Source organism: Pseudomonas sp. NFACC39-1, from assembly GCF_900110355.1.
GTDB classification, from domain to species: Bacteria; Pseudomonadota; Gammaproteobacteria; order Pseudomonadales; family Pseudomonadaceae; genus Aquipseudomonas; species Aquipseudomonas tehranensis.
Map to the genome: position 1 here is coordinate 77,199 of NZ_FODL01000009.1, position 114,325 is coordinate 191,523.

Here is a 114,325-nt window from a genome sequence, read left to right on the forward strand (position 1 = left end):
CGCTATCGCGAGCAAGCTCAGCTCCCACAGGGATTTGTGCTTGGACACAGGATTTGTGAATACCCGAAAACCTCTGTGGGAGCGAGCCTGCTCGCGATTGCGCCAGTGCATTCAACACATGACTACCGGTTGGGCTGGCATCCCCTCCCGTGCGCCTTATAATGCCCGCCTTTGCGTACTTCAGCAGGCTGTAATTCCTTGGCAAACATAGACAACCCGGCCGCCGAAATGGCGGCCGACGGCTTTTTCCGGATCGCCCTGGGCGTTGAATACAAGGGCTCGCGCTATCGTGGCTGGCAGCGCCAGGCCTCCGGGGTGGCGACGGTGCAGGAAACCCTCGAAAACGCGCTGTCCAAAGTCGCTGATTCGCCCGTGTCGCTGCATTGCGCCGGCCGTACCGATGCCGGCGTGCACGCCTGCGGCCAGGTGGTGCATTTCGACACCCAGGTCGAGCGTTCGATGAAGGCCTGGGTCATGGGGGCCAACATCAACTTGCCTCACGACGTCAGTGTCAGTTGGGCCAAGGCAATGCCGGCGCATTTTCATGCGCGCTTCAAGGCCATCGCCCGGCGTTATCGCTATGTGATCTACAACGACCAGATCCGCCCCGCACATCTGAACGAAGAAATCACTTGGAACCACCGTCCGCTGGACGTCGAGCGCATGGCTGAAGCCGCGCAGTACCTGGTCGGTGTTCATGATTTCAGCGCCTTTCGCGCCGGCCAGTGCCAGGCCAAGTCGCCGATCAAGGAGCTGCATCACCTGCGGGTGACCCGCCACGGCAAAATGATCGTGCTCGATATCCGCGCCAGCGCCTTCCTGCATCACATGGTGCGCAACATCGCGGGCGTACTGATGACCATCGGTGCCGGTGAGCGGCCGGTGGAGTGGATCAAGGAAGTGCTCGAAAGCCGCATCCGGCGTTCCGGTGGGGTGACCGCGCACCCGTTTGGCCTGTACCTGGTGCAGGTCGAATACCACGATGAATTCGAGCTGCCGCAGCGTTACATCGGGCCACATTTCCTCACGGGCTTCTCGGAACTCGACGGCTGACGCCCTGCGCAGCATTTGCTACCATCCGGGACTTTCACGGATTTGCCTGAGGTTTTGACGACATGCCGGCCGTTCGCAGCAAGATTTGCGGGATCACCCGCGTCGAGGACGCGCTGGCGGCGGTGGAGGCGGGTGCCGATGCCATCGGGCTGGTGTTTTATGCCAAGAGCCCGCGCGCGGTGACGGTGCAGCAGGCGAGGGCGATCATCCGGGCCTTGCCGCCGTTCGTGACCCCCGTCGGCCTGTTCGTCAACGCCAGTCGTTGTGAGCTGGGCGAGATACTCGATGCGGTGCCGTTGGCCCTGTTGCAGTTTCACGGAGATGAGGCTCCGGCCGATTGCGAGGGCTGGCATCGTCCGTACATCAAGGCGTTGCGGGTCAAGGCCGGTGATGACATTGCGGCCAGTTGCGATGCCTTTGCCGGTGCCAGTGGCATACTGCTGGACACCTATGTGGAAGGCGTTCCCGGTGGGACCGGTGAAGCATTCGATTGGTCGCTGGTGCCCCAGGGCCTGAGCAAACCGATTATTCTCGCCGGTGGGCTGACGGCGCAAAACGTGGCCGAAGCCATCCGTCAGGTTCGCCCTTACGCGGTAGATGTCAGCGGTGGGGTAGAGCAAAGCAAGGGCATCAAGGATCCGGCCCGGATTCGTGCGTTCATGGCCGCTGTACGCAGCAGCCAGTAGTCAATGTGACGGCTGGCAGACTGCCGCCGTCCATACCAGCACTGTACAAAGCAGGCAGGCACCGCCTCCGGGTGGGCCGATAGCGTAGTGGCCACCGCAGTATCGCGGTGGCCGGGATGGCTGAGGAAGTTGGGCTGCACGCAGGTCATGTTTCGCGCTGATCGTGGTGGTCCCTCGAACCTCGCCGCACAATGAATTTAGCTCAAGGGCATACGCGGGACCGCGAACCAGAGTGTTCGGGTCACCGGTACTGGAGAAAGAAAGCATGAGCAACTGGTTGGTAGACAAACTGATCCCTTCGATCATGCGTTCCGAGGTGAAAAAAAGCTCGGTGCCTGAAGGTCTGTGGCACAAATGTCCATCCTGCGAAGCGGTGCTGTACCGTCCTGAGCTGGAAAAGACCCTGGACGTTTGCCCCAAGTGCAACCACCACATGCGCATCGGCGCGCGTGCCCGTATCGACATCTTCCTGGACGCCGAAGGCCGTATTGAGCTGGGTGCCGACCTGGAGCCGGTGGACCGCCTGAAATTCCGCGACGGCAAGAAGTACAAGGATCGCCTGACCGCGGCCCAGAAGCAGACCGGCGAAAAAGACGCCCTGGTGTCCATGAGCGGCACCCTGCTGGGCATGCCAGTGGTGGTTTCGGCGTTCGAATTCTCCTTCATGGGCGGTTCCATGGGAGCCATCGTCGGTGAGCGCTTCGTGCGTGCCGCCAACCATGCCCTGGAAAACCGTTGCCCGATGATCTGCTTTGCCGCTTCCGGCGGTGCACGTATGCAGGAAGCGCTGATCTCCCTGATGCAAATGGCCAAGACCTCCGCGGTGCTGGCGCGTCTGCGTGAAGAAGGCATTCCGTTCATCTCGGTGCTGACCGATCCGGTCTACGGCGGCGTTTCCGCCAGTCTGGCGATGCTGGGCGATGTAATTGTTGGCGAGCCGAAGGCGCTGATCGGTTTTGCCGGCCCGCGCGTTATCGAGCAGACCGTGCGCGAAAAACTGCCGGAAGGTTTCCAGCGCAGTGAGTTCCTGCTGGAGCACGGCGCCATCGACATGATCATCCACCGCCAGGAATTGCGTCCGCGTCTGGGCAACCTGCTGGCGCAACTGATGGGCCTGCCGACGCCGAAATTCGTCGCCGCCCCCATCGAGCCGATCGTGGTTCCGCCGGTGCCAGCGAACATATGACCCAACGTACCCTGGGCGATTGGCTTGCCTACCTTGAGCAGTTGCATCCGTCAGCCATCGACATGGGGCTGGAGCGCTCGCAAGCGGTAATGTCCCGCATGGGACTGGCCAAACCGGCGCCCCGGGTCATCACCGTTACCGGCACCAATGGCAAGGGGTCGACCTGCGCCTTCGTGGCCTCGCTGTTACGGGCCCAGGGGTTGAACGTTGGCGTCTACAGTTCGCCGCACCTGTTGCGTTACAACGAGCGGGTGCAGGTCAACGGCGTCGAAGCCTCTGACGCCGAGCTGTGCGAAGCCTTCGCTGCGGTGGAAGCCGGGCGGGGCGAGATTTCCCTGACCTATTTCGAGATGGGCACGCTGGCGGCGTTCTGGCTGTTCGCGCGTGCCGGTCTTGATGCCGTGGTGCTTGAAGTCGGCCTGGGTGGCCGGCTCGACGCTGTCAACCTGGTGGATGCGGACGTTGCGCTGGTCACCAGCATCGGTGTGGACCATACCGATTATCTGGGTGACACCCGTGAGTCCGTCGCCTTCGAGAAGGCCGGCATCTTCCGTCCGGGCGCGCCTGCGCTCTGTGGTGACCTCAATCCCCCTCAGCCGTTGCTGGACAAAGTCCGTGAGTTGGGCTGCCCGTTCTTTTTGCGCGGGCGGGATTTTGACCTGGCAATGACTGAGCAGCATTGGCAATGGCGGGGCAGTGACGCCCGGGGCAATCCGGTGGAGTTGCGCGATTTGCCGCTGCTGGAGCTGCCGATGGAGAACGCCGCGCTGGCGCTCCAGGCTTACCGGTTACTGGACTTGCCATGGCATGCCGGACAAATTATCGAAGCGCTGCAAGCGACTCGCGTCGTCGGTCGTCTTGATCGCCGCCAGTTCGATTGGCACGGCAAGCGCCTGAATCTGCTGCTTGATGTCGGCCACAATCCTCATGCGGCGCAGTATCTGGCCGAGCGCCTGGCGCGGCGGCCGGTAGCCGGGCGCCGCCTGGCGGTGTTTGGGCTGCTCGGCGACAAGGATCTGGATGGCGTTGTCGATGCGTTGGGTGCTAGTGTCCAGCATTGGGCGGTAGCACCGCTGGATTCACCGCGCTCGCGCCCGGCTGCCGAGCTACAGGAAGCCTTGCAGCGTCGTGGGGCTTGCGTAGAGACTTATGACAGCGTGGCCGCGGCTCTGGAAGGGCAGTGCGCCCTGGCGACGGTCGACGATGAGATCCTGCTGTTCGGATCATTTTTTTGTGTTGCCGAGGCCCTTCAATGGCTGGCCCGGCGCTCCACGGAGGAAGCTGCAGATGGCATTGCTGGATAAGGCGTACAAGCAGCGTATGGTGGGGGCCCTGGTATTGGTGGCCTTGGCGGTGATCTTCCTGCCGATGCTGTTTTCTCGTCAGGATGAGCAGCGCCAGGTTACGGTCGACGCTCCGGCTGCCCCTCAGGCGCCGTCTATTGCGCCCGTGCAGGTCGAGCCGGTGGTGGTGCCTGAACCTGAAGCGCTACCCCAGGAACCCGTTCCGAGCGACGAGGAGCTGGCCGAGCAACCTGCGCCTTCCCTGCCGATCGAGCCTGCGCCGGCGGCTCCCGCCACGCCAGCACCGGCTCCGAGCAAGCCGGCAGTCGCTCCAACCCCGACAGCACCGGTGGCCAAGCCGGCGCCGACCCAGCCGATTACCGCAGCCCCGGCCAAGCCGGATACCACGCAAAGCCGCGTGGACGCCAACGGTCTGTCGGTCAGTTGGTCCGTTCAGTTGGCCAGCCTGAGCAATCGTGAGAGTGCTGAAAAGCTGCAGAAAACCCTGCGCAGCCAGGGTTACAACGCTTATATCCGCACCGCCGATGGCAAGAATCGCGTATTTGTGGGACCGCTGATCGAGCGTGCCGAGGCCGACCGGCTGCGGGACCTGCTCAGTCGGCAGCAGAACCTCAAGGGGTTTGTCGTGCGTTTTCAGCCTGAGCGCGGCTAACAGCGATTTGCCTGATTTGAATCACACTGACAATCGCAGCTTACCGACAGCTCTGGCCTCTGCTAAAATGCGCCGCCTTATCCGTCTGTAGGCTGCACCGTGCCATTTACCTGGGTTGACTGGGCGATCGTTGCAATCGTCGCCATCTCCGCATTGATCAGTCTGAGCCGCGGCTTCGTCAAGGAAGCCCTCTCGCTGCTGACCTGGATCATCGCGGGGGTCGTAGCCTGGATGTTTGGTGGTTCGTTGTCCCAGTACCTCGCCGGATACATTGAAACCCCGTCGGCCCGCGTGATCGCGGGCTGTGCCATCTTGTTTATCGCCACCTTGCTGGTCGGCGCAATGATCAACTACCTGATCGGCGAACTGATTCGCGTCACCGGGCTTTCCGGGACAGACCGGTTCCTGGGCATGGCCTTCGGCGCGGCGCGTGGCGCGTTGCTGGTGGTCGTGGCCGTCGGGCTATTGAGCCTGGGGCCGGTACAGCAGGATACGTGGTGGCAGGAGTCCCGGCTCGTGCCACAATTTCTATTGGTCGCAGACTGGTCCAAGAACCTGATCCTGGGTTGGAGCAGTCAGTGGCTTGCCAGCGGTATCAGCGTACCCGCTGAAATACCGTTCAAGGAACAACTCTTGCCGATGGCCAAAACGCCGCAGTGAGTGTTGTTCAGTTCAGATCCATTAAGTAGGGGTTGTGTCGCATGTGTGGCATCGTCGGTATCGTCGGTAAGTCGAACGTCAATCAGGCGCTGTATGACGCGCTAACCGTGCTCCAGCACCGCGGCCAGGACGCTGCCGGTATCGTGACCAGCCATGACGGCCGGTTATTCCTGCGCAAGGACAACGGGCTGGTGCGTGACGTGTTTCATCAGCGTCACATGCAGCGCCTGGTCGGCCACATGGGCATTGGCCATGTGCGCTACCCAACAGCGGGCAGCTCTACCTCGGCCGAAGCCCAGCCGTTCTACGTCAACTCGCCGTATGGCATCACGTTGGCGCACAACGGCAACCTGACCAACGTCGAGCAGTTGGCCAAGGAGATCTACGAATCGGACCTGCGCCACGTCAATACCAACTCCGACTCGGAAGTGATGCTCAACGTCTTCGCCCATGAGCTGGCCCAGCGCGGCAAGCTGCAGCCGACCGAAGAAGACGTGTTCGCCGCCGTGACTGACGTGCATAACCGTTGCGTCGGAGGCTACTCGGTCGTGGCGATGATCACCGGCTACGGCATCGTCGGTTTCCGCGATCCCCATGGCATTCGTCCGATCGTGTTCGGCCAGCGTCACACCGACGAAGGCGTCGAGTACATGATCGCCTCCGAAAGCGTGTCCCTGGACGTGCTGGGTTTCACCCTGATTCGCGACCTGGCCCCGGGCGAAGCGGTCTACATCACCGAAGACGGCAAGTTGTTCACCCGCCAGTGTGCGACCAATCCGAGCCTGACCCCGTGCATCTTCGAGCACGTTTACCTGGCGCGCCCGGACTCGATCATCGACGGTATCTCGGTCTATAAGGCGCGCCTGCGCATGGGCGAGAAACTGGCCGACAAGATCTTGCGCGAGCGGCCGGACCACGACATCGACGTGGTCATCCCGATCCCGGACACCAGCCGCACCGCGGCCCTGGAGCTGGCGAATCACCTGGGTGTCAAGTTCCGCGAAGGCTTCGTGAAGAACCGTTACATTGGCCGTACTTTCATCATGCCCGGCCAGGCCGCGCGGAAAAAATCCGTACGCCAGAAGCTCAACGCCATCGAACTGGAATTTCGCGGCAAGAACGTGATGCTGGTGGACGACTCCATCGTGCGCGGAACCACGTGCAAGCAGATCATCCAGATGGCCCGTGAAGCCGGTGCCAAGAACGTGTACTTCTGCTCGGCGGCGCCGGCCGTGCGTTATCCGAACGTCTACGGCATCGACATGCCGAGCGCTCACGAGCTGATCGCCCACAATCGCACTACCCAGGAAGTGGCCGACCTGATCGGCGCCGACTGGCTGATCTATCAGGACCTGCCAGACCTGATAGAAGCGGTGGGTGGTGGCAAGATCAAGATCGAGCAATTCGACTGCGCGGTGTTTGACGGCAAGTACGTCACCGGCGACGTCGATGAGGCCTACCTGAACAAGATCGAGAACGCTCGTAACGATGCGTCCAAGGCCAAGACCCAGGCGGTCAGCGCGATCATCGATCTGTACAACAACTGAGTGACAAGCCGGCCCTGAGGGGCCGGTTTGCGTTTAATGACTACAGGAGCGACAGCATGAGTCAGGATTGGGATGCCGGTCGGCTGGACAGCGACCTTGAGGGTGTAGCGTTCGATACCCTGGCGGTCCGCGCCGGTCAGCACCGCACGCCGGAAGCCGAGCATGGCGATCCGATGTTCTTCACGTCCAGCTACGTGTTCCGTACCGCTGCCGATGCGGCGGCACGGTTTGCCGGCGAAGTGCCAGGCAACGTCTACTCGCGCTACACCAACCCCACCGTGCGGGCTTTCGAAGAGCGCATCGCCGCGCTGGAAGGTGCCGAGCAGGCCGTGGCCACCGCCACTGGCATGGCGGCGATCATGGCCGTGGTCATGAGCTTTTGCAGTGCTGGCGACCACGTGCTGGTGTCGCGCAGTGTCTTCGGCTCGACCATCAGCCTGTTCGAAAAGTACTTCAAGCGTTTCGGCGTGGAAGTCGATTACGTGCCCCTGGCGGACTTATCCGGTTGGGATGCGGCAATCAAGGCCAACACCAAGCTGCTGTTTGTCGAGTCGCCGTCCAATCCCCTGGCCGAGCTGGTGGATATCGCCGCGCTGGCGGAAATCGCCCACGCCAAGGGCGCCATGCTGGTGGTCGATAACTGCTTCTGCACGCCGGCGTTGCAACAGCCGCTGAAGCTGGGGGCCGACGTGGTGGTGCATTCGGCGACCAAGTTCATCGACGGCCAGGGTCGTTGCATGGGCGGCGTGGTGGCTGGTCGTGGCGAGCAGATGAAAGAAGTGGTGGGCTTCCTGCGCACCGCCGGGCCGACCTTGAGTCCGTTCAACGCCTGGATCTTCCTCAAGGGACTGGAAACCCTCGGCCTGCGTATGAAAGCCCATTGCGCCAACGCCCAATTGCTGGCTGAGTGGCTGGAGCAGCAGGACGGCATCGAGAAAGTGCACTACGCCGGCCTCAAGAGCCATCCGCAACATGACCTGGCTGCGCGTCAGCAGCGCGGTTTCGGTGCAGTGGTGAGCTTCGAGGTCAAGGGTGGCAAGGAGGGCGCCTGGCGCTTCATCGACGCCACCCGGTTGATTTCCATCACCGCCAACCTGGGTGACAGCAAAACCACCATCACTCACCCGAGCACCACCTCCCACGGCCGCCTTTCGCCGCAGGAGCGTGAAGCTGCGGGCATCCGCGACAGCCTGATCCGCGTCGCGGTTGGTCTGGAGGACGTGGCTGACCTGCAAGCCGATCTGGCCCGTGGGTTGGCGGCCTTGTGATTGAGCTGGCAACGCCGCACGGCGGCACCCATGGCCGGGTAGCGCTGGTGACAGGCGCCGCGCGCGGCATCGGCCTGGGGATTGCCACTTGGCTGATCTGTGAAGGCTGGCAGGTGGTGCTGACTGACCTGGATCGTGAGCGCGGCTCCAAGGTCGCCAAGACGCTGGGGGAGAACGCCTGGTTCATCACCATGGACGTGGCGGACGAGACGCAAGTCGCCACGGGAATCGCCGAGGTGTTGGGTCAGTTTGGGCGGCTTGATGCGCTGGTGTGCAACGCGGCCATCGCCGATCCCCATAACATCACCCTGGAAAGCCTGGATCTGGCCTATTGGAATCGGGTCCTGGCGGTGAACCTGGGTGGTCCCATGCTGCTGGCCAAGCATTGTGCGCCTTACCTGCGCGCTCACAATGGCGCCATCGTCAACCTGGCCTCGACCCGTGCCGCACAATCAGAACCCGACACCGAAGCCTATGCGGCGAGCAAGGGCGGCTTGCTCGCCCTGACCCATGCCTTGGCGATCAGTCTTGGCCCGGAAATCCGGGTCAACGCTGTCAGCCCCGGCTGGATCGACGCACGGGACCCGTCCCAGCGTCGCGCGCAGCCGCTCACCGATGCCGACCATGCCCAGCATCCGGCGGGCAGGGTCGGCACGGTGGAGGACGTCGCGGCCATGGTGGCGTGGCTGTTGTCGCGCAACGCCGGGTTTGTCACGGGCCAGGAGTTCGTGGTGGATGGCGGCATGACCAAGAAAATGATTTATGAATGAGGAGCAGCTGCAAGGGGCGAGCGACAAGCTTCAAGCGATTATGCGGTGTTGGCGCTTTTAACTTGCAGCTTGAAGCTTGCCGCACAAAGCTGTTTTTGAAAAAAACTCAACCCTGCTATTGACTTAGCTTCGGTACCTGCGTAAATTTCGCGGCCTCAACGAAGCAAAGGGTGATTAGCTCAGCTGGGAGAGCGTCTGCCTTACAAGCAGAATGTCGGCGGTTCGATCCCGTCATCACCCACCATGTTTTACGAGAGTTTTGCGAAAGCAAGACGGAAGCTGTCAAAAGCCTCCACCGACGCGCAGCGGTAGTTCAGTCGGTTAGAATACCGGCCTGTCACGCCGGGGGTCGCGGGTTCGAGTCCCGTCCGCTGCGCCATATTTTCCGAAGCAGGTTTACCTGGTTCGAGATTCAAGCCCCAGGGTTTGGGTCAGACGAGTTAACCGCACCCAAGTCCACAGCGACACGCAGCGGTAGTTCAGTCGGTTAGAATACCGGCCTGTCACGCCGGGGGTCGCGGGTTCGAGTCCCGTCCGCTGCGCCATATCTGCTTCGAGGCCCACTGAACGCCTTGAAGCTAAGAAGAAGGTTGAAAAGCCAGCTTCTAGTCGATAGCAAAAACCCTGGTCGAAAGACCGGGGTTTTTTGTTTTTGGATAACGATAGTGGAACAGGCCCGTGGCGAGAGAGCTTGCTGTGGCGAGGGGATTTATCCCCGCAGGGCTGCGAAGCAGCCCTTATTGTTGGCGGCTTCAGAACCCCAATTTATCCCGCAACCCGTAATACCAAGCCCCCATCGCCGCAAACGGCGTGCGCAATAACTGACCGCCGGGGAAAGGGTAGTGCGGCAGGTCCGCAAACGCATCAAAACGCTCGGCCTGGCCACGCAGCGCCTCCGCCAGGACCTTGCCCGCCAGGTGCGTATACGTCACGCCATGGCCGCTGCAGCCCTGGGAATAATAGATGTTGTCTCCCAGGCGTCCGACCTGCGGAAGCCGCGATAACGTCAGCAGGAAATTTCCGGTCCAGGCGTAATCAATCTTCACGTCCTTGAGCTGCGGGAATGCCTTGAGCATCTTCGGACGAATGATCGCTTCAATATTCGCCGGATCCCTCGCGCCATACACCACGCCGCCACCGAAGATCAGACGCTTGTCGCCCGTCAGCCGGTAGTAATCGAGCAGGTAGTTGCAGTCTTCGACGCAATAGTCCTGAGGCAGCAGGCTGTGTGCCAGCTCATCGCCCAACGGTTCCGTAGCAATCACCTGCGTGCCGCAAGGCATGGACTTGGCCGCCAGCTCCGGCACCAGATTGCCCAGGTAAGCATTGCCCGCCACGATGATGAACTTGGCCCTGACCTTGCCCTGCGGTGTATGCACCACCGGGCTGGCGCCACGCTCGATGCGCACCGCTGGCGATTGTTCATAAATCACCCCGCCCAGGGACTCCACCGCCGCCGCTTCGCCCAAGGCCAGGTTCAGCGGATGAATATGCCCACCGCTCATATCCAGCATCCCGCCTACATACTCCTCGCAGGCCACCACCTCGCGAATACGCCGCTGATCGAGCAACTCAAGCTGGGTATGACCGAAACGCTCCCACAAACGCTTCTGCGACTCCAGGTGGCCCATTTGCTTGGCGGTAAGGGCAGCGAACACTCCGCCATCCTTCAAATCACACTGAATCTGATACTTCGCCACCCGCTCGCGAATGATCCGACCACCCTCGAACGCCATATTGCCCAGCAACTGCGCCTGCTGAGGCCCGACACTGCGCTCGATCACATCGATGTCGCGGCTGTAACTGTTAACGATCTGCCCACCGTTGCGACCCGAAGCCCCAAAGCCGACCTTTGCCGCCTCAAGCACCGTGACCTTGAAGCCGTTCTCCAGCAGAAACAGCGCAGAGGACAGGCCGGTGTAACCAGCGCCGATCACGCAAACATCCGTTTCGACATCATCCTGCAGGGCAGGGCGAGCTGGAACCGGATTGGCCGACGCGGCGTAATAAGACTCTGGATACGGTGTGTTCGCCATTCTGCAACCTCTGTTTTATATTTTTTACGAATGCGCCGATCCTACCCGAGATAAAAATCAGCCGCCAGCCACCGCCGAATCTTCGTCGCTTTGATGAAATTAAATATTTTGCATATTCATAGGGTTAGGTGAAAAAAAGGTATTGACACCCCTTTGGAATTCCGTAGAATGCCGCCTCACAGCAGGCACGTAGCTCAGTTGGTTAGAGCACCACCTTGACATGGTGGGGGTCGTTGGTTCGAGTCCAATCGCGCCTACCAAACAAAATCCGCTCTGCTGGGCGGTCTAGAAGGGTCAACCGAAAGGTTGGCCCTTTTTTGCGTCTGGGGTTTTCTGTAGAACGTTCACAAAATTTCGGGTCCGTTCACACTGGGCAATGTGAACGCTGTGAGCATTATTTCTTGGGTGAAATCTTTACCTATACCTGACTCGAGCGAGTGCTCTGGAGATCATGCCTGTATATTCATACAGTCCTTGGTGTGGGCGTGACGATGTTGTGTCTGGGAGCAGGGATGGGGGGCAAAGTACTCCCGTGCTTTCATAAGTACTTAATGGCACATAGGCATATTTGATTGCCAGCCGACTTTGCTAGGGGTATAAAGAATTCGCTGGGCGTACCGTCCAGGTGCTCTTTAAACATGGTGAAATTCTCTGGGCTTGCAGTTGGTGGTCGGGTAACTGACCGGCTTTGGTGTTCTTCAAAGCTACCTCTCCGCAACGACTCAGTCCCCTAGGTCATCCTGTGTGTGTGTCCTATGCTTGATCCGCGCGTAATCGAGACGTTCCGCGTTAGCGCTCGCCTTATGCGCTGGCGAAGTGTTCCTCGTTTGCGTAAAGCTTTACGGTTAGCGCTATTGGCATGTGTTGACGGATGAATTCCTCGGTGACGAAGTTTACGGCGGCGACGGCTTATCGATATTGATAAATCAATATCAATAAGCAGAACTGTGGTTTGTAGTGGTGTCTTGGAAGTTCCATTCGGCCCGGAATGCTTTGGCGGCGGCAATTTCGCCGACGAAGGAGCTACAACCATGCGTAAAAAGAATACGATCGATTCTCGGACTATTCTGAAAAAGCACGATATCCAAGACACCCGCGTTACAGTTGAAAGTGAGCGTTCTCATAGAGACAAAGGTAGAAGCAGTCGGTTGACACGAATCCGCTATGCGGTCGAGGGGCTTCTGATTCGCCAAGCTCTTTTGGAAATTTGGGAGCGTAAGCAGGAATACTGGGATGGAGCCTGCGAAGTCGTAGGCAAACTCCTTGAGGTTGTTTTCTCATGACGCAACAAACCACATCATTCGAATTCTGAAAGGCCGATCTGGGTATCGGCCTTTCTTCGTTTTAGGGATCGGAATATGGACGCTCCTACATACCCTTTCAAGCCTATTCACAGTATCCAGGCATTAGCCTTGGCGCTTGACGAAAGCGAGCGTCTGCTAGAGCGCCTTGCGATCCGTGCTGACCGAATGTACCGCCACGTGCCTCAAGAAAAAAAAGGTAAGAGGCGGGATACTTATGATGCTCACGAGCCACTCAAGAGGGTTCAGCGAAAGCTCGTTGACCGGGTGTTATCCAAAGCTATTTTCCCCGCGTATCTTCACGGAGGCATAAGGGACCGTAAGTCCCCACGGAGCATTCATAGCAATGCGTCTGTGCATGCGGGGGCAAGGTACGTAATCCTTCAAGATATTCGTAATTTCTACCCGTCCATATTGAAGAGTCAAGTGGACGACTTATTTCGCGGGTTGTTCGGCTTTGGAGCGAGTGTGTCGGCCTTGCTGTCTTTAATTTGTACCCGCGACGGGTGTGCGCCACAAGGGGCTAGTACGAGTGGCTACATCGCCAACCTGATTTTCTGGAATGTTGAACCGAAGATAGTGCAGGACTTCTTGGCCCAAGGCTTCCAGTATTCTCGATTCGCTGACGATATCACTATCTCCTGTAGTCGCGAGCCTACGTCGGAGGAGCTTTCCGGCATAGTTTCGACTGTCACCGGGATGTTGGCTGCTAAAGGTTGTCATCAGAAGCGCACAAAACTCCATATGCGCGTCCGTGGCCAGGGCATCAAAGGTGATGACGCTACCTTCACGCCGCTTACGGTTACAGGATTGAGTGTCTTCAATGGCGCTCCAAGTCTAACCAAGCTGGAGCGAAAGCGTATACGGTCAGCAGTCAAGGAGTTAGAGGTAATGAGCGAGTCGACGCCAGGCTGGGCTGTCCTCGAGCCGAAATATCATCGTGCGATGGGGCGGGTAGGGAGACTTCTGGCGTGCGGTCATCCAGACGGTGAGGCATTAAAGGCGCGCTTGAATGTGGTTAAGCGGTCGTGCCAGATCCCGTTGCTCGAACGGTATCAGCAAGCAATCTCCGAATGTTTGGCCGAAGCGGTTGAAGTGGATGTTGGCTAGAAATAAATCTGTCTCCTTTTCCCGGTCCCCTTTTCCACTGTGAAGCCAAAACTTCGGGTCGGTTTCATGCAGATGCTTGATGTCTTCCGTCCTGATGCTGGCGGTCATGACGTTTGCTACTACTCAATGTTCGCTTAGCAGTCTCGACTATGCTGGAGGCGTGGTTAAGATGTGTGTTAATGGGAGCTAAAGGAACCTTGCGTCGCTTAAGATATTCTCCGAACAATTCGCAATTGGCTCTAGGAGGAACGGGTATGGGCGAGTCTGATGACCTGTGCGACGAAGCAGTGGATGCTCGATGGGCGCGAGAGAACGTACTGGCACACCATTTGAAGCCGCTTCTAGAGCTCTACGACCTGAAATGGCGTGGCCATGGACACGTTTATGTCGATCATCAAGAGCACAACATTCTCGCCGCGAGCATGGTTTTGGCTGAGCTGGGTATCATTCTTGGGGTGCCTTCTGCAGTGGTTCGGGCTAGGCTCATCGAATTGGGGTGGTTAAGAGACGTTCGCGATACTCAGCCCAGCCCGAACGAGGTCAAGCGTGCAGAGCTATTGCACAGATTTTCAAGCGGCCGAGAGGTCGATTACTCTGAATGCGACGAAGAATTTGATGAGGGCTAGTCCTACAATGCGACCCGCCTTGGTAATGAGGTTGTATGCAACCGGAACACTTTGATCTATCCACGCCTCTTTTCCTTCCCATCACAGAAGAAACCTGCACAGGTTTGCTCGAAGGCTCCCAAGAGGCTCTCGACATGCTGACAGATCCGGAGCTGGCCGCAATGCTGGTCATCCAAAACCTTGCACAGGTCACGGAAAAGGATCTTGTCCCGACAGCTGTCGAGCGAATTCTTGTCAAACTGTTGGATTGGGCGGTGGACGCACCTAGCCTGACAACATCAAAGTTGCTGCCAGAGGCAAAACGCTTGTTCGACCGCAGCAAACTCTATTTTGGCATCGAAACAATCAAGAAATCTAAGCTACGCTTCCTGCTCGCCGATGAAGTCACTGCTCAGAAATACCTATTGCCCAGCGGCAGGTGGGACGTCGAATATAAGTATCGTCATGTCCGCCATCATCATCCCTTCCATAGGCAGATGGTTACTATCGGTCACGATGAGCGCTGGTTGAGCGGTGCGCAGGATCATCTTGTTAGGACTTTTAGAGCCAATCTGGACGAGCACTTGCACGTGCAAGGCTACGCGGGAATTGGTAAAAGCCACCTGATGGGGGCGTTGGTCGAATGCTTGCAGCCGAAGACGACACTAGTACTGGCGCACACTGAGGAAAAGCTTGCAACCCTGCGCAAGCGAATGAAAAACAGCAGCCGTGAATTGACCTGCAGCACTTTTCGCAAGTTCGCATTGGTACTGCTTCACCGCCGAATCGTTCGTCCTGTAAATGCAGGAGTAGGGCCAAGCAAGCAAATGCTCGCCCAACAGCTGAACATCGTCGGGTTGGGATCGTACGATACACTGGCGACGATGGATATCTGCTTGAGAATGTTGGAGCTCTATTGCCGGTCGCGGGACTACACCTTGTCGGCTAAACACATGCCTGAGCTACACAAGTTCCTATCCAAAACCGATTCCATGGTGCTGCTGGAGTATTCGAGCCGGCTGTGGACTTACATTCAAGCAAATCCGGAATGGGGACGCCGCACTGGCTTCGAAGTGTTAATGATGATCAAGTGCGCCAGTCTGGAAGGTTGCGTGGTGTCGCCTCGCTATTCGCATGTGCTTATCGACGAAAGCCAAGATGTTCCAGCCTCGTTGCTTCAGATTCTAGAACGCGGACGTCAGGTGCTGGTTACCTTGGGGGACGAGTACCAGCATGCAGGAAGCGACGTCGTCGCCCGTAGGCAATCGGTTCGACAGAGCACCATCGGCTTCTCGGTGCGCTCTGGGCGTAACATCGAGCATCTGGTCAATCCGTTAATTTCCCGGCACTCAAGAAAGACCAAGGAGCCTTTCGAAGGTGCTCGCCATGCCGACGTCGGCATTGAGGAGTATCCGGAGGCGTTCGTACCGCCAGAGGAATGCGTTGTACTCACGGCTTCTTTGTGGGACACCATGAAGTGGGCTATCCAATTGCGCGACCTGAAATGCGCATTTAGCTTCTACTCTAGTCATGAGCAGAACAGCCTTTGGCGTTTCATGACCACTGCTATCGGTTTGTTCAATCCGCGCTTTCACCAACAGAATGAGGACGCAGCACATCGGTTTTTCAACGAGTGGACGCATTGGCAGCAGGTGCGAGAAGCGAACCAGTACGACGACTCGTTTCTATGGGTAGAGGCCGAGCTGGAAAAAGGTTTTAGGGTGGCAGACGTCACTCAAATGAGCATCCTAGTAGGTCAGCCTGGCAAAAGCTGCATGTTGATGAGAGCAGAAGAGGCCGGAGGCATGGAGTTCGATTATGTGCTCCTGACCCCGGGGTTACTCACAACGTCGATGTTCAAGGACGCCTATGAATTCGATCAGCGGATCTGTGCCGTCTACATCGCTATCTCCCGAGCCAAGCAGAGGCTTTATGTTCCTTATAAAATACATGACTGGCTTGTACATCACGACATTCAGAAGTTTCGCGAAGACTTTATTCGCTGATAATCGCGTTGAATCTAATGCAACATACTCCTGAGCTGTAGGGAAAAGGGAACAGATTTATTTCGCTGGGCTGAAGCCGTTTTGGCTAGTTCGAAAAAAAGGGGAAAAATTTATTTCTCCTTCGCTGCGCTACAAGCTTTCATCGAATGAATTTGCTTGGATCAACTAGCTGTCGGCTAGAAATAAATCTGTCCGCTTTCCCGCAGGTTGTGGTCTGTCCCTAGTTCTTTGGTGGATTATCCCGATTTTTTCGACTTTTTATCTGATCCGCAGCAAGAGCCGATTTACATGATTCAAGAACCTCAATTGCTGTTTCGAAAGTGTAGTGGGCAGTAATATAGGTTGTCATCGTGCCTGTATTGTTTGCAATGTCTATATTTAATTTGCCATTTCTTGCTGTTACGTTAAGTTCTGAGCTGAGAAGTGGGAAGAGTTCGGCAATGTATTCAAGAATGCTTTCTTTGATGAAGCTATCAAGAGGGGTTGTATCATGATTTGGGGACGCGCTCAGGGTGTCGTTAGGTTGTTTGTGTGGAGTTTCTATTTTATTAGGTGTTTCTTTTTTTACGTGTTGTTCGAGTTTTGTATTGTTGCTTGCTACATCTGCTATTATTTCGGCTGCGGAGATTTTTGAATCAACATTGGTGGGGCTCTCACCTAAGTCATCGTTTGGGTGGTCGAGTGATGTTGTGGTGATAGGATTGTTGTCTTTTGAAAGTTGTAGCTCTGAAATTATCTCTCTTAGTCTTGTGTTTTCTAGGGTTTTTGAATCATTTTCGGATTCATATTTTAGTTGGCTTTCAAGAGACTCTCTTCTGATTTTACGAGCTTGCACTTTGGAAATTGGGCTTTCATCATCGATAGATTGTTGTATTTCTTTTAGACGGCGCTGTGTTGTTTTTACATGTCTATAAATATACTCTGCTGGTATGGGGTATGCAAATATCAAGAGGAGACTCGTTATCAGTGGGAGTGCAATGCCGTGGATTATTATGCTTTGAATGTTTGGGAATATATTTAAATCGATATATATTATTTTTTCGGGGGTGTGTAGGCTGGATATAAGTATAAGTAAAAATTTGTAGTTCCAACCGCACCAAGAGATAATGAATGAACTCAAGAGGGGGCTGCTTACGCGCTCGTAAAGCTGGGCTTTGATAGTTGTGGTGAAATCTTCGATCAAGTCTGCTGCTCCATTCGGGTGAAAACGGTACGGATCACAGTACGAGGGGGGGAGAAATGGAATGTCTAGGTCTGCCCCCAGGTTTCTCCGTTTATTCCAGTCCTTTTTATAGGAAAGGACCGGAATCCATTATTTTAAATTTGTCCCTGATAGAAGGTGATTGTCTCTTTTAGCGAGTCTGAGAATTCATAAATCTCATCGAGCGAATTGATAGGATGTCGAGTTTCGTTTTTTTCTTTATCAAAAACACCCAGGTATTTTTGGGTTCTATTAAAGTGAAGTCTTGCAATAGGCTTTCGATTATTGTCGTCCAATAAAATTCCAAAGTAGCTCTGAGTGTCTCTGTGCACGATTCGCTTCGAGTCAATTACTGTGCGCACTATCGCCTTTATGATATGGAAGCCCTCCAGCTCTTCCATCGTAGTAAGGACTCTATCCTCAGGCGTATCATTTGTTTCGGGCTGGCTCTCGGATACAACCCGTTCAGCTGGAGTCTGTAATGGAACGCCGCTGATTGCGGACTTCAAGCGATCGTTAATTTGATCGTTTAGGAACTGAGAGGCTGCTTTTTTGGTTAGGAGCGCGAACTGCTCTCTTACTTTTTGAGTGATCACACCTTCATAGATTCGAGAGGCAAAGAAACGCACAAAGTCGTCGTCGGGCTGGGTGAACTGGGAGGCCATTTCCCTTTTTATCTGCCCTACGTACTTTAATTCACCTGCTGCGTTAATAATTGATTCAACATCAAACGCTGATTTTGTGAGCTTTTGCAACTCTGGTATCACGTGTTCGTCGATATCTAACAGGTCTATCTCCAAAAATGGTTTTTCATCCATTTTGTTGGGGGCATCTAAGTCGGTGAAGAATCTATAGAATCTTCCGTTCGTTAAGATTGATATTCTGGCGGTAGTAACATGGAAGTATCTGAATAACTGACTTGCGTGATTTATATTTAGTGACTCGCCAATTTTTTTAGTTTCAATAAGAATCTGGATTTGGCCATTTTTTAGGATCGCGTAATCAATTTTTTCACCTTTTTTTGTACCAATGTCACATATATATTCGGGTACGACTTCGGATGGGTCGAAAACGTCATAGCCAAGCACTGTATGAATGAATGGCATTACAAAAGCGGTTTTAGTTGCTTCCTCAGTTTGGATTGTTGATGCTAACTGATTCACCTTCGCCGACATTGCGTTCAAGCGTTCTATAAATTCCATTTCCTAGCTCCGTAGCCATTTTCCCGAATGGGCCAATAGAGGCTCAACGCTACTACTTGTTAGAACTACTCGATACTGGATTTTTGTCCATGCTGGATGTCCAAACAGTTTAAGGATGATAGAAACAGCCAAGGCAAGGATAGAGTCAAGGCAATGCTGAGCGCTCCGATGCCATCTCTCATGACTATTCAGTCCTTGTGTAGAAAATTTCTGAAAATCCCATCAAAAGCACTATTCTGGCCCTAAGCCTCTCGTCGGAAGTTTTCTGTCACGTTACGCTCTGAATGTCGCTGCACACAGCGACCGGGCTTGGTAACCCGGAGGAATAAGGCGTAACAGTGCACAGACAGGATTGCAGGCTTTTTGACTGCGATTTTGTTTTATGGCAGCTGTGCGTGGGACGTCTTTTGACGTGCCGGTTTCCTTGATTCCCCGGTTTACCAACCTGCGCATAGCTGCCACCCATTCGCTTGGTAACGGATGCGGCAGCTCTTCGAATCAAGGGAGCTGAACAATGCATATCAAAAGATCAAGAAAACGACCTCACCTGCTCCGCAGTTCTGTATCGCGGTCCCGTTGCATCTCAGTCAATGGAGATAGCAAATGACCGAACAAGTGGAAGCAAAAACTATCGGCTACACCCCATTCCATTATTGCTCCGATCGTCCTCTGTTCCGCGTTAACGGCGGTGTCCCGTTAAATGAAGCATTGCAACAAGCGTCAGACCTATTGCATCTTGCCTACCGGCTTGCAGAGGATGCGACCTTTGAAAGGGGAACGGACCGTCATGCCTGGGCCGCTCATTATTTAATGGAAATGAGCAAAGCAGTGATTGATGACGTAGTGAAAGTCATAACGCCTAGACCCGCAGAATCTAAGTAGCTCTCTGATTCGCGATGCACCGAGGCTGCACGCGTTCTGATTTGTCGGGGCGTAGGCAGAGTCGAATGGTGTTTGGCAAAAGCAGCCAATTCAGCACCGGTGATTTCCGGCCAGACGCCACCCTCCGTCGGCCGGATGCGCAGCATGGGGTAGTGGCGGTTTGATTTGGGTTGGGGTATTACGGGTGTCCGGCATGGAGCCGGACAGGGAGATGTATTTGAAAAAACTACTTTTACTTGTCGTCGCTGCGACCTTTGCAACTTCAGCATCGGCGGAAATCATTGATTCCACCCCCTCAAAGGTTTGCTCGCTACTTTCAGACTTGGGTCTGAAGGGGCGGAAATGGGTCGATGATTACGGCGATGGGTCCTCAGGCTGCTCCAGTGACTATAAGGACATCGGTGCCGGGGACGGGCTCGCGAATAATTTGGCTTACTACGTAACCGGGGTAAGTCAGTACGTAATGGAGGTGAAGTTGGTACTCAACTACAACCAACCTTCTCAATCCAATAGCGCTACAAAGGCACTCCTCGCAGCCTCAAAGAGGCTATCTCAGGGAGCGCTGGGTGCAAGCCTGCCTGAATCTGTTATTACACTCATCAAGCGCGGCGAGCATGGATCTGCCAGGGTTGGCAAGGGTGTCGTAGAGGTCGTGCGAGAGGAGTGGCCAACTGGGAAAGGTTACGAAGTGCAGGTCATGATGCGCTAACCGTAGGCTCGGCGGAAAATAGGGCCAACTAGGGAAAGGGCAGATTTGTTTTTTGGTTCGCTGCGCTGAGTGCTTCCATCGGGTAAATTCGCTTGGATCAATTAGCCGTCGGCTAGAAAATAAATCTGTCCCCTTTTTGCAGAAGCTTTTTGAGAAACTGAAGACGGATTGCACCGTCCAGCTTTCGCAGTTCTTTCAACGCTTTCGGATCCCACTCGACTCCGTACTCAACGGCCATTGGCGATATCTGCCTGGGCCTCGCCAATCAGATCGTCGAGAGAGACTCGAACAGGTGTTTCGTTGGCATCGAGCCGTGCCTTGACCAAGTGTAAGAGCTCCAGTTCGTCCAGGCGCTCGACCATGGCCTCATAGACGTTCGCCGGGACCATGTAGCCCATAACGCGGTTGTGGTTCAGCACAGCCACGGGCAAGCCGTTGGCGCCGCTCAAGACGGAAGATGGGTTCTTCTTGAGTTCAGATACGCTGACGGCCACATCGGCCAGAATATTTTGCATGGATATGACTCCTAAATAGGTCTTTATTCTGGTCTTTTTATTCTAGAGTGACAACTGCTCAGGATTTCCCTACCAAGTCCGGTCTCACCAAGGCTCATCGATCAGCCCGTCTTGTGGGTGTCGCTGGCGTATTTTCCTGGCTGCCTTCTCACCATGAGGAAACGCGGCGTTGTTGCGCTCGGCCATCCTCGCCTCATATTCGTAGTGGCGAAATAATGGTGCTAAATTCGCGCATCCTGCGCGTACGGTCATCTGGCTCGGCGGGATATTCAACCCTGTTTCTACCGATTTTATGGATATGGAAATTCAATGAACAAATCCAAGCTTTGGATTGCGCTATCCTGCGCTGTTGCTGTTTTGATCTGCTTGGGGGTGTCATGTCGGCTCTGACCCAAGAGCAGGTTCAGGCTGTTTCCCAGAAAATCATAAGTGACATCAAGGGTGCAAAAACCAAGTAATGCGATCCTGGCTAACCAGTGGTGGCGACCGGGGCGGGCGTCGATCTGATACGCGCTGCCGTGAAACTTTCGGAGCGCGGGGGGAGAACAGGCCTGTGAGCTGACAGAGATCGTCGCCAGTTTTCTGGGAATTGAGGGTCGGGGGTGATTAGTGCCAAAGAAATATCAGGAAAGCAAAGCAGCGAGTGCTGCTGACATCGAGCGTTCTATCCAGGCACTGAACCAAATGGCTGAACGCCTCTGGGGCGACGGTAGGGAAGCTGAGGCGAAAGCCTTACTTGATGCCTTGGATGCGTTAAACAGGGCGCTCGATCGGATCAGGATTGGAGAGAGTCGCAGGGTTCTTCATTGAAGCGTTAAGGAGAGTGGGGCAGACCACTATATAAACGCGCCGATTCCAAGGGACGAAGCAATCGTGTCTGTCCCAGTTTCACACTAATCAAAGGACATGCAATGCTCATCGTCTTCAGCGGCCTTCCCGGCACCGGAAAAACGACTATCGCCTATGATCTCGCCGCTACAACAGGCGCCGTGTACCTGCGGATCGATACGATTGAGCAGGCGATTCGAAACTCGGGCGCGCTTGCGCAAGATGTGGGACGCAGTGGTTACATGGTTGCTAATGAGCTTGCGCTGAGTAATCTTCGTTTGGGCCGCACGGTTATCGTTGATGGTGTCAATCCCGTCCTCGAAAGCCGAATCGCGTGGAGCGAAATCGCCTCACTGGCGGGTAGTCGATTGGCAAACATCCAAGTGATTTGCTCCGATAAAGATGAACATCGGCGCCGGGTCGAAACAAGGGCGGTTGATATTCCAGGGCTGACTCCACCCACCTGGCAGTCGGTACTGGATCATGAGTATGAGCCGTGGGATGAAGCTCCGTTTTGCATAGACACAGCCTTGACCTCTGCGGTGCAAGCGGTCTCGATGATCATCGAACGATTCCTGTCCAGTGAGTAACGTCGGCGCGCCAGCGGCATCGAGGAAAATACCTACGCAAACCTCGGAAACCGGCGCATTGCAGCGCCGATGAGTGAGGCTTATTGTCCTTCTGTCGCCCAATGGCGATTCGGGTTTGGCGACTCGATTGAATGAAGTACTCCTTTTCAACGAATTGAGGTACTACCCATGCCCCGATACATGCCCATCACCGGCATCGACTTCACCCCCGCAACCCTGCTCATCGACACCGAAGCCCCTCTAGACGTCCTGTTCGAAACCGCCGATTACCGCATCCGCACTGTGACCCAAGTCTTGGAAAATATCGCGTTCCGCTCGGACATCACCTCAGACACGGTGGTGCTGACTGACTTTTGTAAATTGCTGACGACCTCGCTGCGCGATGGATGTGATGTCATGGATGTGATTGGAAGACGATTGCGGGCGCAGGCGGCGGAATAATGGAACGGGCGACTTATAAGTCGCCCGTTTCATAAGAGGAAAACGGGGACAGACTACGATTATGAGACGGTCCTATTACAAGTGAACTCAAATCGTGGTCTGTCCCCGGTCCCCCCTCGCTGGATATCAGCACTCCGTGAAAACTTGTCGCCACCAGCCACTAGCAACACAATCGTTTTACAATGCTCACCCCACTGCTGACAGGGTGACCCATGCAACTCAAGGATGAATCATGAACCGGATGTTCTGTACCGCGCTGAGCCTTTCGATTATCGCGTCATCCTCCACTGGATGCGCTGCAAAACCTGTGAAGGAACCGCTCAAAGTCCCCCAAGTCTATGGCTATACCTTGAATCAGCCGCTTTCCAGTAATGAGTTCATGGCGCTTTCCGCTACCGGAGGCGAGTCGGGTACGGGCTCCAAGGTCTACAAGCGCGTCGATGACCAAGGCGACGCCTATGAGGTCTTCCTCGATAGTAAGATCCGCCCGGATGTAATCCGCAAGACGAGTCGTGCTTTCGCCAGTCAGTCTGAATGTGAGGCGGAATTTGAGGTACAGGTTGCCCAATTGAAGCAGCACCTCGCCCGTCACGACATCGCGACGCGCGGGCTAGGGCCGGAAAGTCGTACGCTTGTGCCGGGTGATCGTTATGTCGGCGTGAACGCTACGGAGTGCGGAGCCCGGCAGTATGATCACCCCGAAGCCTATCGTTATGTCCTGAGCCTGTCCGAGGACATTCTTTCCCCTGCGCCGAAACGAGGCCTGGCCGATAAGGTCCACGATGCCTACGGGGCTGTCGGAATGACGGTGTTCGTGATCGCCCTGTTGCCGTTTGTGCTGGTTGGTTGGGCTGTTGATAAGGCCTCCGATTGAGTTTCGTTCGGGCTCTCTCGTTGGGAAGAGGGGGGATCACGATATGGGGATCACCTGACGGGGTGGGGAAGATATGGGGTATAACGATCTACTCGCATCGGTCAGCCAAATCGGCAAAGTACAGAAACTCACCATCACAGGAAGTGGACCATGAAAATCATCACCCTGGTATTGGCAGCAGTTCTTGCAGTCACCTCTGTATCCGCAATCGCTCATGGTGGCCGTACCGACAAGCAGGGCTGTCATAACGACAAGAAAGCTGGAACACGCCACTGCCACTGACCCGAACTGTGCGGGGACCAGTCCCCAGTTTCAAGTGTTCCGGTGGACGAAGTATCCGCACTGAAGTTGATGAAGCACGCCCTGAGGAAGGGTTAATAGATGCCAAAGGAATACCAGGAAAACAAAGCAGCGACTGCTGCTGACATTGAGCGTTCCATCCAGGCCCTGAACAAAATGGCTGAACGCCTCTGGGGCGATGGTCGTGAAGCTGAAGCAAAAGCGCTTTTACGTGCCTTGGACGCGCTAAACTGCGCGCTCGATCGCATCAGAATCGGGGAGAGCCACAGGGTTCTTCATTGAAGCGCAGCGTTGAATTCCAGGCCGTTCATCCATTGCTCGGCACTTGCAGTGCCCCGGCCTCTCTCATGTTTAAGCGTGCAAATTCCTCACGTCAGAACGGAGAGCCAGCATGGAAATCGACGAGAATGCTCCTGGGAACAAATCTCAGCAGGACGTAACGCGCGGCACGGATAACGAAGCAGGTCACGATCCCAAGAAGGACGGCCCCGAGGTTCCGTTGCCGGCGGATGATGAGGCTCCTATCGAGGAGGATATGTCTGATGTGGATGCCGCCGATTCGGTGGCCAGTGAACATCCCGACGCTTAGCTTTTGTCCTTGCTGATTTATGTCAAAAGCGGGCGACTTATGAGTCGCCCGTTTTTTTGTAGGTCTCAGTTTCTAAAAGCAAGGACTCGGTCCGATCGTCTACCGCTTGCGGGGACATCAATCCGGGGACCCGCTTGATCTTGCACGAATAAATGATGCTGGTATGGTGGCGCCTCGTTTAAATCAGCGTTCTAGAGGGATCTTCTATGCACTCATTTTTCGCCAAGACCTTTGGGGGTCTTACTACCAGCTATTACATCCGCCAGTTCCTGTTCGGGTTGGTGTTCGCTGCGATGATCATCTCCCTGGCGGCCAATGGCCCTGGGGGAATCGGCGCGAAGCCTGGGCTGATTGTGTTGGCGGTCATCAACACATTGCTCTATCCGTATTCTCGGTTCGTCTACGAAAGTGTTGTTGGCTACATCATGGGCAACAATGTGTTCTTCGTGAATGCACTGTTCATGTTGATCGTGAAGGTTTTCACCATGGCCATGTGCTGGTCGTTGGCGATTTTCGTAGCACCGGTGGGGCTGGCGTATCTGTTCTGGCGCAACAGCCGGTCCGCCGTCGAATAACCCGGCAGTTCAGCGCAGTTGCAGTACAACTGGCGAGAATCGCTAAAGGAAGCCCTACCTTGAATCGTAGGGCTCACCCATTACTTCTTTGGTAATAGGTCCTGTCCTGTGACCTCGGTTGTTCAAGCCACGCAGCAATATTCAAAAGAGGTCATCTCTTGTCGAACGTAGAGCCCCACCTGCACGAGCTAAAGCTGACGCACATCTACGATGGCTTCAAACAGCTAATTCCTCTCGCTCTTTTCGTCATCGTATTCGGTGTGGCCTTCGGCTTGGCCGCTGCGCAAACAGGCTTAAGTAATACGTCGGCCGTGCTCATGAGTACGCTGGTATTCGCCGGCGCTTCTCAATTTGCCGCGCTGGATTTATGGGGCCAACAGGTCCCGGTCGTTCCGCTGATGATCACCGTTTTCGCCATCAACGCCCGGCATCTGTTGATGGGGGCCACGCTTTACCCTTGGTTACGGGAGCTGCCGGTTGCCAAGCGCTACGGTGTAATGCTGGTGGTGTCGGACGCCAACTGGGCCATGGCGATGCAAGCGTTCAGCCGTGGAAAACCTGGGCTGGGGCTTTTATTTGGCGGTGGCATCGCGCTCTGGGTCGCCTGGATCCTGGGCAGTTGGCTGGGGCTGCACTTTGGCAGCGCCATTGAAGACCCCGTCAGTTTCGGGCTCGACATGGTGATGGGGTGTTTCTTGCTGGCGATGGTCGTGGGCGGGAAGAAGAACCTGCGCATGTTCATTATCTGGACCGTGGCGGCCTGCTCATCGCTATTGGCCTACTGGTACTTGCCGGCCAACAGTCATGTCGTGGTAGGCGCTTTGGCGGGGGGCATTCTGGGCGCGCTGTGGATGGAGAAACAACAATGAATATCGACACGGCGGGTTACGGCACGTTGATTGTCATAGTGATCATGGCCATCGTGACGTTGGCGACCCGCTGGGGCGGTGTTTTCGTGATGTCGTTCGTGCCGATCAACTATCGGGTACAGCAATTCATCACGGCAATGTCCGGCTCGGTATTGGTGGCCGTGCTTGCCCCGTTGGCGATCGAGGGTGACAACGGCGCGCGCCTGGCTTTGCTGACCACCGCAATCATCATGGTGATAGTGAAGAAACCGCTGCCGGCAATTGCGGCCGGGATACTTGCAGCCGCTTTAGTCAGGCAGTTCTGAAACCATGTCGCCCGCTCACAAGCGGGCGATCAATTGCAATCAACACAGGTCAGAAGTTCAGGGCCAATGCCTCCCCAAACGAGTGGTCCTGAACGCCGGTCATGAAGTGCAGTGGCATCTTCTGTTTCGCCTCGACCGGCGCAATGTCAAAACCACCGACTATTTGACCGTGAAGTGCACGCAGCCGTATCGACTCTTCTTCCTTTGCCTTTGCCATTCTCGCGTGGTTCGCTGCGATTTCATTGAGAGTTGACACGGTACATCTCCGGTGACTGACCTGCAGTGATAAGACGGCCGCCGCGTCAGGGTTACGTCGCCCCAGGGCTGCCATGACAAGTCGGTGCAAACCCTGAGCCAGACGTGGCGGCGAAATGCGCGTCACCTTCCATTAGCGACGAATGGTTCGCACTGGGAAACTCTAACCGCCCACAGATGAATATTTAAAGACGCGGGCGACTTCTCAAGCGTCCGTATCGGCGCCGTAGCCGTCCGGCAGGCCTGCCGTCTTGCTGAAGACCACCACCACTGAAATGCCGATCACGCTGGTGGCGAACGCCAGCAGTAGAATCACCCGATGCGTTCCAACAGGCGCAGCAAGCACCGCGACCAGCAAGCCCGCCAGCGGTTGCGAGAGGTTGTTGAGTAGCGTAATGACACCGACCGTCTTGCCGAAATCCTTGGGTGGAATGACTTGTTGGCGCAACGTGCGGAAGTAGACGTTGAACATCTTGTCGAACCCGACGATCAGCAGGAAACCAATGACATAACCCCCGATGTTCGGACTGAGTGCGGTGATGAAGGCTCCTGCGGTAATCAATGTATAGGACACCGCTCCGAGGACGTTCAAGGGCAAGCTCACCCGCGCCAGAAAGAACAGGATGATGATGGTGGTGACCGCCCCGGCTGCCTGTAGTCCGGCGTAAGAGTCCTTCCCTGCGGCGTACTCGCCAATCATCATGGCCGCCGAGGTGGCGAGGGTGACGCCGATGATCAGGTTGACCCCCACGGCCAGGCCGATGATTTTTCTCAGCTCGGCCAGGTTGCGGATGTGGCCGAAGGCAATGCGCAGCGGGTTCAGCCAGACGTCGTGATGTTGCTCGAAAGTTTGCAGTGTGACCGCGCTGGTACGCTGCCAGAACAGCATCGCCAGGTCCGCCAGCAGGAACAGTACGGCAATCGCCAGCACCACCCAGTGCCAGGCCCATACTTCCAGCATCAGCGCAGCGATCAGCGGGCCCAGCACCAGCCCGGTCTGGTCGGCGATCTGTGAGTACGACAAGGTCTTGGTGTAGGTGTAGTGCTTGAAGATGTAAGGCATCACCACTTCGCGGGCCATGATGCCCTGGGTGGTCAATACACCGCAGACCGCCGAGAGGGCGACGATCCAATAGATGCCGCCAAACATCATGAAGAGCACTACGGCGGCGATGCACATCACGGCGCGATAAACCTGGCTGATGTGCAGGATTCGAATGGGCGGGAACTTGTCGCACAGTGCGCCGCAGATCGGGAACGACAGAAAACGCGGCAGGGACTCGACAAAGAAAGCCAAGCCCGCCCAGGAGACGCTGTGGGTGGTCTGGAAAACAATCAGCGGGACGATGAACAGCAGTATCTGGTCGGCTAGTCGTGAGAGGAACATTGAAATGAAAAAGGCCAGGTAATCCTTGCGCATGGGGCTCCTTGAAAACGTCGTTGTACGGTACTGGGCTTCGCTGTCAGCGCGCAGCATGATATGGAACTAATATCACCGCTAGCCTCTATATTCACAGGGATGTTCCCTTTTCAGTGAGAACCACCATGTTCAAATCGCGCTCGTTGATTGTTGCGGTTACCTGCTTCGCCCTCGTGGCAGGTTCTACCGCTGTTGTGGCGAACCCGGGTAACGACAAGGGGAACGCCAAATTCGATCAAGGTCAGGGTCAGGGACAAGGAGGCAAAGGCGGGCAGGGCAACAAGGGCGGTCAAGGCAGCCCAGGAAACAACCCTGGAAACAGTCAGGGCGGCAAAGGTAACCAGGGCGGCAAGGGCAACCCATCGGGTGGCGGTGGCGATTGGCACAACGGCCCCAGCATCGACCGCGGCGGCATTCTCGGCCTAGTGAGCGGCCACCGTGATTATTGGAGCCCCGGCCCACCCTTGCCGCCGGGTATCCAGAAAAACCTTGCCCGAGGCAAACCGCTGCCACCGGGCATCGCCAAGAAGCTGGATGGCCGGCTACTGGGGCGCTTGCCGCACTATGACGGTTATGAATGGCAGCAGGTGGGCACGGACCTGATTCTGGTGGCAATCGCCACAGGCATCATTTATGAAGTGCTCAACGGTGCGTTCGACTAAAGCGTCAATGGAATCAATAGCAGCCTCATTCGCAGTGATGCCAATCAGTTAAGCGAAACGCCTGTGGGAGCGGGCTTGCTCCCACAAGTTGTGCATCAGCTTTCAAGTTGCCGCAGGCGTTTGTACAGGGTGTTGCGGCTGACCCCCAGCCGTCGCGCCAGGTGCGAAATGTTCCCGCCCACCGCCTGCAACTGGCGGTTCAGGTCCTCGATATCGTTCAGGTCCACCGTCAGCGGCTCTGGTGTTTCCACCGGTTCCATTTCAAGATCAATGAAGAAGTCGTCCGGCAGATGTTCCGGGCGGATCGGCTGCTCCTCGGCCATCGCCAGGGCCACTTGCAGCACGCTGCTGACCTGGCGCAGGTTGCCTGGCCATGGATGGCGTTCGAACAGATCCAGCACTTCGCGGCTCAGGCCGGCCCATTGCGTGGGTTCGCGGTGCTGTTCCCAAAGGCGTTTGAACAGGGCCTGTTTGTCACTGCGTTCACGCAGGGGCGGCAGTTCCAGGGTCAGGCCGCCGATGCGGTAGTAGAGGTCTTCGCGGAACCGACCCAACTGCACTTGTTCGCGTAACAAGCGGTTGGTGGCGGAGATGATGCGAATGTCCACTGGGAACAGCTCGGCGCTGCCCACCGGCTGCACGCAGCGTTCCTGCAATACCCGCAGCAACCGGGCCTGAGTCGGGAGGGGCATGTCACCGATCTCATCGAGGAACAGGGTGCCGCGGTCGGCCTTGCGGATCAGGCCGATACTGCCTTTTTGATTGGCGCCGGTGAAAGCGCCTTTTTCGTAACCGAACAGTTCCGATTCCACCAGCTCGGCGGGGATCGCCGCGCAGTTGACCGCAATGAATGGCTGCTTGCTGCGGGAGCTGGCCTGGTGCAGGGCTTTGACGAACACTTCCTTGCCGACGCCGGTTTCGCCGTGGATCAGCAGTGGAATGTCTTTCTCCAGCAAGCGTTCGGCCTGGCGTACGGCTTTTTCCACGCGGCTGTCGCCCAAGTGCAAGGTATTGATGCTGATCACGTTCGCGACGGGGGCGGACGAGGGCGTTGACTCGCTGAAGACCCGGGCCTTGACCGTCACCTGTTGCGGGCGTCTGAGCAAACACTGGAAGCGATTGCTCCCCGACGCTTGCAGGGCGAACGGCAAGCCATCGGGCTGGTTCAGCAGCTCCAGCAGCGAAACCTTGAACAGGCTTTCGATACTCACCCGTGACAGGCGCAGGCCCAGTAGATTGTCGGCGCGGCGGTTGGCGGAAAGCACCTGGCCGGTTTCATCGAAAATCAGCAGCCCGGCCCATTGGCTGTCGAGGTTGTTTAATCCGGTGTTGAAGGTCAGCTGGAAATGTTCACCGCGAAACAGGTTGAGGATCAGCCGGTTTTCCACGGTCTGGCTCATCATCTTGACCATGCCCAGGGTGTGGGAGGGCGGCAGGTAGCTGTCGCTGGAAACGTCCAGCACGGCGATGACCTTGCGCTCGGCGTCGAAGATCGGCGCGGCGGAGCCGGTCATGAAGCGGTTGGCCTTGAGGAAGTGTTCATCGTGTTCGATGTGCACCGCCTGTTCACAGGCCAGGGCGGTGCCGATGGCGTTGGTGCCACTGCAGCGTTCCATCCAGCTCGCCCCGGCGCTGAAGCCATGGGCCAGTTTCGGTTCGATAAAGCGCTGGGTGCCCCAGGAGGTCAGCACTTGGCCCTGGTTGTCGGCCAGCATGATCAGGCAATTGGAGTTGCTCAGGATGTTCTCGTAGTACGGCAGGACTTCCTGGTGGGTGGTCTGCACCAGCGAATGCTGGCTTTCCAGCAACTGGGCAATGCCTTCGGCGGGCAATTGATCGAAGGCAGGCACACTCTGGTGATTCAGGCCAAAGGCGCGGCAGCGGGACCAGGAGGCCTGGATGATGGCTTCGTGGGACAAGGCTGGAGCAGGTGCGGCCATGGGGCACTCTCGCAGATGTTGTTTTTATTGTTGTGATAAGTCTCGCACATCCTCCTTGTGCTGGGGCATGCCTGAATGTCACTTGATACACAAACCCTGTGGGAGCGAGCCTGCTCGCGATAGCGTTGTGTCAGTCACATCAATGCAGCTGATCCACCGCTATCGCGAGCAGGCTCGCTCCCACAAAGTCCGCGTCAGGCCTAGCCGAAAACGTTCATTCAGTGTTGTTCAAATTTGTTCATTGTCAACCGGCAAATTGTTCAGTTGTTCATTAGGGGCTGTTCATTTGTGTTCATCAATGAACGCATTTTTTTGAAGGAATAGAGGAAAATCCAATCCGATCAATGGTTTGTGATTTCTGGCACGGCTTTCGCTTTTAGTCTCGGGTCGCTTGACTCCAAATAATAAAAAGGCCGAGCCATGTCATTAACGCTTGAGCACATTTGTCGCACCGTCGAAGGCCAGACCTGGATCGACGATGCCAACCTGAGTTTCGAACCCGGATCGTTCAATGTTCTGCTGGGCCGCACGCTGTCCGGCAAGACCAGCCTCATGCGCCTGATGGCCGGTCTGGACAAGCCCGATAGCGGTCGCATCCTGATGAACGGCGTCGATGTCACCCAGCGCCCGGTGCGCCTGCGCAACGTGTCGATGGTTTATCAGCAGTTCATCAACTACCCGACCATGACCGTGTTCGAAAACATCGCCTCGCCGCTGCGCCAGGCCGGTGTGTCCAACGAGGTGATCCAGAGCAAGGTGCTGGAAACCGCGAAGATGCTGCGCATTGAGAAGTTCCTGCAGCGTCATCCGCTGGAATTGTCCGGTGGTCAACAGCAGCGCACCGCCATGGCCCGAGCCCTGGTCAAGGACGCCGAACTGATCCTGTTCGATGAGCCCCTGGTGAACCTGGACTACAAGCTGCGTGAGGAACTTCGCCAGGAAATGCGCGAACTGTTCCAGGCCCGTCACACTATCGCCGTGTACGCCACCACCGAACCTAACGAAGCCCTGGCTTTGGGCGGCACCACGACGATTCTGCACGAGGGCCGGGTGATCCAGAGCGGCAAGTCGGCCTCGGTGTATCACCAGCCGCAAACCGTACTGGCCGCCGAGCTGTTCTCCGAGCCACCGATCAATCTCATGCCGGGTCGTATCGCCGGCAATGAAGTGAGCTTTGCCAATTTCGTACACTTTCCGCTGAACGTCGATCTGCGCCCGGTGGGCGAGGGTGAGTTCCGCTTCGGTGTGCGGCCCAGCCATATCTCCCTGGTGCCGAGCAACGACGACGACCTGGAGTTGGCGGTGACCGTCGAGGTGGCCGAGATCAGCGGTTCGGAGACATTCCTGCACGTGCGCAACGAGCATTTCCTGCTGGTGCTGCACTTGTCCGGCGTCCATGAATACGACGTGGATGAGCCGATCCGCATCTACATTCCGACCCACAAACTGTTTGTCTTCGATGCCCAGGGCAAGCTGGTCCAAGCCCCGGGCCAGCGAATTGCGAGGGTTGCCTGATGGCTGAAATTCGTTTGCAGAACCTCGCCCACAGCTACACCAGCACCCCGGCGGGCCCAGAGGATTACGCGATCCGCGAGATGAACCACATCTGGGAGCAGGGCGGCGCCTATGCGTTGCTCGGGCCATCGGGCTGCGGCAAATCCACCTTGCTCAATATCATTTCCGGACTGCTGAGCCCTTCCGAAGGCCAGGTGATGTTCGACAGTAAAGTCGTCAACGAGCTGACCCCGGAGCATCGCAACATTGCCCAGGTGTTCCAGTTCCCGGTGGTGTACGACACCATGACGGTGTTCGACAACCTGGCCTTCCCGCTGCGCAACCAGGGCATGGCCGAAGCGAAAATCCACACCAAGGTGCAGGAAATCGCCGAGGTCCTGGACCTGCAGAACCTGTTGGACAAAAAGGCCCGCAACCTTACCGCCGACGAAAAACAGAAAGTCTCTATGGGCCGCGGGCTGGTGCGCGACGATGTGTCGGCGATCCTGTTCGACGAACCGCTGACGGTGATCGACCCGCACCTGAAGTGGAAGCTGCGGCGCAAGCTCAAGCAGATCCACGAGCAGTTCAACATCACCATGGTCTACGTCACTCACGACCAGTTGGAAGCGTCCACCTTCGCCGACAAGATCGCGGTGATGTATGGCGGCCAGATCGTGCAGTTCGGTACGCCCCGGGAGTTGTTCGAGCGTCCGAGCCACACCTTTGTCGGCTATTTCATCGGCAGCCCGGGGATGAACCTGATCGAGGTCACCGCGCAACCCGGCGGCGTCGGGTTCGCCTCCACCCACTTTCCGCTGTCCGAAACCTTGCAACGCGGTATTGCCCAGGCCGAAGGCAAAAGCCTGAAGGTGGGTATTCGTCCTGAATTTGTCCATGTCTGGGACGGGCCTTACGACGATGCGATGCGGGCCGATGTGGTCCATGTCGAAGACCTGGGCACCTACAAGATCCTCACCCTCAACCTCGATGGCGCGCCGATCAAGGTGCGTCTGGCCGAAGACAAACCGGTGCCCGAAGGCACCGCGTACATCAGTTTTCCGGGCCAATGGCTGATGGTGTATGCCGATGAATACTTGCTGGAACCGTTGAGCGAGGTGCAGCCATGAACAAGGTGCAGAACAACAAGGCCTGGTGGCTGGTGTTGCCGGTGTTCCTGCTGGTGGCGTTCAGTGCGGTGATCCCGATGATGACCGTAGTCAACTATTCGGTGCAGGACATCTTCGACCAGTCCAGTCGCTATTTCGTCGGCGCCGACTGGTACAAACAGGTGCTGCTCGATCCCCGGCTGCACGACTCGCTGCTGCGCCAGTTCATCTACTCGGCGTGCGTGCTGCTGATTGAGATTCCGTTGGGCATCGCCATCGCCCTGACCATGCCGACCAAAGGTAAATGGTCATCCCTGGTGTTGATCATCCTGGCGATTCCGCTGCTGATTCCATGGAACGTGGTGGGCACCATCTGGCAGATTTTCGGCCGCGCCGACATCGGCCTGATGGGCTCCACGCTCAACGCCATGGGCATCAACTACAACTATGCGGCCAACACCATGGATGCCTGGGTCACGGTATTGGTGATGGACGTCTGGCATTGGACGTCCCTGGTGGCGCTGCTCTGCTATTCCGGGTTGCGGGCGATTCCGGACGTGTATTACCAGGCTGCGCGAATCGACCGGGCTTCCAACTGGGCGGTGTTCCGACATATTCAGTTGCCGAAGATGAAGAGTGTGCTGCTGATCGCGGTGATGCTGCGCTTCATGGACAGCTTCATGATCTACACCGAGCCATTCGTGCTCACCGGCGGCGGGCCGGGTAACGCCACCACGTTCCTGAGCCAGACCCTGACTCAGATGGCCATCGGTCAATTCGACCTGGGCCCGGCGGCCGCGTTTTCCTTGGTGTACTTCCTGATCATTCTGTTGGTGTCGTGGCTGTTTTATACCGCCATGACTCACTCCGACGCCAACCGTTGAGGCCCGCGCCATGAGCAAGAGAAAGCTGATTCCGTTGCTGATCTACATCCTGTTCCTGCTGGTGCCCATCTACTGGCTGCTGAACATGTCGTTCAAGAGCAACACCGAGATCCTCGGCAGCCTGACGCTGTGGCCCCAGGATTTCACCTTCCAGAACTACAAGGTGATTTTCACCGACCCGAGCTGGTACACCGGTTACCTGAACTCGCTGTACTACGTCAGCCTGAACACGGTGATTTCCCTGGCTGTGGCGTTGCCGGCGGCCTATGCGTTTTCCCGCTACCGGTTCCTGGGGGACAAACACCTGTTCTTCTGGCTGTTGACCAACCGTATGGCGCCGCCGGCGGTGTTCCTGTTGCCGTTCTTCCAGCTGTATTCGTCCATCGGGCTGTTCGATACCCATATCGCCGTGGCCTTGGCCCACTGTCTGTTCAACGTGCCGCTGGCGGTGTGGATCCTCGAAGGTTTCATGTCCGGGGTGCCGAAAGAAATTGACGAGACCGCCTACATTGACGGCTACAGTTTCCCCAAGTTCTTCGCGAAGATCTTCATCCCGTTGATTGGCTCCGGCATTGGCGTCACGGCGTTTTTCTGCTTCATGTTTTCCTGGGTCGAACTGCTGCTGGCGCGCACGCTCACCTCGGTGAATGCCAAGCCGATCGCGGCGGTCATGACCCGCACAGTCTCGGCATCGGGTATCGATTGGGGCGTGCTGGCGGCGGCGGGGGTGTTGACTATCCTGCCAGGCATGCTGGTGATCTGGTTCGTACGCAACCATGTGGCCAAGGGCTTTGCCCTGGGCCGGGTCTGAGGAGACGATGATGGAATGGATGAACTGGACGGGCCCGACGGCGGCCTTCTTTGGGGTCATTGCCTTGCTGCTGGCAGGCATGACCACGTGGGAACTGCGTTCGCCGAGTATCCCTCGGCGCGGTTTCCTGCCGATTGCCACCACCCGTGGCGATCGGTTGTTTATCGGTCTTCTCGGTAGCGCCTACCTGCATCTGCTGGTGATTGGCGCCACCGACTGGAGCATCTGGATAGCGTTCGCGTTGTCCTTGGTGTGGCTGTTGGCAGTGATGCGGTGGGGCTAAGTGGCCTGTGTGGCTAATTCGTGCAATCGAGTTAACCGTACAGGCCACGTCGAAGGTTCGACGATCAGGCTCTTAAACCCAAACAGGAGGTCTCTATGTTCGATAAAAACAATAAGCTGCGACATAGCGTTTCATTGGCAGCCGTGCTGGCACTCAGCGGGTTGAGCGCTGCGGCCTGGGCCGACGCCTATGAAGACGCGGCGAAAAAATGGATTGGCAGTGAATTCAAGCCGTCTACCCTGACAGCCGAACAGCAGCTCGAAGAGCTCAAGTGGTTCATCAAGGCGTCCGAGCCGTTTCGCGGCATGAAAATCAACGTGGTGTCGGAAACCATCGCCACTCACGAATATGAATCCAAGGTGCTGGCCAAGGCCTTCAGGGACATCACCGGGATCGAGCTGACCCACGACCTGTTGCAGGAAGGCGACGTGGTGGAGAAGCTGCAGACCCAGATGCAGTCAGACAAGAACATCTACGACGGTTGGGTCAACGACTCGGACCTGATCGGGACGCACTTTCGCTACGGCAAGACCGAATCGATCACCGATATGATGGCCAACGAAGGCAAGGCCTACACCTCGCCGACCCTGGACCTCAAGGACTTCATCGGCACATCGTTCACCACCGGCCCGGACGGCAAGCTCTATCAACTGCCCGACCAGCAATTCGCCAACCTGTACTGGTTCCGTGCCGACTGGTTCGAGCGTGCGGACCTGAAGGCCAAGTTCAAGGAGAAATACGGCTACGAGTTGGGTGTACCGGTGAACTGGTCGGCCTACGAGGACATCGCCAAGTTCTTCACCGAAGACGTCAAGGAAATCGACGGCAAGCGCGTCTACGGTCACATGGACTACGGTAAAAAGGATCCCTCCCTGGGCTGGCGCTTCACCGATGCCTGGTTTTCCATGGCCGGTGGCGGCGACAAGGGCCTGCCTAACGGTTTGCCAGTGGACGAGTGGGGGATTCGCGTCGAGAACTGCCATCCGGTCGGCTCCAGCGTGACCCGTGGTGGCGATACCAATGGCCCGGCGGCCGTGTACGCGACCACCAAATACGTGGACTGGATGAAGAAGTACGCGCCACCGGAAGCGGCCGGCATGACCTTCTCCGAATCCGGACCGGTGCCGTCGCAAGGCAACATCGCCCAGCAGATTTTCTGGTACACCGCTTTTACGGCCGACATGACTAAACCGGGCCTGCCGGTGATGAACGCCGATGGCACGCCGAAATGGCGCATGGCGCCGTCGCCGCGCGGACCGTATTGGGAAGAGGGCATGAAGTTGGGGTATCAGGATGTGGGGTCCTGGACGTTCCTCAAATCCACGCCTGAGAAACAGCGGCTTGCCGCCTGGCTCTACGCGCAATTCGTGACGTCCAAGACGGTGTCGCTGAAGAAAACCATTGTGGGTTTGACGCCGATTCGTGAATCGGACATCAATTCCCAAGCCATGACCGACCTGGCGCCTAAACTCGGCGGTCTGGTGGAGTTCTACCGCAGCCCGGCTCGCGTGCAATGGTCCCCGACCGGGACCAACGTGCCGGATTATCCTCGCCTTGCGCAGCTGTGGTGGAGCCACATCGCCGAAGCCGCCAGCGGCGAGAAGACTCCGCAACAGGCTCTTGACGGTTTGGCCAAGGATCAGGACGCGATCATGACCCGTCTGGAGCGCTCCAAGGCCCAGGCCACCTGCGCCCCGAAAATGAACCCCGAGCGCGACGCGCAATACTGGTTCGACCAGCCGGGCGCACCGAAGCCGAAACTGGCCAACGAGAAGCCTAAAGGTGAGACAGTGAGCTACGCCGAGCTGCTGAAATCATGGGAAGCGGCACGTAAATAAAGCTGGATCTGCAATGAAAAAACGGCACCGCAAGGTGCCGTTTTTTTTCGTGCCCGGCTCCAGAGGGCGTCTGAAGTGCACACAACTTCCTGTGGGAGCGAGCCTGCTCGCGATGACGGCAGCACATCCAGCCTGTCTGCAAACTGACCCACCGCTATCGCGAGCAGGCTCGCTCCCACAGGGGGATTGGCGGCAAAGGTGATCAGCCAGCCTTGGCCGCTCTGGTATGAGGTTGTCCGGCCACTGGCGATGGCCCGGCTTTCATCAGGGCCTCCAATGCCTGCCGATAGGTGCTGCCCGCCAGGTTCATGCTGTTGTTGTGCGTCGCGCCTGGCACCAGCAGCAGGGCGCTTTGGCTCCTGGGCGGCATTGAACAATTGCTCACTGAAACGCGGCGGGACGTAGCGGTCGGCGGCGCCGTGCACCACCAGCAACGGCATGTTGATCTCGCGGATCTTGTCGATGGAGTCGAATTTCTGCGACAGCAACCAGCGCACCGGCAGGGACGTGTTGGCCATGGCGGTGGCGACATCGCCCAGGGAGGTGAACGTGGACTCGATGACCAGACCACGGGCGGGCACGAGGCTGCCGTCTTTCGCCGCCTTCTGGCCCAGTTCCGCAGCGAGGTCGACGGCGACGGCGCCACCCAGGGAGTGGCCGTAGATCAGCCGCAGGGCCGGATCCGGTTGCAGCACTTCAAGACGCTCCCAGGCAATGCGCGCATCTTCATAGACGCTGGCTTCCGACGGCAGATCGCCCTGGCTTTTGCCGAAACCACGGTAATCGATGGCCAGCACCGAAAAGCCCAGGGCCCTTAACTGCCGAATACGAAACAGCTGACCGGTCAGGTTCCAGCGCACCCCGTGCAGATACAGAATCGCCGGCGCGTTCTTGCGTTCGGCCGGCCACCACCAGCCGTGGATACTTTCCCCGGCCTTGAAGCTTTTGGGCTTGAGGTCGAACTCCTGGACGTCGCCCGGCAAGCCGCTGAACCAGGTCGCCGTCCCCGGCTCGATGCGAAACACCAGCTCGCGCTCCTTGTGCTGCAACACGCCACAGCCCACCGGCAGCCCGACCACCATCGCGCTCATGCACAGCAAAGCCAGCCAGCGTCGCCCAAGGCGGGAGAGAAGAGACGAAGACATCGATGCGATTCACTGCTCAAGATGAAAGCTGCCTTTTAGCAGATTCTGCTCAGAGTACGCAGGGATTTCGGACGGCGTGCCTCGCTGGTGCGACGGTCTTCGGTGACTGAGATGATCTTGTGAGGAGGGAGTAAATCCCCCCACAAGATAAAGCCTTTATGGCAGCGGGGGAATTATGCACTCTCAAGCGGAACTGGCTCAAATCTCCGCTCAGTCTTGCCATACCCCACCTTCGGCACTCCCGCCAGGCGCTGATGCAGCACCTGGGTCAACGAGCAGCCAGGAGCCAGGTAGGCGTCGCCGAAGTCCCCATCCAGTTGCACCGGATGAACAATCACCTCCAGCAAACCATGGTCGGGTGCTGCGGCGTGCTGCAAGTCGGCCGGTGTGCAGACATAGTCAGCCGTCGCGCCGCATAAACGACGCAGGCGGCGGTTGAGCAAGGCCTTGAAGATGCGCTTGGGTACAGTCAGGTTTGCTCCGAGGTTACGCGCCAGGCGAATGGGCACACCTTGGCGCGCAGCGAAGCGCGCGACCTGTTCTCCGATGGGCCAGATGTTGTGCACGTGCTGATGCGAGTCCAGGTGGCTTGGACGCAATCCGTGATCCAGGCAGCGTTGCCATTGCGCCTGAAGTTCGTCCTCTATTGCCGCGATGTCTTTTGAGCCCAGACGTAGGCAAGAGCGTGACAGACTGAAGTCGAACTGGCCGTGTGCATCGCAAAATGCCGGGCGCGACTTTATGGCCTGGCTCAACGGCTGCCCATGGCTGAGATTGAAATGCAGGCCGATGCGCCCTTTGAGCCGGGGCTGTCGGGACTGCACGCACGCCTGTTTGAAGCCCGGCATATTGGCCATTATGGTCGCGGAACTGATTAGGCCTGCTTCGAACGCTCGAACGATTATCGTGTTTTCACTCAAACACAGTCCGAAGTCGTCAGCGTTGATGATCACTTGGTGGGGCATGGGAAATCTCCTTTTCCTTGGGGATAGAAGGTGAGTCTGTTGCGGTGGTTTTTTGGGGAGGGTGTTTGCGAAGCCAGGGTTTAAGACTTTTCCAGAGCCGCAAGGCGAGCCCGAGGATCAGTCCATCGGGTTGCCACGAATAAAAACTCCAACGCCAGTGCTCCAGTTGTCCGGTCATGCGTTCGTGCAATTGATGGCTGGAATTATCGAGACTGACCCGTGACGCATCGATCCACCGCCAGTTCTCGTCCAGCCCCCAGCGGATCCACTCTTCGAGCAACACACGGCCGCTGCCCAGGTCGGCATGCTGCGGCAGGAACGCCAGGTTGTAGTCATACAGTCGCCCCTGGTCCAACAGACCGAGGCGATAGCTTATGCACTCGCCGTTCAGTTCCAGCATCACTATCCGCACCAGGCCTTGGGCGGCGAGGGCGGTGAAGGCGTGATTCATCCACTGACGGCGCCTGGGGTCGGCGAAGATCCCGACACCTTCCTCGCCTTTCCAGCTGGCGGCCTCGACATCGGCAAGCGCCCGCAACAGCTGTCCCATGCTGATAGCGTCCGGCGTCACTCGACGGATTTCGGCGCCGCAAGCGGCGATCCGCTTGCGCGCCCGGCGCAATTTGTAGCGTGGATCGCCGGAAACTTCCTGATGGTCGCTGTCGCTGATCAGGTGCACCGGAACCCGGCAGCTGAGCCGCCGCTCTCCGGTGGAACTCAGTGCCATCCAGGCGCTGAGGACGCTTTGCTCGCCAACCGGTTCCACCACTTCATTGAGTTGCAGCATCGCGTGGGGCACATGCTGACGGATCTGCATCAGCGCCTGGCCCATGCCTTCGGCGTCCAGGCGCGCCATCAGAGCGATGCGGTCGGCCAAGGGGTAACCCAAGTGATGCAATACTCGGAACCGCAGTCCGCTGATACGCTCACGTCCCGAAATCAGGGGTAGGCATAGAGACAGGTCCTGGTCCTGCCAGCCCAGTAGCACATGCAATTGCTGATCGGGCAACAGGGCAAATTCCGCCGCTTGCAGCCAGGCCAGGGTGTTGAACGGTGTTGCGTCGGACACCTGGGTTCGCAGCTGTTCATAAGCTGAAACAGGAAAGTCCGCCGCGCCCAGAGAGCGACACCATTGAAAGCGGATCGCCATGGACGTCAGGCCGCCGCAGTAGATGTAACCGGCTTGGCCGGTTTACGAAAAGAGTCCAAGACCGAGCCGGTGTAAAACGTGTCACGGAAGAACCGCCAGCGGCCGAACAAGCAATACATATGGGTGATCTGGCCGCGCTCCTGATAGTCCATGCGCAGGTGCAGCTTGGCGGCTGGAATGTTCCGCCGCTCGAAGACGTCGACTACTCTGTCGCAACCCTGCTTGGCCATGGCTTTCCACAGATCCAGCTGGATATCCACCGATAGCTGGGTCCCCCAGTAGGCGCGGTACAGTTCACCGCCGAACTCGAAGAACTCACCCGGTTTGACCGGGAACCAGCAGCGAAAGAAATGGCGGTCGAAATAGTCCCGTGTACTGCCCCAGATGAAAGCGACGGTGTCACCCTTGCTGTCCAGGTACATCAGTCCGGTGTGGCCTTCGGCAGCCAGTTCGCGCATGGTCTCGACACGGTCACCAAAATATCTGGCGAAAGCATCGGCATTGCAGGTGGTAATGGGTTCCCGGCGCAACGGCGTATAGGGCCTGAGCTTGTTAGGCTGTATCGGGCTGACCAGATCCCGTTCCATCCACACCAGTTGCTCGTGGAAATATACGTAGTGTCTGCACAGCTGTTTTAGAACGGCACGCAGACCTTTTTTCTGAATGCGATCACGCAATTTTTGCAGAATATTCATGGCCCCTCCTGACGGGTGGCGGGTTGGTGCCCCCCATCGCGAGCTGGCTCGCGATGGGGGGGTGGCTGACGAGCGCCTTCATGCTGATGTCCCCATCAGCCTGCGGCGTATCGGCAGTAAGTCGCTGGGCAGGATGATCTGTGTCTGCCACGGCGCCACACCGCTGAGGCGGCAAGGAGCGACACCATTGGAGCCGGATCGCCATGGACATCAGGCCGCCGCAGTCGATGCAACCGGCGGGGCCGGTTTTTGAAAAGCGCCCAGTGCCGAGCCGGTGTAAAACGTGTCGCGGAAAAACCGCCAGCGGCCAAACAGGCAATACACGTGAGTGATTTGGCCGCGTTCCCGATAGTCCATGCGCAGGTGCAGTTTGACGGCTGGAATGTTCTGCAGGTCGCAGACGTCGACTACCTTGTCGCTGCCTTTGTCGGCCATGGTCTTCCAGAGGTCCAGCTGTACGTCCACGGACAACTGGCTGCCCCAATAGGCGCGGATCATTTCACCGCCGAACTCGAAGAACTCGCCCGGCTTGACTGGGAACCAGCAACCATAGAAGTGGCGATCGAAATAGTCGCGTTGACTGGCCCAGATGAAACCGATGGTATCGCCCTTGTCGTCCAGGTACATCAGGCCGGTGTGGCCTTCGGCTGCCAGCTCACGCATGGTCTCGACACGGTCGCCGAAGTGAGTGGCGAAAGCGTCGGCGTTGCTGGTCGTGATGATTTCCCGGCGTACCGGTGCATAAGGCTTAAGCTTGCAAGGTCGCACAGGACTGACCAGATCACGCTCCATCCATATCAGTTGGGAGTGGAAAAACACGTAGTGTCTGCACAGCTGTTTGAACACGGCGCGCAGGCCTTTCTTCTGGATGCGATCACGCAATTTTTGCAGGGACTTCATGGTGCCTCCTGACGGGTGGTATGTTGGGAGAAAAGGGGTGTGCTCCAATCCATGGCAAAACAGGGTGTCTGCGGGCAGGAGAAACCCGATCTGACGGGTTTGCATAGGCTCCGGGCCGACCCCATCGCGAGCAGGCTCGCTCCCACATTGGAGGTGTAGCGACCGCAGTTTTTGTGCCCGGCGCCGGGCCCTGTGGGAGCGAGCCTGCTCGCGATGGCGGTCTGCCTGACGACGGCGTTCATGCGGATTTCCCCATCAGCATCTGCCGCATCGGCAGCAGGTCACTGGGCAGGATGATCAGCGTCTGCCACAACGCCACGCCACTGAGGCGGCAGTACATCGCCAGTAGCGCGATGGTCACGGTCATATAGGCGATCGAAGAAGCCGCGGCGGCCCCGACGATGCCGTAACGCGGAATCAGGATCAGGTTCAACGCCAGGTTTAATAACGCCCCAACCCCCATCAGCAGCGAAACCGTACCGGGGCGGTTCTTGCCCAGCAGATCCAGGCGCAAAATGCTCGCGTAACACAGCCCGAACAGCCCCGGCAGCAGCGCCAGCAAGGCGGGATACGCCGGTTGGTAGGCCGCGCCGAACAGCGTGACGATCAGCCATTCACCAATCAGTGCCATGCCCAGGCAGGCGCCGAGCATGACCGTGGCGGTCAGGCGCAGGGCCAGAGGCGTCAGGCGTTTCATGTCGGAGTCCTGCTGCAGCAGGCGCTTCATCAGCGGTGTGGTAACCGCCTCCGGCACGATCAGCAGCAGTTCCGCGGCGGCGCTGGCCATGGCGTAATGGCCCAGGGCAGTGCTGCCCAGCAGAGCGCCGATGAACAGGTAGTCCGAGCGCAGTACCACCTGCTGGAACATCAAATCGGGGTGGCTGCGGGCGCCGTAGCGCAACAGCTCCTTCTGGTGGGAGCGATCCCATTGCAAGGTGAACGGGTGGTCCCGCCGCAGCCAGACCCAACCGGCCAACACCACCAGGCTCAGACCTGCCAACCAACTGATCAGCGCCGCTTCCAGGGCAGTGTCTTTCCACATCCAGAACAGTGCCAGGAACAGTAACAGCGGTGCCAGGGACTCCATCAGTCGCAGGGCATTGAAGGCGCCAACGCCGCCGGAGGCATTGTGCAGGGTCAGCAGGCCGCTCTTGAGCACGGTCAACGGCACCGCCAACAGCAGCAGCCACGCCAACAGCCCCAACTGCGTGGTGATGTCCAGTTCGCCGCCGAATTCGCGCACCAGCGCCACGACCAGTACCGTCAACAACCCGGCCAACAGGCAGCCGAAGACCAGCACTTGGCTGAGCAAAAGGCCCATCGAACGTTGTTGAGCCGCTTGATAGCCCACGGCCGAATTCAAGCCGCCACTGGTGACGGCGCTGATCAGGTCCGGCAGGGTACTCAGCAGTGCGAACAGCCCGCGTTCACTGGGCCCAAGGATCCGCGCCAGCAGCACATTGCGCAGCAGGCGCAGGCCAATCATCGCCAGGCGTGTGCCCATGCTCAGGGCCAGATGCTTGAGGTAGTGGCCGCGGCTCATGGGCGTGTCCCCCGGCGAATGCGCCAAGCCAGCAATTCAGGGTGCTGGGCATTGCGTTGGCTGACGCCGAAGCGCGGCAGGTTCAACGGGTCGCCGTCGGTGCGATACAAGCCGGTTTCGGTGCCCAGGGCAAATGGAAAGCCGTGGGCTGCCACCTGTTGACGCACGCGCTCATCGTGATCGCCATTGGGGTAGCAATACACCGGCAGCGGCTGGGCGCAACCGTTCTCCAGGGCCGCCCGACTGCGGCTCAGCTCTTCGTGCAGGCGCTGATCATCCAGCGCGGTGAGAATCGCGTGGCTGGCACCATGGGGGCCGAAGCGGATGAGCCCGGAATCTTCCAGCATCCGTACCTGGAACCAGTCCAGGGCCTGGGGTTGGGCGCCCGTGGGGCAGGCGTCGGTGAGGTCGTTCAAAACCTGCGGGTCAAGGCTCTTGAGGCTCTGCAGATAGTGCATCAGCGACAGGCTGCGGCGCTGGTCATCCAGGTCGTCGAGCATCACCGGCAACGGTCGGCCGGCGTGCTGCAAATGCTCGATCAATGAATGTCGCGCCACTTGTCCATGGCTGCCCCACAGGGTTTCGCCAATGCTTTCCCACCAGAAGTGCTGGCGGCTGCCGATGAAATCGGTGGACAGGAAAATACTCGCCGGCACCTGGTATTGGCGCAGCAAAGGAAAGGCATTCATCGCGTTGTCACGCCAGCCGTCGTCGAAGGTCAGCGCCACTCGCGGGCGATTCGGGACGCTTTCAGGGTCCGCCAACAGCAGGCTCATCAAGGGCACGCATTCGAAATAGCGTTGCAGCCAGATCAGCAAATGCTCGAAGGCTTCTGGCCCCACGCACAATTCGTTGCGATGGGGCAGCTCGGCGGCGCGGTCATTGTTAAGGACCCGGTGCAGCATCAGAATCACGCCGGCACCACGCAACGGACCACGACCCAGGGAGGTGTTCAGGTACAGCCAGCCGCCGGTGCGCTTGAAGACTTGTTTGATGGACATGGGCCGTCTCCTTAGCGGTTCTGCTCGGGGTTCCATTGGCTATAACGATGACCTCGCAGAAACTGCCACAGCCCGATGCTCATGCCCGCCAGCGTCACCAGCACGAACGCGGCCAGGCGAAAGGGCTTGGGCAAGCGGTGGCTTACGTCCAGTAAGCCGATCATTGCGATGGCGTAGCCGAGCAGTTGCGCCACCAGGCTCAGGCGATAGAACAGATGTTCATTCCACAGCCAGGCGTTGCTCAGCAGCAGCGGCAATAGCAACACTGGCGCCAGACGACGGATCAGTTTGTGGCTGATCAGGCCGATGGCGTAGAGCCCGTGACGCAGGGGGTTGAGCAACTGCCGGCGCTGGGCCAGGCTTTGCAGGCCGCCCACGGTGACCCGCTGGCGACGGCGAAACTGTTTGTCGGCTTCGTCTACACCCTGGTCGGTGACCCGGGCCAGTGGCGCATACACGATGGATTTACCCGCCGCCGGCGCACAGGTGCTCAGGAAGAAGTCGTCGTTGACCTGCGCCGGTATGGGTTCAAACAGCTCGCGACGCAAGGCCAGCAAGGCGCCATCGGCCGAGACCATGCAGCCTGTGCGGCTCTCCACCTGACGCAGCCAGCCTTCGTAATGCCGATACAAGCTATCGCCCAGGCTCAGGCCCTTGCCCGGCACGGGGATTTCCATGTGCCCGGCACAGGCGCCGACTTCCGGATCGTCCAGCGGGGCCAGCAGGTGCCCGAGGGTATCGTCGGCCCATTGGTTGTCGGCATCGGTGAACACCAGAATCTCTCCGGTGCTGTGGGCCACGCCGGTATTCAGGGCAGCGGCCTTGCCCTGGCGCGGCAGGTCGAGCACGGTGATGCGCGGGTCGATGACCTGCCGAGCGCAGGCCACCGTGTCGTCGGTGGAACCGTCGCTGGCCAGGATGATTTGCAGCGAGCGCGCCGGGTAGTCCTGGGCCAGCAAGGTGCGCAGCTTCTCTTCGATGTGCCGTGCCTCGTTATGGGCGGCGATGACAATGCTGACGTTCATCGGCAACGCCGGCCCGTAGCGCCGGAGCGGAAACAGCGGCGCCAGCAGGCTCAGCATCAGCGGATAACCGAGGTAGGCGTACACCGGCAGCAACAGGCACGACCAGTAAAGAAATTCAGCCACGGGCAGGTCTCCTGACGTTCCAATGACAAAGGTTGAGAAGCAGCGCGGCGCCGGTCAGGTGCAAGCGCACCCCGTGCAAGGCCCACAGTTGCAGCGTCAGGCGCACGTCACGCCCGCTTTGGCGCAGACTGAGGAACAAAGCGGGCAGGGAGGTCAGCAACAGCAGCATCAGGGCAATGCGCGGCTGGCCCTGGAACAGGGCGACCAACGCCAGAAAATCCAGGCCCCAGGCACCGATGGACAGTGCGGGAAAGCGCAACAGACGCAGGCTCGGACCATGGCTGCGCAACAATTGCAAATGGCTGCCCTGGCGCCACAGTTCCTTGCTCATCCACTCCCGCCAACTGCCTTCGTAGCCCCAATGCAGGGCCACGCTTTCATTGACCAGCAGCAATTGCGCCCCGGCGTCGCGCAGGCGTAGGGAAAAATCCTTGTCTTCGCCCGTGCGCAGGGTTTCGTCGAACCCCCTGACCTGCTCAAACCACTGGCGACGCAACAACAGGTTGGCGCTGGGCAGCCACTGCACTCGGTGCAATGGACGCGAGCCTGGGCGTTGGCTGCGGCGTTGCCAGGCTTGAGCGAACCAAGGCGCCTGAGCGGGGGTGTCCAAGTCCAGGCCCAGCACATCGCCCTGGCCTTGGAGTTCCAGTAACAGCGTGAGCCAGTTGGCCGGCATCTCGATGTCGGCGTCGATGAACGCCAGCCATTCCCCGTGGGCGACGGCCGCACCGCAGTTGCGCAGGGCGCCGATGTGCACGCCGGGCACGATCAGCACGCGCGCGCCCAGTTCGTTGGCGATGCGCGGCCCATGATCGTCGGAGCCGTTGTCCACCACGATCAGCTCGCAGTCCATCTGCGCCTGGCGGGCGGCTTCCTGCGCCGTCTGCAACGTACGGCCAATGTGTCGGGCCTCGTTGAACATCGGGATCACAATGCTGATGCAGGTCATGGCCGGACCTCCTGCGGTGTTGCCTGTTCGGCGTCGTAGCGCAACACGCTGGTGAGGGCGAGCATGATCCACAGCAACTTATGGTTGGGGGCGCTGAGGAACATCAAAAACAGCGTCAGCGACAGGAAGCTCATGCCCAGGTGCGTCACCAAGTCTGCCTGCGTCCAGTCCCGCCGCTGCAACCAGAGCTGGCGGGCGCGCAGCAGGTTGTACAGGCCCAGGCCGAGCATGCCGACGAACATCAGCCCGCCCGGGATGCCGATCTCGCTGAAGATTTCCAGATAGGTGTTATGGGCCCGGCGATACAGATCCCCCAGCTTGCGATTGGCCGAGAACGCCTTGGCGTAGCCGGTGGGCGCGTAGTGCAGCGGGAAGGTGCCCGGACCGCTGCCCAGCACTGGGTTCTCGCGGATCATTTGGCTGCCGACCACGATGTACGAGGCGCGTCGGCCCAGGGATTCGTCTTTGTGGGCACTGGCGCCAGCGCTGAGGATGCTCAGCGACTGGATGCGCGCCACGTAGCCGGCCGGCATCACCGCGATCCCCAAGGGAATCAGGATGGCCAGCCCGAACATGGCGAAGCCCAGGTGTCGCGGGCGGATGCGCGGCAGTTGTGCACGATAGTGATAGAGGCCAATCACCAGGCTCAGCAACAGCACCACCAGCCCGGAGCGCGATTCGGTCTTGGTCATGCCGCCCAGCAGCAGGATGAAACAGCCACCCCAGAATAACCGGTGCAACAGGTTCGGGCTGCGTAATACCAGCAACAATGCCAGCGGCACGGTAAAGGCGATCAGCAGGGCAAAGGTGTTCGGGTCTTCCAACAGGCCGGACGCGCGGCCCTGGTCCTGGTATTTGGCCGAGAACATGGCCAGCACACAGGTGGTGCTCACGCTCAGGGTCATCAGCCGGCAGAACAGGTCCAGGTTCAGCTCGCGACCGATCAGCAGGGTGATCACGAACAGAATCAGCCCCACCATCAGTTCGCGCAAATGGGTCATGGACAGGCCCAGGTTCTGCGACAGCAACAGGCTCAGGCCATAGAGCATCATGAAGGCGATCAGCGGCCGCCAGATATTGCTGCGCAAGCGTGATGAGGGAATCTGGCGCAGGGCCAGTTGCAGCATCAGGATCAGAATCAGCGCCACGCCGAAGAATTTGCTGCCTGAAAAAGCATTCTCCTTGAACAGACCTTCGAACGGTACCAGCGCGGCAATGCCCAGCAAGCCCCAGCCGGGTTTGCGGTACAGCACGGCGACGCCCACCAGGCCGAGCACCGCCCCCGGCGCCAGGAAGGGATAGGGGCTGGCCAGCAACACCAGGCAAACCAGGCCCAGCAGGCTGACGATTGAGAGCGGGACAATCATGGACGAGCCTCCCGTGCCGTGCGGATATAGAGCTGCGACCAGCGTTCGGCCAGGGCGCGCAGGTCATAGCGGTCCCGTTGGGTGCGGCGCGCGTTGTCGGCCAGGATCCGCGCCAGGGGCGGTTCGCCAAACAGTGTTTCAATCTGCCGGGCCAGTTCGGCGCTGTCGGCCGGCGACGCGAGCAGGCCGTTGTGACGGTCCTGCAGCACATCGGGAATGCCCCCCACGCCGAATGCCACCACCGGCACTCCGGCCTGCATCGCTTCGAGCAGAATCATCGGTGTGCCTTCGGTACGCGAACTGATCACCAGCGCGTCGAGCTGACTCCACCAGGGGTTCATGTCGGTCTGATAACCGGGCAGCTCGATGCGAGTCGGCAGGCCTGCGTCGGCAATGCGCTTGAGCAAGGCCTGACGTTCCGGGCCGTCGCCGAGCATCACCGCGTGCAGCGATGCATGCCGCTGGCACAGCGGGATCATGGCGTCGAGGAACAGGTCCGGGCCTTTCTCGTGGCTCAAGCGACCGACGTAGCCGACCCGCCAGCGCAGCCTGTCGTCACGATGAGGCAGCGGTGCTGTGACCGACGGCAGGCCGTTGGGAATCACGTCGAGTTTTTCCGCGCGCACGCTGGCCTGGCGGTGCAGCACGGCAATGCTTTCGGCCACGCAGACCACGCGCTTGACCGAGGCGGTCCGGCACAGTTGCAGGCTCAGCCAGGTGTAGAACCGTTGCTTGGTGCTGCGCGGGGTGAAGCCGTGCTGGGTGATGACCAGGGGCAAGCGCAGCAGCGTGGCCGCGGCCCAGCCGAACAGCAGACCCTTGAAGTTATGGGTGTTGATCAGCGGCTGCTCCTCCCGTCGCTGGCGCAGGTGCTGCACCAGCTCGGCCCAACTGGCGCAGTGGCGGCAATCGACTCCGGCTTGGCGAAAGCGCGTGATCAACGTCGGCGGCGCCGCCAGGAACAGCACTTGGTGCTGCCCCGGCGTGGCCAGGCAATGATCGAGCAACATCCGTTCGGCCCCGTAGAAGCCGCCGCTGTCGAGCAAATGAATGATCGGCAGGGCGCTGCTGCGGCAAGTCGGGCCCACCGGCGCGTTCAATTGCGCACCCAATGGACAAGGCTGGGCAGGCTCCAGTTGCGGTGCGGGTTGACCTGGTCGGGGTTCTGCTCGTTGATCACCAGCAGCACCGGTACATCCAGTTGCTGGGTAATCTGGGCAGGGTGCTTGAAGCGATGGTCGAAGAACTCACGCACATAGACCAGGGCGATCGCCAGGAGCAAGCCGCTGAACAGACCGAACGCAATAATCAGCATTGGCTTGGGAAACGCCGCGGCGGTCGGTTCGAACGGCGGGCTCAGGACGCGAGCGTTGGATAGGTCGTTGTCCAGCGCCCGAGCGGTGCTGCTCTCGGCGAACCGTTGAGCGTAGGTGGAAAATGCCGCATGCAGAGCATTGATCTCGGTGTCCATCTGCCGCAGCTTGCTCTGGGTTTGCTGCAACTGATGGATGCGCTCCTTGAACGCGGCGATGCGCGCGGTTTTCTGGTCGATCACCGAGCTGACGATTGCCAGGTCGTTGGTGCGTTCCTGGATGCGGTTGCTCACCACTTTGAGAAACTGCTGGCGGGTGCGTGCGATCTGCTCCCGAGTCAATAGCATCGGTTCGCTGCCGGGCTGGAAGATCGCCAGGTCATTCATGTAGCGGCTGACCTGGGTGGTCAGTTGCTCACCCAGTTGTTTGATCTCCCGGTCTTCGAAAGCGATGTTGTCCACAGTGGTGGTGAAGGTGAAGGGGAAGGTGTAGTCGTTGAACCGCGAGCTGTTCGCCGCCGTCAGGCTGGTCTTGAGGTAATCGAGCCAGCGCTGGCTTTGCAGCAGACGATCGCGGTACAGGTTCAAGGCCTGTTCTTCGGTGTTGATGGCGTTCAGTCGGAAGGTGATCTCCTCCTTGGGATCTGAGGAGCTGACGTCTTCAAGCAGCGCCAGGCGGGTGCCTTCCAGTCCGTCTAGGCGAGTTTGGTACTGGGTTTTCTTTTGCTCATAGAAGGCTTGCGGCAGCTCGATCGATTGCAGGTCCTGGCGACTGGAGAGGTAGTTCTCCAGCAGTTGCGCCACGAACCGAGTGCCCTGGGCCGGGTCGCCGAAGCTGTAGACGATGGAGATGACGTTGGAGCCTGGCAGGGTTTCGATTTTCAGGTTGGCGATGGCTTCGTCGGTCAGCATGTCGAGCGTGGTATCTCGCACCGGATCGACTTCCAGTCCCAGGCCGTCGCGCAGCGGGTTGACGACATACTCGCGCAGCGGCGTGGTGACATAGTGCTTGAGCGGCTCGCTCACCCATTTGTTGAGGATGCCGGGGCTGGGGCTGTACTCGCCCTGGTCGCGCAGGGTGCTGATGGTCTGCCGGATCAGGGCCGGCGAGCGCAGGATATTGCTCTCGGTTTCCATGTCCGCCAGGGACGGTGGAATGAAGGTGGCGTCTTCCTGGTTCAGCGACGTGGTGGCGTCGCCCTGGGAGAGTTTTTTCGACTGGACGATGACCTGGGCGGTGATGTCGAAGCTCTGTTTGAGCATCAACGGCAGCGCCAGGGCGATCACGGCGAAGATCAGGAAGACTCGCTTCACCCATTGCTTGTTGGCGAAGAAAATCCTGAAGAACTCATGCAGATAGTTTTCCTTGGGGTTCATGATCAATCACCTGAGTTTCAGTTGTCGCTGCCTTTGTTGTCGACGCGGTAGCCGAAGCTGAACCCCACGCCCTGAAACAGCACCACGTCGGCCAATTGCCGGGCCAGTTCGCCGGCGCTGGCCAGCTTGGTCTTGGGCACGTAGAGCATGTCGTCCGGTTGCAGGTAGGCAATTTGCGACGCGTCACCGTCCAGTGCCTTCTCCACGTCGTAGCTGCGCGCTTCGACCTGATTACCGTTGCGGCGCATGATCACCACCGAATCGAGCCGCGCCTTGATGTTCGAGCCCCGGGCCATGGTCAGCGCCTCAAGGACCGAGACTGGCCGACGGATCGGATAGGAACCGGGTTGGGCGACTTCGCCCAGAACATAGATTTCGTTACCCGCGGTGGACTTGAGCAGCACATTGACGGACATGCGTCCTGGCAGTTTGGCGTAGCGTTCATTGAGGAAGGTTTCCAGCTGGTTGACGGTCATGCCTTGCAGCGGCACGGAGCCGATTTCCGGAAAACTGGCGTAGCCGTCGGTGCCCACGGTGATCTCCCGACTCATGCCGGTGCCCGGGTGGGTCAGGGTGTTGCGCAGTTTTGTCTCGTTGCTCAACGGGCTGGTGACCTGCACCGTCAATTGATTGCGGTTGGGCTGGAACAACATTTTGCGGTCATAGGCACGCTGTACCTCCAGGCGTGCCTCGTCCGTGGTCAGGCCGGCGATTTTTACCGAGGTGTTGGCCCCCGGCAGTTCGATAGTGCCGTCGGGCATGACCTGTTGTGCGCCGTTGAGCTGGCTGGCGGCGGTGAAGTTCAAGGCCACCTGGTCACCTGGCTGGACCCGGTAGGCATCCGACCCGCTGGTGCTGATGTGAAAGATCACATCCAGCACATCCTGGGGACGCAAGGTCTGTTCGACCCGGGGCATGTCAGTGGCCTGGGCGTTGGCCGGTGCGGCCGTGAGGATCTGCACCGGCATGGAGCGGGTTTCGGTGTGGCTGGTGCAACCGGCAAGCGGCAACAGCAGCAGGACAAGCAATCTGGCGTTCATCTCGTCATCCTTTTTGCAGGCTTACAGGTTGTTGTAGAGCCACTTGGGCATGTAGTACTTGCGGCGGTTGAACACGCTGCCCACCACCTTGGCACCGGCCTGGGTCAGACGCAGGCGAGCGGCCTGGGCCACCTCCCAGCGGGTGTCTTCACCGCGTACCACCAGCACCACGCCGTCCACCTGGGTGCTCATGACCAGGGTGTCGGAGGCCGAGTACACCGCGTCAGCGTCGATCACCACAAAGCGGTACTGCCCGGCCAGTTGCTTGAACAACGGGCGAAGCTGCTCGGGGTTCAGGCGCTCGGCATTGCGCCCCAGACGACCGTTGGGCAGCACGTCGAAGGGCAGGCTGGAGGTCTGCACCACGCAGTCCTGCAACAAGGGCGGTGCGAGGCTGTTGAACAGCAGGTCGCTGAAGCCGCGCTCCTTGTGCAGCGACAATTGCTGGCTGAGGTTGCGCGGCGACTGGCTGGCGTCCACCAGCAGTACGCGGCCGCTGCTCATCTGCGCCAGTTGAGCGGCCAGGGCCATGGCACTGGTACTGGTTCCGGTGCCGGTGTTGGCGGCCGTCAGAAGCAGAATCCGTATGGATGGGTCAAGCACGGTTGAGGTCAGGTTGGTCTCGCTCGGGCTTGCGATGCTCAGGATATTGGTTGAACCGTCCATTTAACTCGCTCCGTGGCCGCTGAAAACTTTGAAAGGGGTGATCATCAGGATCTTCAAGTCCAGCAACAGGCTTTGTTCAGCGATGTAGCTGAGGTCCAGTTCCACGCGCTGGTCGAAGTCGATATTGCTGCGCCCGGAGATCTGCCACAGGCCGGTCAGGCCGGGGTAGATGCTCAGGCGGACAAGATGGTTGTCCTTGTAGCGGTAGGCGTTGAACGAGGTCGGCCGCGGGCCGACCAGGCGCATGTCGCCGGTCACCACATTGATCAGGTTGGGTAACTCGTCGAGGCTGCTGCGTCGCAGGAACCGGCCGACGGGGGTGATGCGCGGGTCGTTGTCGATCTTGAAGTCGATGGCATCGGCGCCGTGCTTGTTGAGGTGGCGCAGTGACTCCTTGAGCGCCTCGGCATCAGCCACCATGGTGCGAAACTTGTACATGCCAAAGACCCGGCCGCGGTATCCGGTGCGTTTCTGCACGAACAGCACGGGACCGGGGCTTGAGAACTTGATCAGCAGTGCCAGGCCCAGCAGCAGCGGGCTGAGCAGCACCAGGATCGACAGCGCGCCGAGACAGGCCACCACCCGATTGGTGCGTGAGACCGTCCAGGGTCGACCGCCGTCGCGACCGGTCAGCCAGCCACGACCCTGACGATGGATGGCCGCGTCCAGGCGTCGGCGGTGCTCGGGATCGACACGCTTGTCGCCCCCGCGGGCGGTGATAGGGATGCTTTGTTCATGTCGGGTCATAGACTCCTCCGCTGAAGGTTGGTCGCAAGCGTTTGGCTGCAAGCGGTGTCGGCGATAGGCAGGGCGTAGTAATCGAGGAACCAGTCGATGAAGCGGCCGAGGCCCTCGTCCAGCTCGATGCGCGGCTGAAAACCGGTGGCCCGTGCCAAGTCGCTGGCATCGGCGCAGGTGTTCAACACGTCCCCCGGCTGCAGGGGCAGCAGTTCGATCCGGGCGGTTTGCCCCAAGTGCTTTTCCAGCAGCGCTACATAGGTGCGCAGCGCCACCGGGTGCTGCCCTCCGATGTTGTAGATCCGCCAGGGCGCCGCGCTGGTGGCCGGGTCCGGTTGATCGCGATCCCACTGTGGCGTGGCATGGGGCGGGCGTTCGATCAGCCGGGCGATGCTTTCGACGATGTCGTCGATGTAGGTGAAATCGCGCTGGTGCTCGCCATGGTTGAACAACTGCAACACGCGGCCTTCGGCGATGGCGCGGGCGAACTGGATCGGCGACATGTCCGGCCGGCCCCAGGGGCCGTACACCGTGAAAAACCGCAGGCCGGTGCACGGAATGCCAAACAGATGGCTGTAACTGTGGGCCATCAACTCGTTGGCTTTCTTGCTGGCCGCATACAGCGACAGCGGATGGTCCACGCCGTCCTGTACTGAGTAAGGTGTGCGCTGGTTAGCGCCATACACCGAGCTTGAGGAGGCGTAGATCAGGTGCTTGACCGGATGGCGACGGCAGCTTTCCAGAATGTTCAGGAACCCGGTGAGATTGCTGTCGACGTAGGCCCGGGGATTCTCCAGGGAATAACGCACGCCGGCTTGGGCGGCGAGATGAATCACCACGTCGGGGCGGTGTGACTGGAACAACTCATCGATGGCCGAGGCGTCGGTCAGGTCCACCCGTGCCAACGTAAAGTCCCCAGCCTGGTCCTTCACCCATGCCACGCGATCGTGCTTGAGCTGCGGGTCGTAGTAGTCGTTGAAGTTGTCCAACCCCCACACCTGATGGCCGTCGCGCAGCAGCCGCAGCACGCAATGGGCGCCGATGAAACCGGCTGCGCCGGTCACCAGAATGTTCACGCCCGTGGCCCCTGGGGCAGAGTGCTGGGCACGGTGTGACGCAACCCGATGCCGCGATACAGGAGGCCGGCGGCGGCCAGGTGTTCGGGGTTGTACAGGTTGCGGCCATCGATGATGACCCGGGCGCGCAACTTGTTGGCCAACAGAGCGAAATCCACGACCCGGAAGTTCTTCCACTCGGTGCAGATCACCAGGGCGTCTGCATCCTCCAGGGTGTCGTCGCGGGTGGCGCACAGGTTCAGGTCTTTGCGGTAGCCATAGAGGCGGCGGCATTCGGACATGGCCTCCGGGTCGTAGGCATGGACCCGAGCGCCTTCGCGCCACAGCGCCTCCATCAGGTAGCGGCTGGGGGCTTCGCGCATGTCATCGGTATTGGGTTTGAAAGCCAGGCCCCAAATCGCAATCGACTTGCCGGCCAGGCCACCGGAGAACTGTTGCGTCAGTTTCTCGAAGAGAATGTGCCGCTGGCTGTCGTTGACGTCGGTGACACTGCGCAGCAGGCGCAGGGGCATGCCGCTCTGTTCGGCGGTATGCAGCAGCGCGCGCAGGTCCTTGGGAAAGCATGAACCGCCGAAGCCGCATCCGGGGTAGATGAAGTGATAACCGATGCGAGGGTCCGAACCGATACCCTTGCGTACCGCTTCGATGTCGGCGCCCAGCCTTTCGGTGAGATTGGCCAGTTCGTTCATGAAGCTGATGCGGGTGGCGAGCATGGCGTTGGCCGCGTACTTGGTCAGTTCGGCGCTGCGGTTGTCCATGAACATCAGTTTTTCGCGGTTACGGCAAAAGGGCGCATACAGCTCGCTCATCTGATCGCGGGCCAGCGGGTCGGCGGTGCCGATGATGATCCGGTCCGGGCGCATGCAGTCGGCCAGGGCGCTGCCTTCCTTGAGAAACTCGGGGTTGGACACCACCCGCACGTTCAGCTGTTTCAGACCTCGGCGAGCCAACGCCTGACGGGCACATTCGGCGACCTTGTCGGCGGTGCCGACCGGTACCGTGGACTTGATGATCAAGGTGCGGTCGCTGTCCATGAAGTCAGCGATCTGGCGGGTGACCGCCAGTACATGGCTCAGGTCTGCCGAACCGTCTTCATCGGCTGGCGTACCTACCGCGATGAAAATCAGTTCGCCGTGATTGACCGCATCGCTGGCCTGATCACTGAACAGCAGCCGGCCACTCTTGATGTTCTCTTCGAGCAGTTCGGACAACCCAGGCTCGCTGATCGGTGGCACCGCTTGCTGCAGCTGACGAATCTTGTTGGGGTCAATGTCGATGCACAAAACGCGGTGGCCGACGTCAGCCAACGCAGCCGCTTGAATCAATCCCACATACCCCGTACCAAATACGCTCACGTCCATTTTTGGCGCGCCTCGCAAGACGGTTGATGTAACTCGGATGAAACTGTTTAGAGGGGTATAGCGCAGCTTCAGAAAAGCGTGTCAGCAAAATGACAGTTGTCAGTGTTGGCAAACTCGACGGAGCTTGGCCTTTTGATATCAAGTCATTGACTGGTTTAGAAAAGTGCCGTTTTTAAAGGGCTTTAACGGCGTTTAACTAGGCGATGAACGGTATTTATTCATAGATTTTTACGTTTGACGGGCTTAAAGCGTGTCATTTTTGGGCTAACTTTTTTTTGACGCATTAGCCGTTCATCCCTTTTCTTGCGCTTTGCAAAGCCGCTGCTAACGTGCAGAAAACGACCCTCTCTCCAACGCCGCCCTATCGCCGAGAAACACATGCTCCGATACCTCAAGGAACTGTTGCTGGTGCTCTACCTGATCAGGGGATATGACTATTACCTTGACCGTCTGAATGCCTTGGGTTTGGGTTTCGCCACGTTGCTGTTCGGTGCGATGTTCGTGGTATTGGTGGTGGCGCTGTGGATGAGTGCTTACATTCGCCAGACCTTCGTGCGTCACCTGTTCGCACTGGCAATGTTTGGTTCGGCGGTGTTCTTCGAGGTTTACACGCGGGTGACCGACAGCTACCTGACGTACAGCCAGTTTGTGTCGCTGGTGTATTCGGGTGGTTTTATCGGGGAGGCGGCTTCGCAGTACCGCGAAGTGATTGTCAGCGCCGCCACCGGTGGCCTGTTGCTGCTGTTGGGACTGGGTCTCAAGCCTCGGCGGTCGGTGTCATTGCCCGGTTATTTGCCTATCGCCGCGCCTGTGTTGGGCGTGTTGTTGCTCAGTGGAGTCCTGTTCGTCCGGGCGGGCGAGGGCGCGCGGGGGCTGCCGGTGATGTACACACCACTGGCCTATCTGAATCTGTTCGTTTACGAAGCCCTGCACAACACTGTCGGCCCTCGGGAGTCGATTCGCCTGGCGCGGCAAACTTCGGCGATCGAGCATGATATTGTGCTGATCATCGATGAAAGCGTTGCTGGAAATTATCTGGATATCAATACGCCGTTCGGCGTGCACACGGGCCTCAAGACGCCGCCCGATGGGGTGCAGGTGTTCAATTTCGGTTACGCCGCTTCCATTGCCAACTGCAGCGCCGACACCAACGTCACCTTGCGTTACGGTGGCACCCGAGCCGATTACGTGCGCATCAACAGCACGTTGCCGTCGATCTGGCAATACGCTAAAAACGCCGGGTTGCGCACGGTCTATATCGACGCCCAGCGTACCGGTGGTCACCTTCAGAACCTGATGACCGAGACCGAAAAAAACGATATCGACGACTTCGTGCAGTTCGACCGCACCCCGGTGTTCGAGCGGGACATGGCGGTTGCCACGCAACTGATCGAGCGACTGGGCAATGACCGGGCCGAACTGGTGGTGGTGAACAAGCTCGGTGCGCATTTTCCGGTGCACGACAAATACCCGGATGAGTTCATGAGCTATCGTCCCGCACTGCCGCGTGGGCGCTTTCTCGAAGTCGCCGACACCGGCCAGCGTGACGGTTTTGATGGCCGGACCCGTGACTGGGAGCTATACCGCAACGCTTACCAGAACACTTTGCTGTGGAATGTCGGAGAGTTCTTCAGGCGGATCTTCCAGCAGGCCGATTTAGGCAACGCCGTGCTGATCTACACCTCCGACCACGGTCAGGACCTTCACGAGCGCGGCAACCCCGGGCTCAATACCCACTGCGGTGGTGACCCGGTGGCGGAGGAAGGGCTTGTGCCGCTGGTGGTCATAGAAGGCGCGCGGTTGCAGACCCTGGATTGGCAGCGGGCGTGGGCACAGAACAAGGACCGCTCCAGCCACTACAACATCTTCCCGACGCTGTTGCAGTTGATGGGGTACGACCCGGCCGGTGTTGAAGCGACTTATGGAAAATCCCTGAGCCAGCCGACCGAAGACGCCTTTACCTTCAACTACCGCTTCAATGCGCGGCTGGGGGCGACGCCTGAATGGAAACATATCGATCTCAAGCAGATTGTCACACCGGGTCCGGTTCAAGCCGAGATGGCGGCGGGGCAGTCGGCACCGCTGTTGAATGTGCCGCCGTCATCGCGAGCCGGTTCGCTCCCACAGTAGATCTTCGTTAATTATGTGTCTGGCTGGCTGGCAGCATTACCCGACGGTCGGTTTTTCCACCACAAAAAACAGCATTGTCTACAGTTTGAAGTGACGGTAGTTCCGTTGCCGTCACCGTGATCGTCCAGAAAAATCCGGCCAATGCACCGGGTTTCCACCTGATCAGGAGTGCACGATGGACCTCAACCGTCGTCAGTTCTTCAAGGTCGCTGGTCTCGGCCTTGCGGGCTCAAGCCTCGGCGCGCTGGGCATGGCCCCGACGCCAGCTTTCGCCGAACAAGTGCGTCATTTCAAGCTCGCCCATACCCATGAAACCCGCAACACCTGCCCGTACTGCTCGGTCGGTTGCGGTTTGATCATGTACAGCCTGGGTGACAATGCGAAGAATGTCGCCCAGAGCATCATCCACATAGAAGGCGATGCCGACCATCCCGTCAATCGTGGCACCCTCTGCCCCAAAGGCGCAGGGCTGCTCGATTTCATTCATAGCCCCACTCGTCTCCAGTACCCGCAGGTGCGCAAGCCCGGCACCACGCAATGGACGCGAATCTCCTGGGATGAAGCGCTGGATCGCATCGCCGACCTGATGAAGGCCGACCGCGACGCCAATTTCATCGAGAACAACGCCCAGGGGCAAACGGTGAATCGCTGGCTGACCACCGGTTTCCTTGCGGCGTCGGCATCGTCCAACGAAGCGGGGTACATCACCCACAAGGTGATTCGCAGTCTCGGCATGCTGGGGTTTGATAACCAGGCACGTGTCTGACATGGCCCGACGGTGGCAAGTCTTGCCCCGACGTATGGCCGTGGTGCCATGACCAACCACTGGACCGATATCGCCAACGCGAATCTGGTTCTGGTGATGGGTGGCAACGCCGCCGAAGCGCACCCTTGCGGTTTCAAATGGGTGACCGAAGCCAAAGCCCACAACAAGGCGCGGCTGATTGTGGTCGACCCGCGTTTCACCCGTACGGCCTCGGTGGCCGATTATTACGCGCCGATCCGCACCGGCACCGACATTGCCTTCATGGGCGGGCTGATCAATTACCTGCTGACCGAAGACAAGATCCAGCACGAATACGTACGCGCCTATACGGACCTGTCATTCATCGTCAAGGCCAACTACGGCTTCGAGGATGGGCTGTTCAGCGGCTACGACGCGAGCAAGCGCATCTATACCGACAAGTCCGGCTGGGGCTACGAAATCGGCGAGGACGGTTTCGCCAAAGTCGACCCGACCTTGCAAGACCCACGCTGCGTCTATCAATTAATGAAGCAGCATTACAGCCGCTACACCCTGGAGCTGACCAGTCAGGTCTGCGGCATGCCCGTGGATGCGATGCAGAAAATCTGGGAAGAGATCGCCACCTGCTCGCAACCGGGCAAAACCATGACGATTCTCTACGCGCTGGGCTGGACCCAGCATTCGACCGGCTCGCAGATGATCCGCAGCGCGGCCATGGTGCAACTGCTGCTGGGCAACGTCGGCATGCCGGGCGGGGGCGTCAATGCGCTGCGCGGGCACTCCAACATCCAGGGCCTGACCGACTTGGGCTTGCTGTCCAACCTGCTGCCCGGTTACCTGACCCTGCCGGCCGAGGCCGAACAGGATTACAACGCCTACATCGCCAAGCGCGCACTCAAGCCGCTGCGTCCCGGGCAGATGTCTTACTGGCAGAACTACGGCAAGTTTCACGTCAGCCTGATGAAAGCCTGGTACGGCGCCAATGCCACTGCCGAGAATAACTGGGGCTATGACTGGCTGCCCAAACTGGACATTCCCGGCTACGACATCCTGAAAATGTTCGACATGATGGGCAAGGGCGAGGTCAATGGCTACATGTGCCAGGGCTTCAACCCGATCGCAGCCTTGCCGGACAAGAACCGGGTAATGAAGGCGCTGGCCAAACTCAAGTGGCTGGTGGTGATGGACCCACTGGCCACCGAAACCTCGGAGTTCTGGCGCAACGCCGGCCCTTACAACGATGTGCAAACGGTCGAGATCCAGACCGAAGTCATCCGTCTGCCCACCACCTGTTTCGCCGAAGAAAACGGTTCGCTGGTCAACAGCGGTCGTTGGCTGCAATGGCACTGGAAGGGTGCCGATGGCCCGGGGCAGGCGCGCACGGACGTGAAGATCATGGCCGAGCTGTTCTTGCGCCTGCGCAAGCGTTACCAGGCCAATGGTGGTGCCGGGGCCGAGCCGATCCTCAAGCTCGACTGGCCCTACAAAGTGCCGGATGACCCGGCGCCGGAAGAGTTGGCCCGGGAATTCAACGGCTACGCCGTATCCGATGTCTCCGACGCTTCAGGCGCGGTAATCAAGACGGGTCAGCAACTGTCCGGTTTCGGCCAACTCAAGGACGATGGCAGCACGGCGTCCGGGTGCTGGATTTTCTGCGGCAGCTGGACCGAGCAGGGCAACCTGATGGCCCGGCGAGACAACAGCGATCCTTTCGGCATGAAGCAGAACCCGGGGTGGGCCTGGGCCTGGCCGATGAACCGGCGGATTCTCTATAACCGTGCCTCTTGCGACCCTCAAGGCAAACCATGGGACCCGAACAAACGGCTGGTGTGGTGGAACGGCAAGGTCTGGACCGGCACCGACGTGCCCGATTACAAGGCCGACGCCGCACCGGAAGCGGGCATCAACCCGTTCATCATGAACCCAGAAGGCGTGGCGCGTTTCTTCGCCCTCGACAAGATGAACGAAGGGCCATTCCCGGAACACTATGAACCGTTCGAGACGCCCATTGGCATCAACCCGATGCACCCCAACAACAAGCAGGCGACCAGCAATCCGGCCGGGCGGATCTTCGATTCAGTCTGGGACACGCTCGGGCAGGCCAAGGATTTCCCTTATGCGGCGACCAGCTACCGGCTGACCGAACACTTCCATTTCTGGTCCAAGCATTGCCCGATCAACGCTATTACCCAGCCCGAACAGTTTGTCGAAATCGGCGAAGTCCTGGCCAAGGAGAAAGGCATTGCTGCTGGTGACAGGGTGCGGGTCAGTTCCAAGCGCGGGCACATCGAAGCGGTGGCGGTGGTGACCAAGCGGATTCGTCCGCTGCAGGTCAACAATCAAGTGGTGCACCAGATCGGTATCCCGTTGCACTGGGGTTTCACCGGCGCCACCCGTCACGGTTACCTGACCAACACCCTGGTGCCGTTCCTCGGCGATGGCAACACACAGACCCCGGAATCCAAGTCGTTCCTGGTCAACGTGGAGAAAGTCTAAATGGCCAGCCAAGACATCATCGCCCGTTCGGCCACCACCACCATGCCGCCCTCGGTGCGCACGCAAGAGGCAGTGGCCAAGCTGATCGATACCACCAAGTGCATCGGCTGCAAGGCCTGCCAGGTCGCCTGCTCGGAATGGAACGAGCTGCGCGACGATGTCGGTCACAACCTAGGCACTTATGACAACCCTCAAGACCTCAGCGCAGACACCTGGACCTTGATGCGCTTTACCGAGCATGAAACCGACGCCGGTAACCTCGAATGGTTGATCCGCAAGGACGGCTGCATGCACTGCGCCGAGCCCGGCTGCCTGGCGGCGTGCCCGAGCCCCGGCGCGATCATCAAACACGTCAACGGCATCGTCGATTTCGATCAGGACCATTGCATCGGTTGCGGGTATTGCATCACCGGTTGCCCGTTCAACATTCCGCGCATCTCGCAAAAGGACCACAAGGCTTATAAATGCACGCTGTGTTCGGATCGGGTGGCGGTGGGGCTGGAGCCGGCCTGCGTGAAAACCTGCCCGACTGGCGCCATCGTTTTCGGCAGCAAGGAAGACATGAAGGAGCACGCCGCCGAACGTATCGTCGACCTCAAGAGTCGCGGTTTCGAAAACGCCGGTTTGTATGATCCCGAAGGCGTCGGCGGCACGCACGTCATGTATGTGCTGCACCATGCCGACACACCCAGGTTGTATGCCGGGTTGCCGGATCACCCGGTGATCAGTCCGTTGGTGGACCTGTGGAAAGGCCTGAGCAAACCCCTGGCGTTGCTTGCCATGGGCGCGGCGGTGCTGGCCGGGTTCTTCCATTACGTGCGCGTCGGGCCACAACGGGTCGAGGAAGACGAACATCCAGTCACCCTCGACCCGGCGGTGCATGAATTCGATCCGTCGGTGCACACCTTTGATCCGACGAAACCCGGCGGGGAGGACAGGCCATGAACGACAAAACGATCCTGCGCTACACCTCCAACCAGCGCACCAATCACTGGCTGGTGGCGATTCTGTTTTTCATGGCCGCGCTGTCGGGGCTGGCCTTGTTCCATCCGGGATTGTTCTGGCTCAGCAACCTGTTTGGCGGCGGTTCGTGGACGCGCATTCTGCATCCGTACATGGGCGTGGCGATGTTTGTGCTGTTCCTCGGTCTGGTGTTCAGTTTTTGGCGGGCGAATTACTTCAGCGCCAACGACCGGTTGTGGCTCACGCGCGTCGGGACGGTCATGCGTAACGAGGAGGAGGGCGTACCGCCAATCGGCAAATACAACCCGGCGCAGAAAGTGCTGTTCTGGGTCTTGCTGATCTGCATGCTGGTGCTGCTGTTCAGCGGGCTGGTGATCTGGCGTGCCTGGTTCAGCGCGTACTTCGGCATCACCAGTATTCGCTGGGCGATGCTGCTGCATGCGCTGGCAGGGTTCATCCTGGTGCTGAGCATCATCATTCACATCTATGCGGGTATCTGGATTCGTGGTTCGGTCCATGCAATGGTGCGTGGCAGAGTCAGTCGCGCCTGGGCGAAAAAACACCATGAACTCTGGTACCGGGAAGTGACCCGAGACGAGACGCCTGAGCGACCGATCAGCAAAAAAGGATGACCCCGTGGCCACGATCCTTGAGCCTGGGCAGATAGAAGCGGCGGCGAGCTCACCGCCGTTTCTGTACCTGCCACCGAATAACCTGTTCACCTTGCGCGCGCTGCGTCTGGAGCACCTGGCCGACGGGCATCCCATGGCGGCCTATCTGCGCTTGATCGCGGGGCTGTGCCACGCTCAGCAGAAATTGATGGACGAGCCGCCCGTGGCCGCCATGCCCGATCCCGAACGTCTTCGGGTGTGCGTGGAACATGGTTTGCCACCGTTCGCCGCCGACAGTCTGGTGCGCGAAAACGTTTGGTTGCCGTATCTCGAAGCGTTGTTGCAGCGCTATCAGCCACCGCCACAAACGGCGGTAGAAAACGCCGTGGCGACTTTGCGTAGTGCCAACCCGGGGATGCTCAAGGCGTGGGCGATTGCCTTGGTCAGCGGACAGTATTCAATGCTGCCGGCAGAGCTGGTGCCGTTCCTCGGTGCAGCGCTGCAAGCGGCCTGGAGCCATTGGCTGCTGAGTTCACCGAACCTTGAACTCAAGCGCGGCGACAGTCTTAGTCAATGCCCGGCCTGCGGTTCACCGGCGATGGCCGGAGTGATTCGCCATCGCGGCAAATACAACGGTTTGCGTTATCTGGTGTGCTCGTTGTGCGCTTGCGAATGGCATGCGGTGCGGGTCAAGTGCGTGTATTGCGAACAGAGCAAGGGACTTCGATACGTCAGCTTCGAGGATGACCGTCATACTGCCAATCAGGCGCCGTTGCGGGCGGAAGTCTGCCCCGGCTGCAACAGCTATCTGAAACTGAGCTACCTGGAAAACGACGCCGAAGCCGAAGCGCTCTCGGCAGACCTGTCCAGCCTGATGCTGGACATGCGCCTGGAGCAGGAGGGCTACCAGCGCCCATCGCCGAATCTGATGCTGGCGCCGGGAGGCGACTGAGCCTGTCCTCCTAAGCCTATCCCGATGAGCCCAGCGGCTACACTCAGACGCGACGGTCATTCGCTTCCGGGAGCCTCTGATGTCTGCAACCTCCGCCAGCCCAGTTTTGCGGCTGCCCTCCATCGACAGCTTGCTGCGCCATCCCGCCTGCCAGGTGTTGGCTGAGCGTTATGGGCGTGACGCGCTGCTGGCCGGCCTGCGGGAACTGCTCGAGGACCTGCGCGAGCCGATGCTCAAGGTTGAACTCGCTGCCGTTGAAATAGCTCCCGACGTATTGGCGGGCAGGGTGGGTGAGCGTCTGGCGATCCAGCATCGCAGCCAGGTCCGGCGGGTGTTCAACCTCACCGGCACGGTGCTGCACACCAACCTTGGGCGCGCGTTGCTGCCGGAGTCGGCTATCGAAGCCGTTCAGCTCGCCGCCCGCTATCCGCTCAATCTGGAATTTGATCTGCACAGCGGCAAGCGTGGCGACCGGGACGACCTGATCGAAGGCCTGGTCCGCGAGCTGACCGGCGCCGAAGCGGTGACCGTGGTCAACAACAACGCCGCCGCCGTATTGCTGACGCTCAACAGCCTGGGCGCGCGCAAGGAAGGCATCATTTCCCGTGGTGAACTGATCGAAATCGGCGGCGCCTTCCGCATTCCCGACATCATGGCCCGCGCCGGAGTGCGGCTGCACGAAGTGGGTACCACCAACCGCACCCATGCCCGCGATTACGAGGCGGCCATCGGTCCGCGCAGTGGCCTGGTGATGCGCGTACATGCGAGCAATTACTCAATCGAAGGTTTCACTGCCCGGGTGCCGACGGCTGAATTGGCGGAGTTGGCTCACCGCCACGGACTGCCGCTGCTCGAAGACTTGGGCAGCGGCAGTCTGCTGGACCTGACTCGCTGGGGCCTGCCCGCCGAACCGACGGTGCGCCAGGCCCTGATCGATGGCGCGGATATCGTTACCTTCAGCGGCGACAAACTGCTCGGCGGTCCCCAGGCCGGGTTGATAGTCGGCCGCAAAGACCTGATCGCGAAGATCAAGAAGAATCCGCTCAAGCGCGCACTGCGGGTCGACAAGCTAACCCTGGCAGCCCTCGAAGCCGTATTGGCGCTGTACCGCGATCCTGAGCGGTTGGTCGAGCGCCTGCCGAGTCTGCGCCTGCTGACCCGCCCCCAAACCGACATCTTCGCCCAGGCCGAACGCCTGCAACCGCCACTGGCACAGGTATTGGGTGACGGCTGGAGCATCAGCGCGGTACCAGCGCTGGGCATGATCGGCAGCGGCAGCCAACCGGTGGCGCGCTTACCGAGTGCTGCGTTATGCCTGCGGCCCAACGTATCCAAACGTCTGCGCGGGCGGCGATTGATGGGGCTGGAAGCCGCGTTTCGTCGGCTGCCGATTCCCGTGCTCGGGCGCATCGACGGCGATGCGCTTTGGCTGGACCTGCGCCAACTCGACGACGAAGCCGCGTGGTTGGCCCAACTCAATCAACTGCAGGAGGAGGGTCAGGACGGGTGATTGTCGGCACAGCGGGGCACATCGATCACGGCAAAACCTCCTTGCTCCAGGCACTGACCGGCCAGGCTGGCGACCGTCGCCGGGAAGAACGCGAACGCGGCATGACCATCGACCTCGGCTACATCTACGCGGCGCTGGAGCCGGGCGCGGCGCTGACCGGTTTTATCGACGTCCCCGGCCATGAGCGCTTCACCCACAACATGCTCGCCGGTGCTCAGGGCATTGATCTGGTGTTGTTGGTGGTGGCGGCCGATGACGGTGTCATGCCTCAGACCCGCGAACATTTGGCGATTGTCGAGTTGCTGGGCATCCCTCGGGCACTGATTGCAATCACCAAATGCGACCGCGTCGACCCTGCTCGTGTGCAAGCCGTCCAGGAACAGATCGACGCATTGCTCGCACCCGGACCTTATGCCGGCGCGCCGAAAGTCGCGCTGTCGAGTGTGACCGGCGAAGGCGTCGAGACACTGCGTAACGCCTTGCTGGATGCGCAACATGAGGTGCTTCAACGCAGCGCCAGCGGCGGTTTTCGCCTGGCGATTGATCGGGCTTTCAGTGTGGCCGGTGCCGGGATCGTGGTGACCGGCACCGCGTTGTCTGGCCAAGTGGCCGTGGGCGATACGCTGATGTTGAGTCCGCTGGGCAAACCGGTGCGGGTGCGAGGCCTGCATGCGCAGAATCAGGCGGCTGACAGCGCAACGGCCGGGCAGCGAGTCGCGCTGAACCTGAGTGCCGACCGTTTGGCCCTGGAGCAGGTTCACCGGGGCCAATGGTTGTTGGCCGAATGGCTGCATGCGCCGCCCCAGCGTCTGGATATCGAGATGACCTTGTTGGTCAGCGAGGCGCGAAGCTTCGAGCACTTTCAGCCAGTGCACGTGCATCTCGGCACTCAGGACGTGACCGGGCGAGTGGTCTTGCTGGAGGGCGTCAGCCTGGCACCGGGTGAGCAGATGTTCGCGCAATTGCGGGTGAACGCGCCGGTGCTGGCGGTGAAGGGCGATCGTTTGATCCTGCGCGACCAAAGCGCTCAACGCACTCTCGGCGGTGGCCGGGTGCTTGACCCGTTCGCCCCGGCCCGACACCACCGTAGCCCCGAAAGATTGGCGCAGCTAAAGACGCTGGCCACCACGACCAGCCTGGAAGACGCACTGCCGGCGCTGCTGGCCAACAGCGACACCGGGCTCGATCCGCAGCGTCTGGAACGCCAGTTCAATCGTCCGCGCGATAGCTGGGTGTTGCCCGATGACGTGCGCTTGATCGATACGCGGCAAGGGCCGTTGTTGTTCAGCGCCGCCCGCTGGGAGGCCTTGAAAGCGCCACTGCTGGAACACCTGGCACGCTTTCATCAACTCGAACCGGATCAAATGGGACCAGACAGGGATCGCCTGCGTCGCTTCGCCGGCACCGCGCTGGACCGGCCGACCTTTATCAGCCTGCTCAACGAATTACTGGCCAGCGGTGCGATCGTCGCCAGCGGCCCTTGGCTGCACTTGCCCGATCACCAAGTGCGATTGAGCGAAGACGATGAAACCCTGTGGCAACAATTACAGCCGTTGTTCGAACAGGCGGGTTTCGATCCGCCGTGGGTGCGTGATCTGGCTAAAGCGACGAGCCATGAAGAGGCCACCGTACGCCTGTTGCTGCGCAAGATGGCGCGTTTGGGGTTGATGCATCAAGTGGTCCGTGACTTGTTTTATACCGAGACCCTGGTGCGCCGATTGGCGGCTATGCTGGTGCAACTGGCCAGCGATGATCCGGTGATTCAGGTCACCGCGTTTCGCGATGCCGTGGGCCTGGGGCGCAAGCGCAGTATTCAGATTCTGGAGTACTTCGACCGAATCGGCCTGACCCGACGCTTTGGCGACCGGCGCCACATCCGGCTCGACAATGCACTGGCCCAACAAGAAGACTGAGTTCAAGGAAGGCAATCGCGCCCGGTGGCGCGGCCGGGCTTCAAACCCGGTTGGGGACGGCATCCGTTCCCGGGCAGGTTCGACTCCGGCTGCCTTCCGCCATTTGATAGAGCACAGGGGTAGGCGCAATCGCTGCGCAAGCGAGTCGTTCGTAGATCTTGCATACCCACAAGCCTGCGAGGGGCTCACTGGATTGCGGCGATTGGGCCGAGTCGGGCCGGGTCGTGCAGCAGGGAGAATCCCAGCTCGCGCAATGTGCGGCCGATGAAGCGTGAGCCCACATCGTTCAAGTGTGCGTCATCGCGGTACAACAACTGCCCGTCAATGATCGGGCTGCAGAGTCCCGCTGGGCAGATCACTTGATTGGGGTCGATAAAGCGCACCTGGGGCAGTCTGGCGCGTATCCCTTCCCAATACGTCGCGGTGATATCCAGTGGGGCTGAGCATGGGCGATCGGTGCCGAACATCAAGCGGCGCACGGGGCAGGTCGCTGCATTGTCGATGTTCTGGTTGCGCAGGATCACGATGACCTGACCGGTGTTGTTCGCCACGTGCTTGATGCTCGCTTCGATAATTTGCGCAGCCGACGCATCCCTGGGCCAGGCGCCGGCCAGCACGACGTATGGGTAGTGGTTCTGCTTGATCAGCTCGAACACCCGGGCGTTGCGCGCCATGCAACGGTCCCCATACGCCTCGGACACCTCGGTGACATAGCCGAAAATCGGCGGGCAGGCGTCCAGGGTGTAGTCCATTAATCTGATGCCGTTGGGTTTGGCCAGGATATCGACCATGCCCGTGAAATGATTGGCGAACGAGTCACCCACCAGCATCCCGTCCAGTTGCTCTTTGTGTGCGCCGAGCCGGCAAGCCGGATCAGGTTCGGCGCTGTACCGCGCACTGGGCATATGGCAACCGCTGCGAAGCCTGTTCGGTTTGCTCAGCGCCATGGCCTCGAGCCTCGACACTTCAGGTGCAAAACGCTGTGGGAAGCCATTCCATTGCAGGCTCAAGGTCGCCAGGAGGGCCAGCCCCAGGGCCGGGACCATGAATCGCCGGACCAGTACGCGAGGGAACTGCAATTGCGCGCCAGAGCGCCGAAAGGGAATTTCGACATACCGCCAGGACCACCAGGACAACAGAATCGACACCAGCACCAGTGATACGCCCACAGAAAGGGTTATCTCGATGCCCAGGTAATTCAGGTAGGCAATCAACGGCCAGTGCCATAAATACAGCGAATAGGAAATCAGGCCTATGAACACCATGGGGCGGTTGGTCAGCAGGCGCGAGCGAGCCTCACCGCTGCCGGCCAGAATCAGCAGCGCTGCCCCCAGGCAAGGTATAAAAGCGTTGACACCAGGGAAGGGTGTGTCCCGGCTCAGGGCAAACAAGGAAAAAACAATCAGTCCATACCCCGCCGCTGTATAAGCCAGCACTTCTATCCTGCTGAGTGTACGTGGCTGATAAAGATAGATACCCAGCGCTCCGCCCATCATGAGTTCGAAAAAACGTGTGGGCAGCAGGTAATAGGAGGCCGTGGCGAAGACGTTCGTGGCATATGCGGAAAACCCTACTGCCGCCACGATACCGACGCCCAATACCGGCAGAATATAACGCGGGGCAAAGCGATAGAGCACCAGGATCAACAGCGGCCAGATCACGTAGAACTGCTCTTCAATCCCCAGGGACCAGGTATGCAGCAGCGGCGCCTCGCTGGCATCGGCGGCGAAATAGTTTCCGTACTTCATCCAGATATAGATATTCGAGACCCCCAGCAGGGAGAACAGCGCACTGACGTTGAGCCGCGTCAGGTCGGCTGGAGAAAGGATGAAGGCCCCTGCGATCACGCTCGCCAACAACACAATGGCGAGTGCGGGCACGATGCGATTGATGCGCCGCTGATAAAAGCGTTTGAGCGAAAAGGCGTTGCCCTTGATCTCGGAAAACACCTGGGAAGTGATGAGGTAACCCGAGATGACGAAAAAAATATCGACCCCCACGAACCCGCCTGGCAGCAGGTTGGCGTTGAGGTGATGGATGAGTACGGCCAGGACTGCAATGCAGCGAAGCCCATCGATATCGAGGCGATATTGGGTTTGAGGCATGTCGGCGATCGTCCTTGAATAGGAGGCAATCCAGGTGCGTCATGTTTATGACGAATTTGCCGACTGCATGTAAACGGCACGTATTAGTCATTGATTGATAGCTTGAAATTTATGCTTTGCAAGGCGTCGGGCAAAACAAGGCGAGGCAGACGACCAGCGGTGTTTGCCCGTTGCCTGAGCGCATCCTTGATCTGTCCCCGTCACCCAACTCCGCTATCCTGAGCCTCACGTTTACCCATGAGCCTTTTCATGCTTGAAGTTCGCGACGTATTTAAGAGCTATCCCACGCCGCAAGGGCCATTGCCGGTGCTGCAAGGTATCGACCTGACGTTGGCCCCTGGCGACAGCCTGGCGCTGATGGGGGAGTCCGGCAGCGGGAAAAGCACCTTGCTGCATCTGGTTGCCGGTTTGGACAAGGTCGACCGTGGCAGCATTCGCTTTGGCGAGCGCAGGCTCGACGGCATGAGCGAAAGCCAACTGGCGAGCTGGCGACGTACACAGCTCGGCCTGGTGTTCCAGCAGTTCAACCTCATCAGTAGCTTGCCGGTGGAGGATAATCTGGCGTTCCAGGCGCGTCTGTGCGGTCGCTATGACCCTGTCTGGCAGACCCATCTGGTGCAACGGCTCGGCCTTTCGCAACTGCTGCATCGCTATCCCGAACAGTTGTCCGGCGGCCAGCAGCAACGGGTGGCATTGGGCCGGGCACTGGCCTCGCGACCGCCCTTGTTGCTGGCTGACGAGCCCACCGGTAGCCTCGACGAAACCACCAGCGACGAGGTGTTGCAACTGTTGCTGGAGTTGCTGGACGGCAGCCCGACGAGCCTGCTGATGGTGACCCACAGCCCCCGGGTGGCAGCCCGTCTGAGCCGTCGGGTGGTATTGCAGGGCGGACGTCTGGCGCAGGTGGCCCAAGGGTGATGATTTTTCGCCAGACGCTCAAGGCCTTGCTCAGCCATTGGCGTCAGCACCCTGTGCAGTTTTTCAGCGTCCTGACCGGTCTCTGGCTCGCCACCAGCCTGCTCACCGGTGTGCAGGCGCTCAACAGTCAGGCTCGGGACAGTTACGCTCGAGCCAGCCAGCTGATTGGTGGTGAACCCCAGGCCAGCCTCAGTGCGCCCGGCGGCGGCACCTTCACTCAACGATGGTTTGTCGATCTGCGTCGCCTGGGATGGCCGGTGTCCCCCGTGTTGCAGGCTCGGGTGACGCTGCAGGGGCACGAGGATCAGCGCCTGCAGTTAATGGGCATCGATCCGGTGTCTTTGCCCCCCGCAGCGGCAGTGGCGGGGCAGGTCCGGGAGATGGCAGACGTGGTGGCGTTTTTCACTGACCCTGGCCGCACCTGGATCGCTGCGCAGACCTTGCAGGCCTTGGGACTGAGCGAGGGTGATCGGCCCCGGACGGTCGATGGACAATCCCTGCCGCCGTTGCTTATCCAGGCGGACATGGCGCCCGGTGTGCTGCTGATGGACATCGGCTTCGCCCAGCAGGTACTTGGACGGCCGGACCAGCTGTCGCGTTTGCTATTGCCTGCCACGTTCACCGCGCCCTTGCCGACGGCGTTCAACGGCCGGCTGCAGTTCAAGCACGCCGATGAAGAAAACAATCTGTCACGCCTGACCGAAAGCTTTCACCTGAACCTCGCCGCCTTGGGGGTGCTGTCCTTCGTGGTGGGGTTGTTCATCGTTCACGCCGCCATTGGCCTGGCGCTGGAACAACGCCGTAGCTTGCTGCGAACCCTGCGGGCCTGTGGCGTCAGTGCGCGGGTGCTGGTCGCCAGCCTGGCCCTTGAACTGGGCGCGCTGGCCTTGCTCGGCGGAATCGCCGGGGTGCTCAGCGGCTACTGGCTGGCCAGCCTGTTGTTGCCCGATGTCGCGGCGAGCCTGCGCGGCCTGTACGGCGCCGAAGTGGCCGGCCACCTGAACCTCAGCCCGTGGTGGTGGCTCAGCGGCGTGGGCCTGAGCCTGCTCGGTGCGTTATTGGCCGGAGCCGACAGTTTGCTGCGGGCGGCGCGTCTGCCGTTGTTGGCGCTGGCCAATCCCCAGGCCTGGCATCAGGCCCATGCCCGCTGGCTGCGGCGCCAGGGGTGGGTGGCGACATTGGCGGGGTTGCTCGCAGTATCGGCGTTGATCTGGGGTGACAGCCTGGGCAGCGGTTTTGTCTTGATGACGGCGTTGTTGCTGGGCGCTGCCCTGGCCTTACCGGTGTTGCTCAGTGGTGCGCTGAAGTTGCTGTTGCGCCGCAGTCGTTCGGTACTTGGGCAATGGTTTCTCGCCGACTGCCGTCAGCAATTGCCGACGCTGAGCCTGGCACTGATGGCGTTGCTACTGGCACTGGCGGCGAATATCGGTGCCGGCAGCATGACCGCCGGTTTTCGCCAGACTTTCAGTGACTGGCTCGAGCAACGGTTGACCGCCGAGCTGTACATCAGTCCGCAAACCCCGGCCCAGGCGGGTGAGCTGCACACCTGGCTCAAGGAGCAGCCGGTGATCACCACGATATTGCCCAACTGGCAGGTCTCGATCCCTTTGCAAGGCTGGTCGACGGACATCTACGGCATCATCGACCACAGCGCCTATCGCCAGCATTGGCCGTTGCTGGAATCGGTTTCCGACAAGCCTTGGGAGCAACTGGCGGCGGGTGACACGTTGATGCTCAGCGAACAGCTGGCCCGGCGTCTCAACGTGAACATTGGCGATCAATTGACTATTGCGACGCCCCAGGGGCCCTGGACGCCGCGCCTTGTCGGGATCTATGCCGACTACGGCAACCCCAAGGGCCATGTGCTGGTCAATGCCGACCACTTGCTCAAGCACTGGCCGCAACTGACGCCGAACCGCTTCAACCTGCGCATCGAACCGAGCGCGATCCCGGCGCTGCTGACGGCCTTGCAGGCCCGGTTCCGTCTGGAGGACAGCCGAATTGTCGATCAGGCCCGGCTCAAGGGCTGGTCGACGCAAGTATTCGAACGCACCTTCGCCGCCACCGCCGCCCTCAATAGCCTGACGCTGGCGGTGGCGGGGGTGGCGCTGTTCATCAGCCTGCTGACCCAGAGCCAAAGCCGCCTCGGTCAGTTGGCGCCGCTGTGGGCGCTGGGGGTAACGCGCCGGCAGTTGATGTTGCTCAATCTGGGCCAGACCTGGCTGTTGGCGCTATTGACCCTGGTGCTGGCCTTGCCACTGGGTATCGCCCTGGCCTGGTGCCTGGACGCGGTGATCAATGTGCAGGCCTTCGGCTGGCGCCTGCCGTTGCGGGTGTTCCCGTGGCAATTGGCGCAGTTGCTGGGTCTGGCGATGCTTGCCACCCTGCTGGCGTCGGCTTGGCCGCTGTATGCGTTGTACCGCACGCAACCGGCGGATTTGCTCAGGACCTTTGCCCATGAAGATTAAACTGGGCTTGATGCTGATGGCGCTGCTGCTCTGGGGTTGTGACAACCGGCAACCGCCGCCAAAAGGCTTCGCCGGTCTGGGTGAGCAGGTCGGCGCATTCATGCCCGTGGTGCCGGGGCGGGTATTCAGTTTTCCCGCCGATCATGGCGTTCATGAGGGGTTTCGCATCGAGTGGTGGTACGTCACTGCCAATCTCAAGGATGCCGAGGGCCGCGATTACGGTGTGCAATGGACACTGTTTCGCAGCGCCCTGAACGCCGTGCCCCAGGCCAGCGGCTGGCGCAACCAGACGATCTGGCTCGCTCATGCTGCGGTCACTTCCAGCGCCGTCCACCATGCCGCCGAGCGCTATGCCCGCGGCGGCGTGGGCCAGGCGGGGGTGCAGACGAGTCCTTTCGACGCCTGGATCGATGACTGGCGGTTCGCTACCCAAGCGTTGGGGGCCGATCCATTGGCGGACATGCAGCTCAAGGCCCGTGACCGACACTTCAGTTATGAGTTGCGCCTCACGTCGACGCGTCCGCTGGTGCTGCAGGGCGATAAGGGGTTCAGCCAGAAATCCGAACAGGGCCAGGCGTCGTACTACTACAGCCAACCGTTCTTCCAGGCCAGCGGCCATGTGGAAATCGATGGCCAGCGTTATACGGTCAGCGGCCCGGCCTGGCTCGACCGCGAATGGAGCAGCCAGCCACTGACTGCCAACCAGACGGGCTGGGACTGGTTTTCCCTGCACCTGGACAGCGGCGAGCATGTGATGCTCTACCGCATGCGCCACAAGGATGGGGCGCCATACCTCACGGGCACCTGGATCGATGCCCAAGGTCAGGCGCAGACCTTGCACGCCGATGAAATCAGCCTTGAACCACTGGACACCGCCGAGGTTGCCGGGCGCTCGATGCCGGTGCGCTGGACGATCAGGATCCCCGGCAAGCGACTCGACATCACCACCGATGCCTTGAACCCCAACGCTTGGATGAACCTGCGCATTCCCTATTGGGAAGGACCGGTGCACCTGAGCGGCAGCCACAGCGGCAACGGTTACCTGGAAATGACCGGCTACTGAGAATCGCCGGAACTCCCCGGGAACGTCGACCCTCATACCTTATGAATGTCTCTGAGGAGTCCGTCATGAGCGATGACCTCACACTTCCCTCGTTGGCCGACTGGCAGCGCTTGTTCGACGACAAGACCTACTGGCAGCAGTCGCCCGACGTCCATTTCACCGAGCTGATGCGGGTGGCCGATGACCTGTTCGGCCAGGGCGCTATCGACCTGGCACAGTGGCAGGAACTCAAGGCCAAGGCCGAGCAACTGCACCATCGTTCCCCCGACGCCAATGTCGCTGAAGAAGTCGCCGATCCTGACGCCTGACGCGCAGGCCCGAAAAATCAAGGAGTTCGCCATGAAACCCAGTGATCAAACGTCGCACAATCCAGACGAGCCGGCGATGCCGGGTGAGGTGGAGCGTGACAACGACGCCCTGCGCCCCAACGATCCGACTAAACGCAAACAGCAGGAAGGCGATACTGAAGCGGGGGAGACGGATGCACAAAAGACCGCGCGACAGGGCTGAGGATTGATAGATCGCGCGGTCTTGAAGACCCACTTGTTAATGCTGCTTTTACTTGCCAGGTCTTGTTTGGCGTAGCGGATATGTTTTTTATACTGCTGTTGAATTTTGTATAGCTGTTTGTATAGCTCTGTAGGCGCACTGGAGTTTAGCGAAGTTCGTGGAAAGAGAGCCCGCTCGTGCCGGCTGCCAAACGACCCAAAAAACAGCGGTTGCTGGGCGGCCTAAGGAGAACGGGCTGGCTCGTCACGCGATTGATTGGGCATTAATAATTACGACTAAAGATAAATAATTATTTAAACAAGCGCGCGCACATATTTTGCAAGTTCCACTATTATTATGCCCGTTCGCCCAGTGTCAGGCTCTTTACCAGTGCATGGAATGCCGAGGCCGTCGCACTGGGCGAACACCATCCTGAATCGATATCTATCGACGATTAACCGGCGACTGGTGAACGCCAGTCATCGGAGCCCGACGTGCCGCTGACTTCGTGGGTCCAGGTGATCTTGCGGTAGGTGAAGTGCACATCTTCCAGATGGGTGAAGTGCGCGTTCGCCGGGTCCTGACAGTTGAGCATGTAGTCCTTGATATCGACGATGATCGCGTCTTCCAGGGTGGTGGTGTAGTAATGCTCCTGGGTGCCGGCTGCCGAGGTGCGGTACCACTGGATCTCGACTTTGGTCAGGCGTTCTCCACAGGTCAGGGCCGCCAGCAGCAGCGGCGAGGCCTTGTCGAACACCTTGGTGATGACCAGGGGTTTATGCACGCGCTGGCCGGTTGGCTGACCCGACTGAGGATCGCGGGGGATGATGACCTGGTGTTCGAAGCCTTGCACCATGACTTGATCTTCATGACCTTCCTGGTAGGTATTGCCCACCGAGTCGGCCGTAAACGCGCCGGCAGTGATCAGACCTTGTTTGGTGCCTTCGATGGACATGTAAGCGGGGGTAGCCAATGGATGCTCTCCTTGCGGGATAACTAAAGGGACCTGGGAAAGGAATCGTCCCCAGGTGGCCTGACGGTTATCAAGAGCCATGCCATTTTCTAAAAAAACTATTTATATCAATAAGTTGGGATTAATAACCGGTCCATGAGCGCTCCGGGTACAGAGGTATGCGCGCGAGTAGTTGCGTAGTTGGCAGGCCGGACGCGCAATTTCTTACGCATTCGGCTTTCGGTTTTTTCCTACATTCCCAAGGCGGACATGCACTCATCCATGGAGCGCTGTTGCGTTTCGGCATACAGCTGCAGCTCATCGATGGTCGGTTGTCCCAGCGCTTGCTCGAATGCCTGGCGATTGGACTGTCCGGCGTAGTGAATTTGGGCTGCATCGCCGAGGTTCGACTGGAAGATGCCAGCGGCGCTCACTGGCAGGAAGTCCTCGTACACCAAGGGTTCGGCGCGCAGGTATTGCGCTTCCAGCAAGTGTTCCAGCGAGGCCGGTTGCTTGATCGTGCCTTTGGCAGCGAGGCCCTTTGGCGTCACGAAATAGCGAAAGTACGCCAGTGCCTGCCGACGCAGCTCATCGTGGTCGTCAGGAAACTGGGCAAAATGTTCGGTCATCAGTGCGTTATAGCGTTCGGCGTTGGCTTCGTTGGGAAATTCCCCCAGCGCATCCCGAGCGGCGTTCAGCAACTGATCGTAGAGTGCACGACCTTTCGGGGTCAGGGCGGCGCCCCGTTGCTCGATTTCGCCGAAGCGGGCGCTGTGGCTGCCTTGGGATTGGGGCTGGTCGGTGAACGCTACAGGTTCGTCGAGCGCTTTGAAGCTGGTCTGGCGCAGCAGGATCGGGCAATGCCGACGGGGCGGGCCTTCGACGACTGCCTTGGGGGTGATGCCGTGCACGGGCATCTGGGCCTGAACGATGTCGATGTCCAGGGTGCGTGGCGTCAGGTGATTGATGTGCGGGCCCTTGAAAGCCACCACGTCGGCGATCAGCCGATGCTGGGCGCTCAGTTGCCGATATTGCTCGGCCGTGACGGTGGCGCTGTGGTGCCAACGAAAGGTTTCCAGGGCCTGCAGGACGAAGTCATCAGCCTGTGGTTGGGTCAGACCACCTTGGCGTTCGGCGAGGTCGATGAGCTGGAGCGCTGTGGCGGTGAAGATCTGGCGCTTGTTCAGTACCGATTCGGCAAAGGCCCGCAGCTCGGTGTTTTCGATCAGCTCCAGACGCAGCAACGAGGTAAACACCCGGAATGGGCTGACCTGCAAGGCGCTTTCATGCACGGCTCGAAAGGCCGTGGAATGCACAGGCACCCCGGCGGGCGTGAGGTCGTAGTAGCCCACCGGGTGCATGCCCATGACCGCGAACAGACGCCCCAGGGTTGCCAGTTCTGCGGCGGTGCCGACACGGATCGCGCCGTGGCGCTCCAGGTCCAGGCGCTGGAGTTCGCCGGTACTGCGCAGGTGTTCGGCCAAGTGCGGGTCGTTGACCAGCACCTGGGCATTGGTCTGTTCCACCAGATTCATCAGTGCCCCGTACAGCGGCACCTCGTCGCGGTACATGTCGGACATCGCCTTGGAGAAGCGTTGGCGGATCAGGTCGGGACTGACGAAGCTCATTGTGAGAATTCCTGGCGCAAGCTGTGGGAAAGTGGGAGGAAAGATCGCAGCCTTCACCAGCGTCGACAAACGAAGAATCTTCAGGACTTCATTCTGTCAGGGACTGATCCGCCCACTTCACCGTGGCTCAGCGGCATCAAGGTCATTGGCCCAGGCCCTTGAGAAAATCGCGATACAGCGCGGCGGTTCTCCCGGGGCGTTCGACCATGGGCATGTGGCCGACCCCATCCCAGATTTCCACACGCAAGTCGGCGATGCCCTTGCTCCACACGGGCACGCTGCTGACGTCGATCAGCCGGTCCTTGCGACCCCAGAGCAGCAGCGAAGGCGCGCGGATGTCGGGCAGGCGCGGCTCCATCGGCGGGCTGGCGCGAAAATCCACGAAGATCTCTTCCAGTTCATCCCGGCGTTGCTCATAACGCTCGGCCAGCGCCGCCAGCACCACACTCGGGACCCACGGCGGCGATGCCATCGTCATCGCGTAGAAAGGAGCGAAGTCGTCCCGCGAGCGCACCAGGAACGGGTTGTGGCCGGCTGCCAGATGCCGCTCCATGTCGCTGGGTTCGGGCGCGGTGACGCCGGCCGGGTCGATCAGGGCCAGGGTGAGTATCCGTTCCGGGGAAGTCGCCGCCAGCCAGGCGGCGAGATGACCGCCCATGGAGTTGCCGATCACATGGACCTTGTCCAGGCCGCAGGCATCCAGCAGTTCGATCACCCGCCGGGCCTGGGTCGGAATGTCATAACCGCCGCCGGCCTTGAAGCCGGTTTCGCCATGACCAGCCAGGTCAGGAATCACCACCCGGTAGTCGCTGACAAAATGCCGGGCAAAACGCAGCCAGAGGTTTTTGTCGGCGCTGTAGCCGTGCAGCATCAATATGCTGCCGGACGCTTCGTAGGGCCCGCCTTGCCAGGTCGACACGGTCATCTCGCTGATGGGCACCGTGATCTTGTGCAGTCGGTACAGACGCGCCTCCAGGGCCATGCCCATGTCGTACAGCACATGGCCGATGCCTGGATACGTCAGCCAGCTCCAGGCGATGAACACGGCGAGGACTACCCACAACACCAACATGCTTTGCCCTCCAGGGTCAGGACAGAATGTGATCGGCCAACCGCAGCCGACGAGTCAGATAGTGATAAGTGAAGCTGAAACCGGGGAACATCGCGACGACGTGGCCGCTTTTGCTTTGATACCAGCTGTGACAGCCACCGGATTTGCCTACTGCCGATGATCAACGCCTGATAGCTGCGCATGGGCCTCCTGGTGGTGGGTTGCCGATTCCCTTTGTCATGTATAGCCAAAATCCGAACAGCGCCGTGCATTTGAAGGGGAATAAATATCCCTTCATCGTTGGTGGCTATTTGATGTTGCCCTGATAGACTTCAAACTACCCTATCCCACAACCCGGGAAGTCCTCGGTATAGAGGTCTCTATGCACAAAACGGGACGAAAGGGACTGTCATTGGCCAGGAGGCTTTACACCTCACGAATCCTGGGCTTGGCGCTGGGGTTGTTGCTGGTGAGTGTCGCGGTCTATCCCCTCGACCCGGCACCCTGGGTCTGGGGAGCCATGCTTTTCAACGGCCTGATATGGCCGCATGTGGCCTATCAATGGGCCCGTCGCGCGGCCCTGCCGTTCCAGGCCGAACGCCGCAACTTGCTGATCGACGCCTTTCTTGGCGGTTTCTGGGTCGCGGCGATGCAATTCAATCCACTGCCCACGGCCGTTACGCTGGCGATGATGGCGATGAACAACGTCTCCATCGGCGGCTTGCGTTTTATGTTCGCCGGGGCGGCAGTGAAAATAGCGGGCATCGCCCTGGGCACCGCCATCTTCCCGTTGACCAGTGTGCCCATGACCAGCTCGGCGCAGCTCTACGCCAGTTTGCCGCTGTTGTGCATCTATCCGCTGGCGTTGGGTTGGATCTGTTTTCGCCAGACTGACGCCCTGGGCCGGCAAAAACGCGAGTTGTTGGCCCTGAGTCGTACCGACAGCCTGACCGGTCTGCTTAATCACGGGGCCTGGAAGGACCGGCTCAATGAAGAATTCCAGCGCTGCCTGCGACAGCCACACGATGGGACAGGTCACGGCGTGATTGCGCTGCTGGACATCGACCACTTCAAAGCCATCAATGACACCTATGGCCATGGCGCCGGCGACATGGTGTTGCGTCAGCTCGGCAAGATGCTCAGGCAAAACCTGCGGGCCGCCGACGTTGTGGGGCGTTACGGGGGGGACGAGTTCGGCGTGATTCTGCCGGACCTGACGTTGCACAATGCCGTGCTCGCCATGGAGAGCCTGCGTGAGCGATTCGCCCTGCTTGGGTGCGAGCAGGTCCCTGCGCTAAAAGTCACGCTGAGCATTGGCCTGGCGGCCTTCAACCCGGCCTATGGCGACGCGACTTTCTGGCTCAACGACGCCGACCAGGCGCTTTACCAGGCCAAGACCGGCGGACGCAATCGGGTTGTGTGTCATCGGCAGTGCCAGATGTTGGAGGAGCCGGCCGTTTCCTTCTGACCCACCCTCTGAAGCGGTGGATTTGTGCGAAAAACAAACAAGTTCTGTTCCGGCCGCACTGTGTTCCCGCCTGAACGCTCCCCCTAGGATTTCTTCACTCAACCACCCATGAAGGAATCCCTTATGCAACGTTTCACCCGTCGTTTGCTCGCCGCCTGTGCGTTCTCCGGTATTGTCGCCAGCGCCGGCGCACTGGCTGATACCCATCCCACCATTCGCGCCATGGCCGGCGCGGCACCGGTCAGCCAACTCCCGGCCGGTAAAACCGCGTTACTGGTCATCGATTTTCAGAACGAATATTTCACCGGCAAAATGCCCATCCCTGACGGTGCCGCTGCCTTGGCCAACACCCGCGAACTGATTGACTTCGCCGATGACCACCACATGCCGGTGTTCCATATCCAGCACATTGCGCCGGCCGGTTCGGCGGTGTTTGCCGAGGGTGGCGAAACGGTGAAATTCCACCCGGACATGCAGCCCCGGGCTCAGGATGTTGTTTTGCAAAAGACCACTGTAAGCGTCTTCGGCAGTACCGACCTGGACAAGCGTTTGAAGAGCGCGGGTATCGAAAACCTGATCATCTCCGGTCTGATGACCCACGCCTGCGTGGCCGGTGCTGCCCGTGATGCGGCGCCGCTTGGCTACAATGTGTTGGTCGCCTCCGATGCATCGGCTACCCGTGCGATCACCCGGGTCAGTGGCGAAGCGATCGACAAGGACACCTTGCACAAGGCCGCACTGGCCGAGGTCGAGGATACTTTCGGTGATGTGATGACCACCGCCCAAATCATCAAGCTGCCGGTACGCTGAAAATATGAATCAGATGCTCGCCATGCGCGTGTTTCGCTGCATCGTGGAGGCTCAGGGGTTTTCTGCCGCGGCCGAGCGGCTGGACACCACTCACTCGTCGGTGTCGCGCAACTTGCAGCAATTGGAGTCCGCGCTGGGCGTGCGTCTGATCCATCGCAATACCCGGCGCATGAGCCTTACGGCAGCAGGCGAACGCTATTACGCTGCTTGCGTGGATATTCTGGATCGCGTCGATGCCGCGTCCCAGGCGGTGACCCTGGAACAGGAACGGCCCTCGGGGCTGCTTCGCATCAGTGCCCCGCTGGTGATCGGTACGCTGGAGCTGGCCCGTTGGTTGCCGGCATTTGAGGCACGTTATCCGGACATCCAGATCGATCTGTCCTGCTCGGATCCGCTTGTCGATCTGGTGGCCGATGGGTTCGATGTAGCGTTACGGATTTGCGGGCCGCTGGCCGACAGCAGTCTTGTTGCGCGCTTGCTCAGCGTTTCGCCGCTGGTGCTGGTGGCGGCACCGGCCTATGTCTTCAAGCGTGGGCTGCCTCGCGAGGTTGCTGAACTCAACGACCATCGGCTGCTGACGTATGCCTCGGCCACGCAGTGGGTGCTGGTGGGGGAAGCAGGGGAGTCGAGCACGGTGGATTGCGCCAGCAGCTTTCATACGGACACCATCACCGCCTTGCACGCCTGCGCTCTGGCGGGCGGGGGCATTGCCGCGTTTACCTTGGCGACGGTGCAGGATGACCTGCTGACGGGAAGACTGGTGCGGATTCTGCCGCAGTACACGCTTGGGGAGCGGCACTACTATGCGCTTTACCCGCATGCGCGGAATTTGCCGGCCAAGGTTCGAGTGTTCGTGGATTACATGGCGCAGTATTACGGCAGCAGAAGCTGATGCTCCTCGAAGCATGGAAATCTTGTAACGATGTGAGGAATGACCGTTGAGCGCCTCCGGTTGGTGGCACATTGATATATTGGTAGGCTAGGCACTCGTTACCTATCGAGTGGGTCAGTGTGTCTACCGAGCGAATTTGTCAGTTGGAACAAGCCCTTATGGCCGTGATCGCTGCGGCGGGAAAGATGGGTGTAAGCAGTGATGAACTGTGCGCTCAGGCGGTGGGCGGGTTGATGTTTGAACACCACTGGGGCTGGGCAAACGCACAGTATGCACAAGGGGCGGCCGACGAGATCGACAACGCGTTGAGCCTGCTCGTGGGGAAACCTCCAGTGGAGAACCGGTCGTCGGCGATTGAGACCGGCTCCAATGCGCTGCTCAATCGGCGGTCTGTCAGGTTTATTTGATACGAGTGGGCGTCCATTTGCGTGTCCGCCCTCATCGCGAGCAAGCTTCGCTCCCACAGGGCAAGTGCTGACTGTGAGATTGGATATTAATGCTGCGATCGATACTCAGGCGCGGCTTCCAGCGAGGTCTTGTGAGCATTTTCCTTGGACGTTTGCCCCTGCGTATCGGGCAGCGAGGCGACATGAACGGTACGGGCCGGGATCGCAAACCGCACACCGATTCTGGCGAATTCTTCCATCATGCCCAGATTGATCGCTTGTTGGACATCCATGTAAACGTTGTAGCTGGGGTCCAGCACGATGTACACCGTTTCGAATTCCAGTGCGCTCTCGCCGAAACCACGAAAGTGCGAGCGGTCGAAGCGGGTCTTTTCCTGAGCCTTGATAATGTTTTCGACGATCACCGGCACTTGCCTTAGCTGTTCTGTCGAGCAGTCATGGGGCAGGGCGAATTCAAAGACGATGCGTCGCTCCTGAAGTCGTTTGTAGTTCTGAATGGTGGTGCTGATCATTCCGGCATTGGCCATCACGATTTGTTCGCCACCCAGGCTGCGGATCCGCGTGGTTTTCAAGCCGACATGTTCCACGGTGCCGGCCAGGGAACCCACGACAATGAAGTCGCCGACCTCGAACGGTTTGTCCACGGCGATGGACAGCGAGGCGAACAGATCACCGAGGATGTTCTGCACCGCCAGTGCCACGGCGATACCACCGACCCCGAGGCTGGCGATAAAGGCGGTGATGTTCACGCCCAGATTGGAGAGCATCGCCAGGAGCACCACGGCCCAGAGAAACACCTTCGCGCCCCACAGGCTCAGGGTGGCCAAGGCACTTTTCTGATGGATGTCGGAGTGGCTGTGGCGGGCGAAGTAATGCAGCAACGCCAGGGCGATTGCCCGATTGGCCCACAGCCCCACCTGCAAGGCTGCGACCACGAACCAGAGGCTGCTGACCCGGTCAAGCCAACGCTCCGGCAGGTCCAGGACGCCGATACCAATGAGGATGGAGGCCAGTAACAACAGCGTATTGCTGGTGCTGGACAGTACCTCGACGGCGATGTGGCTGACATACGCATCGGGTTTCTGTGCCCGGGCCTGCACTTTTCTCAACAGCAAGCCGATACCGGCCCTGACGATGATAAAACTCACCACCATCACGCCCAGGGCCAGGAGCCAGTTGGCGATGGAAATGCCGAGTAATTGGGTGTCGGTAAGGAATTGGAGAGAGCTTGAGTCCATGTGAACGGTCACCTGTGCCATTGCTGTTCAGGTTTTGGCCCTTGCCGACTTTGGTGTGAGAACCTGGGCAGGGCATGAACCTGGTTAGTTCGCGCAAAGCACGGGCCGTTCAATTTTGTTCTCCGCGAGCAGTTGCGTACGAGGGTGCTGGCGGCGTAGTTTTCTGTGCAGAACCTCTGCCAGAGCAATGCCATGCACATGACCGAACTGAGTAATGAGGAGCTGGAGCCGTTGCGCCAGGCGCTGATCCTGGCGGGTCTGCCAGTGGACGACCTGAACCAGCAGGGCCGACGTTTTTTCAGCTTCAGGCAAGCAGACGCTCAGGCGGCGTTTGGCGGGATCGAGGGGGAGGGCGCGGACCGATTGTTACGCTCTTTGGTGGTCCCTGAGGGACTGCGGGGGCGCGGCATAGGTGCAGCGATGCTGGTCGCTCTGGAAGACTTTGCGAAAAACCAGGGCGCGGAACGCTTTCACTTGCTCACTGACAGCGCCGCCGCGTTTTTTGTCGCCCAGGGATATCAGGCGCGTGACCGTGCGCTGGCGCCAATGTCGATCAGCCAAACAGCCCAATTCAAGTCATTGTGCCCGGCCTCGGCGACCTACCTGAGCAAACGCCTCGTTTAGTGGCCTGTGTGGCTAATTCCTGGACTCGAATTACCCTGCCTGAATGGGCGAATTTGACAGGGCGATGCGCAGGATTTTGGATCCATTGAGCCACCCATCGGCTACGCCACACCGGCAAATTGCCGCCCCCCCAAGCGGTAGGCTAAGCTCACGAATATTGGGGGCTTTGAGGGTTTCGCTCATGCTTTGCCCCCCTCAGGAATTCGCTTGCCTATCCCCAATTTTGATCCGTTCCATGTCCCCGGTGGTGCCCTCAAGCGCCTGCCGTTGCTCAAGGCAGCGGTGGCGTTTATCGCGGCGGTCTGCCTGTGCCTGTGTGGCCTGCTTTTTTTGCAACTGGAACAGTCTCGTCGCTACGACCTGGAGTCGGCGCGCACCGCCTCAGCGAACCTCACCCGGGCCATGGCCCAACAGGCTCAGGACACCTTCCAGCAGACAGACTTGGTCCTGACCAGCCTGGCGGACTGGATAGAAAGCGACGGTTTCGGTCCGGCGCTGCAACCACGTCTGCAGAAAACCTTCGCCCGGCGCGTGCAGTCACTGGAGCAATTGCATGGCCTGTTTCTGTTCGACAAGCACGGTCATTGGGTCATTACGTCCTTTGAACAACTGCACAGGGGCCCAGGGGTAGCAGATCGGGACTACTTTACTTTCCATCAGCAGAACACCGCCCTGACCGCTCATATCGGGCCGGCGATCCGCAGTCGACAAAATGGTGACTGGATCATCCCGGTGTCGCGGCGCTTGAATGATCAGGACGGCAACTTCCAGGGCGTATTGTTGGCCGGGATCAAGATGTCGTACTTCGATCAATTCTTCGAAAGCTTCAGCCTCGCTGACCAAGACGAAATGGTCCTGGCCTTGTCAGACGGGACCTTGCTGGCCCGGCGACCCTTCGACGAGGCGAAAATCGGTCGATCCCTGGCCGAGGAACCCGTCTTTCAGCATGAGCCGTACAGCGACAGCGCCGGCACCGCGACCATCCGTTCCGCTGCCGATGGCATCCTCAGGCTCTATGACCACCAGCATTTAGAGGCCTATCCGCTGGTGGTCACCGCCGCGATGTCCGAACAGGCGATCCTGGCGGGGTGGCACGACAGGGCCTTCAAATCCAGTCTCATCGTAGCGTTGGTGGTGGTGGGCATCTGCCTGTTCGGCTGGGTATTCGTGCGCCAGTTGCGCAACAGCGAACGGATCGAAGCGGACCTGCGCAAGGCCCAGGAGGCGTTGGAGCTGATTGCCACCCATGACAGCCTGACCGGGCTTGCGAACCGTCGGCTGTTCGAGCGGGCCCTGGACATCGAGTTCGGCCGGGGCGCCCGCCAGCGCAGCCCCTTGAGCCTGATCATGCTCGATATCGATTTCTTCAAGCGTTACAACGACACCTATGGCCACGTGGCCGGGGATCATTGCCTGGCAGAAATGGCGAAGGTGCTCAAGGGTTGCTGTCATCGCAAGGCTGACCTTGCCGTGCGCTATGGCGGCGAGGAGTTCGCGGTGCTGCTGCCCGATACCAACCTGCAAGGGGCCTTGGCCCTGGCCGAGCAGATCCGCCGCAGCGTCATCGACCAACACATCACCCATGCCGGCTCTCCTACCGGCTACTTGACGGTGAGCCTGGGCTGCTACGCGTTCGTGCCCAGCAGTCTGGACAGCATTGAAGTGTTCCTCCAGCGGGCCGACGCGGCGCTTTATCAGGCCAAGCACAGCGGACGCAATCGAGTGGCGGCGCTATCGATGGAAGACGGGTTTGATACGCTGGCGCGCTCGGATCGTTGAAATCGTGGAATCATCGGCGGCTTGTCACGGTCAATTGTTCAGGCACTTGGCCAGCGAAATGGCAATGATGTGCAGGCCTCGTCTCAAATCTTGGGGGCTTGCCAACCGTTCAGGCAGTGGGTGCTAAGGTCAAGGACGTGACGGAACACCGGGATTGCCTGTTCTGACACGTCGAAGCCAGCGTCGATAGGACAGGAGCAGGTCAATGGATACCGCTGCCGATACCCCTGCACATACTACGCGTCACACCCCCATCACCCGTCGTCTGGTGGTGGCCGTCGCCGGCTTGTTTGTCCTGGGTGTGCTGGTGGCCGTTGCCGCGCTGTTCAATATCGCCCATGAACTGGACGCGCAGGATGCGCGCAAGACCCATTTCTATACGGAGCGGGCCCTCCAGAACCGTATCACTGCCTCGAAGAACTACATTGCCAGTTATACCTACTGGACCACGGCCTATGAGCACCTCAACGATGAGGTCGATGTGCAATGGGCCTACACCGAACAGAATATGGGCAAGACGCTCTTCACCAACGATGAATACGAGGGCGTTTTTGTCATTGACCGGGAACGCACCAAGTACGCGGTAGTACGAGGGCAGAATGTCCGGGGGGATGCGGCGGCTTACATGAATCTGCCCCTGGCCGATCTGGTGGCGCAGCTTCAGGAGCAACCCGATCTGACCGTGTCTGCGGTTCGTTACACGCTGTTCGAAGGCTGGCCCGCCATTGTCACCGCGTCGGTGATCCTGCCCAATGACGAGCGCCCCCAGGTCGAATCCAAAGGGACATCGGTCCTGTTGTTCGTCGACCAACTGACGCCGGTCAAGCTCCGCAAACTGGGTAAAAGTTACGGACTGACCGACCTGACGCTCAAGCAAGACACGGCGCTGCAAGCCGGTCAGCCAGCCGTGCCGCTGGACAGTACCGGTTACAGCCTGGTGTCCCGGCTGGAGCGGCCGGGCCAGCAATTGCTCTGGTCGCTGATACCGCCACTGGGCGGCGCGCTGTTGATTCTGGCGTTGTTGACTGCTTACTTTTTTCGATACGCCATGCGCACCGCGCGGCATGTGGATGCCAGCTACGACAGCCTGGAGATGTCGACCCAGGCCCTTGAAGCCAGCGAAGAGCGTTTTCGGGCGGTGGCCGAGGCCGCTTCCGACTGGATCTGGGAAATTGACGACCGGCAGCACATCACCTATCTGTCGGGACGTTTCAACACGGTCACCGGGTTCTCCGATCAGCAGTGGCTGGGCCAGGACATCGAACAGCTGTTGTATTGCGACACGACCCCGATCGCCTTGTGGCTGGGCAAGCTGACCGAAGAACAGAACGCCAGCAACCTGCGCTGTTCCTACCGCGATCATTCCGGGCAATTACGCTTCTGTCGAGTGTCGGCGCGGCCGATCTACAACAAGGCGCAGGTGGTGGGCTATCGCGGCACTGCCAGCGACATCACTGACGAAGTGGCCGCCCATGCCCAGGTACAGCATCTGTCGCTGCACGATGCGCTGACTGGCCTGCCAAACCGCAACAAGCTGGCCCGGCACCTGGATGATGCGCTGGTGGCCAAGGAGCATTCGGCACCGTTGACGCTGCTGATGGTGGATCTGGACAATTTCAAACCGATCAACGATTCACTCGGTCACCCGGCCGGCGACGCGGTGCTGCTGGAAGTGGCCCAGCGTCTGCGCGACAGTACACGCGAGCAGGACCTCGTGGCGCGGTTGGGGGGCGATGAGTTCGTGGTGGTGCTCGGCGGGATGGAAAACACCACCGAGATCGACCGGTTCTGTGAGCGACTGATCGAAAGCCTGCAGCAACCGATCCATTACGAGACCCATGCGTTGCACATTGGCGCCAGCATCGGCATTGCCGTCAGCCGCCGCCAGGGTTATGTACCGGGTGAGTTGATCCGTTGCGCCGATATCGCCTTGTACCAGGCCAAGTCCGAGGGTAAGAAAACCTGGTGCTATTTTGCTTCGCAGATGAACGATCAAATCCAGCATCGACGGCAACTGGAAAGCGACTTGCGTCAGGCCGTGAAGAACAACGAATTCGTCCTGCATTTCCAGCCGCGCTACAAAGTCGATGGCCGGGAGATCGTGGCCGTCGAGGCGCTGGTTCGCTGGCAGCATCCGACCCAGGGCTTGCTGGGCCCCGACGCGTTCATTCCCTTGGCCGAGCAGACCGAACTGATTGTCCCGCTGTCGCGGTGGGTGTTGCGCGAGGCCTGTGAAACCGCGTTGACCTGGCCGGGGGAACTGATGGTTTCGGTCAACCTGTCACCGGCGCAATTTGAGCGCAGCGATGTGGTGCAAGATGTGCGTCAGGTGCTGATCGACACCCGTTTCCCGGCGAGTCGCCTGGAGCTTGAGATCACCGAAAACGTGATGCTCAACGATGTAGATGGTGCCCTCCAGGTCATGAATGCCCTGAAGGAGTTGGGCGTGCGCTTGAACATGGACGATTTCGGTACCGGCTATTCGTCACTTGGCTATCTGCGTACCTACCCCTTCGACGGCATCAAGATCGACAAGCGCTTCATTGCGTCCATGAGCAACAGCAGCAACGATCGCGCGGTGGTGCAGGCGATCATCAACCTGGGCAAGGCCATGGGCTTGACCGTTACGGCTGAAGGTGTGGAAACCCTCGCGCAACTGGGCTCGCTGGGTTCGGACCAATGCCACGAAGTGCAGGGCTATTTCCTCAGTCGGCCGATCGACAAGCAGGCGTTTGCGCATTTGCTCGAGAGCGGCCGGCCGCTGTCGAAAACCGGTTCGTGAACGTTTGTTGCAACCACCACGGTGGCTTATCGGTCACAGCTAGTGTCCTGGTTCTGGAGCTCTGGCCCGATGAAAAACCTGCGCATAGCGACCTTCAATATCAATGGCATCCGGGCCCGACTGCCCAATCTGCTGGAGTGGCTGGAGCGGGAGAAACCCGACATTGTCTGCTTGCAGGAACTCAAGGCAGCGGACAAGGATTTCCCCGCTGCGCAGCTGGAATCGGTGGGATATGGATCGCTCTGGCACGGCCAGGCGTCCTGGAATGGCGTTGCGATCCTGGCCCGTGATGCGCAACCGCTGGAGAGCCGCCGTGGCTTACCCGGCGGCGACGATGACAGCCACAGTCGTTACCTGGAGGCAGCGGTGCATGGCGTGCTGGTGGGTTGCCTTTATCTGCCTAACGGTAATCCGCAGCCAGGGCCCAAATTCGATTACAAACTGGCCTGGTTCGAACGGCTGATCGCCTATGCTCAAGGGCTGCAGGCCAGCGATCATCCGGTGGTGCTGGCGGGTGATTACAACGTGGTGCCCACCGACCTGGACATCTACAACCCGCGCTCCTGGCTCAAGGATGCACTGCTGCAACCGCAAAGCCGCGAGTGCTACCAAAGGTTGCTCGACCAGGGTTGGACCGATTCGTTGCGCCACCTGTACCCGGATGAGCGGGTATACACCTTCTGGGATTATTTCCGTCAGCACTGGCAAAAGAACTCCGGGCTGCGCATCGATCACCTGCTGCTCAACCCGGCGGCCAGTCCTTACCTGAGCGAGGCGGGCGTGGACGCATGGGTCAGGAATCAACCACATCCCAGCGACCATGCTCCCACCTGGATCCGGCTCGCTTCGCGAAAACGTCGGTGAGGGAGCGAGTTCTCCTGGCCAGTTATTGTCTCGCAAAGGGGAATGCCTTATATCTGCATCCCAGCAGCGTGCTTTTTGTAAGCCCTGCACTGGACAGGAAAGGACATCCTCATGAGCCAAACCCGACTGAACGATTCGGGCCGTTATCTGCAACGCCTGGGCTTCGACACACCGCCAGCCCCGACCCTCGACACCTTGCGCCAGCTTCAACGACGCCACACCGCCGAGTTCCCCTTTGAAACCCTTTCGACGCTGCTGGGCCAACCCGTGCCCATTGACCTCGAATCAGTGGAGCGAAAAGTCTTCGAGCAAGGCCGCGGCGGCTACTGCTATGAACTTAATCAATTGTTCCTGGCGCTACTCCTGGAGCTGGGCTTCGAAGCCCGAGGCATCACCGGGCGGGTGGTGATGAATGCCCCCGAGGGTGCCTGGCCCGCCCGCACCCACCGCCTCAGTCTGGTGACGCTTGACGGGGTGCGTTACACCACCGATGTCGGCTTCGGCGGCATGGTGCCGACCGCGCCGCTGCTGCTGGACAGTCGTGATACCCAGGCCACTCCCCACGAACCCTATCGTATCGAGGCTCACCCAGACGGTTATCTGCTCCGTGCCTGCGTGGCCGACGAATGGCGGCCGATGTACCTGTTCGATCTGCAGCGCCAGGAAGACATCGACTACACCGTGGGCAATTGGTATGTCAGCAACCACCCCGAATCGCCGTTCATGGGCCGGTTGATGGTGGCTCGCACTGGCGATGGATTGCGCAAGACCCTCAACGGCAACAGCTATGCCTTGCACCGGATAGGCGAGCAGAGCGAGCGCCAGACAATCACCGACGCCGACGAACTGATCGACCTGCTGGAGAACGAATTTGGTCTGCGTGTACCGCCACGTGAGCTTTTACGGCCCGCCCTGGTCGGGCTGCTGTAACGGAGTGGGGTAGCAGGGGGGCGGAAGGGTTCACGGGAGAGAAGGGGTGTTGTGCAGCAAGTTGTATACAACTCTATGGACATTTGTCCTGAATTTTGAATACAGTGTGCGCATAACAAAAAACAGGGAACTCCCGAACCATGAAAACGCCCCATGTTTCACTCCCACGGCCCGAGGACGAAAACCTTGGCGTCGGCGCGAATATGGCTTACGGCCTGCAACATGTGTTGACCATGTACGGTGGCATCGTCGCTGTGCCATTGATCATCGGTCAGGCCGCCGGCTTGTCTCCGGCGGACATCGGCCTGTTGATCGCGGCGTCATTGTTTGCAGGGGGGCTGGCAACATTGTTGCAAACCCTTGGCCTGCCGTTTTTTGGCTGTCAGTTACCCCTCGTTCAGGGCGTTTCGTTTTCCGGCGTTGCGACCATGGTGGCGATTGTCGGCAGCGGCGGAGAAGGGGGATTCCAGGCCATCCTCGGAGCGGTGATCGCCGCGTCCTTGATTGGCTTGCTGATTACCCCGGTGTTCTCGCGAATCACCCGGTTCTTTCCACCGCTGGTCACCGGCATCGTCATCACCACCATTGGCTTGACCTTGATGCCGGTCGCGGCGCGCTGGGCCATGGGTGGCAATAGCCACGCCGCCGATTTCGGCAGCATGGCCAATATCGGTTTGGCCGCCGTCACCCTGGTTCTGGTGCTGCTGCTGAGCAAAATGGGCAGCGCGACGATCTCGCGGCTGTCGATTCTGCTGGCAATGGTCATTGGTACGGTCATCGCCGTATTCCTGGGCATGGCGGACTTTTCATCCGTCAGCCAAGGCCCTATGTTCGGCTTCCCCACACCCTTCCACTTCGGCATGCCGACTTTTCATGTCGCGGCCATTCTGTCGATGTGCATCGTGATCATGGTGACTTTGGTGGAAACGTCCGCCGATATCCTCGCGGTGGGCGAGATCATCGACACCAAAGTCGACTCCAGGCGTCTGGGCAATGGCCTGCGGGCCGACATGCTGTCGAGCATGATCGCGCCGATCTTTGGCTCCTTCACCCAGAGCGCCTTTGCCCAGAATGTCGGGCTGGTGGCGGTGACGGGGATCAAGAGCCGTTTCGTGGTGGCAACTGGCGGGGTCTTTCTGGTGGTACTCGGCCTGCTGCCGTTCATGGGCCGAGTGATCGCGGCGGTGCCGACCTCGGTGCTGGGCGGTGCCGGTATCGTGCTGTTCGGCACCGTGGCGGCCAGCGGCATCCGGACGCTGTCAAAAGTCGACTACCGCAACAACGTCAACCTGATCATCGTCGCCACCTCCATCGGTTTCGGCATGATTCCCATCGCCGCGCCGAATTTCTACGATCATTTCCCGAGCTGGTTCGCGACGATCTTCCATTCGGGCATCAGCTCTTCGGCGATCATGGCCATCGTGCTGAACCTGGCCTTCAATCACTTCACCCGGGGCAACTCGGATCAGCAGTCCGTATTCGCCGCCGGTACCGAGCGGGTGTTGCGTTATCAGGACCTGGCGGCGCTGCGCGAAGGCGACTACTTCAGTGACGGCAAGCTGCACGACTGCGATGGCAACGAGATTCCGGTGGTGGCGGAGGCAGCCCATGCACCGGTAGAGCATGGCCCGGTACGACTGAAAAGCAGCGAGCACGTCTAGCCGATAAAACCCGTGGTGACGGCGCTTGCTCGGCTTTATGTCTCTTGAAAGAAAGGCCTGTGATCCTCGATCACAGGCCTTTCTTTTACTGATCACCAGCGCCCGTAATGACCGCGCGGTGGGCCGTAGTAATAGCCCCGTGGTGGCCCGTAATACACCGGCGCCGGGCGATAGTAGACAGGGCGCTCGATGTAGACCGGCTGTGGCTGGTAGTAGACCGGTGGCGGCTGCTGCACATAAACCGGCTGTGGCTGGACGTACACCGGTTGCTGCACGTAAACCGGACGATCACGGTTGATGATCGCTGAGCCGACGATGGCCGAACCAACGATTGCACCAAACACGGCGGGCCCCTCCCAACCACCTCGACCATGGGCGGATGCCTGGCCGGTGACCGCGAGTGCCCCCACGAGCAGGGCGATGATGGGGAGTTGACGGTTCATAACGATTCCTCGTTTTGGCCCCGGCGCCTGTGGTCTGCAACAGACCCGAATGAGGGCCGCGGGGATACTTGCTCTGACCGCGATTTTTCCAGAATTTGCCGCGCCGTTGGGTAAATATTGTGTAAGGTCTGTAGCGGTTTATTTACGAGAAGGAGTCACGCATGCAGATCAATCCCGACAAAGACACCCAGCTTTGCATGTCGCTATCGGGCCGCCCCGGGAATTTCGGCCTGCGCTTTCACAATCACTTGTATGAGCAACTGGGGCTGAATTTCTACTACAAGGCATTCAGCAGCCAGGACCTGCCCGGTGCCATCGGCGGTATTCGGGCCTTGGGCATCCGCGGGTGCGGGGTGTCGATGCCATTCAAGGAGGCCTGCATTGCCCTGGTCGATGAGCTGGATCCCTCTGCGGCGGCGATCCAGTCCATCAACACCATCGTCAACACCAATGGTCATTTAAAGGCTTACAACACCGACTACATCGCGATCGTCCAATTGCTGCAAACCCATGCGGTGCCCAAGGATTCAACCTTTGCTCTGCGCGGCAGCGGCGGCATGGCCAAGGCGGTGGCCAGCGCTTTGCGCGACGGCGGCTATAAAAACGGTTTGATCGTGGCCCGCAACGAAACCGCCGGGCGAGCCTTGGCCGGCTCCCTGGGTTACGAGTGGCAGGCTGAACTGGGGCAGCGACGGCCGCAGATGCTGATCAACGTCACGCCGATCGGCATGACCGGTGGCCCGGAAGCCGATCAACTGGCGTTCGAGCCCGACACCATCGCAGCCGCCGAGACGGTGTTCGATGTGGTGGCGATCCCGTCGCAAACGCCGCTGATCGTGCGCGCCCAAGCTGAGGGCAAACGGGTCATCACCGGGCTCGAAGTGATTGCGATCCAGGCCCTGGAGCAGTTTGTCCTGTACACCGGCGTGCGGCCCAGCGCGGAACAATTCAAGAAGGCCGTGGCGTTCGCCCGGGCTGCGTAGCGATCTTTGGAGTTTGATCTTTCGCTCTCGACTCAATTGTCTGGAACAAGATCGCAGCCTCGTGGCACTCGACAGCTCCTACACGGCTATTCCAGCCTGGCCAGACGCTCCTCCAGTGCGGCGATCCGCGCTTCGAGTTCTTCGATGCGCTCCAGTGACACGCCGCTGCCGGCACCACGCTCCACGGGATGCTGGCGGGCGGCGAGGATCGCTTCGATATCCGCCGGGTCGCCCATGGCGTGTATGTAGCGGTCTTCCCGCTGGCCGGGCTGGCGCGGCACCAACAGCGCCAAGCCACGGGCAATCAGCCGTTCAAGCTGATGCACCACCTGTTCAGTGTCTTCGAAATCGTGCATCCGACCGCTACGGGTCAGCAGTTCATTGACTGTCTGCGGGCCGCGCAAGAACAGCAACCCCATCAGAATCACTTGGGCCGGCACCAGCTCCAGGGCCTTGTCGACCCGATGCTCCCAGCGGTCGGCGCGGCTGCCCATCACCAGTTTGGTAAAGCCGCGACCTTCCAGTGCACGCAGGCTCTGGCCGACCTGGCCCGGGTTGAGGTTCATGACCGGCTCACGGCTGGTCTTCTGGTTGCAGGCCAGCACCAGGGCGTTGAGCGTCAGCGGGTAGGTCTCAGGGTTGGTGGCCTGCTTTTCGACCAGCGCGCCGAGAATGCGGATTTCCGTGCTGTTGAGCCGCGGTTCTTCGGCCGGGCTTTGTTCTTCGATACTCATCGCGCGTTCCCTCTGCTGTGGAAGCCGCCTAGCCTAATCCTTGCGCAATAAAAGACAAGCTGTGCAATAAGGCGTGGCTATAATCGCACCCGTTTGATTTGTCCTTTCCTGCCACCTGCATGAGATCGCCATGACTATTTCCCTGTACGCCGCTTCCATCCCGGTTTTCAAGCAGATGCTCAACGCCCTGAGTGATGTCCTGAACAAGGCTGAAGCCCACGCCACTGCGAAAAACATCGACCCGAACGCGTTCCTGCAAGCCCGCCTGTACCCGGACATGTTCCCGCTGGTACGCCAGGTGCAGATCGCGGTGGATTTTGCCAAAGGCGTATCTGCGCGCCTGGCCGAGCTTGAAGTGCCGAAATATGACGACAGCGAAACCACCTTTGCCGAACTGCAAGCCTTGATCGCCAAGGTATTGGCGTTCATCGACGGTATCAGCCCCGAGCAGATCGATGGCAAGGAAGGCATCGAGATCGTCACCCGTCCGGGCACGCCGAAGGAAAAACGCTTCACCGGCCAGAACTATCTGCTGACCTATGGTCTGCCGCAGTTCTTCTTCCACGTCACCACCACCTACGCGCTGCTGCGCCACAATGGCGTAGAAGTGGGCAAACGCGACTACATGGGCGCGTTCTAAACCCGCCAGCATGAAAAAGCCCGGGACGGTGTGGGCCGTCCCGGGCTTTTTGGTGTTTGTTTTTCAGATCTGCGGCGGATGTACCACCGCTATCGCGAGCAGGCTCGCTCCCACATGGGCTTTGTGTGTGCCCAAAACCTGTGGGAGCGAGCCTGCTCGCGATGACGTCCGTACAGCCAACGCATTTGTTACGCCTTATGAGCGAGTTTCTCTTCCTCACCCAAGCAAGCCGCCGCGGTGAACAGCACATCGGTAGAGGAGTTGAGCGCAGTCTCCGCCGAATCCTGCAGGACACCGATAATGAAGCCCACGGCGACCACCTGCATGGCGATGTCGCTGGGAATGCCGAACAGGCTGCATGCCAGGGGAATCAGCAACAGCGAACCCCCGGCCACTCCGGACGCGCCGCAGGCACAAATGGCCGCGACGACGCTCAGCAGCACGGCTGTCGGCACGTCCACCACGATACCCAGGGTATGCACCGCCGCCAGGGTCAGTACGGTGATGGTAATGGCGGCGCCGGCCATGTTGATGGTCGCGCCCAGCGGGATCGATACCGAATAGGTGTCTTCGTGCAGGCCCAGGCGTTTGCTCAGTTCCAGGTTGACCGGGATATTCGCCGCCGAACTGCGGGTGAAGAACGCGGTAATGCCGCTCTCGCGCAGGCAGGTGAAGACCAGTGGGTACGGGTTGCGACGCAGCTTCCAGAATACGATGAGCGGGTTCATCACCAGCGCCACGAACAGCATGCAGCCAATCAGCACGGTCAACAGGTGAAGGTAGCCCAGCAATGCGCTGAAACCTGAGGTTGCCAGGGTAGAAGCCACCAGGCCGAAGATCCCCAGCGGGGCGAAGCAGATGACCACGCGCACGATCACGGTCACGCCGTTGGACAGGTCCCCGAGCACGGTACGGGTGGTTTCGCCTGCATGGCGAATGGCAATGCCCATGCCGATGGCCCAGGCCAGAATGCCGATGAAGTTGGCATTCATCAGGGCGCTGACCGGATTGTCCACCACACTGAGCATCAAACTCTGCAGTACTTCGCCAATGCCGCCGGGGGCGGTGACGGCGACGTCATGGGAGACCAGGACAAGGCTGGACGGAAACAGGGTACTGGCAACCACCGCGACCACTGCGGCTGCAAAAGTGCCGAGCAGGTACAGGAAGAGAATCGGTCGGATATGGGTTTCCTGACCGTGCTTGTGGTTGGCGATCGACGCCATGACCAGCACGAACACCAGGATCGGTGCCACGGCCTTGAGCGCTGAGACAAAGACCTTACCGATGAAGGCCGTGGACTTGGCAAGGTCCGGCGCCAGCCACGCCAGGATGATGCCGGCGATCAGACCGATGACGATTTGCGTCACCAGGCCGGTGCGTTTGAGGCGGTGTAGAACGGAAGGGGACAAAGCAGTCATAACGGCATCTCTGATTTTTTTTGTGTGCAACGGTCGACCCCTCAGGGCAACAAGCGGGCAGGCCACATGAGCGGGACCGAAAAGAAAGTACGGCGTTTGCAGGCCGCGGACTTTATCACAGCCGGTTGAAAAATCTGACGGACCTGTGACGATCCGTCGCTTGGGCGTTCACACGCGTTTGTCTGAGGGGCACATTCTGTTAGGCTTTTGGGCAATCCCCTTTCTACTCTGCCAGCGGCCCTTCTGGGCTGACGCTGGTGTCGTTGTTTTGCTGGAGTTCTGCATGTTGTCTGTTTTTCTGTTGTCGGCGGCTGGTTTTACAGTGCTGACCACCGAATTCATCATCGTCGGCCTGTTGCCATCCATTGCCCGCGACCTGCAAGTCACGATTGCCCAGGCCGGGCTGCTGGTGACGCTGTTTGCATTTACCGTGGCGGCATTCGGGCCGTTTCTGACCGCCTGGTTCGCTCGCTTTGAGCGGCGCAAGCTGTTTATCAGCGTGTTGGTGATGTTTGGTCTGGCCAACACACTGGCGGCTCTGGCGCCCAATATCGGCGTAATGGCCATCGCCCGCTTGATCCCAGCCCTGGGGCTGCCGGTGTTCTGGGCATTGGCCAGTGAAACGGCAGTGGACATTGTCGGGCCGCAGTTTGCCGGGCGGGCCATCGCCCGGATCGGGTTCGGCATTGTCTGTGCCACGGTGTTCGGTATTCCGGTAGGCACGCTGATTTCTGATGCGTTCGGCTGGCGCAGCGCCTTTGCGATCCTGGCGTTCATTGCGTTCGCCAAGGCTTTGCTGCTGTTTATCTACCTGCCCAAAACCAATCTGCACCAGCGTCAAGTCAGTTTGCGTTCGCAACTCAAGATCTTGCGCAGCCCGTTGATGCAGGGCCATGTGCTGCTGTCGATCCTGGTGTTCAGCGGCATGTTCACCGCGTACACCTACCTGGCCGATATCCTCGAGCGCCTGGCCGGGTTCGACGGCACACTCGTGGGCTGGTGCCTGATGGGTTTCGGGGCCGTGGGGCTGGTGGGCAACTCCTTGGGCGGGCGCGCGGTGGATCGGCATCCATTGATCGCCTCGATGGTGTTTTGTCTGTTCCTGATTGGCGGCATGGTGGCGTTGGTGCCGAGCATTCATTCGACCGTCGGGCTGGCAGCAGCGATGGGCATCTGGGGAGTGACCCAGGCGGCCCTGTTCCTGGTCAGTCATGTACGACTGATGAAGGCCGCGCCTGAGGCTCCAGCCTTTGCCGCATCGCTGAACATCGCCGGGGCCAATCTGGGAATTGGCCTGGGGGCGATGGTCGGTGGGCGCGTCATCGATACCCTGGGCCTGGGCAGCGTTGGTTTCGCCGCGTCCGGCTTCATCCTCATATCGATCCTGCTGGCGTTGTTGCTGATGACCTTCAAGCCCCGTGCCGCCTGCGCAGAGTGCTAAGCGCTGAACAGCTCGCGTCGCGCGCCTTCGGCGATGGCGACGATGCCCGGATGACTGACCTTGCGCTCCACGGAAATGGCATAGAACGACTCGCTGACCGCATCGGTCTGGCCGATCACCTGAACGCCGTACTGGCGCTGAACTTCTTCGGCGATCACGCTCGGGCCGATGAAAATTCCGCTGCCTGATTGCCCGAAGGCCTGCATCAGCGCACTGTCGTCAAATTCGCCGACGATGCGCGGCTGGATCTGTTGCTCGGCGAACCAGCGTTGCAAGCGGCTGCGTACCACGGTTTCGGCACCGGGAATCAGCAGTGGGGCATCCTGCAGACTGCGGGGAAAATCCTGCCCGTAGCGCTCGGCCAGCGCAGCGGTGGCAAAGAAGCTGATCCCGCACTCTCCCAACTTCTGGCTATAACCCTTGATATCCAGGTGGGTCGGCATCGGGCTGTCGGAGATCACCAGGTCCAGGCGCTGGATCGCCAGGTCCGCCAACAGCCGCTCGAGTTTGTCTTCGCGGCAGGTGATGCGCAGCGGCTCACTGAGCTCCATGGTCGGCGCCAGCAGCCGATAGACGATGGACTTGGGCACCACATCCGCGACCCCGACCCGGAACAGCGTCTGCTGCTCATTGGGTTGGGCCCGGAGCATCAGCTCCAGTTCGCCACCCAACTGGAACATGTGTTCGGCATAGGGCAGCGTCTGGCGGCCAGCCTCGGTCAGTTCCAACTGTCGCCCGACGCGGCGAAACAACTTGATGTTAAAGGTTTGCTCGAGCAGCGAAATCTGCCCGCTGATGGTTTGTGGTGTCAGGTTCAGTTGCTCGCAGGCCCGCACGATGCTGCCGGTCTTGGCCACCACCCAGAAGTAATGCAACTGTCGGTAATTGAGCATAAGGCACGCCGATTCGTAAAAACCGAAGTATAACCGCTGAAAATACGAATTTTTCTGAAGTATTCATCTCTCTAGAATGCCGGGCCATCGGTGAGCCACCTTTGTTGCTCTGTTTATTCCTGAGAGGCATTTATCCATGACGTACAAAACCCTGGGTGTGGCGGCCTTGTTGGCAGTGTCTTCAATCGCCCTCGTTGGCTGCGAACAGGCCGAAAAAAGTGCCCAGCAGTTGATGGGGCAAGCCGCTGAAACGGCCAAGCAGGCAATCGATGACACCCATAAGGCCGCGGAACAGGCTATCAGCGAGGCCACTGGCGGGTTGATCAGCCCCAAGAAGAAGCCGGCGGATGAAGCTGAAGAATCCGAAACCTCCACCCAAACCCTCTAACCCCGTCATATCGAGTCAGGACTGACCCATGGATTATCTTTTACAACTCGCTGCCAGCCCCACTGCATGGATCGCGCTGGCGACTCTGGTCGTCATGGAAATCGTGCTGGGCATCGATAACCTGATCTTCATTTCGATCCTGACCAATAAATTGCCCGAACAGCACCGCGCCAAGGCACGGCGTATCGGCATTGGCATGGCGCTGATCCTGCGCCTGGGCTTGTTGAGTACCATTGCTTTCATCGTGCAGTTGACTGAGCCGGTTATCGAAATTCTTGGCCAGGCGTTCTCCTGGAAGGACATGATCCTGATCGCCGGCGGCCTGTTTCTGCTGTGGAAAGCCACCACCGAGATCCACCACAGCATGGACCCGGCGCCGAATGATCCCAAATCCGCCACCTCCGGCGTGACCCTCGGCTTTGCCGCTGCGATCGGTCAGATCCTGATGCTGGACCTGGTGTTTTCCATCGACAGCATCATTACCGCGGTGGGCATGACCGAGCATCTGCCGATCATGATCATCGCCGTCGTGATCTCGGTGTTGGTGATGTTGCTGGCGGCCGAACCGCTGGCCAAGTTCATCAATGACAACCCCACGGTGGTCATGCTGGCGCTGGGCTTCCTGATCATGATCGGCATGACGTTGATCGCCGAAGGCTTTGGTGCTCATGTGCCTAAGGGCTATATCTACGCCGCCATGGCGTTCTCGGCAGCGATCGAGGTGTTGAACATGATGTCGCGTCGCCGTCAGCAAAAGGCCTTGGCCGAAAAAGCCTGATTGCAGACAGTCAAAAGCCGCCCGGGTCGATGCTCGGGCGGCTTTTTTTTGGATTTTTGAAGGGCGGCGGGACGGTCAGTGTGCGGCGGCGTGGCGCCTGGCCGGTTTTGGTGCTTTTTCCGCCCGCGCTGGGGGCGGCGCAGGATGATGGCGGCGTGCAATGCGCAAAACGCCCCACAGCATGGCTGTGGCGACGCTTAACCAGCCGAATATCAGCATCAGGATTGTTGTGGTCAGGCTCATCTGTGCCTCCTTCTGCCCCAGTCAGGGCGACGCACTCGTTACAATGGACAGTCTAGTCGCTAAAGTGTTGCAGGGAATCGATCGGTATTGACGACAGACGGACCGCTTCGTTCTATCGCCGCGATGGGACTGCTGTTTAAGGCTATACCCACGTCTGTCTGCACCTTATGATCGACGGCCCTTGCCTGGCCCGATGTCGGGTGCCTTAACAAGAGAGTCCTAATGTTTCCGGTAATTTCCTCTTTTCGATCACTGGTGCTGGTGACGGCCTGCCTGGCGGCCCTGGCGGGTTGCGCAGGCAGTGTGTCGCCGCAGATTCAGCGCCTGCCCGAGCGGGTGGAGCTCAACAGCGTGCCGTTCTTTCGCGGCGAAATGTACCAGGGTGGCCCTCAATCGCTGGCCAGCCTCTTGACGCTGCAAGGCACGGTAATCACACCGGGGCTGCTGGAGAAACCTCTGCATCTGCCCAAAGGCGAGGCTCATTTGCAGCAGAACCTGCAGACCTTGGCGCGAGAGTATGGGCTGGTGGTGTATCCCCTCGACAGCGAACTGCCGGCACTGTTGGAGCAGGTTGCAGCGGGTTATCCCGTGCTGGTGCGCTACACGGACGGAGCGGCTTTCTGGTCTGGGCCCAGGTACGGCATTCTCGTCGGTTATGACCGCCAAAAGCAGACGGTCTTGCTGCGATCGGGGATGAACCGGCGGCTGCTGATGAGCTTCAGTGGGTTTGCGTCGGCTCTCAAAGATGCTGGCGGCTGGGCGGTATTGGTCCAGCGGCCTACGCAGCTCCCGGCCAAGGTAGACTCTCAGCGCTGGCTGAAAGCTGCGGGCGAACTGGCCGGGGCAGGGCAGGAACAGGCTGCGGCCCGGGCGACTCAAGCTCTGAGCAACGCGCACTGATCTCACGCCCCGTTCGTCACTTGTCGGGCACCACCCACCCTGCCAGGGGCTCCTAACATCAGGGCTGGAATATCCGGCCCATGATTGCGAGGAGAGAAGCATGGCACAGTCGAAAACACCCACGGGGCCACATTCTTCCGAACATTCTTCTGGTGATGATTTGGGATTTGACCCCGACTCGCCGGATCTGGGTGATCCTCAAGTCGATCCGATAGGCCCCGCCAAGGCGCCTTTGGACGAAGAGGATGAGCAGGAGGAGCCCGGTTCCAGAGCGTATGACCCGCTGGGTGATCTAAAACCTTGAATAAACAAAGCCCCGGTGAATCGGGGCTTTGTTTGCCAGGTTAATTAATTCGACGCCTCGACTACACCGGTTTGACGGCTCTTGAGGTTCTTGGCCGCCTTGTATTGAAGGGCCGCGGCAGGGACGCTGGCGCTTTTGCCGGTTTCCACCCAGCTACGGATCCGGCTGGCGTCGGCGAAGTGGGTGTATTTGCCAAACGCATCCAGCACCACCAGGGCCATCGGTCGATTGCTCATTTTCGTCACCAGTACCAGGCAGTGGCCGGCCTGATTGGTGAAGCCGGTCTTGGTCAACTGGATGTCCCAGCCAGCCTTATGGACCAAGTGGTCTGTATTGCGAAAGCCCAGGCTATAAACCGGTTTGCGGAAGGTTACGGTCTTTTCCTTGGTGGTACTCAGTTCGCTCAACAGTGGATATTTGCGGGCCGCAATCAGCAGTTTGGTCAGGTCCCGGGCGGTGGAAACGTTGTGAATCGACAGACCTGTGGGCTCGACATAGTGGGTGCTGCTCATGCCCAGCGCCTTTGCCTTGGCGTTCATGGCCGCGATGAACGCTGCGTAACCGCCCGGGTAGTGGTGGGCGAGGCTGGCGGCGGCGCGGTTCTCCGACGACATCAGGGCGATCAGTAACACGTCCCGGCGTGACAGTTCGCTGTTGAGCTTGACCCGGGAAAATACTCCCTTCATCTCCGGGGTATTGGCGATGGTCATGGAGATGTATTCATTCAGATCCTGCTTCGCATCCAGCACGATCAGACCGGTCATCAATTTGGTCACCGAAGCGATGGGCACCACTACGTCGGGATTGCTCGCATAAACGACTTTATTTGTCTGCAAGTCCAGCAGAATCGCACTGCCCGAGGCGACTTGCAGTTTTGAGGTGTCTCGGGGGGTGGCGATGGTTTCCTGCGCGTCGACATTTTGCGTGATGAAGGTACCTGTGAAAGCGATGAACAGGCTGAGGATCGAAAGACGGATTTTCACGCGAGTAGACTCGATAGAGTTGAAGGTGCCGTGCAGCACGGCTTGTTAAAAAGCGCTGCATTTTATGAGTATGGGCGATGGCAGCGCTATACGCCTGTACCGCCGGGGCTTGCGATTAAATAAAGTTTAATGAAGGGCCCATAAACGCCTGTGGGAGCGAGCCTGCTCGCGATGGCGGTGTGTCAGCCAGCAATGATGAAGGCTGATACAAGGCTATCGCGAGCGGGCGCGCTCCCACAGGGTTTGGAGCTGGGCTGAAAAGGCGTATCAGCTATGCAGCGTTTCCGCCGCATACAGGGTGTTTTCCAGCAGGCAGGCGCGGGTCATCGGACCTACACCGCCAGGGACTGGAGTGATCCAGCCTGCACGGGGCAGGGCGGTTTCGTAGATCACGTCGCCGACCAGCTTGCCATCGTCCTGGCGGTTGATGCCCACGTCGATGACGATGGCGCCTTCCTTGATCCACTCGCCCTTTACCAGGCCAGGCTTGCCGGCGGCAACGACCACCAGGTCGGCGCGGCCGACGTGACCAGCCAGGTCCTTGGTAAAGCGATGAGTCACGGTGACGGTGCAGCCGGCCAGCAGCAACTCCATGGCCATCGGACGGCCAACGATGTTGGACGCCCCTACAACCACGGCATCGAGACCGTAAAGGTCCACGCCAGTGCTTTCCAGCAGCGTCATGATGCCTTTGGGGGTGCAGGGGCGCAGCAGCGGGATACGCTGGGCCAGGCGGCCGACATTATAAGGATGGAAGCCGTCGACATCTTTGTCCGGGCGGATACGCTCCAGCAGTTTGGAGGCGTCGAGGTGTTCAGGCAGGGGCAGTTGGAGCAGAACGCCGTCGATGTTCGGGTCGTCGTTCAGGCGATCAATCAGATCAGCCAACGCTTGCTGAGTGGTTTCGGAAGGCAGGTCGTAGGCCTGGGAAAGGAAGCCGACCTCTTCACAGTCTTTACGCTTGTGCGAGACATAAACCTGAGAGGCAGGATCGCTGCCGACCAGGATCACCGCAAGGCCGGGCGTGCGCAGGCCTTGCTGGCGGCGCTCGGTGACTCGTTGGGCGATCTGCTGGCGCAGGCTGGCGGCGATCGATTTGCCGTCGATAAGTTGTGCAGTCATTGCGCGTGGTTAACCATCGAGAGGGGAAAAAAAGAGAACGCATTCTCGCATGCCGAGGCGTGAGGGCAAAGGCGCTTGGTCTGCAAATTCCCCTAACCCCTTTAATTAAATGAATTTTTTTTAAAAAAGAGTTGACGACCTATCGGGCCGTCTATAACATTCGTCGCACTTGTCGGGCACAGCCTAGCACTGGTTAAGAAGGTGAAGCGGAGTTGGTTGTTTTTAACTCGGTAACACTGAAAGCACTTAGTTTGTAATCGTCCAAGAATACAGATTAAAAAGGCGCCCGTAGCTCAGCTGGATAGAGCATCCGCCTTCTAAGCGGATGGTCGCAGGTTCGAGTCCTGCCGGGTGCGCCAATTAGGCAGCTTTGGCACAAGTAAGGCAACAAGGCAATATGGTGGGCGTAGCTCAGTTGGTAGAGCACGGGATTGTGACTCCCGTTGTCGTGGGTTCGATCCCCATCGTCCACCCCATATTCTAGAAAGGCGCCAGATTAACAATCTGGCGCCTTTGCTTTAAAAGCTTGATACGCGGATGTGGTGGAATTGGTAGACACACTGGATTTAGGTTCCAGCGCCGCAAGGTGTGAGAGTTCGAGTCTCTCCGTCCGCACCATACAAGTCGCTATTTAAATAGCAGAGAACGGCGCAGTACCTGAAGAGGGCTGCGCCGTTTTTGTATTCGCGGTTTTTTTGTTGTGTTGCCGCCCTGGTTCGGGGCGGCGGGGTGCCCGGGTCGTCACGATTGTGTTTCCTGATGATGCGCGGCATGCCCGTTGGTCTCCTCGCGAGACCGGATGCCGGGCGTGCGGGTTTGCTGCTCCTATATATAGAAGCATTGACCCAGAGCCTTGCGATGATCGACTGTATTTGCAATCCGGGTGAGGCATGACCGTATGTCCGCTCCTAAATTCGGCGCCTGTTTCCAGCCCTTTTTCAGTAGGGTGACTTCTTGAGTTTGACCTACTAGAATGCATGCCCTTGATTCTGGGGTCGGAAACGCCCGGCCAACGTCTGTGCAACGAGGAATATCCATGCAAGTTTCTGTTGAAAATACTTCTGCTCTTGAGCGCCGCATGAGCATCACCGTGCCGGCTGAGCGCATCGAGACTCAGGTCAACAAGCGTCTGCAGCAGACTGCCCAAAAGGCCAAAATCCCAGGTTTCCGCCCAGGCAAAGTGCCAATGAGCGTGATCCGTCAGCGTTATGAAGCTGACGCACGTCAGGAAGCTGTGGGCGATGTGATCCAGTCTTCGTTCTACGAAGCGGTCGTCGAGCAGAAACTGAACCCGGCCGGCGCTCCGTCCGTCGAGCCTAAAGTGCTGGAAAAGGGCAAGGACCTGGAGTTCATCGCCACGTTCGAAGTGTTCCCTGAGTTCACGGTTGCAGGTTTCGAGTCCATCTCCGTCGAGCGTCTGAGTGCCGATGTTTCTGATGCCGACCTGGACAAGATGCTGGACATCCTGCGCAAGCAGAACACCCGTTTCGAAGTGGCCGATCGTGCTGCCCAGAACGAAGATCAACTGAACATCGACTTCGTCGGCAAGGTCGACGGTGAAGTGTTCGCCGGTGGTTCCGCCAAGGCTACTCAGTTGGTACTGGGCTCTGGCCGCATGATCCCTGGCTTCGAAGATGGCCTGGTTGGCGCCAAGGCCGGCGAAGAGCGCGTTCTGAACCTGACCTTCCCTGAGGACTATCAGAACCTGGACCTGGCTGGTAAAACCGCCGAGTTCACCGTGACCGTCAACAGCGTTTCCGAGCCGAAACTGCCAGAGCTGAACGAAGAGTTCTTCGCCCAGTTCGGCATCAAGGAAACCGGTCTGGAAGGTTTCCGCGCCGAAGTTCGCAAGAACATGGAGCGTGAGCTGCGTCAGGCCATCAAGTCCAAGGTCAAGAACCAGGTCATGGACGGTCTGCTGGCCTCCAACCCGATCGAAGTGCCAAAGGCTTTGCTGGACAACGAAGTGAACCGTCTGCGTGTGCAGGCTGTTCAGCAGTTCGGCGGCAACATCAAGCCGGACCAGCTGCCAGCTGAGCTGTTCGAAGAGCAAGCCAAGCGCCGCGTTGTGCTGGGCCTGATCGTTGCTGAAGTGGTCAAGCAGTTCGAGCTCAAGCCTGACGAAGCCCGCGTTCGCGAGCTGATCCAGGAAATGGCTTCGGCCTACCAAGAGCCTGAGCAAGTCGTGTCCTGGTACTACAAGAACGACCAGCAACTGAACGAAGTCCGTTCGGTTGTGCTGGAAGAACAAGTTGTGGATACTGTTCTGCAGAAAGCTAGCGTGACCGATAAAGCGGTCTCTTACGAAGAAGCGGTCAAGCCGGTGGAAGCTCCACAAGCCGATTGATTGTTCTGCGGTAAGAAATACACACCCATAAGCCAGCCTTCGCGCTGGCTTATGCGTATTCAAGACATAACTATTTGGGAGTGACTGCGAGACATGTCCCGCAATTCTTTTTATCAGCAGAGCTCTGACATCCAAGCCGCAGGCGGCCTGGTCCCGATGGTTATCGAGCAGTCTGCCCGTGGCGAACGTGCCTATGACATCTACTCGCGTCTGCTCAAGGAGCGCGTCATCTTCCTGATCGGCCCCGTTGAAGACTACATGGCCAACCTGGTTGCGGCGCAACTGCTGTTCCTTGAAGCGGAAAACCCGGACAAGGATATCCATCTGTACATCAACTCACCTGGCGGCTCGGTGACAGCAGGCATGTCGATCTACGACACCATGCAGTTCATCAAGCCTGACGTTTCCACCATCTGCATCGGCCAGGCCTGCAGCATGGGCGCATTCCTGCTCGCCGGCGGCGCAGCGGGCAAGCGTCACTGCCTGCCTAATTCGCGCATGATGATTCACCAGCCGTTGGGTGGTTTCCAGGGGCAGGCGTCGGATATCGACATTCATGCCAAGGAAATCCTCCACATTCGTTCGCGCCTGAACTCGTTGCTGGCCCACCATACCGGCCAAAGCCTCGAAACCATTGAGCGTGACACCGAGCGTGACAACTTCATGAGCGCTGAGCGTGCGGCCGAATATGGCCTGATCGACTCCGTGATCAACAAGCGTCAAATGCCTGCCTAAGCCGCTCAAAATGCAGGTGGTTGGGATGACCGGCCGCCTGCGGGCTTGAAAAAGCCCGCAATTGCCTTCATCTTGTGTTGCAAGCCTATCGGATTTGGATCGATCGAATGACTGACACCCGCAACGGCGAGGACAACGGCAAACTGCTTTATTGCTCCTTCTGTGGCAAAAGCCAGCATGAAGTACGCAAATTGATTGCCGGCCCCTCGGTCTTCATTTGCGACGAGTGCGTCGACCTGTGCAATGACATCATCCGCGAGGAGGTGCAGGAAGCCCAGGCCGAAAGCAGCGCGCATAAGTTGCCTTCGCCTAAAGAAATCAGCGGCATCCTTGATCAATATGTCATTGGTCAGGAGCGCGCGAAAAAGGTACTGGCCGTAGCGGTGTACAACCACTACAAGCGCCTGAACCAACGTGACAAAAAGAATGACGAGGTCGAACTCGGCAAGAGCAACATCCTGCTGATCGGCCCGACAGGCTCGGGTAAAACCCTGCTTGCCGAAACCCTGGCCCGTTTGCTGAACGTTCCGTTCACCATCGCCGATGCAACCACCCTCACCGAGGCGGGTTATGTGGGTGAGGATGTCGAGAACATCATTCAGAAACTGTTGCAGAAGTGCGATTACGATGTGGAAAAGGCCCAGATGGGTATTGTCTACATCGACGAAATCGACAAGATTTCCCGCAAGTCCGACAACCCGTCCATCACCCGGGATGTTTCCGGCGAGGGTGTGCAGCAGGCCTTGCTCAAGTTGATCGAAGGTACGGTGGCTTCCGTTCCGCCTCAGGGTGGTCGCAAGCATCCGCAGCAGGAGTTCCTGCAGGTCGACACGCGTAACATTCTGTTCATCTGCGGTGGCGCGTTCTCCGGCCTGGAAAAGGTTATTCAAAACCGTTCCACCCGTGGCGGCATTGGTTTCAACGCCGAAGTGCGCAGTAAGGAAGAGGGTAAGAAGGTCGGTGAATCGCTGCGTGAAGTCGAACCTGATGACTTGGTCAAGTTCGGTCTGATCCCGGAGTTCGTGGGTCGCTTACCGGTCTTGGCGACGCTGGACGAGTTGGATGAAGCTGCACTGATGCAGATTCTGACCGAGCCGAAGAATGCCCTGACCAAGCAATATGCCAAGCTGTTCGAAATGGAAGGTGTAGACCTGGAGTTCCGTTCCGACGCGCTGAAATCGGTTGCCAAACGAGCCCTGGAGCGTAAAACCGGTGCCCGTGGGTTGCGCTCGATTCTGGAAGGCGTATTGCTCGACACGATGTATGAGATCCCCTCGCAGTCTGAGGTGAGTAAAGTCGTGATCGACGAAAGCGTTATAGAAGGTAAGTCCAAGCCTTTGTATATCTACGAAAACAAAGAGCCGGCTGCCAAGGCCGCGCCGGACGCTTAAGCGTCCCGGTGCCGGAATAAAGAAGGGGCCTTCGGGCCCCTTTGCTTTTTGCGCGTTTTAGACGTGTCTTTGCGCTTGTTTTTTTTTAAGGCTGCCCCCATCTTGGTTTCAAGCTTACTTCCATCTGTTTCCGGCCTTGTGGCCGCCGTAGAGGCGAAATCATGAAGACAACCATCGAATTGCCTCTCCTGCCATTGCGTGATGTCGTGGTGTATCCGCACATGGTTATCCCGCTGTTCGTGGGGCGCGAGAAGTCTATCGAAGCCCTCGAGGCTGCGATGACGGGTGACAAGCAGATTCTTCTGTTGGCGCAGAGAAACCCTGCTGATGATGATCCCGGCGAAGACGCACTGTATCGCGTAGGCACAATTGCAACCGTTCTGCAGCTGCTCAAACTGCCTGATGGCACCGTCAAGGTCCTGGTCGAAGGCGAGCAGCGGGGCACGGTCGAGCGTTTCAGCGAAGTGGACGGCCATTGCCGGGCCGAAGTGTCGCTGATCGACGAAGTGGACGCGCCCGAGCGTGAGTCTGAGGTGTTTGTCCGCAGTCTTTTGTCGCAGTTCGAACAATACGTGCAGTTGGGCAAGAAGGTGCCTGCAGAGGTCCTGTCGTCGCTTAACAGCATCGACGAACCTGGGCGGCTGGTCGATACGATGGCGGCCCACATGGCCCTCAAGATCGAGCAGAAGCAGGAAATTCTCGAAATCATCGATTTGTCTGCCCGTGTCGAACACGTGCTGGCATTGCTGGATGGCGAAATCGACCTGCTGCAGGTCGAGAAGCGCATTCGTGGTCGCGTCAAGAAGCAGATGGAACGTAGCCAGCGTGAGTACTACCTGAATGAGCAGATGAAGGCCATTCAGAAGGAACTTGGCGATGGTGACGAAGGGCACAACGAAATCGAAGAGCTGAAAAAGCGCATCGATGCCGCCGGCCTGCCCAAGGATGCACTTGCCAAGGCCCAGGCCGAGCTGAACAAGCTCAAGCAAATGTCGCCTATGTCTGCCGAAGCCACTGTGGTGCGCTCCTATATCGACTGGCTGGTTCAGGTGCCTTGGAAGGCGCAAAGCAAGGTCCGTCTGGACCTGGCCCGCGCCGAGGATATTCTCGACGCCGACCATTACGGTCTGGAAGAGGTCAAGGAACGTATCCTCGAATACCTCGCCGTGCAAAAGCGCGTGAAGAAAATTCGCGGACCGGTACTCTGCCTGGTGGGACCTCCTGGGGTCGGTAAAACATCGTTGGCAGAGTCGATTGCCCACGCGACCAATCGTAAATTCGTGCGCATGGCCCTCGGTGGCGTGCGCGATGAAGCGGAAATTCGCGGTCATCGCCGCACTTATATCGGGTCGATGCCAGGAAGATTGATTCAAAAGATGACCAAGGTCGGCGTGCGCAATCCGCTGTTCCTTTTGGATGAAATCGACAAGATGGGCAGCGATATGCGCGGCGATCCCGCTTCCGCGCTGCTCGAAGTGCTCGATCCGGAGCAGAATCACAATTTCAACGATCACTACCTGGAGGTCGACTACGACCTGTCGGACGTGATGTTCCTCTGCACCTCCAACTCCATGAACATTCCGCCAGCGCTGCTGGACCGGATGGAGGTGATTCGTCTGCCGGGCTACACCGAAGACGAGAAGATCAACATCGCCGTCAAATACCTTTCGCCCAAGCAGATCCAGGCCAACGGCCTGAAAAAAGGCGAGCTGGAATTTGACGAGGAAGCGATTCGCGACATTATCCGCTACTACACCCGCGAGGCGGGTGTGCGTGGTCTGGAGCGGCAAATTGCCAAGGTCTGCCGCAAGGCGGTCAAAGAGCATGCGCTGGAAAAACGCTTCGCGGTCAAGGTCACTGCGGACCTGCTGGAGCACTTCCTGGGGGTGCGCAAATTCCGCTACGGCCTCGCTGAACAGCAGGATCAGATTGGTCAGGTGACTGGCCTTGCATGGACTCAGGTCGGTGGCGAGTTGCTGACTATTGAAGCGGCGGTGGTGCCAGGCAAGGGTCAACTGATCAAGACCGGTTCGCTGGGCGATGTGATGGTCGAATCGATCACCGCGGCGCTGACGGTCGTGCGCAGCCGCGCCCGGAGCCTGGGCATTCCCCTGGACTTCCATGAGAAGCGCGACACCCATATCCACATGCCTGAAGGAGCTACGCCCAAGGACGGCCCGAGCGCCGGCGTAGGCATGTGCACGGCCCTGGTGTCAGCGCTGACTGGCATTCCGGTGCGCGCCGACGTCGCCATGACCGGTGAAATCACTCTGCGTGGCCAGGTATTGGCCATTGGCGGCCTGAAGGAAAAACTGCTGGCGGCTCACCGTGGCGGGATCAAGATCGTGATCATTCCTGAAGAGAATGTCCGCGATCTGAAGGAGATTCCTGACAACATTAAGCAGGATCTTCAGATCAAACCGGTTAAATGGATTGACGAGGTCCTGCAAATTGCGCTGCAATACGCGCCGGAGCCCTTGCCGGATGTGGCTCCGGAGATAGTCGCGAAGGACGACAAGCGAGAGTCTGACTCTAAGGAAAGAATTAGCACGCATTAATACGCATTTGCCTGGGGGGCTTCCTTGACAGTTTTTTAGAGCCCTTGTTATAAAGCGGCTCTTAAGTGTCTGTAGGCCATTCAGCACTCGTTTTTGCTTTCACCAAAAAAAACTTAGAATCATCTCAAATAGATATAAGGGGACTTAGAGTGAACAAGTCGGAACTGATTGATGCTATCGCTGCATCCGCTGATATCCCGAAAGCTGCTGCTGGCCGTGCGCTGGACGCTGTAATCGAATCCGTCACTGGCGCTCTCAAGGCCGGCGACTCCGTAGTTCTGGTTGGTTTCGGCACCTTCTCCGTGACTGATCGCCCAGCGCGTACCGGCCGCAACCCGCAGACCGGCCAAACGCTGGAAATCCCTGCTGCCAAAAAGCCTGGCTTCAAAGCTGGCAAGGCATTGAAAGAAGCTGTTAACGACTAAGGTTTCATCGAGTTTATCCGGGTCGGGGTCATGCCTGGCTTGGCAGCGGAGCGGTCATACAGCCGGTTTGTAGCCGGTGTGTCACGCCAGGACTCGCGGGTTTGAGTCCGGTCCGCTCCGCCAGTTACGAGAAGGCGCATCCTCGGATGCGCCTTTCTTCTATCCGGATTCTACCCACGCTCCACGGTTGCCTAAATTTGAAGTTCAACCGTTTCTGGGGGACGCATGCTGCAGAATATCAGGGACAATTCACAAGGCTGGATTGCCAAAACCATCATCGGGGTCATCGTCGTATTGATGGCGTTGACCGGTTTCGATGCCATTTTTCAAGCCACCACCAACAGTAATGACGCAGCCAAGGTCAACGGCGAAGAGATCAGCCAGAACGAGCTGAGCCAGGCGGTCGACATGCAACGCCGCCAGCTCATGCAACAGCTGGGCAAGGATTTCGACGCTTCGTTGCTGGACGAAAAAATGCTGCGCGACTCAGCGCTCAAAGGCCTGATCGATCGCAAGCTGTTGCTGCAAGGCGCGCAAGATTCGAAATTCGCCTTCTCCGAAGCCGCGCTGGATCAAGTGATCCTGCAAACGCCTGAGTTTCAGGTCGATGGCAAATTCAGCGCCGAGCGTTTCGATCAGGTGATCCGCCAGTTGGGTTACAGCCGCATGCAATTTCGTCAGATGCTGGCTCAGGAGATGCTGATCGGCCAGTTGCGCGCAGGTCTGGCGGGAAGTGGTTTTGTCACTGACGCTCAGGTGTTGGCCTTCGCCCGTCTGGAAAAACAGACCCGGGATTTCGCCACCTTGAATATCCAGGCCGACTCGTCGACGGTGAAACTGACCGATGATGAGGTCAAGGCTTACTACGATAAGCATGCCAAGGAATTCATGACGCCAGATCAGGTGGTCATCGACTACCTTGAGCTGAAGAAGGCTTCTTTCTTCGATCAGGTCAGCGTCAAGGATGAAGACCTGCAAGCGGCCTATCAGAAAGAAATCGCGAATCTGTCCGAACAGCGTCGTGCTGCGCACATCCTGATTGAAGTGAACGACAAGGTCACCGAAGCCCAGGCCAAGGCGAAGATCGAAGAGATTCAGGCTCGTTTGGCCAAGGGCGAATCGTTTGAGGCGTTGGCCAAGGAGTTCTCCCAGGACCCGGGTTCTGCTAGCAACGGCGGCGATCTCGGTTATGCCGGTCCGGGGGTCTACGATCCGGAGTTCGAAAAAGCCCTGTATGCGTTGAGCAAGGATCAGGTATCGGCTCCGGTGCGTACCGATTTCGGTTTTCACCTGATCAAATTGTTGGGCGTCGAAGCGCCTGAAGTGCCGACGTTTGCCAGCCTCAAGGACAAGCTTGTCCGCGATTTGAAAACCCAGCAGGTTGAGCAGCGTTTCGTGGAGGCGACCAAGCAACTGGAGGATGCCGCTTTCGAAGCCTCCGACTTGGCACAGCCGGCTCAGGACCTGAAACTGACCGTCCACACTTCGGCGCCGTTCGGCCGTGAGGGTGGGGAAGGGATCGCGGCCAATCGCGCCGTGGTGACCGCCGCGTTCAGCCCGGAGGTACTGGATGAGGGTGCAAACAGCACCGCCATTGAACTGGACCCGGAAACCGTGGTGGTGTTGCGTGCCAAGGAGCACCGCAAACCTGAGCAGATGCCACTGGAAAGCGTGGACGGGGCCATTCGCGCTCAACTGGCGAAGGAACATGCCAGTGCGGCGGCCAAGACCCGGGCCGATGAGTTGATCGCCGGTTTGCGCGATGGCAAGACGGCCTTGGACAAACCTGTCGACGGTCAGAACTGGAAAGTCATCGAAGCGGCGACCCGAAGCCAGGAAGGTATCGACCCGGCGGTGCTGCAGGCATTGTTCCGGATGCCTAAGCCCGAATCGAAAGACAAGCCGACGTTCAGCAGTGTGACGTTGCCCGACGGCAGTCTGGTCGTCGTGCGTTTGAACGGCGTGAACGAAGCAGCGGCGCCGAGCGATGAGGAGAAGGCGCAATACCGCCGTTATCTCGCTTCTCGCGTCGGTCAGCAGGACTTCGCTGCCTACCGCAAGCAGTTGGAGAGTGAGGCGGACATCGAGCGCTTCTAAGTGCTCTGATGGTTTGTCCCACCACGACCCGGCCGAAAGGCCGGGTTTTTTGTGTCTGCTTGTTGCATCGGGCAGTATCTTCGTCGTTCCACCGAATTCGCGTCTTTTTCCCGCAAATAACCCCCAGTAGACTTGTAACCCGTTTGAGACAAGATTAGCCACGCGGCCTGGCAGCGTTCTGTTGCACAATACGCCCCGGATCGTTTTCCTCAGGATGTTCAATGTTCAAATCATTCCCTATGCGCACCGTCGGGCTGGCACTGGTGCTGGCCGCTGCAGCCGGTTGCTCGTCGAAGAAAACCGCTATCTACGAGCATGAAAACTTCGATGACTCTGGTACGTTCTCGCGTTCCTATTCAGTGAATGATGCGGCGACCTGCGAAGCCGGGCGCCGGGCATTGCTCAGCCAGGGCTACATCATTACCAGCAGCGATCCGAAGCTGGTCAGCGGTCATAAGAGTTTTCAGCAGACCGGCGAAACCCATATGGAGATCAGCTTCAATCTGGTCTGTGCTGAAGACAGTGGTCCCGGACACCGTGCGACCATGTTTGCCAACGCCTTGCAGGACCGTTATGCGCTGAAGAAAACCAACAACTCCGCCAGCTTGGGCGTGGGGGTGCTGGGATCGGTGTCGATGCCGATCGGCTCGTCCGATGATTCGATGGTCAAGGTCGCCAGCGAAACCGTGTCGTCGGCGAAGTTCTATGAGCGTTTCTTTGCCCTGGTGGAGTTGTTCCTGCCTCCCGAGGCGAAGAAACCCGTAGAGGAAACCGAAACGCCCAAAGCCGAGCTTGGCGTTCCGGAAGCCCAGGTCGCGCCAGCGGCGTTGTCACCGGTTTCTACTCCGGAGCCGGCACCGATGCCTGTACCTGCTCTTGCTCCAGAGCCGGTGCCGGCTCCCGAACCGACTCCAGCGCCAGTTGCGCCGGTGGAGGAAGCCACGCCCGCGCCTGCCGAGACTTCTCCGGCCAGTTCGGAGCCGGTCGCGCCGCCGGCAGAGCCCGCGCCTATCGCACCCAGCGAGCCTGAATCATCCGAGCCAGAGTCGTCGACGCCAGCCATTACACCGCCATCCTCCAGCGCCTTGCCGGCCCCTTCCGAGCCGATCCAGCCGCTTCCCGCCTCTTGATGCTCAGTGGCAAGGGTGGAAATCCCTTGCCACACCTGCACGCAGTAATTTCCCAGCGCTGTGCTACGTTTAATTCATGAAGCTTTTGCTTCATGTTTTGTTCATAAAGCGGCTTTATGCTGATTCCAGCGCCATCAGGCATCGGTTTCAACGTTACGTTATGGGAAGGATTCAAGATGGATGATTATCAGGAAGAGCTGCTGGAATATCAGGCGTATGAGCTTGATCCCCTGGAACCCGCCGAGGATGCAACAGAGCTGTAAATCCGCTACAAGCTGCACGTTATAAGCGGCAAGTTTGCAGCTTAACTGCTTCTCCTACTGCGCCGAAACTCGCCCGGAGTCTGGTTGTTCCAGCGCTTGAAGGCGCGTTGAAATGCCTCGGCCGAGGCGAACCCCAGCAGGTACGCGATTTCACCGAACGCCAGTTCAGTGTCGCGAATGTAGGTCATGGCCAGGTCGCGGCGAGTGTCGTTGAGGATTGCGCGAAATTGCGTGCCTTCTTCGGCCAGTTTGCGCCGCAGTGTCCAGGTGGGCAGCTTCAGACGCGTCGCCACTTCTTCCAGGTCGGGTTCCCGGCCACCATTGAGCAACGGCCCCAGCAGTTGGATGATGCGCTCGCGCAGGCTGCGGGTGCGCGTCAATTGCTCCAGCTCCCGTTCACACAACTGAACCAGGTGTCGCCAGGTGCCGGGGCAATGTTGGGGGTTGCGTTGGGCGAGACTGTCGAGCCCCAGGCGTAGCTGATTGTGTTCGGCACCGAACTGGATAGGGCAGTCACCGAGCGCGCGATAGGCCTCCAGGTATGCCGGTTCTTCGAACTCGATTTCCACACGTTCAGCCCGCAACGCGACAGCACTCACGCAGGACAGCTGCGCCAGCCAGCCAGCGATGATCGAATCCACGACGAAGCGGTTGTAGGCGTTATAGGGACTGATGGAATAGAACCGCAGCCATGCGCCTCGGGCATCTTCATGAAAACTCGACTGACCGCGATAGTTGGAGCCGTACAGCGGCTCAAAGCGGATCAAGCACCGCGCGGCTTCGCGCACCGTCGGTGCCTGGGCCGCTGTCACGCCTGCCAGCCCGGCCTGGCTCAAGCGGCTAAGTTGGCCCATGCGCAAACCCAAGGCAGGGTCTTGGGTCTGTTGGATGGCGGCGTGCCCCAGGCGCATGTAGCGCGGGATCGACAGACGAGCCCCGGGCTCGGCCAGGCGTGCCGCATCCAGCCCGTATTGTTCAAGCAAAGGCTGGGGATCGTGTCCATGGCTGGCAACCGCGTCGGCCAGGCTATGGACGAAGCTGACTGACAAGTCTCCCAGTCGCATCGGTTGCGGTTTCATGGTGTTACAGCCACAGATTCAGCAGACGGGCGCCACGAGCTTCACCGTCGGCGAAATGTTCGCCGTTATGGCTGACGAAACTCTGCCCGGCGCTGCCGCTGTCCCAGAACTGTCCTCGCAGGAAGACACTGACGCCGCCCTTGGCTTGGCTGATGGGCGGCTGGCTGGTCAGTGTCAGGCGATGCCAGGCCTGGCCTTCACTCACTTCCCCCGGTTTGAGGCTGACTTCGCTCGGTGTGGACAGGCCTCTGTAGCCACTCCAGGGTTTTTCCCAGCTATTGCGACCGTTGACAAAGGCGGGCACCGCCACCAGTTGCGCACCCTGTTCATTTAGCTGGCGATAATGAACCGGGTACCAACTGTCGCTGCCGATCAGCACGCCCAG

The 114,325-nt window shown here is 59.2% G+C and carries 106 protein-coding genes, 8 tRNA genes and 1 pseudogene (1 of these 115 running past the window's edge); 77 read left to right on the forward strand and 38 right to left on the reverse strand.

Features of this window, described 5'->3' with window-relative positions; all coding sequences use genetic code 11:
* Positions 1–228: 228 nt before the first annotated feature.
* The 12 genes from truA to BMY45_RS19580 all read left to right on the forward strand — a co-directional run bounded on the left by truA (position 229) and on the right by BMY45_RS19580 (position 9,671).
* Positions 229–1,053, forward strand: coding sequence for a tRNA pseudouridine(38-40) synthase TruA (truA, locus tag BMY45_RS19525; protein ID WP_047229296.1), 825 nt, complete (start codon positions 229–231; stop codon positions 1,051–1,053).
* A 62-nt stretch (positions 1,054–1,115) separates the two neighbouring features.
* Positions 1,116–1,739, forward strand: coding sequence for a phosphoribosylanthranilate isomerase (locus tag BMY45_RS19530; protein ID WP_092400407.1), 624 nt, complete (start codon positions 1,116–1,118; stop codon positions 1,737–1,739).
* A 265-nt stretch (positions 1,740–2,004) separates the two neighbouring features.
* Positions 2,005–2,925 carry an acetyl-CoA carboxylase, carboxyltransferase subunit beta gene (accD, locus tag BMY45_RS19535; protein WP_092400409.1) on the forward strand — a complete coding sequence of 307 codons (921 nt, stop codon included), beginning with the start codon at positions 2,005–2,007 and terminating at the stop codon, positions 2,923–2,925.
* Entirely contained in the window at positions 2,922–4,229 is a 1,308-nt protein-coding gene (gene folC / locus BMY45_RS19540) for a bifunctional tetrahydrofolate synthase/dihydrofolate synthase (protein WP_092400411.1), read from the forward strand. The genes accD and folC overlap by 4 nt, the downstream gene beginning before the upstream one ends.
* Positions 4,213–4,881, forward strand: coding sequence for an SPOR domain-containing protein (locus tag BMY45_RS19545; RefSeq protein WP_092400413.1), 669 nt, complete (start codon positions 4,213–4,215; stop codon positions 4,879–4,881). The genes folC and BMY45_RS19545 overlap by 17 nt, the downstream gene beginning before the upstream one ends.
* Positions 4,882–4,980: 99 nt before the next feature.
* Positions 4,981–5,541 carry a CvpA family protein gene (locus BMY45_RS19550; protein WP_039593931.1) on the forward strand — a complete coding sequence of 187 codons (561 nt, stop codon included), beginning with the start codon at positions 4,981–4,983 and terminating at the stop codon, positions 5,539–5,541.
* A gap of 41 nt (positions 5,542–5,582) precedes the next feature.
* Positions 5,583–7,088: an amidophosphoribosyltransferase gene (gene purF, locus BMY45_RS19555; protein WP_047229235.1), complete on the forward strand. Its 1,506-nt coding sequence runs from the start codon at positions 5,583–5,585 to the stop codon at positions 7,086–7,088.
* Positions 7,089–7,144: 56 nt separating this feature from the next.
* A complete protein-coding gene (locus BMY45_RS19560; RefSeq protein WP_092400415.1) occupies positions 7,145–8,356 on the forward strand; it encodes an O-succinylhomoserine sulfhydrylase in 1,212 nt (403 codons plus the stop codon).
* Positions 8,353–9,126: an SDR family oxidoreductase gene (locus tag BMY45_RS19565; RefSeq protein WP_092400417.1), complete on the forward strand. Its 774-nt coding sequence runs from the start codon at positions 8,353–8,355 to the stop codon at positions 9,124–9,126. The genes BMY45_RS19560 and BMY45_RS19565 overlap by 4 nt, the downstream gene beginning before the upstream one ends.
* A 168-nt stretch (positions 9,127–9,294) precedes the next feature.
* Positions 9,295–9,370, forward strand: a tRNA-Val gene (locus BMY45_RS19570).
* Between the two features lie 58 nt (positions 9,371–9,428).
* A tRNA-Asp gene (locus tag BMY45_RS19575) sits at positions 9,429–9,505 on the forward strand.
* Positions 9,506–9,594: 89 nt separating this feature from the next.
* A tRNA-Asp gene (locus BMY45_RS19580) sits at positions 9,595–9,671 on the forward strand.
* Positions 9,672–9,878: 207 nt separating this feature from the next.
* Here the strand turns inward: BMY45_RS19580 and BMY45_RS19585 are convergent.
* On the reverse strand, positions 9,879–11,162 hold the full coding sequence (locus BMY45_RS19585) for an NAD(P)/FAD-dependent oxidoreductase (RefSeq protein WP_092400419.1): 1,284 nt from the start codon (positions 11,160–11,162) through the stop codon (positions 9,879–9,881).
* 183 nt (positions 11,163–11,345) lie between these two features.
* Here BMY45_RS19585 and BMY45_RS19590 point away from each other — a divergent pair.
* The 5 genes from BMY45_RS19590 to BMY45_RS19610 all read left to right on the forward strand — a co-directional run bounded on the left by BMY45_RS19590 (position 11,346) and on the right by BMY45_RS19610 (position 16,184).
* A tRNA-Val gene (locus BMY45_RS19590) sits at positions 11,346–11,422 on the forward strand.
* A gap of 771 nt (positions 11,423–12,193) precedes the next feature.
* Entirely contained in the window at positions 12,194–12,445 is a 252-nt protein-coding gene (locus tag BMY45_RS19595; protein WP_092400421.1) for a hypothetical protein, read from the forward strand.
* A gap of 75 nt (positions 12,446–12,520) precedes the next feature.
* A complete protein-coding gene (locus BMY45_RS19600; protein ID WP_092400423.1) occupies positions 12,521–13,573 on the forward strand; it encodes a reverse transcriptase family protein in 1,053 nt (350 codons plus the stop codon).
* A gap of 254 nt (positions 13,574–13,827) precedes the next feature.
* The gene (locus BMY45_RS19605) at positions 13,828–14,199 is read left to right on the forward strand and encodes a hypothetical protein (protein ID WP_092400425.1); all 372 of its coding nucleotides are present in this window, start codon (positions 13,828–13,830) and stop codon (positions 14,197–14,199) included.
* 35 nt (positions 14,200–14,234) lie between these two features.
* Positions 14,235–16,184 carry a DEAD/DEAH box helicase family protein gene (locus tag BMY45_RS19610; RefSeq protein WP_092400427.1) on the forward strand — a complete coding sequence of 650 codons (1,950 nt, stop codon included), beginning with the start codon at positions 14,235–14,237 and terminating at the stop codon, positions 16,182–16,184.
* Positions 16,185–16,404: 220 nt separating this feature from the next.
* Here BMY45_RS19610 and BMY45_RS27785 read toward each other — a convergent pair whose 3' ends face one another.
* The gene (locus BMY45_RS27785; RefSeq protein ID WP_143071672.1) at positions 16,405–17,367 is read right to left on the reverse strand and encodes a hypothetical protein; all 963 of its coding nucleotides are present in this window, start codon (positions 17,365–17,367) and stop codon (positions 16,405–16,407) included.
* A gap of 134 nt (positions 17,368–17,501) precedes the next feature.
* Positions 17,502–18,587 (reverse strand): type I restriction endonuclease, encoded by a 1,086-nt coding sequence (locus BMY45_RS19615; RefSeq protein WP_092400429.1) that lies wholly within the window; start codon positions 18,585–18,587, stop codon positions 17,502–17,504.
* Between the two features lie 603 nt (positions 18,588–19,190).
* Between BMY45_RS19615 and BMY45_RS19620 the strand changes: the two genes are divergently transcribed.
* Positions 19,191–19,469, forward strand: coding sequence for a DUF3077 domain-containing protein (locus BMY45_RS19620; protein WP_092400431.1), 279 nt, complete (start codon positions 19,191–19,193; stop codon positions 19,467–19,469).
* Between the two features lie 217 nt (positions 19,470–19,686).
* Positions 19,687–20,178 carry a DUF6030 family protein gene (locus BMY45_RS19625; RefSeq protein WP_143071673.1) on the forward strand — a complete coding sequence of 164 codons (492 nt, stop codon included), beginning with the start codon at positions 19,687–19,689 and terminating at the stop codon, positions 20,176–20,178.
* A 227-nt stretch (positions 20,179–20,405) separates the two neighbouring features.
* On the opposite strand, the gene BMY45_RS19630 is transcribed toward BMY45_RS19625, so the two are convergent.
* Positions 20,406–20,693: a type II toxin-antitoxin system Phd/YefM family antitoxin gene (locus BMY45_RS19630; protein ID WP_092400435.1), complete on the reverse strand. Its 288-nt coding sequence runs from the start codon at positions 20,691–20,693 to the stop codon at positions 20,406–20,408.
* A gap of 609 nt (positions 20,694–21,302) precedes the next feature.
* Between BMY45_RS19630 and BMY45_RS28455 the strand changes: the two genes are divergently transcribed.
* From BMY45_RS28455 to BMY45_RS19680, 10 genes are all read left to right on the forward strand, one after another.
* Positions 21,303–21,503, forward strand: coding sequence for a hypothetical protein (locus BMY45_RS28455; protein ID WP_092400437.1), 201 nt, complete (start codon positions 21,303–21,305; stop codon positions 21,501–21,503).
* 101 nt (positions 21,504–21,604) lie between these two features.
* Positions 21,605–22,111 (forward strand): P-loop nucleotide/nucleoside kinase family protein, encoded by a 507-nt coding sequence (locus tag BMY45_RS19640; RefSeq protein WP_092400439.1) that lies wholly within the window; start codon positions 21,605–21,607, stop codon positions 22,109–22,111.
* A 168-nt stretch (positions 22,112–22,279) separates the two neighbouring features.
* On the forward strand, positions 22,280–22,552 hold the full coding sequence (locus BMY45_RS19645) for a hypothetical protein (RefSeq protein ID WP_092400441.1): 273 nt from the start codon (positions 22,280–22,282) through the stop codon (positions 22,550–22,552).
* A 232-nt stretch (positions 22,553–22,784) separates the two neighbouring features.
* Positions 22,785–23,426 (forward strand): hypothetical protein, encoded by a 642-nt coding sequence (locus BMY45_RS19650; RefSeq protein WP_092400443.1) that lies wholly within the window; start codon positions 22,785–22,787, stop codon positions 23,424–23,426.
* Between the two features lie 150 nt (positions 23,427–23,576).
* Entirely contained in the window at positions 23,577–23,708 is a 132-nt protein-coding gene (locus BMY45_RS19655; RefSeq protein ID WP_094030725.1) for a YHYH domain-containing protein, read from the forward strand.
* 99 nt (positions 23,709–23,807) lie between these two features.
* The gene (locus tag BMY45_RS19660) at positions 23,808–24,008 is read left to right on the forward strand and encodes a hypothetical protein (RefSeq protein WP_092400445.1); all 201 of its coding nucleotides are present in this window, start codon (positions 23,808–23,810) and stop codon (positions 24,006–24,008) included.
* A 109-nt stretch (positions 24,009–24,117) separates the two neighbouring features.
* Positions 24,118–24,315 carry a hypothetical protein gene (locus BMY45_RS19665; protein WP_092400447.1) on the forward strand — a complete coding sequence of 66 codons (198 nt, stop codon included), beginning with the start codon at positions 24,118–24,120 and terminating at the stop codon, positions 24,313–24,315.
* Between the two features lie 206 nt (positions 24,316–24,521).
* Positions 24,522–24,890, forward strand: coding sequence for a hypothetical protein (locus BMY45_RS19670; protein ID WP_092400449.1), 369 nt, complete (start codon positions 24,522–24,524; stop codon positions 24,888–24,890).
* Between the two features lie 158 nt (positions 24,891–25,048).
* Positions 25,049–25,759: an AzlC family ABC transporter permease gene (locus tag BMY45_RS19675; RefSeq protein WP_092400451.1), complete on the forward strand. Its 711-nt coding sequence runs from the start codon at positions 25,049–25,051 to the stop codon at positions 25,757–25,759.
* Positions 25,756–26,064: an AzlD family protein gene (locus BMY45_RS19680; RefSeq protein WP_092400453.1), complete on the forward strand. Its 309-nt coding sequence runs from the start codon at positions 25,756–25,758 to the stop codon at positions 26,062–26,064. The genes BMY45_RS19675 and BMY45_RS19680 overlap by 4 nt, the downstream gene beginning before the upstream one ends.
* A 49-nt stretch (positions 26,065–26,113) precedes the next feature.
* On the opposite strand, the gene BMY45_RS19685 is transcribed toward BMY45_RS19680, so the two are convergent.
* Both BMY45_RS19685 and BMY45_RS19690 read right to left on the reverse strand, forming a co-directional pair.
* On the reverse strand, positions 26,114–26,320 hold the full coding sequence (locus BMY45_RS19685; RefSeq protein WP_092400455.1) for a hypothetical protein: 207 nt from the start codon (positions 26,318–26,320) through the stop codon (positions 26,114–26,116).
* A 204-nt stretch (positions 26,321–26,524) separates the two neighbouring features.
* A complete protein-coding gene (locus tag BMY45_RS19690; protein WP_092400457.1) occupies positions 26,525–27,739 on the reverse strand; it encodes an MFS transporter in 1,215 nt (404 codons plus the stop codon).
* A 125-nt stretch (positions 27,740–27,864) separates the two neighbouring features.
* Between BMY45_RS19690 and BMY45_RS19695 the strand changes: the two genes are divergently transcribed.
* The gene (locus BMY45_RS19695; protein ID WP_092400459.1) at positions 27,865–28,401 is read left to right on the forward strand and encodes an anti-virulence regulator CigR family protein; all 537 of its coding nucleotides are present in this window, start codon (positions 27,865–27,867) and stop codon (positions 28,399–28,401) included.
* A gap of 95 nt (positions 28,402–28,496) precedes the next feature.
* Here BMY45_RS19695 and BMY45_RS19700 read toward each other — a convergent pair whose 3' ends face one another.
* Positions 28,497–30,341, reverse strand: a complete 1,845-nt coding sequence (locus BMY45_RS19700; protein ID WP_092400461.1) for a sigma-54-dependent Fis family transcriptional regulator — start codon at positions 30,339–30,341, stop codon at positions 28,497–28,499.
* Between the two features lie 420 nt (positions 30,342–30,761).
* On the opposite strand from BMY45_RS19700, the gene BMY45_RS19705 reads away from it, so the two are divergent.
* The 6 genes from BMY45_RS19705 to BMY45_RS19730 all read left to right on the forward strand — a co-directional run bounded on the left by BMY45_RS19705 (position 30,762) and on the right by BMY45_RS19730 (position 36,760).
* Positions 30,762–31,856, forward strand: coding sequence for an ABC transporter ATP-binding protein (locus BMY45_RS19705; protein ID WP_047228554.1), 1,095 nt, complete (start codon positions 30,762–30,764; stop codon positions 31,854–31,856).
* The gene (locus BMY45_RS19710) at positions 31,856–32,965 is read left to right on the forward strand and encodes an ABC transporter ATP-binding protein (RefSeq protein ID WP_092400463.1); all 1,110 of its coding nucleotides are present in this window, start codon (positions 31,856–31,858) and stop codon (positions 32,963–32,965) included. The genes BMY45_RS19705 and BMY45_RS19710 overlap by 1 nt, the downstream gene beginning before the upstream one ends.
* Positions 32,962–33,828 carry a carbohydrate ABC transporter permease gene (locus BMY45_RS19715; RefSeq protein WP_092400465.1) on the forward strand — a complete coding sequence of 289 codons (867 nt, stop codon included), beginning with the start codon at positions 32,962–32,964 and terminating at the stop codon, positions 33,826–33,828. The genes BMY45_RS19710 and BMY45_RS19715 overlap by 4 nt, the downstream gene beginning before the upstream one ends.
* Before the next feature lie 10 nt (positions 33,829–33,838).
* Entirely contained in the window at positions 33,839–34,639 is an 801-nt protein-coding gene (locus BMY45_RS19720; RefSeq protein WP_092400467.1) for a carbohydrate ABC transporter permease, read from the forward strand.
* A gap of 10 nt (positions 34,640–34,649) precedes the next feature.
* Positions 34,650–34,922, forward strand: a complete 273-nt coding sequence (locus tag BMY45_RS19725) for a DUF2160 domain-containing protein (RefSeq protein WP_047228550.1) — start codon at positions 34,650–34,652, stop codon at positions 34,920–34,922.
* A gap of 95 nt (positions 34,923–35,017) precedes the next feature.
* Positions 35,018–36,760, forward strand: coding sequence for an ABC transporter substrate-binding protein (locus BMY45_RS19730; protein WP_092400469.1), 1,743 nt, complete (start codon positions 35,018–35,020; stop codon positions 36,758–36,760).
* A 202-nt stretch (positions 36,761–36,962) separates the two neighbouring features.
* On the opposite strand, the pseudogene BMY45_RS19735 reads toward BMY45_RS19730, so the two are convergent.
* From BMY45_RS19735 to BMY45_RS19815, 17 genes and pseudogenes are all read right to left on the reverse strand, one after another.
* Positions 36,963–37,905: pseudogene (locus BMY45_RS19735) on the reverse strand (alpha/beta hydrolase).
* A gap of 173 nt (positions 37,906–38,078) precedes the next feature.
* Entirely contained in the window at positions 38,079–38,870 is a 792-nt protein-coding gene (locus tag BMY45_RS19740; RefSeq protein ID WP_092400471.1) for a carbohydrate deacetylase, read from the reverse strand.
* A complete protein-coding gene (locus tag BMY45_RS19745) occupies positions 38,842–40,020 on the reverse strand; it encodes a GNAT family N-acetyltransferase (RefSeq protein ID WP_092400473.1) in 1,179 nt (392 codons plus the stop codon). The genes BMY45_RS19740 and BMY45_RS19745 overlap by 29 nt, the downstream gene beginning before the upstream one ends.
* Positions 40,021–40,025: 5 nt before the next feature.
* Entirely contained in the window at positions 40,026–40,715 is a 690-nt protein-coding gene (locus tag BMY45_RS19750; protein WP_092400475.1) for an N-acetyltransferase, read from the reverse strand.
* 210 nt (positions 40,716–40,925) lie between these two features.
* Positions 40,926–41,615 carry an N-acetyltransferase gene (locus tag BMY45_RS19755; protein ID WP_092400477.1) on the reverse strand — a complete coding sequence of 230 codons (690 nt, stop codon included), beginning with the start codon at positions 41,613–41,615 and terminating at the stop codon, positions 40,926–40,928.
* A gap of 238 nt (positions 41,616–41,853) precedes the next feature.
* Positions 41,854–43,158 carry a lipopolysaccharide biosynthesis protein gene (locus tag BMY45_RS19760; RefSeq protein WP_092400479.1) on the reverse strand — a complete coding sequence of 435 codons (1,305 nt, stop codon included), beginning with the start codon at positions 43,156–43,158 and terminating at the stop codon, positions 41,854–41,856.
* On the reverse strand, positions 43,155–44,159 hold the full coding sequence (locus tag BMY45_RS19765) for a polysaccharide deacetylase family protein (RefSeq protein WP_092400481.1): 1,005 nt from the start codon (positions 44,157–44,159) through the stop codon (positions 43,155–43,157). The genes BMY45_RS19760 and BMY45_RS19765 overlap by 4 nt, the downstream gene beginning before the upstream one ends.
* A gap of 11 nt (positions 44,160–44,170) precedes the next feature.
* The gene (locus BMY45_RS19770; protein WP_092400483.1) at positions 44,171–45,307 is read right to left on the reverse strand and encodes a glycosyltransferase family 2 protein; all 1,137 of its coding nucleotides are present in this window, start codon (positions 45,305–45,307) and stop codon (positions 44,171–44,173) included.
* A complete protein-coding gene (locus BMY45_RS19775) occupies positions 45,300–46,256 on the reverse strand; it encodes a glycosyltransferase family 2 protein (RefSeq protein ID WP_092400485.1) in 957 nt (318 codons plus the stop codon). Before BMY45_RS19775 ends, BMY45_RS19770 begins: the two co-directional genes overlap by 8 nt.
* The gene (locus BMY45_RS19780) at positions 46,253–47,623 is read right to left on the reverse strand and encodes an O-antigen ligase family protein (protein ID WP_092400487.1); all 1,371 of its coding nucleotides are present in this window, start codon (positions 47,621–47,623) and stop codon (positions 46,253–46,255) included. The genes BMY45_RS19775 and BMY45_RS19780 overlap by 4 nt, the downstream gene beginning before the upstream one ends.
* Positions 47,620–48,723 carry a glycosyltransferase family 4 protein gene (locus BMY45_RS19785; protein ID WP_092400489.1) on the reverse strand — a complete coding sequence of 368 codons (1,104 nt, stop codon included), beginning with the start codon at positions 48,721–48,723 and terminating at the stop codon, positions 47,620–47,622. Before BMY45_RS19785 ends, BMY45_RS19780 begins: the two co-directional genes overlap by 4 nt.
* Positions 48,720–50,312 carry a GumC family protein gene (locus tag BMY45_RS19790; RefSeq protein WP_092400491.1) on the reverse strand — a complete coding sequence of 531 codons (1,593 nt, stop codon included), beginning with the start codon at positions 50,310–50,312 and terminating at the stop codon, positions 48,720–48,722. The genes BMY45_RS19785 and BMY45_RS19790 overlap by 4 nt, the downstream gene beginning before the upstream one ends.
* Before the next feature lie 17 nt (positions 50,313–50,329).
* A complete protein-coding gene (locus BMY45_RS19795; protein WP_092400493.1) occupies positions 50,330–51,352 on the reverse strand; it encodes a polysaccharide biosynthesis/export family protein in 1,023 nt (340 codons plus the stop codon).
* A 21-nt stretch (positions 51,353–51,373) separates the two neighbouring features.
* Positions 51,374–52,018 carry a CpsD/CapB family tyrosine-protein kinase gene (locus tag BMY45_RS19800; RefSeq protein WP_092400495.1) on the reverse strand — a complete coding sequence of 215 codons (645 nt, stop codon included), beginning with the start codon at positions 52,016–52,018 and terminating at the stop codon, positions 51,374–51,376.
* Positions 52,019–52,765, reverse strand: coding sequence for a sugar transferase (locus BMY45_RS19805; protein ID WP_092400497.1), 747 nt, complete (start codon positions 52,763–52,765; stop codon positions 52,019–52,021).
* The gene (locus tag BMY45_RS19810; protein ID WP_092400499.1) at positions 52,762–53,832 is read right to left on the reverse strand and encodes an NAD-dependent epimerase; all 1,071 of its coding nucleotides are present in this window, start codon (positions 53,830–53,832) and stop codon (positions 52,762–52,764) included. Before BMY45_RS19810 ends, BMY45_RS19805 begins: the two co-directional genes overlap by 4 nt.
* Positions 53,829–55,193 carry a UDP-glucose dehydrogenase family protein gene (locus BMY45_RS19815; RefSeq protein WP_092400501.1) on the reverse strand — a complete coding sequence of 455 codons (1,365 nt, stop codon included), beginning with the start codon at positions 55,191–55,193 and terminating at the stop codon, positions 53,829–53,831. The genes BMY45_RS19810 and BMY45_RS19815 overlap by 4 nt, the downstream gene beginning before the upstream one ends.
* A 378-nt stretch (positions 55,194–55,571) precedes the next feature.
* Between BMY45_RS19815 and BMY45_RS19820 the strand changes: the two genes are divergently transcribed.
* The 8 genes from BMY45_RS19820 (at position 55,572) to BMY45_RS19860 (ending at position 66,615) form a co-directional block, all read left to right on the forward strand.
* Entirely contained in the window at positions 55,572–57,323 is a 1,752-nt protein-coding gene (locus BMY45_RS19820; RefSeq protein ID WP_092400503.1) for a sulfatase-like hydrolase/transferase, read from the forward strand.
* A gap of 175 nt (positions 57,324–57,498) precedes the next feature.
* Positions 57,499–60,564, forward strand: coding sequence for a formate dehydrogenase-N subunit alpha (fdnG, locus tag BMY45_RS19830; protein ID WP_143071675.1), 3,066 nt, complete (start codon positions 57,499–57,501; stop codon positions 60,562–60,564).
* On the forward strand, positions 60,565–61,509 hold the full coding sequence (gene fdxH, locus BMY45_RS19835; RefSeq protein ID WP_092400509.1) for a formate dehydrogenase subunit beta: 945 nt from the start codon (positions 60,565–60,567) through the stop codon (positions 61,507–61,509). It begins immediately after the preceding gene.
* On the forward strand, positions 61,506–62,159 hold the full coding sequence (locus tag BMY45_RS19840) for a formate dehydrogenase subunit gamma (protein WP_092400511.1): 654 nt from the start codon (positions 61,506–61,508) through the stop codon (positions 62,157–62,159). The genes fdxH and BMY45_RS19840 overlap by 4 nt, the downstream gene beginning before the upstream one ends.
* Positions 62,160–62,163: 4 nt before the next feature.
* Positions 62,164–63,090 carry a formate dehydrogenase accessory protein FdhE gene (gene fdhE, locus BMY45_RS19845; RefSeq protein WP_092400513.1) on the forward strand — a complete coding sequence of 309 codons (927 nt, stop codon included), beginning with the start codon at positions 62,164–62,166 and terminating at the stop codon, positions 63,088–63,090.
* A 79-nt stretch (positions 63,091–63,169) separates the two neighbouring features.
* On the forward strand, positions 63,170–64,600 hold the full coding sequence (selA, locus tag BMY45_RS19850; RefSeq protein ID WP_092400515.1) for an L-seryl-tRNA(Sec) selenium transferase: 1,431 nt from the start codon (positions 63,170–63,172) through the stop codon (positions 64,598–64,600).
* Positions 64,597–66,513 (forward strand): selenocysteine-specific translation elongation factor, encoded by a 1,917-nt coding sequence (gene selB, locus BMY45_RS19855; RefSeq protein ID WP_092400517.1) that lies wholly within the window; start codon positions 64,597–64,599, stop codon positions 66,511–66,513. The genes selA and selB overlap by 4 nt, the downstream gene beginning before the upstream one ends.
* 6 nt (positions 66,514–66,519) lie before the next feature.
* Positions 66,520–66,615, forward strand: a tRNA-Sec gene (locus BMY45_RS19860).
* A gap of 83 nt (positions 66,616–66,698) precedes the next feature.
* Here the strand turns inward: BMY45_RS19860 and BMY45_RS19865 are convergent.
* A complete protein-coding gene (locus BMY45_RS19865) occupies positions 66,699–68,618 on the reverse strand; it encodes an acyltransferase family protein (protein WP_092400519.1) in 1,920 nt (639 codons plus the stop codon).
* 249 nt (positions 68,619–68,867) lie between these two features.
* Between BMY45_RS19865 and BMY45_RS19870 the strand changes: the two genes are divergently transcribed.
* The 5 genes from BMY45_RS19870 to BMY45_RS28210 all read left to right on the forward strand — a co-directional run bounded on the left by BMY45_RS19870 (position 68,868) and on the right by BMY45_RS28210 (position 73,577).
* Positions 68,868–69,536, forward strand: coding sequence for an ABC transporter ATP-binding protein (locus BMY45_RS19870; protein WP_092400521.1), 669 nt, complete (start codon positions 68,868–68,870; stop codon positions 69,534–69,536).
* Positions 69,533–72,004: an ABC transporter permease gene (locus BMY45_RS19875; RefSeq protein ID WP_177193371.1), complete on the forward strand. Its 2,472-nt coding sequence runs from the start codon at positions 69,533–69,535 to the stop codon at positions 72,002–72,004. The genes BMY45_RS19870 and BMY45_RS19875 overlap by 4 nt, the downstream gene beginning before the upstream one ends.
* Complete coding sequence (locus BMY45_RS19880) at positions 71,994–73,067, forward strand: lipocalin-like domain-containing protein (protein WP_092400526.1); 1,074 nt, start codon at positions 71,994–71,996, stop codon at positions 73,065–73,067. Before BMY45_RS19875 ends, BMY45_RS19880 begins: the two co-directional genes overlap by 11 nt.
* A gap of 65 nt (positions 73,068–73,132) precedes the next feature.
* A complete protein-coding gene (locus tag BMY45_RS19885; protein ID WP_047228527.1) occupies positions 73,133–73,375 on the forward strand; it encodes a hypothetical protein in 243 nt (80 codons plus the stop codon).
* Positions 73,376–73,406: 31 nt separating this feature from the next.
* On the forward strand, positions 73,407–73,577 hold the full coding sequence (locus BMY45_RS28210; protein WP_177193372.1) for a hypothetical protein: 171 nt from the start codon (positions 73,407–73,409) through the stop codon (positions 73,575–73,577).
* A gap of 433 nt (positions 73,578–74,010) precedes the next feature.
* Here BMY45_RS28210 and BMY45_RS19890 read toward each other — a convergent pair whose 3' ends face one another.
* From BMY45_RS19890 to BMY45_RS19900, 3 genes are all read right to left on the reverse strand, one after another.
* Positions 74,011–74,529 (reverse strand): Hcp family type VI secretion system effector, encoded by a 519-nt coding sequence (locus tag BMY45_RS19890; RefSeq protein WP_047228526.1) that lies wholly within the window; start codon positions 74,527–74,529, stop codon positions 74,011–74,013.
* A 230-nt stretch (positions 74,530–74,759) separates the two neighbouring features.
* Entirely contained in the window at positions 74,760–76,136 is a 1,377-nt protein-coding gene (locus BMY45_RS19895) for a 2-oxoadipate dioxygenase/decarboxylase HglS (RefSeq protein ID WP_092400528.1), read from the reverse strand.
* Between the two features lie 142 nt (positions 76,137–76,278).
* On the reverse strand, positions 76,279–77,208 hold the full coding sequence (locus BMY45_RS19900) for an alpha/beta fold hydrolase (RefSeq protein ID WP_092400530.1): 930 nt from the start codon (positions 77,206–77,208) through the stop codon (positions 76,279–76,281).
* 361 nt (positions 77,209–77,569) lie between these two features.
* Here BMY45_RS19900 and BMY45_RS19905 point away from each other — a divergent pair, with 361 nt between their 5' ends.
* The 4 genes from BMY45_RS19905 to BMY45_RS19920 all read left to right on the forward strand — a co-directional run bounded on the left by BMY45_RS19905 (position 77,570) and on the right by BMY45_RS19920 (position 80,764).
* Complete coding sequence (locus tag BMY45_RS19905) at positions 77,570–78,655, forward strand: diguanylate cyclase (RefSeq protein ID WP_092400532.1); 1,086 nt, start codon at positions 77,570–77,572, stop codon at positions 78,653–78,655.
* A 123-nt stretch (positions 78,656–78,778) separates the two neighbouring features.
* A complete protein-coding gene (locus tag BMY45_RS19910) occupies positions 78,779–79,465 on the forward strand; it encodes a cysteine hydrolase family protein (RefSeq protein WP_092400534.1) in 687 nt (228 codons plus the stop codon).
* Between the two features lie 4 nt (positions 79,466–79,469).
* The gene (locus BMY45_RS19915; protein WP_092400536.1) at positions 79,470–80,357 is read left to right on the forward strand and encodes a LysR family transcriptional regulator; all 888 of its coding nucleotides are present in this window, start codon (positions 79,470–79,472) and stop codon (positions 80,355–80,357) included.
* A 158-nt stretch (positions 80,358–80,515) separates the two neighbouring features.
* Positions 80,516–80,764: a hypothetical protein gene (locus BMY45_RS19920; RefSeq protein ID WP_177193373.1), complete on the forward strand. Its 249-nt coding sequence runs from the start codon at positions 80,516–80,518 to the stop codon at positions 80,762–80,764.
* Between the two features lie 86 nt (positions 80,765–80,850).
* Here the strand turns inward: BMY45_RS19920 and BMY45_RS19925 are convergent, their stop codons facing one another.
* Complete coding sequence (locus BMY45_RS19925; RefSeq protein WP_092400691.1) at positions 80,851–82,002, reverse strand: mechanosensitive ion channel family protein; 1,152 nt, start codon at positions 82,000–82,002, stop codon at positions 80,851–80,853.
* A 192-nt stretch (positions 82,003–82,194) separates the two neighbouring features.
* Between BMY45_RS19925 and arsN2 the strand changes: the two genes are divergently transcribed.
* From arsN2 to BMY45_RS19955, 6 genes are all read left to right on the forward strand, one after another.
* On the forward strand, positions 82,195–82,626 hold the full coding sequence (gene arsN2 / locus BMY45_RS19930; protein ID WP_092400538.1) for an arsenic resistance N-acetyltransferase ArsN2: 432 nt from the start codon (positions 82,195–82,197) through the stop codon (positions 82,624–82,626).
* A gap of 207 nt (positions 82,627–82,833) precedes the next feature.
* Positions 82,834–84,405, forward strand: coding sequence for a sensor domain-containing diguanylate cyclase (locus BMY45_RS19935; RefSeq protein WP_092400540.1), 1,572 nt, complete (start codon positions 82,834–82,836; stop codon positions 84,403–84,405).
* Between the two features lie 205 nt (positions 84,406–84,610).
* On the forward strand, positions 84,611–87,187 hold the full coding sequence (locus BMY45_RS19940) for a bifunctional diguanylate cyclase/phosphodiesterase (RefSeq protein ID WP_092400542.1): 2,577 nt from the start codon (positions 84,611–84,613) through the stop codon (positions 87,185–87,187).
* Positions 87,188–87,256: 69 nt separating this feature from the next.
* On the forward strand, positions 87,257–88,051 hold the full coding sequence (xth, locus tag BMY45_RS19945) for an exodeoxyribonuclease III (protein ID WP_092400544.1): 795 nt from the start codon (positions 87,257–87,259) through the stop codon (positions 88,049–88,051).
* A 111-nt stretch (positions 88,052–88,162) separates the two neighbouring features.
* Positions 88,163–88,981: an arylamine N-acetyltransferase family protein gene (locus tag BMY45_RS19950; protein ID WP_092400546.1), complete on the forward strand. Its 819-nt coding sequence runs from the start codon at positions 88,163–88,165 to the stop codon at positions 88,979–88,981.
* A gap of 140 nt (positions 88,982–89,121) precedes the next feature.
* Positions 89,122–90,642 carry a nucleobase:cation symporter-2 family protein gene (locus BMY45_RS19955; protein WP_092400548.1) on the forward strand — a complete coding sequence of 507 codons (1,521 nt, stop codon included), beginning with the start codon at positions 89,122–89,124 and terminating at the stop codon, positions 90,640–90,642.
* 92 nt (positions 90,643–90,734) lie between these two features.
* On the opposite strand, the gene BMY45_RS19960 is transcribed toward BMY45_RS19955, so the two are convergent.
* Entirely contained in the window at positions 90,735–91,085 is a 351-nt protein-coding gene (locus tag BMY45_RS19960) for a hypothetical protein (RefSeq protein WP_092400550.1), read from the reverse strand.
* 161 nt (positions 91,086–91,246) lie between these two features.
* On the opposite strand from BMY45_RS19960, the gene BMY45_RS19965 reads away from it, so the two are divergent.
* On the forward strand, positions 91,247–92,068 hold the full coding sequence (locus BMY45_RS19965) for a shikimate 5-dehydrogenase (protein ID WP_092400552.1): 822 nt from the start codon (positions 91,247–91,249) through the stop codon (positions 92,066–92,068).
* A gap of 86 nt (positions 92,069–92,154) precedes the next feature.
* On the opposite strand, the gene BMY45_RS19970 is transcribed toward BMY45_RS19965, so the two are convergent.
* On the reverse strand, positions 92,155–92,802 hold the full coding sequence (locus tag BMY45_RS19970) for a YceH family protein (RefSeq protein ID WP_092400554.1): 648 nt from the start codon (positions 92,800–92,802) through the stop codon (positions 92,155–92,157).
* A gap of 130 nt (positions 92,803–92,932) precedes the next feature.
* On the opposite strand from BMY45_RS19970, the gene BMY45_RS19975 reads away from it, so the two are divergent.
* Positions 92,933–93,442, forward strand: coding sequence for a DUF1993 domain-containing protein (locus BMY45_RS19975; RefSeq protein ID WP_092400556.1), 510 nt, complete (start codon positions 92,933–92,935; stop codon positions 93,440–93,442).
* Between the two features lie 188 nt (positions 93,443–93,630).
* On the opposite strand, the gene sstT is transcribed toward BMY45_RS19975, so the two are convergent.
* Positions 93,631–94,863: a serine/threonine transporter SstT gene (gene sstT, locus BMY45_RS19980; protein ID WP_092400558.1), complete on the reverse strand. Its 1,233-nt coding sequence runs from the start codon at positions 94,861–94,863 to the stop codon at positions 93,631–93,633.
* Positions 94,864–95,146: 283 nt separating this feature from the next.
* Between sstT and BMY45_RS19985 the strand changes: the two genes are divergently transcribed.
* Positions 95,147–96,304, forward strand: coding sequence for an MFS transporter (locus BMY45_RS19985; protein ID WP_092400560.1), 1,158 nt, complete (start codon positions 95,147–95,149; stop codon positions 96,302–96,304).
* Here the strand turns inward: BMY45_RS19985 and nhaR are convergent.
* Positions 96,301–97,197, reverse strand: coding sequence for a transcriptional activator NhaR (nhaR, locus tag BMY45_RS19990; protein ID WP_047228504.1), 897 nt, complete (start codon positions 97,195–97,197; stop codon positions 96,301–96,303). The two genes, BMY45_RS19985 and nhaR, sit on opposite strands and share 4 nt — an antisense overlap.
* A gap of 136 nt (positions 97,198–97,333) precedes the next feature.
* Here nhaR and BMY45_RS19995 point away from each other — a divergent pair, with 136 nt between their 5' ends.
* Positions 97,334–97,585 carry a hypothetical protein gene (locus tag BMY45_RS19995; RefSeq protein ID WP_092400562.1) on the forward strand — a complete coding sequence of 84 codons (252 nt, stop codon included), beginning with the start codon at positions 97,334–97,336 and terminating at the stop codon, positions 97,583–97,585.
* Positions 97,586–97,613: 28 nt separating this feature from the next.
* Complete coding sequence (locus tag BMY45_RS20000; RefSeq protein ID WP_092400564.1) at positions 97,614–98,363, forward strand: TerC family protein; 750 nt, start codon at positions 97,614–97,616, stop codon at positions 98,361–98,363.
* A gap of 75 nt (positions 98,364–98,438) precedes the next feature.
* Here BMY45_RS20000 and BMY45_RS28215 read toward each other — a convergent pair whose 3' ends face one another.
* The gene (locus BMY45_RS28215) at positions 98,439–98,606 is read right to left on the reverse strand and encodes a hypothetical protein (protein ID WP_177193374.1); all 168 of its coding nucleotides are present in this window, start codon (positions 98,604–98,606) and stop codon (positions 98,439–98,441) included.
* A gap of 222 nt (positions 98,607–98,828) precedes the next feature.
* Between BMY45_RS28215 and BMY45_RS20005 the strand changes: the two genes are divergently transcribed.
* The gene (locus BMY45_RS20005; protein WP_092400566.1) at positions 98,829–99,506 is read left to right on the forward strand and encodes a peptidase C39 family protein; all 678 of its coding nucleotides are present in this window, start codon (positions 98,829–98,831) and stop codon (positions 99,504–99,506) included.
* Between the two features lie 100 nt (positions 99,507–99,606).
* Positions 99,607–99,810: a DUF6021 family protein gene (locus BMY45_RS20010; RefSeq protein ID WP_076383965.1), complete on the forward strand. Its 204-nt coding sequence runs from the start codon at positions 99,607–99,609 to the stop codon at positions 99,808–99,810.
* Between the two features lie 44 nt (positions 99,811–99,854).
* On the opposite strand, the gene pbpG is transcribed toward BMY45_RS20010, so the two are convergent.
* Together pbpG and folD are read right to left on the reverse strand one after the other, a co-directional pair.
* Positions 99,855–100,793, reverse strand: coding sequence for a D-alanyl-D-alanine endopeptidase (pbpG, locus tag BMY45_RS20015; RefSeq protein WP_092400568.1), 939 nt, complete (start codon positions 100,791–100,793; stop codon positions 99,855–99,857).
* A gap of 267 nt (positions 100,794–101,060) precedes the next feature.
* The gene (gene folD, locus BMY45_RS20020) at positions 101,061–101,915 is read right to left on the reverse strand and encodes a bifunctional methylenetetrahydrofolate dehydrogenase/methenyltetrahydrofolate cyclohydrolase FolD (protein ID WP_047228500.1); all 855 of its coding nucleotides are present in this window, start codon (positions 101,913–101,915) and stop codon (positions 101,061–101,063) included.
* A 282-nt stretch (positions 101,916–102,197) separates the two neighbouring features.
* On the opposite strand from folD, the gene BMY45_RS20025 reads away from it, so the two are divergent.
* The 11 genes from BMY45_RS20025 (at position 102,198) to BMY45_RS28220 (ending at position 112,861) form a co-directional block, all read left to right on the forward strand.
* Positions 102,198–102,274, forward strand: a tRNA-Arg gene (locus BMY45_RS20025).
* A gap of 41 nt (positions 102,275–102,315) precedes the next feature.
* Positions 102,316–102,391: transfer RNA gene (locus BMY45_RS20030), tRNA-His, on the forward strand.
* A 57-nt stretch (positions 102,392–102,448) separates the two neighbouring features.
* Positions 102,449–102,533 (forward strand) — tRNA-Leu (locus tag BMY45_RS20035).
* A gap of 418 nt (positions 102,534–102,951) precedes the next feature.
* Positions 102,952–104,262, forward strand: coding sequence for a trigger factor (tig, locus tag BMY45_RS20040; protein ID WP_092400570.1), 1,311 nt, complete (start codon positions 102,952–102,954; stop codon positions 104,260–104,262).
* A 93-nt stretch (positions 104,263–104,355) separates the two neighbouring features.
* Positions 104,356–104,997 carry an ATP-dependent Clp endopeptidase proteolytic subunit ClpP gene (clpP, locus tag BMY45_RS20045; protein WP_003183177.1) on the forward strand — a complete coding sequence of 214 codons (642 nt, stop codon included), beginning with the start codon at positions 104,356–104,358 and terminating at the stop codon, positions 104,995–104,997.
* A 107-nt stretch (positions 104,998–105,104) separates the two neighbouring features.
* Positions 105,105–106,388: an ATP-dependent Clp protease ATP-binding subunit ClpX gene (clpX, locus tag BMY45_RS20050; RefSeq protein WP_047228498.1), complete on the forward strand. Its 1,284-nt coding sequence runs from the start codon at positions 105,105–105,107 to the stop codon at positions 106,386–106,388.
* A 161-nt stretch (positions 106,389–106,549) separates the two neighbouring features.
* A complete protein-coding gene (gene lon, locus BMY45_RS20055) occupies positions 106,550–108,946 on the forward strand; it encodes an endopeptidase La (RefSeq protein ID WP_092400572.1) in 2,397 nt (798 codons plus the stop codon).
* A gap of 149 nt (positions 108,947–109,095) precedes the next feature.
* Positions 109,096–109,371, forward strand: coding sequence for an HU family DNA-binding protein (locus tag BMY45_RS20060; protein WP_047228496.1), 276 nt, complete (start codon positions 109,096–109,098; stop codon positions 109,369–109,371).
* Positions 109,372–109,596: 225 nt separating this feature from the next.
* Entirely contained in the window at positions 109,597–111,468 is a 1,872-nt protein-coding gene (locus BMY45_RS20070) for a SurA N-terminal domain-containing protein (protein ID WP_092400574.1), read from the forward strand.
* 221 nt (positions 111,469–111,689) lie between these two features.
* Positions 111,690–112,598 carry a DUF2242 domain-containing protein gene (locus tag BMY45_RS20075; RefSeq protein ID WP_092400576.1) on the forward strand — a complete coding sequence of 303 codons (909 nt, stop codon included), beginning with the start codon at positions 111,690–111,692 and terminating at the stop codon, positions 112,596–112,598.
* A 116-nt stretch (positions 112,599–112,714) separates the two neighbouring features.
* The gene (locus BMY45_RS28220; RefSeq protein ID WP_171061343.1) at positions 112,715–112,861 is read left to right on the forward strand and encodes a hypothetical protein; all 147 of its coding nucleotides are present in this window, start codon (positions 112,715–112,717) and stop codon (positions 112,859–112,861) included.
* A gap of 41 nt (positions 112,862–112,902) precedes the next feature.
* Here BMY45_RS28220 and BMY45_RS20080 read toward each other — a convergent pair whose 3' ends face one another.
* Complete coding sequence (locus tag BMY45_RS20080; protein WP_092400579.1) at positions 112,903–113,940, reverse strand: AraC family transcriptional regulator; 1,038 nt, start codon at positions 113,938–113,940, stop codon at positions 112,903–112,905.
* A gap of 4 nt (positions 113,941–113,944) precedes the next feature.
* Positions 113,945–114,325: the end of a carbon-nitrogen hydrolase family protein gene (locus BMY45_RS20085; protein WP_092400581.1), read on the reverse strand. Its footprint extends 750 nt past the window's final position; the window shows 381 of its 1,131 coding nt (coding positions 751–1,131); its start codon lies off the right edge, out of view — the gene reads right to left on this strand; its stop codon occupies positions 113,945–113,947.

Bases quoted from the DNA above. Each gene is read 5' to 3' on its own strand.
- truA (WP_047229296.1), top strand. From the start codon at position 229: ATGGCGGCCGACGGCTTTTTCCGGATCGCCCTGGGCGTTGAATACAAG.
- BMY45_RS19530 (WP_092400407.1), top strand. From the start codon at position 1,116: ATGCCGGCCGTTCGCAGCAAGATTTGCGGGATCACCCGCGTCGAGGAC.
- accD (WP_092400409.1), top strand. From the start codon at position 2,005: ATGAGCAACTGGTTGGTAGACAAACTGATCCCTTCGATCATGCGTTCC.
- folC (WP_092400411.1), top strand. From the start codon at position 2,922: ATGACCCAACGTACCCTGGGCGATTGGCTTGCCTACCTTGAGCAGTTG.
- BMY45_RS19545 (WP_092400413.1), top strand. From the start codon at position 4,213: ATGGCATTGCTGGATAAGGCGTACAAGCAGCGTATGGTGGGGGCCCTG.
- purF (WP_047229235.1), top strand. From the start codon at position 5,583: ATGTGTGGCATCGTCGGTATCGTCGGTAAGTCGAACGTCAATCAGGCG.
- BMY45_RS19560 (WP_092400415.1), top strand. From the start codon at position 7,145: ATGAGTCAGGATTGGGATGCCGGTCGGCTGGACAGCGACCTTGAGGGT.
- BMY45_RS19585 (WP_092400419.1), bottom strand. From the start codon at position 11,162: ATGGCGAACACACCGTATCCAGAGTCTTATTACGCCGCGTCGGCCAAT.
- BMY45_RS19595 (WP_092400421.1), top strand. From the start codon at position 12,194: ATGCGTAAAAAGAATACGATCGATTCTCGGACTATTCTGAAAAAGCAC.
- BMY45_RS19600 (WP_092400423.1), top strand. From the start codon at position 12,521: ATGGACGCTCCTACATACCCTTTCAAGCCTATTCACAGTATCCAGGCA.
- BMY45_RS19605 (WP_092400425.1), top strand. From the start codon at position 13,828: ATGGGCGAGTCTGATGACCTGTGCGACGAAGCAGTGGATGCTCGATGG.
- BMY45_RS19610 (WP_092400427.1), top strand. From the start codon at position 14,235: ATGCAACCGGAACACTTTGATCTATCCACGCCTCTTTTCCTTCCCATC.
- BMY45_RS19615 (WP_092400429.1), bottom strand. From the start codon at position 18,587: ATGGAATTTATAGAACGCTTGAACGCAATGTCGGCGAAGGTGAATCAG.
- BMY45_RS19620 (WP_092400431.1), top strand. From the start codon at position 19,191: ATGACCGAACAAGTGGAAGCAAAAACTATCGGCTACACCCCATTCCAT.
- BMY45_RS19630 (WP_092400435.1), bottom strand. From the start codon at position 20,693: ATGCAAAATATTCTGGCCGATGTGGCCGTCAGCGTATCTGAACTCAAG.
- BMY45_RS19640 (WP_092400439.1), top strand. From the start codon at position 21,605: ATGCTCATCGTCTTCAGCGGCCTTCCCGGCACCGGAAAAACGACTATC.
- BMY45_RS19645 (WP_092400441.1), top strand. From the start codon at position 22,280: ATGCCCCGATACATGCCCATCACCGGCATCGACTTCACCCCCGCAACC.
- BMY45_RS19650 (WP_092400443.1), top strand. From the start codon at position 22,785: ATGAACCGGATGTTCTGTACCGCGCTGAGCCTTTCGATTATCGCGTCA.
- BMY45_RS19655 (WP_094030725.1), top strand. From the start codon at position 23,577: ATGAAAATCATCACCCTGGTATTGGCAGCAGTTCTTGCAGTCACCTCT.
- BMY45_RS19660 (WP_092400445.1), top strand. From the start codon at position 23,808: ATGCCAAAGGAATACCAGGAAAACAAAGCAGCGACTGCTGCTGACATT.
- BMY45_RS19665 (WP_092400447.1), top strand. From the start codon at position 24,118: ATGGAAATCGACGAGAATGCTCCTGGGAACAAATCTCAGCAGGACGTA.
- BMY45_RS19670 (WP_092400449.1), top strand. From the start codon at position 24,522: ATGCACTCATTTTTCGCCAAGACCTTTGGGGGTCTTACTACCAGCTAT.
- BMY45_RS19680 (WP_092400453.1), top strand. From the start codon at position 25,756: ATGAATATCGACACGGCGGGTTACGGCACGTTGATTGTCATAGTGATC.
- BMY45_RS19690 (WP_092400457.1), bottom strand. From the start codon at position 27,739: ATGCGCAAGGATTACCTGGCCTTTTTCATTTCAATGTTCCTCTCACGA.
- BMY45_RS19695 (WP_092400459.1), top strand. From the start codon at position 27,865: ATGTTCAAATCGCGCTCGTTGATTGTTGCGGTTACCTGCTTCGCCCTC.
- BMY45_RS19700 (WP_092400461.1), bottom strand. From the start codon at position 30,341: ATGGCCGCACCTGCTCCAGCCTTGTCCCACGAAGCCATCATCCAGGCC.
- BMY45_RS19705 (WP_047228554.1), top strand. From the start codon at position 30,762: ATGTCATTAACGCTTGAGCACATTTGTCGCACCGTCGAAGGCCAGACC.
- BMY45_RS19710 (WP_092400463.1), top strand. From the start codon at position 31,856: ATGGCTGAAATTCGTTTGCAGAACCTCGCCCACAGCTACACCAGCACC.
- BMY45_RS19715 (WP_092400465.1), top strand. From the start codon at position 32,962: ATGAACAAGGTGCAGAACAACAAGGCCTGGTGGCTGGTGTTGCCGGTG.
- BMY45_RS19720 (WP_092400467.1), top strand. From the start codon at position 33,839: ATGAGCAAGAGAAAGCTGATTCCGTTGCTGATCTACATCCTGTTCCTG.
- BMY45_RS19725 (WP_047228550.1), top strand. From the start codon at position 34,650: ATGGAATGGATGAACTGGACGGGCCCGACGGCGGCCTTCTTTGGGGTC.
- BMY45_RS19730 (WP_092400469.1), top strand. From the start codon at position 35,018: ATGTTCGATAAAAACAATAAGCTGCGACATAGCGTTTCATTGGCAGCC.
- BMY45_RS19740 (WP_092400471.1), bottom strand. From the start codon at position 38,870: ATGCCCCACCAAGTGATCATCAACGCTGACGACTTCGGACTGTGTTTG.
- BMY45_RS19745 (WP_092400473.1), bottom strand. From the start codon at position 40,020: ATGGCGATCCGCTTTCAATGGTGTCGCTCTCTGGGCGCGGCGGACTTT.
- BMY45_RS19750 (WP_092400475.1), bottom strand. From the start codon at position 40,715: ATGAATATTCTGCAAAAATTGCGTGATCGCATTCAGAAAAAAGGTCTG.
- BMY45_RS19755 (WP_092400477.1), bottom strand. From the start codon at position 41,615: ATGAAGTCCCTGCAAAAATTGCGTGATCGCATCCAGAAGAAAGGCCTG.
- BMY45_RS19760 (WP_092400479.1), bottom strand. From the start codon at position 43,158: ATGAGCCGCGGCCACTACCTCAAGCATCTGGCCCTGAGCATGGGCACA.
- BMY45_RS19765 (WP_092400481.1), bottom strand. From the start codon at position 44,159: ATGTCCATCAAACAAGTCTTCAAGCGCACCGGCGGCTGGCTGTACCTG.
- BMY45_RS19775 (WP_092400485.1), bottom strand. From the start codon at position 46,256: ATGACCTGCATCAGCATTGTGATCCCGATGTTCAACGAGGCCCGACAC.
- BMY45_RS19780 (WP_092400487.1), bottom strand. From the start codon at position 47,623: ATGATTGTCCCGCTCTCAATCGTCAGCCTGCTGGGCCTGGTTTGCCTG.
- BMY45_RS19790 (WP_092400491.1), bottom strand. From the start codon at position 50,312: ATGAACCCCAAGGAAAACTATCTGCATGAGTTCTTCAGGATTTTCTTC.
- BMY45_RS19795 (WP_092400493.1), bottom strand. From the start codon at position 51,352: ATGAACGCCAGATTGCTTGTCCTGCTGCTGTTGCCGCTTGCCGGTTGC.
- BMY45_RS19800 (WP_092400495.1), bottom strand. From the start codon at position 52,018: ATGGACGGTTCAACCAATATCCTGAGCATCGCAAGCCCGAGCGAGACC.
- BMY45_RS19805 (WP_092400497.1), bottom strand. From the start codon at position 52,765: ATGACCCGACATGAACAAAGCATCCCTATCACCGCCCGCGGGGGCGAC.
- BMY45_RS19815 (WP_092400501.1), bottom strand. From the start codon at position 55,193: ATGGACGTGAGCGTATTTGGTACGGGGTATGTGGGATTGATTCAAGCG.
- BMY45_RS19820 (WP_092400503.1), top strand. From the start codon at position 55,572: ATGCTCCGATACCTCAAGGAACTGTTGCTGGTGCTCTACCTGATCAGG.
- fdxH (WP_092400509.1), top strand. From the start codon at position 60,565: ATGGCCAGCCAAGACATCATCGCCCGTTCGGCCACCACCACCATGCCG.
- BMY45_RS19840 (WP_092400511.1), top strand. From the start codon at position 61,506: ATGAACGACAAAACGATCCTGCGCTACACCTCCAACCAGCGCACCAAT.
- selA (WP_092400515.1), top strand. From the start codon at position 63,170: ATGTCTGCAACCTCCGCCAGCCCAGTTTTGCGGCTGCCCTCCATCGAC.
- BMY45_RS19865 (WP_092400519.1), bottom strand. From the start codon at position 68,618: ATGCCTCAAACCCAATATCGCCTCGATATCGATGGGCTTCGCTGCATT.
- BMY45_RS19870 (WP_092400521.1), top strand. From the start codon at position 68,868: ATGCTTGAAGTTCGCGACGTATTTAAGAGCTATCCCACGCCGCAAGGG.
- BMY45_RS19880 (WP_092400526.1), top strand. From the start codon at position 71,994: ATGAAGATTAAACTGGGCTTGATGCTGATGGCGCTGCTGCTCTGGGGT.
- BMY45_RS19885 (WP_047228527.1), top strand. From the start codon at position 73,133: ATGAGCGATGACCTCACACTTCCCTCGTTGGCCGACTGGCAGCGCTTG.
- BMY45_RS28210 (WP_177193372.1), top strand. From the start codon at position 73,407: ATGAAACCCAGTGATCAAACGTCGCACAATCCAGACGAGCCGGCGATG.
- BMY45_RS19895 (WP_092400528.1), bottom strand. From the start codon at position 76,136: ATGAGCTTCGTCAGTCCCGACCTGATCCGCCAACGCTTCTCCAAGGCG.
- BMY45_RS19900 (WP_092400530.1), bottom strand. From the start codon at position 77,208: ATGTTGGTGTTGTGGGTAGTCCTCGCCGTGTTCATCGCCTGGAGCTGG.
- BMY45_RS19905 (WP_092400532.1), top strand. From the start codon at position 77,570: ATGCACAAAACGGGACGAAAGGGACTGTCATTGGCCAGGAGGCTTTAC.
- BMY45_RS19910 (WP_092400534.1), top strand. From the start codon at position 78,779: ATGCAACGTTTCACCCGTCGTTTGCTCGCCGCCTGTGCGTTCTCCGGT.
- BMY45_RS19915 (WP_092400536.1), top strand. From the start codon at position 79,470: ATGAATCAGATGCTCGCCATGCGCGTGTTTCGCTGCATCGTGGAGGCT.
- BMY45_RS19920 (WP_177193373.1), top strand. From the start codon at position 80,516: ATGGCCGTGATCGCTGCGGCGGGAAAGATGGGTGTAAGCAGTGATGAA.
- BMY45_RS19925 (WP_092400691.1), bottom strand. From the start codon at position 82,002: ATGGACTCAAGCTCTCTCCAATTCCTTACCGACACCCAATTACTCGGC.
- arsN2 (WP_092400538.1), top strand. From the start codon at position 82,195: ATGCACATGACCGAACTGAGTAATGAGGAGCTGGAGCCGTTGCGCCAG.
- BMY45_RS19940 (WP_092400542.1), top strand. From the start codon at position 84,611: ATGGATACCGCTGCCGATACCCCTGCACATACTACGCGTCACACCCCC.
- xth (WP_092400544.1), top strand. From the start codon at position 87,257: ATGAAAAACCTGCGCATAGCGACCTTCAATATCAATGGCATCCGGGCC.
- BMY45_RS19950 (WP_092400546.1), top strand. From the start codon at position 88,163: ATGAGCCAAACCCGACTGAACGATTCGGGCCGTTATCTGCAACGCCTG.
- BMY45_RS19955 (WP_092400548.1), top strand. From the start codon at position 89,122: ATGAAAACGCCCCATGTTTCACTCCCACGGCCCGAGGACGAAAACCTT.
- BMY45_RS19960 (WP_092400550.1), bottom strand. From the start codon at position 91,085: ATGAACCGTCAACTCCCCATCATCGCCCTGCTCGTGGGGGCACTCGCG.
- BMY45_RS19965 (WP_092400552.1), top strand. From the start codon at position 91,247: ATGCAGATCAATCCCGACAAAGACACCCAGCTTTGCATGTCGCTATCG.
- BMY45_RS19970 (WP_092400554.1), bottom strand. From the start codon at position 92,802: ATGAGTATCGAAGAACAAAGCCCGGCCGAAGAACCGCGGCTCAACAGC.
- BMY45_RS19975 (WP_092400556.1), top strand. From the start codon at position 92,933: ATGACTATTTCCCTGTACGCCGCTTCCATCCCGGTTTTCAAGCAGATG.
- sstT (WP_092400558.1), bottom strand. From the start codon at position 94,863: ATGACTGCTTTGTCCCCTTCCGTTCTACACCGCCTCAAACGCACCGGC.
- BMY45_RS19985 (WP_092400560.1), top strand. From the start codon at position 95,147: ATGTTGTCTGTTTTTCTGTTGTCGGCGGCTGGTTTTACAGTGCTGACC.
- nhaR (WP_047228504.1), bottom strand. From the start codon at position 97,197: ATGCTCAATTACCGACAGTTGCATTACTTCTGGGTGGTGGCCAAGACC.
- BMY45_RS19995 (WP_092400562.1), top strand. From the start codon at position 97,334: ATGACGTACAAAACCCTGGGTGTGGCGGCCTTGTTGGCAGTGTCTTCA.
- BMY45_RS20000 (WP_092400564.1), top strand. From the start codon at position 97,614: ATGGATTATCTTTTACAACTCGCTGCCAGCCCCACTGCATGGATCGCG.
- BMY45_RS28215 (WP_177193374.1), bottom strand. From the start codon at position 98,606: ATGAGCCTGACCACAACAATCCTGATGCTGATATTCGGCTGGTTAAGC.
- BMY45_RS20005 (WP_092400566.1), top strand. From the start codon at position 98,829: ATGTTTCCGGTAATTTCCTCTTTTCGATCACTGGTGCTGGTGACGGCC.
- BMY45_RS20010 (WP_076383965.1), top strand. From the start codon at position 99,607: ATGGCACAGTCGAAAACACCCACGGGGCCACATTCTTCCGAACATTCT.
- folD (WP_047228500.1), bottom strand. From the start codon at position 101,915: ATGACTGCACAACTTATCGACGGCAAATCGATCGCCGCCAGCCTGCGC.
- tig (WP_092400570.1), top strand. From the start codon at position 102,952: ATGCAAGTTTCTGTTGAAAATACTTCTGCTCTTGAGCGCCGCATGAGC.
- clpP (WP_003183177.1), top strand. From the start codon at position 104,356: ATGTCCCGCAATTCTTTTTATCAGCAGAGCTCTGACATCCAAGCCGCA.
- clpX (WP_047228498.1), top strand. From the start codon at position 105,105: ATGACTGACACCCGCAACGGCGAGGACAACGGCAAACTGCTTTATTGC.
- lon (WP_092400572.1), top strand. From the start codon at position 106,550: ATGAAGACAACCATCGAATTGCCTCTCCTGCCATTGCGTGATGTCGTG.
- BMY45_RS20070 (WP_092400574.1), top strand. From the start codon at position 109,597: ATGCTGCAGAATATCAGGGACAATTCACAAGGCTGGATTGCCAAAACC.
- BMY45_RS20075 (WP_092400576.1), top strand. From the start codon at position 111,690: ATGTTCAAATCATTCCCTATGCGCACCGTCGGGCTGGCACTGGTGCTG.
- BMY45_RS28220 (WP_171061343.1), top strand. From the start codon at position 112,715: ATGCTGATTCCAGCGCCATCAGGCATCGGTTTCAACGTTACGTTATGG.
- BMY45_RS20080 (WP_092400579.1), bottom strand. From the start codon at position 113,940: ATGAAACCGCAACCGATGCGACTGGGAGACTTGTCAGTCAGCTTCGTC.